At 56.7% G+C, this 112,804-nt stretch carries 109 protein-coding genes, 2 tRNA genes and 1 other RNA gene (1 of these 112 cut by a window edge); 68 read left to right on the top strand and 44 right to left on the bottom strand.

Annotation, left to right across the window (positions count from 1 at the left end; translation table 11 throughout):
- Positions 1-27 precede the first annotated feature (27 nt).
- Positions 28-327 (bottom strand): YciI family protein, encoded by a 300-nt coding sequence (locus tag ABIE60_RS01355; RefSeq protein WP_354467135.1) that lies wholly within the window; start codon positions 325-327, stop codon positions 28-30.
- Positions 327-881: a septation protein A gene (locus ABIE60_RS01350; protein WP_354467133.1), complete on the bottom strand. Its 555-nt coding sequence runs from the start codon at positions 879-881 to the stop codon at positions 327-329. Before ABIE60_RS01350 ends, ABIE60_RS01355 begins: the two co-directional genes overlap by 1 nt.
- Before the next feature lie 104 nt (positions 882-985).
- Between ABIE60_RS01350 and ABIE60_RS01345 the strand changes: the two genes are divergently transcribed.
- The 4 genes from ABIE60_RS01345 (at position 986) to rluB (ending at position 3,985) form a co-directional block, all read left to right on the top strand.
- Positions 986-1,801 (top strand): PHP domain-containing protein, encoded by an 816-nt coding sequence (locus tag ABIE60_RS01345; protein WP_354467131.1) that lies wholly within the window; start codon positions 986-988, stop codon positions 1,799-1,801.
- 36 nt (positions 1,802-1,837) lie between these two features.
- Positions 1,838-2,458, top strand: coding sequence for an L-threonylcarbamoyladenylate synthase (locus tag ABIE60_RS01340; protein WP_354467130.1), 621 nt, complete (start codon positions 1,838-1,840; stop codon positions 2,456-2,458).
- A gap of 87 nt (positions 2,459-2,545) precedes the next feature.
- Positions 2,546-2,944, top strand: coding sequence for an H-NS histone family protein (locus tag ABIE60_RS01335; protein ID WP_354467129.1), 399 nt, complete (start codon positions 2,546-2,548; stop codon positions 2,942-2,944).
- 117 nt (positions 2,945-3,061) lie between these two features.
- Positions 3,062-3,985: a 23S rRNA pseudouridine(2605) synthase RluB gene (gene rluB, locus ABIE60_RS01330; protein WP_354467128.1), complete on the top strand. Its 924-nt coding sequence runs from the start codon at positions 3,062-3,064 to the stop codon at positions 3,983-3,985.
- A 9-nt stretch (positions 3,986-3,994) separates the two neighbouring features.
- On the opposite strand, the gene ABIE60_RS01325 is transcribed toward rluB, so the two are convergent.
- From ABIE60_RS01325 to ubiG, 3 genes are read right to left on the bottom strand one after another with little or no spacing between them, the layout of a single operon-like run.
- Positions 3,995-4,750, bottom strand: coding sequence for a YciK family oxidoreductase (locus tag ABIE60_RS01325; protein ID WP_354467126.1), 756 nt, complete (start codon positions 4,748-4,750; stop codon positions 3,995-3,997).
- A gap of 2 nt (positions 4,751-4,752) precedes the next feature.
- A complete protein-coding gene (gene gph, locus ABIE60_RS01320; RefSeq protein WP_354467124.1) occupies positions 4,753-5,466 on the bottom strand; it encodes a phosphoglycolate phosphatase in 714 nt (237 codons plus the stop codon).
- Positions 5,466-6,185 (bottom strand): bifunctional 2-polyprenyl-6-hydroxyphenol methylase/3-demethylubiquinol 3-O-methyltransferase UbiG, encoded by a 720-nt coding sequence (gene ubiG, locus ABIE60_RS01315; protein WP_354467122.1) that lies wholly within the window; start codon positions 6,183-6,185, stop codon positions 5,466-5,468. Before ubiG ends, gph begins: the two co-directional genes overlap by 1 nt.
- A 112-nt stretch (positions 6,186-6,297) precedes the next feature.
- Between ubiG and ABIE60_RS01310 the strand changes: the two genes are divergently transcribed.
- The 13 genes from ABIE60_RS01310 (at position 6,298) to ABIE60_RS01250 (ending at position 21,215) form a co-directional block, all read left to right on the top strand.
- Complete coding sequence (locus ABIE60_RS01310) at positions 6,298-7,665, top strand: HDOD domain-containing protein (RefSeq protein ID WP_354467120.1); 1,368 nt, start codon at positions 6,298-6,300, stop codon at positions 7,663-7,665.
- A gap of 117 nt (positions 7,666-7,782) precedes the next feature.
- Complete coding sequence (gyrA, locus tag ABIE60_RS01305) at positions 7,783-10,425, top strand: DNA gyrase subunit A (RefSeq protein WP_354467119.1); 2,643 nt, start codon at positions 7,783-7,785, stop codon at positions 10,423-10,425.
- Positions 10,426-10,457: 32 nt separating this feature from the next.
- The gene (serC, locus tag ABIE60_RS01300) at positions 10,458-11,540 is read left to right on the top strand and encodes a 3-phosphoserine/phosphohydroxythreonine transaminase (RefSeq protein ID WP_354467118.1); all 1,083 of its coding nucleotides are present in this window, start codon (positions 10,458-10,460) and stop codon (positions 11,538-11,540) included.
- A gap of 2 nt (positions 11,541-11,542) precedes the next feature.
- Positions 11,543-12,433: a chorismate mutase gene (pheA, locus tag ABIE60_RS01295; RefSeq protein WP_354467116.1), complete on the top strand. Its 891-nt coding sequence runs from the start codon at positions 11,543-11,545 to the stop codon at positions 12,431-12,433.
- A 27-nt stretch (positions 12,434-12,460) separates the two neighbouring features.
- Positions 12,461-13,564 (top strand): histidinol-phosphate transaminase, encoded by a 1,104-nt coding sequence (hisC, locus tag ABIE60_RS01290; protein WP_354467115.1) that lies wholly within the window; start codon positions 12,461-12,463, stop codon positions 13,562-13,564.
- On the top strand, positions 13,558-15,795 hold the full coding sequence (locus tag ABIE60_RS01285; RefSeq protein WP_354467114.1) for a bifunctional prephenate dehydrogenase/3-phosphoshikimate 1-carboxyvinyltransferase: 2,238 nt from the start codon (positions 13,558-13,560) through the stop codon (positions 15,793-15,795). Before hisC ends, ABIE60_RS01285 begins: the two co-directional genes overlap by 7 nt.
- Positions 15,795-16,487, top strand: coding sequence for a (d)CMP kinase (cmk, locus tag ABIE60_RS01280; protein WP_354467112.1), 693 nt, complete (start codon positions 15,795-15,797; stop codon positions 16,485-16,487). The genes ABIE60_RS01285 and cmk overlap by 1 nt, the downstream gene beginning before the upstream one ends.
- 28 nt (positions 16,488-16,515) lie before the next feature.
- Positions 16,516-18,198 carry a 30S ribosomal protein S1 gene (gene rpsA, locus ABIE60_RS01275; protein ID WP_354467110.1) on the top strand — a complete coding sequence of 561 codons (1,683 nt, stop codon included), beginning with the start codon at positions 16,516-16,518 and terminating at the stop codon, positions 18,196-18,198.
- Positions 18,199-18,265: 67 nt separating this feature from the next.
- Complete coding sequence (locus ABIE60_RS01270) at positions 18,266-18,562, top strand: integration host factor subunit beta (RefSeq protein WP_091825610.1); 297 nt, start codon at positions 18,266-18,268, stop codon at positions 18,560-18,562.
- A gap of 39 nt (positions 18,563-18,601) precedes the next feature.
- A complete protein-coding gene (locus ABIE60_RS01265; RefSeq protein WP_354467108.1) occupies positions 18,602-18,907 on the top strand; it encodes a lipopolysaccharide assembly protein LapA domain-containing protein in 306 nt (101 codons plus the stop codon).
- Between the two features lies 1 nt (position 18,908).
- Positions 18,909-20,093 (top strand): lipopolysaccharide assembly protein LapB, encoded by a 1,185-nt coding sequence (gene lapB, locus ABIE60_RS01260; protein ID WP_354467106.1) that lies wholly within the window; start codon positions 18,909-18,911, stop codon positions 20,091-20,093.
- A gap of 11 nt (positions 20,094-20,104) precedes the next feature.
- Positions 20,105-20,818 (top strand): orotidine-5'-phosphate decarboxylase, encoded by a 714-nt coding sequence (gene pyrF, locus ABIE60_RS01255; RefSeq protein WP_354467104.1) that lies wholly within the window; start codon positions 20,105-20,107, stop codon positions 20,816-20,818.
- Between the two features lie 121 nt (positions 20,819-20,939).
- Positions 20,940-21,215 (top strand): ComEA family DNA-binding protein, encoded by a 276-nt coding sequence (locus ABIE60_RS01250; RefSeq protein WP_354467102.1) that lies wholly within the window; start codon positions 20,940-20,942, stop codon positions 21,213-21,215.
- 64 nt (positions 21,216-21,279) lie between these two features.
- Here ABIE60_RS01250 and ABIE60_RS01245 read toward each other — a convergent pair whose 3' ends face one another.
- On the bottom strand, positions 21,280-22,173 hold the full coding sequence (locus tag ABIE60_RS01245; protein ID WP_354467101.1) for an AEC family transporter: 894 nt from the start codon (positions 22,171-22,173) through the stop codon (positions 21,280-21,282).
- Positions 22,174-22,271: 98 nt separating this feature from the next.
- A complete protein-coding gene (locus ABIE60_RS01240; RefSeq protein ID WP_354467100.1) occupies positions 22,272-25,100 on the bottom strand; it encodes an FAD-binding and (Fe-S)-binding domain-containing protein in 2,829 nt (942 codons plus the stop codon).
- Between the two features lie 179 nt (positions 25,101-25,279).
- Between ABIE60_RS01240 and pdhR the strand changes: the two genes are divergently transcribed.
- The 3 genes from pdhR to aceF all read left to right on the top strand — a co-directional run bounded on the left by pdhR (position 25,280) and on the right by aceF (position 30,950).
- Entirely contained in the window at positions 25,280-26,053 is a 774-nt protein-coding gene (pdhR, locus tag ABIE60_RS01235) for a pyruvate dehydrogenase complex transcriptional repressor PdhR (RefSeq protein WP_354467099.1), read from the top strand.
- Between the two features lie 219 nt (positions 26,054-26,272).
- A complete protein-coding gene (gene aceE, locus ABIE60_RS01230; protein ID WP_354467098.1) occupies positions 26,273-28,921 on the top strand; it encodes a pyruvate dehydrogenase (acetyl-transferring), homodimeric type in 2,649 nt (882 codons plus the stop codon).
- 46 nt (positions 28,922-28,967) lie between these two features.
- Entirely contained in the window at positions 28,968-30,950 is a 1,983-nt protein-coding gene (aceF, locus tag ABIE60_RS01225) for a dihydrolipoyllysine-residue acetyltransferase (RefSeq protein WP_354467096.1), read from the top strand.
- Positions 30,951-31,068: 118 nt separating this feature from the next.
- Here the strand turns inward: aceF and ABIE60_RS01220 are convergent, their stop codons facing one another.
- The 3 genes from ABIE60_RS01220 to ABIE60_RS01210 form a co-directional block, all read right to left on the bottom strand.
- On the bottom strand, positions 31,069-32,361 hold the full coding sequence (locus ABIE60_RS01220) for an NCS2 family permease (RefSeq protein ID WP_354467094.1): 1,293 nt from the start codon (positions 32,359-32,361) through the stop codon (positions 31,069-31,071).
- 95 nt (positions 32,362-32,456) lie between these two features.
- Positions 32,457-32,533, bottom strand: a tRNA-Pro gene (locus ABIE60_RS01215).
- A gap of 23 nt (positions 32,534-32,556) precedes the next feature.
- A tRNA-Pro gene (locus ABIE60_RS01210) sits at positions 32,557-32,633 on the bottom strand.
- A 173-nt stretch (positions 32,634-32,806) separates the two neighbouring features.
- On the opposite strand from ABIE60_RS01210, the gene ABIE60_RS01205 reads away from it, so the two are divergent.
- From ABIE60_RS01205 to ABIE60_RS01160, 10 genes are all read left to right on the top strand, one after another.
- Positions 32,807-33,172 (top strand): CidA/LrgA family protein, encoded by a 366-nt coding sequence (locus ABIE60_RS01205; RefSeq protein ID WP_354467093.1) that lies wholly within the window; start codon positions 32,807-32,809, stop codon positions 33,170-33,172.
- Positions 33,169-33,882, top strand: a complete 714-nt coding sequence (locus ABIE60_RS01200; RefSeq protein ID WP_354467091.1) for an LrgB family protein — start codon at positions 33,169-33,171, stop codon at positions 33,880-33,882. The genes ABIE60_RS01205 and ABIE60_RS01200 overlap by 4 nt, the downstream gene beginning before the upstream one ends.
- 117 nt (positions 33,883-33,999) lie before the next feature.
- A complete protein-coding gene (gene zapE, locus ABIE60_RS01195; RefSeq protein WP_354467089.1) occupies positions 34,000-35,106 on the top strand; it encodes a cell division protein ZapE in 1,107 nt (368 codons plus the stop codon).
- A 157-nt stretch (positions 35,107-35,263) separates the two neighbouring features.
- On the top strand, positions 35,264-35,692 hold the full coding sequence (gene rplM, locus ABIE60_RS01190) for a 50S ribosomal protein L13 (RefSeq protein ID WP_091825651.1): 429 nt from the start codon (positions 35,264-35,266) through the stop codon (positions 35,690-35,692).
- A gap of 13 nt (positions 35,693-35,705) precedes the next feature.
- On the top strand, positions 35,706-36,098 hold the full coding sequence (gene rpsI / locus ABIE60_RS01185; RefSeq protein ID WP_091825654.1) for a 30S ribosomal protein S9: 393 nt from the start codon (positions 35,706-35,708) through the stop codon (positions 36,096-36,098).
- 264 nt (positions 36,099-36,362) lie between these two features.
- Positions 36,363-36,959, top strand: coding sequence for a ubiquinol-cytochrome c reductase iron-sulfur subunit (petA, locus tag ABIE60_RS01180; protein WP_354467087.1), 597 nt, complete (start codon positions 36,363-36,365; stop codon positions 36,957-36,959).
- Positions 36,959-38,215: a cytochrome b gene (locus ABIE60_RS01175; protein ID WP_354467085.1), complete on the top strand. Its 1,257-nt coding sequence runs from the start codon at positions 36,959-36,961 to the stop codon at positions 38,213-38,215. Before petA ends, ABIE60_RS01175 begins: the two co-directional genes overlap by 1 nt.
- Positions 38,215-38,985 (top strand): cytochrome c1, encoded by a 771-nt coding sequence (locus ABIE60_RS01170; protein ID WP_354467084.1) that lies wholly within the window; start codon positions 38,215-38,217, stop codon positions 38,983-38,985. The genes ABIE60_RS01175 and ABIE60_RS01170 overlap by 1 nt, the downstream gene beginning before the upstream one ends.
- Before the next feature lie 92 nt (positions 38,986-39,077).
- A complete protein-coding gene (locus tag ABIE60_RS01165; protein WP_354467083.1) occupies positions 39,078-39,710 on the top strand; it encodes a glutathione S-transferase N-terminal domain-containing protein in 633 nt (210 codons plus the stop codon).
- 124 nt (positions 39,711-39,834) lie between these two features.
- Positions 39,835-40,257, top strand: coding sequence for a ClpXP protease specificity-enhancing factor (locus tag ABIE60_RS01160; protein ID WP_354467627.1), 423 nt, complete (start codon positions 39,835-39,837; stop codon positions 40,255-40,257).
- 51 nt (positions 40,258-40,308) lie between these two features.
- Here the strand turns inward: ABIE60_RS01160 and ABIE60_RS01155 are convergent, their stop codons facing one another.
- Genes ABIE60_RS01155 through ABIE60_RS01140 form a run of 4 tightly spaced genes read right to left on the bottom strand, consistent with a single transcriptional unit; the run spans position 40,309 to position 43,686 of the window.
- Entirely contained in the window at positions 40,309-40,884 is a 576-nt protein-coding gene (locus tag ABIE60_RS01155) for a BON domain-containing protein (protein WP_354467082.1), read from the bottom strand.
- A gap of 3 nt (positions 40,885-40,887) precedes the next feature.
- The gene (locus ABIE60_RS01150) at positions 40,888-41,472 is read right to left on the bottom strand and encodes an SIS domain-containing protein (RefSeq protein ID WP_354467080.1); all 585 of its coding nucleotides are present in this window, start codon (positions 41,470-41,472) and stop codon (positions 40,888-40,890) included.
- Between the two features lie 18 nt (positions 41,473-41,490).
- Entirely contained in the window at positions 41,491-41,850 is a 360-nt protein-coding gene (locus ABIE60_RS01145) for a YraN family protein (protein WP_354467078.1), read from the bottom strand.
- An 18-nt stretch (positions 41,851-41,868) separates the two neighbouring features.
- Positions 41,869-43,686, bottom strand: a complete 1,818-nt coding sequence (locus ABIE60_RS01140) for a penicillin-binding protein activator (protein WP_354467076.1) — start codon at positions 43,684-43,686, stop codon at positions 41,869-41,871.
- Between the two features lie 38 nt (positions 43,687-43,724).
- Between ABIE60_RS01140 and rsmI the strand changes: the two genes are divergently transcribed.
- The 4 genes from rsmI to ABIE60_RS01120 all read left to right on the top strand — a co-directional run bounded on the left by rsmI (position 43,725) and on the right by ABIE60_RS01120 (position 45,964).
- Positions 43,725-44,558 (top strand): 16S rRNA (cytidine(1402)-2'-O)-methyltransferase, encoded by an 834-nt coding sequence (gene rsmI / locus ABIE60_RS01135; RefSeq protein ID WP_354467075.1) that lies wholly within the window; start codon positions 43,725-43,727, stop codon positions 44,556-44,558.
- Positions 44,559-44,598: 40 nt separating this feature from the next.
- Positions 44,599-44,952: RNase P RNA component class A (gene rnpB, locus ABIE60_RS01130), an RNA gene on the top strand.
- 274 nt (positions 44,953-45,226) lie between these two features.
- Positions 45,227-45,514 (top strand): sll1863 family stress response protein, encoded by a 288-nt coding sequence (locus ABIE60_RS01125; protein ID WP_354467073.1) that lies wholly within the window; start codon positions 45,227-45,229, stop codon positions 45,512-45,514.
- A gap of 93 nt (positions 45,515-45,607) precedes the next feature.
- Positions 45,608-45,964, top strand: a complete 357-nt coding sequence (locus ABIE60_RS01120; protein WP_354467072.1) for a thiol-disulfide oxidoreductase DCC family protein — start codon at positions 45,608-45,610, stop codon at positions 45,962-45,964.
- Here the strand turns inward: ABIE60_RS01120 and ABIE60_RS01115 are convergent.
- The gene (locus ABIE60_RS01115) at positions 45,959-46,795 is read right to left on the bottom strand and encodes an endonuclease/exonuclease/phosphatase family protein (protein ID WP_354467071.1); all 837 of its coding nucleotides are present in this window, start codon (positions 46,793-46,795) and stop codon (positions 45,959-45,961) included. The two genes, ABIE60_RS01120 and ABIE60_RS01115, sit on opposite strands and share 6 nt — an antisense overlap.
- 175 nt (positions 46,796-46,970) lie before the next feature.
- Here ABIE60_RS01115 and ABIE60_RS01110 point away from each other — a divergent pair, with 175 nt between their 5' ends.
- Genes ABIE60_RS01110 through ABIE60_RS01100 form a run of 3 tightly spaced genes read left to right on the top strand, consistent with a single transcriptional unit; the run spans position 46,971 to position 49,503 of the window.
- Positions 46,971-48,257 carry a ferredoxin reductase family protein gene (locus tag ABIE60_RS01110; protein WP_354467069.1) on the top strand — a complete coding sequence of 429 codons (1,287 nt, stop codon included), beginning with the start codon at positions 46,971-46,973 and terminating at the stop codon, positions 48,255-48,257.
- 15 nt (positions 48,258-48,272) lie between these two features.
- Complete coding sequence (locus ABIE60_RS01105; RefSeq protein WP_354467067.1) at positions 48,273-48,770, top strand: DUF2271 domain-containing protein; 498 nt, start codon at positions 48,273-48,275, stop codon at positions 48,768-48,770.
- Positions 48,771-48,813: 43 nt separating this feature from the next.
- A complete protein-coding gene (locus ABIE60_RS01100) occupies positions 48,814-49,503 on the top strand; it encodes a VIT1/CCC1 transporter family protein (RefSeq protein WP_354467066.1) in 690 nt (229 codons plus the stop codon).
- Positions 49,504-49,560: 57 nt separating this feature from the next.
- Here the strand turns inward: ABIE60_RS01100 and ABIE60_RS01095 are convergent, their stop codons facing one another.
- From ABIE60_RS01095 to ABIE60_RS01085, 3 genes are all read right to left on the bottom strand, one after another.
- Positions 49,561-50,250 carry a pseudouridine synthase gene (locus ABIE60_RS01095; protein ID WP_354467065.1) on the bottom strand — a complete coding sequence of 230 codons (690 nt, stop codon included), beginning with the start codon at positions 50,248-50,250 and terminating at the stop codon, positions 49,561-49,563.
- On the bottom strand, positions 50,250-51,569 hold the full coding sequence (gene paeA, locus ABIE60_RS01090; RefSeq protein WP_354467064.1) for a polyamine export protein PaeA: 1,320 nt from the start codon (positions 51,567-51,569) through the stop codon (positions 50,250-50,252). The genes ABIE60_RS01095 and paeA overlap by 1 nt, the downstream gene beginning before the upstream one ends.
- A 78-nt stretch (positions 51,570-51,647) precedes the next feature.
- The gene (locus ABIE60_RS01085; protein WP_354467063.1) at positions 51,648-52,628 is read right to left on the bottom strand and encodes a nucleoid-associated protein; all 981 of its coding nucleotides are present in this window, start codon (positions 52,626-52,628) and stop codon (positions 51,648-51,650) included.
- 124 nt (positions 52,629-52,752) lie between these two features.
- On the opposite strand from ABIE60_RS01085, the gene hypA reads away from it, so the two are divergent.
- Genes hypA through hypE form a run of 6 tightly spaced genes read left to right on the top strand, consistent with a single transcriptional unit; the run spans position 52,753 to position 58,585 of the window.
- The gene (hypA, locus tag ABIE60_RS01080) at positions 52,753-53,085 is read left to right on the top strand and encodes a hydrogenase maturation nickel metallochaperone HypA (protein WP_354467625.1); all 333 of its coding nucleotides are present in this window, start codon (positions 52,753-52,755) and stop codon (positions 53,083-53,085) included.
- Entirely contained in the window at positions 53,085-53,906 is an 822-nt protein-coding gene (gene hypB / locus ABIE60_RS01075; protein ID WP_354467061.1) for a hydrogenase nickel incorporation protein HypB, read from the top strand. The genes hypA and hypB overlap by 1 nt, the downstream gene beginning before the upstream one ends.
- On the top strand, positions 53,906-56,212 hold the full coding sequence (gene hypF, locus ABIE60_RS01070; protein ID WP_354467059.1) for a carbamoyltransferase HypF: 2,307 nt from the start codon (positions 53,906-53,908) through the stop codon (positions 56,210-56,212). Before hypB ends, hypF begins: the two co-directional genes overlap by 1 nt.
- Positions 56,212-56,436, top strand: a complete 225-nt coding sequence (locus tag ABIE60_RS01065; protein WP_354467057.1) for a HypC/HybG/HupF family hydrogenase formation chaperone — start codon at positions 56,212-56,214, stop codon at positions 56,434-56,436. Before hypF ends, ABIE60_RS01065 begins: the two co-directional genes overlap by 1 nt.
- The gene (hypD, locus tag ABIE60_RS01060) at positions 56,433-57,563 is read left to right on the top strand and encodes a hydrogenase formation protein HypD (protein WP_354467055.1); all 1,131 of its coding nucleotides are present in this window, start codon (positions 56,433-56,435) and stop codon (positions 57,561-57,563) included. Before ABIE60_RS01065 ends, hypD begins: the two co-directional genes overlap by 4 nt.
- Positions 57,560-58,585: a hydrogenase expression/formation protein HypE gene (gene hypE / locus ABIE60_RS01055; protein WP_354467053.1), complete on the top strand. Its 1,026-nt coding sequence runs from the start codon at positions 57,560-57,562 to the stop codon at positions 58,583-58,585. The genes hypD and hypE overlap by 4 nt, the downstream gene beginning before the upstream one ends.
- 42 nt (positions 58,586-58,627) lie before the next feature.
- Here hypE and ABIE60_RS01050 read toward each other — a convergent pair whose 3' ends face one another.
- The 3 genes from ABIE60_RS01050 to ABIE60_RS01040 all read right to left on the bottom strand — a co-directional run bounded on the left by ABIE60_RS01050 (position 58,628) and on the right by ABIE60_RS01040 (position 63,369).
- On the bottom strand, positions 58,628-60,484 hold the full coding sequence (locus ABIE60_RS01050) for a methyl-accepting chemotaxis protein (RefSeq protein WP_354467052.1): 1,857 nt from the start codon (positions 60,482-60,484) through the stop codon (positions 58,628-58,630).
- A gap of 202 nt (positions 60,485-60,686) precedes the next feature.
- A complete protein-coding gene (locus ABIE60_RS01045; RefSeq protein WP_354467050.1) occupies positions 60,687-62,534 on the bottom strand; it encodes a diguanylate cyclase domain-containing protein in 1,848 nt (615 codons plus the stop codon).
- A gap of 118 nt (positions 62,535-62,652) precedes the next feature.
- Positions 62,653-63,369: a dienelactone hydrolase family protein gene (locus ABIE60_RS01040; RefSeq protein WP_354467048.1), complete on the bottom strand. Its 717-nt coding sequence runs from the start codon at positions 63,367-63,369 to the stop codon at positions 62,653-62,655.
- A 263-nt stretch (positions 63,370-63,632) separates the two neighbouring features.
- On the opposite strand from ABIE60_RS01040, the gene ABIE60_RS01035 reads away from it, so the two are divergent.
- From ABIE60_RS01035 to ABIE60_RS00960, 16 genes are all read left to right on the top strand, one after another.
- A complete protein-coding gene (locus tag ABIE60_RS01035; protein WP_354467047.1) occupies positions 63,633-64,460 on the top strand; it encodes an alpha/beta fold hydrolase in 828 nt (275 codons plus the stop codon).
- Positions 64,457-64,741, top strand: coding sequence for a hypothetical protein (locus tag ABIE60_RS01030; RefSeq protein ID WP_354467046.1), 285 nt, complete (start codon positions 64,457-64,459; stop codon positions 64,739-64,741). The genes ABIE60_RS01035 and ABIE60_RS01030 overlap by 4 nt, the downstream gene beginning before the upstream one ends.
- Before the next feature lie 5 nt (positions 64,742-64,746).
- A complete protein-coding gene (locus ABIE60_RS01025; RefSeq protein WP_354467044.1) occupies positions 64,747-65,589 on the top strand; it encodes a DODA-type extradiol aromatic ring-opening family dioxygenase in 843 nt (280 codons plus the stop codon).
- A 6-nt stretch (positions 65,590-65,595) separates the two neighbouring features.
- Positions 65,596-65,943, top strand: a complete 348-nt coding sequence (locus ABIE60_RS01020; protein WP_354467043.1) for a non-heme iron oxygenase ferredoxin subunit — start codon at positions 65,596-65,598, stop codon at positions 65,941-65,943.
- Between the two features lie 19 nt (positions 65,944-65,962).
- A complete protein-coding gene (locus tag ABIE60_RS01015) occupies positions 65,963-67,309 on the top strand; it encodes an aromatic ring-hydroxylating oxygenase subunit alpha (protein WP_354467041.1) in 1,347 nt (448 codons plus the stop codon).
- Entirely contained in the window at positions 67,309-67,848 is a 540-nt protein-coding gene (locus ABIE60_RS01010; RefSeq protein ID WP_354411732.1) for a 3-phenylpropionate/cinnamic acid dioxygenase subunit beta, read from the top strand. Before ABIE60_RS01015 ends, ABIE60_RS01010 begins: the two co-directional genes overlap by 1 nt.
- A gap of 8 nt (positions 67,849-67,856) precedes the next feature.
- The gene (gene hcaB / locus ABIE60_RS01005) at positions 67,857-68,639 is read left to right on the top strand and encodes a 3-(cis-5,6-dihydroxycyclohexa-1,3-dien-1-yl)propanoate dehydrogenase (protein WP_354467040.1); all 783 of its coding nucleotides are present in this window, start codon (positions 67,857-67,859) and stop codon (positions 68,637-68,639) included.
- A 9-nt stretch (positions 68,640-68,648) separates the two neighbouring features.
- The gene (locus tag ABIE60_RS01000; RefSeq protein WP_354467039.1) at positions 68,649-69,587 is read left to right on the top strand and encodes an NAD(P)H-dependent flavin oxidoreductase; all 939 of its coding nucleotides are present in this window, start codon (positions 68,649-68,651) and stop codon (positions 69,585-69,587) included.
- Positions 69,588-70,370, top strand: coding sequence for a 2-keto-4-pentenoate hydratase (locus ABIE60_RS00995; protein ID WP_354467037.1), 783 nt, complete (start codon positions 69,588-69,590; stop codon positions 70,368-70,370). It begins immediately after the preceding gene.
- 35 nt (positions 70,371-70,405) lie between these two features.
- Positions 70,406-72,241 carry a feruloyl-CoA synthase gene (locus ABIE60_RS00990; protein ID WP_354467035.1) on the top strand — a complete coding sequence of 612 codons (1,836 nt, stop codon included), beginning with the start codon at positions 70,406-70,408 and terminating at the stop codon, positions 72,239-72,241.
- Positions 72,242-72,255: 14 nt separating this feature from the next.
- Positions 72,256-73,167, top strand: coding sequence for an acetaldehyde dehydrogenase (acetylating) (locus tag ABIE60_RS00985; RefSeq protein WP_354467034.1), 912 nt, complete (start codon positions 72,256-72,258; stop codon positions 73,165-73,167).
- Positions 73,168-73,182: 15 nt separating this feature from the next.
- Positions 73,183-74,211, top strand: a complete 1,029-nt coding sequence (gene dmpG, locus ABIE60_RS00980; protein ID WP_354467032.1) for a 4-hydroxy-2-oxovalerate aldolase — start codon at positions 73,183-73,185, stop codon at positions 74,209-74,211.
- Positions 74,211-75,200 (top strand): 2Fe-2S iron-sulfur cluster-binding protein, encoded by a 990-nt coding sequence (locus tag ABIE60_RS00975; RefSeq protein ID WP_354467030.1) that lies wholly within the window; start codon positions 74,211-74,213, stop codon positions 75,198-75,200. The genes dmpG and ABIE60_RS00975 overlap by 1 nt, the downstream gene beginning before the upstream one ends.
- A 144-nt stretch (positions 75,201-75,344) precedes the next feature.
- Complete coding sequence (locus ABIE60_RS00970; protein ID WP_354467029.1) at positions 75,345-76,385, top strand: TRAP transporter substrate-binding protein; 1,041 nt, start codon at positions 75,345-75,347, stop codon at positions 76,383-76,385.
- Between the two features lie 11 nt (positions 76,386-76,396).
- Positions 76,397-76,900, top strand: coding sequence for a TRAP transporter small permease (locus ABIE60_RS00965; RefSeq protein WP_354467027.1), 504 nt, complete (start codon positions 76,397-76,399; stop codon positions 76,898-76,900).
- A gap of 11 nt (positions 76,901-76,911) precedes the next feature.
- Complete coding sequence (locus tag ABIE60_RS00960) at positions 76,912-78,198, top strand: TRAP transporter large permease (protein ID WP_354467026.1); 1,287 nt, start codon at positions 76,912-76,914, stop codon at positions 78,196-78,198.
- 65 nt (positions 78,199-78,263) lie between these two features.
- Here ABIE60_RS00960 and ABIE60_RS00955 read toward each other — a convergent pair whose 3' ends face one another.
- The 10 genes from ABIE60_RS00955 to ABIE60_RS00910 all read right to left on the bottom strand — a co-directional run bounded on the left by ABIE60_RS00955 (position 78,264) and on the right by ABIE60_RS00910 (position 91,086).
- On the bottom strand, positions 78,264-78,857 hold the full coding sequence (locus tag ABIE60_RS00955) for a TetR/AcrR family transcriptional regulator (RefSeq protein WP_354467024.1): 594 nt from the start codon (positions 78,855-78,857) through the stop codon (positions 78,264-78,266).
- Positions 78,858-79,009: 152 nt separating this feature from the next.
- Positions 79,010-80,737, bottom strand: coding sequence for a SulP family inorganic anion transporter (locus ABIE60_RS00950; protein ID WP_354467022.1), 1,728 nt, complete (start codon positions 80,735-80,737; stop codon positions 79,010-79,012).
- A 36-nt stretch (positions 80,738-80,773) separates the two neighbouring features.
- Complete coding sequence (locus tag ABIE60_RS00945; protein ID WP_354467021.1) at positions 80,774-82,513, bottom strand: bifunctional protein tyrosine phosphatase family protein/NAD(P)/FAD-dependent oxidoreductase; 1,740 nt, start codon at positions 82,511-82,513, stop codon at positions 80,774-80,776.
- 53 nt (positions 82,514-82,566) lie between these two features.
- A complete protein-coding gene (locus ABIE60_RS00940) occupies positions 82,567-83,433 on the bottom strand; it encodes an MBL fold metallo-hydrolase (RefSeq protein ID WP_354467623.1) in 867 nt (288 codons plus the stop codon).
- Between the two features lie 192 nt (positions 83,434-83,625).
- Positions 83,626-84,996, bottom strand: a complete 1,371-nt coding sequence (locus ABIE60_RS00935; RefSeq protein ID WP_354467019.1) for an NAD-dependent succinate-semialdehyde dehydrogenase — start codon at positions 84,994-84,996, stop codon at positions 83,626-83,628.
- Positions 84,997-85,006: 10 nt separating this feature from the next.
- Entirely contained in the window at positions 85,007-86,311 is a 1,305-nt protein-coding gene (gene doeA, locus ABIE60_RS00930; RefSeq protein ID WP_354467018.1) for an ectoine hydrolase, read from the bottom strand.
- The gene (locus ABIE60_RS00925) at positions 86,311-87,567 is read right to left on the bottom strand and encodes an aspartate aminotransferase family protein (protein WP_354467017.1); all 1,257 of its coding nucleotides are present in this window, start codon (positions 87,565-87,567) and stop codon (positions 86,311-86,313) included. The genes doeA and ABIE60_RS00925 overlap by 1 nt, the downstream gene beginning before the upstream one ends.
- Positions 87,568-87,845: 278 nt before the next feature.
- Positions 87,846-89,015, bottom strand: coding sequence for a N(2)-acetyl-L-2,4-diaminobutanoate deacetylase DoeB2 (gene doeB2, locus ABIE60_RS00920; RefSeq protein WP_354467015.1), 1,170 nt, complete (start codon positions 89,013-89,015; stop codon positions 87,846-87,848).
- A gap of 80 nt (positions 89,016-89,095) precedes the next feature.
- The gene (locus ABIE60_RS00915) at positions 89,096-89,632 is read right to left on the bottom strand and encodes a DUF3750 domain-containing protein (RefSeq protein WP_354467013.1); all 537 of its coding nucleotides are present in this window, start codon (positions 89,630-89,632) and stop codon (positions 89,096-89,098) included.
- 62 nt (positions 89,633-89,694) lie between these two features.
- A complete protein-coding gene (locus ABIE60_RS00910; protein ID WP_354467012.1) occupies positions 89,695-91,086 on the bottom strand; it encodes a mannose-1-phosphate guanylyltransferase/mannose-6-phosphate isomerase in 1,392 nt (463 codons plus the stop codon).
- A 130-nt stretch (positions 91,087-91,216) separates the two neighbouring features.
- On the opposite strand from ABIE60_RS00910, the gene ABIE60_RS00905 reads away from it, so the two are divergent.
- Positions 91,217-92,668: a DNA recombination protein RmuC gene (locus ABIE60_RS00905; RefSeq protein WP_354467011.1), complete on the top strand. Its 1,452-nt coding sequence runs from the start codon at positions 91,217-91,219 to the stop codon at positions 92,666-92,668.
- A 138-nt stretch (positions 92,669-92,806) separates the two neighbouring features.
- A complete protein-coding gene (locus ABIE60_RS00900) occupies positions 92,807-94,738 on the top strand; it encodes an FAD-dependent monooxygenase (RefSeq protein ID WP_354467009.1) in 1,932 nt (643 codons plus the stop codon).
- A gap of 97 nt (positions 94,739-94,835) precedes the next feature.
- Here the strand turns inward: ABIE60_RS00900 and ABIE60_RS00895 are convergent, their stop codons facing one another.
- Positions 94,836-95,771 (bottom strand): DMT family transporter, encoded by a 936-nt coding sequence (locus ABIE60_RS00895; RefSeq protein WP_354467008.1) that lies wholly within the window; start codon positions 95,769-95,771, stop codon positions 94,836-94,838.
- Positions 95,772-95,954: 183 nt separating this feature from the next.
- Between ABIE60_RS00895 and ABIE60_RS00890 the strand changes: the two genes are divergently transcribed.
- The gene (locus ABIE60_RS00890) at positions 95,955-96,773 is read left to right on the top strand and encodes an ATP-grasp domain-containing protein (protein WP_354467007.1); all 819 of its coding nucleotides are present in this window, start codon (positions 95,955-95,957) and stop codon (positions 96,771-96,773) included.
- Here the strand turns inward: ABIE60_RS00890 and ABIE60_RS00885 are convergent.
- The 9 genes from ABIE60_RS00885 to ABIE60_RS00845 all read right to left on the bottom strand — a co-directional run bounded on the left by ABIE60_RS00885 (position 96,701) and on the right by ABIE60_RS00845 (position 105,759).
- The gene (locus ABIE60_RS00885) at positions 96,701-97,240 is read right to left on the bottom strand and encodes a hydrogenase maturation protease (protein ID WP_354467005.1); all 540 of its coding nucleotides are present in this window, start codon (positions 97,238-97,240) and stop codon (positions 96,701-96,703) included. The two genes, ABIE60_RS00890 and ABIE60_RS00885, sit on opposite strands and share 73 nt — an antisense overlap.
- Positions 97,237-98,532, bottom strand: coding sequence for a Ni/Fe hydrogenase subunit alpha (locus tag ABIE60_RS00880; protein WP_354467003.1), 1,296 nt, complete (start codon positions 98,530-98,532; stop codon positions 97,237-97,239). The genes ABIE60_RS00885 and ABIE60_RS00880 overlap by 4 nt, the downstream gene beginning before the upstream one ends.
- Positions 98,525-99,322, bottom strand: a complete 798-nt coding sequence (locus tag ABIE60_RS00875) for an NADH-quinone oxidoreductase subunit B family protein (RefSeq protein WP_354467001.1) — start codon at positions 99,320-99,322, stop codon at positions 98,525-98,527. The genes ABIE60_RS00880 and ABIE60_RS00875 overlap by 8 nt, the downstream gene beginning before the upstream one ends.
- A 2-nt stretch (positions 99,323-99,324) precedes the next feature.
- Positions 99,325-100,170 (bottom strand): FAD/NAD(P)-binding protein, encoded by an 846-nt coding sequence (locus ABIE60_RS00870; protein WP_354466999.1) that lies wholly within the window; start codon positions 100,168-100,170, stop codon positions 99,325-99,327.
- The gene (locus ABIE60_RS00865) at positions 100,167-101,261 is read right to left on the bottom strand and encodes a 4Fe-4S dicluster domain-containing protein (RefSeq protein ID WP_354466997.1); all 1,095 of its coding nucleotides are present in this window, start codon (positions 101,259-101,261) and stop codon (positions 100,167-100,169) included. The genes ABIE60_RS00870 and ABIE60_RS00865 overlap by 4 nt, the downstream gene beginning before the upstream one ends.
- Before the next feature lie 100 nt (positions 101,262-101,361).
- Positions 101,362-102,405, bottom strand: coding sequence for a 2Fe-2S iron-sulfur cluster-binding protein (locus ABIE60_RS00860; protein WP_354466996.1), 1,044 nt, complete (start codon positions 102,403-102,405; stop codon positions 101,362-101,364).
- A 118-nt stretch (positions 102,406-102,523) separates the two neighbouring features.
- Complete coding sequence (locus ABIE60_RS00855; RefSeq protein ID WP_354466994.1) at positions 102,524-103,549, bottom strand: hypothetical protein; 1,026 nt, start codon at positions 103,547-103,549, stop codon at positions 102,524-102,526.
- Positions 103,550-103,895: 346 nt separating this feature from the next.
- Complete coding sequence (locus tag ABIE60_RS00850) at positions 103,896-104,510, bottom strand: META domain-containing protein (protein WP_354466993.1); 615 nt, start codon at positions 104,508-104,510, stop codon at positions 103,896-103,898.
- A 76-nt stretch (positions 104,511-104,586) separates the two neighbouring features.
- Positions 104,587-105,759, bottom strand: coding sequence for an HD-GYP domain-containing protein (locus tag ABIE60_RS00845; RefSeq protein WP_354466992.1), 1,173 nt, complete (start codon positions 105,757-105,759; stop codon positions 104,587-104,589).
- A 137-nt stretch (positions 105,760-105,896) separates the two neighbouring features.
- Between ABIE60_RS00845 and ABIE60_RS00840 the strand changes: the two genes are divergently transcribed.
- Positions 105,897-106,694 (top strand): CLCA_X family protein, encoded by a 798-nt coding sequence (locus ABIE60_RS00840; protein ID WP_354466990.1) that lies wholly within the window; start codon positions 105,897-105,899, stop codon positions 106,692-106,694.
- On the opposite strand, the gene ABIE60_RS00835 is transcribed toward ABIE60_RS00840, so the two are convergent.
- Entirely contained in the window at positions 106,685-106,999 is a 315-nt protein-coding gene (locus ABIE60_RS00835; RefSeq protein WP_354466988.1) for a cupin domain-containing protein, read from the bottom strand. The two genes, ABIE60_RS00840 and ABIE60_RS00835, sit on opposite strands and share 10 nt — an antisense overlap.
- 137 nt (positions 107,000-107,136) lie before the next feature.
- Here ABIE60_RS00835 and ABIE60_RS00830 point away from each other — a divergent pair, with 137 nt between their 5' ends.
- Positions 107,137-107,535, top strand: a complete 399-nt coding sequence (locus tag ABIE60_RS00830; RefSeq protein ID WP_354466987.1) for a DUF3429 domain-containing protein — start codon at positions 107,137-107,139, stop codon at positions 107,533-107,535.
- 55 nt (positions 107,536-107,590) lie between these two features.
- Here ABIE60_RS00830 and ABIE60_RS00825 read toward each other — a convergent pair whose 3' ends face one another.
- Together ABIE60_RS00825 and ABIE60_RS00820 are read right to left on the bottom strand one after the other, a co-directional pair.
- Positions 107,591-108,562, bottom strand: a complete 972-nt coding sequence (locus ABIE60_RS00825; RefSeq protein WP_354466986.1) for an L-threonylcarbamoyladenylate synthase — start codon at positions 108,560-108,562, stop codon at positions 107,591-107,593.
- Positions 108,563-108,676: 114 nt separating this feature from the next.
- A complete protein-coding gene (locus ABIE60_RS00820; protein ID WP_354466985.1) occupies positions 108,677-109,288 on the bottom strand; it encodes a biliverdin-producing heme oxygenase in 612 nt (203 codons plus the stop codon).
- A gap of 250 nt (positions 109,289-109,538) precedes the next feature.
- Here ABIE60_RS00820 and ABIE60_RS00815 point away from each other — a divergent pair, with 250 nt between their 5' ends.
- From ABIE60_RS00815 to rsmH, 4 genes are all read left to right on the top strand, one after another.
- Positions 109,539-110,222 (top strand): type 1 glutamine amidotransferase domain-containing protein, encoded by a 684-nt coding sequence (locus ABIE60_RS00815; protein WP_354466984.1) that lies wholly within the window; start codon positions 109,539-109,541, stop codon positions 110,220-110,222.
- Positions 110,223-110,261: 39 nt separating this feature from the next.
- Positions 110,262-111,794 (top strand): sensor domain-containing diguanylate cyclase, encoded by a 1,533-nt coding sequence (locus tag ABIE60_RS00810; protein ID WP_354466982.1) that lies wholly within the window; start codon positions 110,262-110,264, stop codon positions 111,792-111,794.
- Positions 111,795-112,104: 310 nt separating this feature from the next.
- Positions 112,105-112,557, top strand: coding sequence for a division/cell wall cluster transcriptional repressor MraZ (gene mraZ, locus ABIE60_RS00805; protein WP_354467621.1), 453 nt, complete (start codon positions 112,105-112,107; stop codon positions 112,555-112,557).
- A gap of 24 nt (positions 112,558-112,581) precedes the next feature.
- A protein-coding gene (rsmH, locus tag ABIE60_RS00800; protein WP_354466980.1) for a 16S rRNA (cytosine(1402)-N(4))-methyltransferase RsmH crosses the window boundary here: on the top strand, positions 112,582-112,804 show its 5' portion. It continues 716 nt past the right edge of the window; only the first 223 of its 939 coding nucleotides appear in the window; it begins with the start codon at positions 112,582-112,584; its stop codon lies beyond the right edge, outside the window.

Below are 112,804 nucleotides of genomic sequence, written 5' to 3'. Positions count from 1 at the left end.
CGGTATGCAGCTAACATCTATATTAGCTTAGGGTAGAACTTTTTTATATGGTTTTACAGTCACCTTTTGATAGACACCGGCCTTGCAGTAGGGGTCATCATCAGCCCACTGGCGAGCAGCTTCGAGTGATGCAAACTCGGCAATCACCAGACTACCACTGAACCCGGCTGGGCCTGGGTCTTCACTGTCAATGGCGGGATGAGGGCCTGCAACCAGCAGATGCCCCTCACGCTTGAGCTGCTCCAGCCGTGCCAGGTGATCAGGTCTTGCCGCCATGCGCGGCGCCAGCGAATTTTCAATATCTTCTGCGATTATGGCGTAATACATCAATTCTCTCCGCTGCTCTCTTTCTGTTCGGGCATATGTTTGGAGATGTAAATGCCCTGGCCAATGATGAAAACGAGGGTGCAGCCGAGCATGCCGAACAGCTTGAAATTGACCCAGGCTTCTTCACTCAGGGTGTAAACTACGGCCAGGTTGGCGATTCCCATAATAATGAAGAAACCGACCCAGCCGATATTAAGGTTGCTCCAGACTTTTGACGGCAGCTCGATGCTGCTCTCCATCAGGCGCTGTACGATGGTTTTTTTGCCAATAAACTGGCTCAGCAGGAAGGCCACGGCAAAAAGCCAGTTGACAACGGTGGGCTTCCATTGAATGAACGCCTTGTTGTCCAGCAGCACAGTGGCGCCACCCAGAACCACAACCAGACCAAGTGTGACCAGCTGCATTTTCTCGATCCGATGGGTCTTGAACCAAGTGTACGCCATCTGGGCCAGCGTTGCGGGAATTAGCACAGCCGTTGCCAAAATGATGTCACCACTGAATTTATAAACTGCAAAGAATATAATGACAGGAAGAAAATCGAGTAATAGTTTCATCGGGCCGCTAATATGGTTGGTGAAAGGTTCATTTCAATAGAGGTAAACAGCTTATCGTGACTGAGTCCACAAAAGTGGTACGCCTGCCAGGGTTCGACCTCCACATGCATAGTACCGCATCTGATGGCGCGCTGTCCCCGTCGGAGCTGGTCGCAATGGCGGTGGATGCGTCGGTTGAGTACATGGCATTGACTGACCACGATACGCTGGCAGGGCTGGCTGAAGCGCAGCAGGCGGCCAGCGAGGCAGGGCTGACACTGATACCCGGTGTGGAGCTTACCTGTCTGTGGAATCGACGCGTGCTGCATTTGCTGGGTCTGGGGATAGATCCTGACTACCCGGGCTGGAAAGACTACGAAGCCCGTCTGGCAGAGCTGCGTATAACTCGAGCTGAAAAAATCGCACACAAGCTGGTCGCTCGGGGTGTTCCAGAGAATATTCTAGCGCTGGCCAGTGCGCAGGCAGGAGATGGTCAGATCGGCAGGCCTCATTTTGCGAGAGCGTTGCTGGCAGCAGGTGTTGTCAGCAGTGAGAATGAGGCGTTTGATCGTTACCTCGGACAGGGCAAAGCCGGGGATGTAAAAGCGGAATGGCCGGATATCGTTGAAGCGATCGATATCATCCGAAAAAGTGGTGGTTTTTCCGTGCTGGCTCATCCTACGAAGTACAGCCTGACCTTTTCAAGGCTGAGGCTGTTGGTTGCTGAGCTTGCCAAGTCTGGAATTGATGGTATTGAGATCGGTTGTCCCAATGTCAGTCGTGACCAGATCGGTCTGTTGTTGAGAATAGCGGACACTCTGAACCTTAAAATCTCGTCCGGCAGTGACTTCCACAACCCGGAAATGACCTGGACGCGGCTGGGACGTTTCCCGGCCGTTGAAAGCGACAGACACCTTATACATGACTTTATCAGGCACTGAAGTGGTTCAGTGCTGATTCGACAGGAGGCTTGAATAATGAGCCAGTTTTTTCAGATACACCCGGAAAATCCGCAGGCGCGCCTGATTCAGCAGGCGGCAGAAATAATTCGTTCAGGTGGTGTTGTGATCTATCCCACAGATTGTGCCTATGCACTGGGCTGTCATTTGGGAGATAAAAAAGCGGTAGATCGTATCAAGCGTATTCGGCAGCTGGATGATAAACACAATTTTACCCTGGTGTGCGATGATCTTTCTTCCATTGGTACCTATGCCAAAGTGGATAATCAAACCTTTCGTCTGCTGAAGGCGCATACTCCCGGTGCCTATACCTTTATTTTACCTGCCACAACAGAGGTGCCGCGCCGATTGTTGCATCCAAAGCGGCGCACCATTGGTATTCGTGTGCCGAACAATCCGATTGTTACAGCTCTTTTGTCGCAGCTTGGTGAGCCCATTATGAGTACCTCACTGATTATGCCGGGTGAGGAGTTGCCGATGACGGATCCATACGAAATGCGTGACCTGCTTCAGCATCACGTTGATCTGATCATCGATGGTGGGTATTGCGGTATGGAAGCGACCAGTGTGATTAATATGGTTGATGAGGTGCCGGTGGTTGTTCGTGAAGGAGCTGCGGACACCGCGCATTTTAAATAGGATTTTGTGTCGTCGGTATTGAAAAAAAAAGTTTTGTAGCGATAATTAAGCGCATCCACTTGTTCAATTAATTAATGGCGGCCAAATATGACAGATTTTAACAAGATCCTGACCCGCAAAAACTCTCTGCGTAAACACTGCCAGGAGATGACCCTGGCCGAAATCGACAAGGTTATTACTGACCTTAACGATATTCGTGCTGAGCTTGAAGAGGCCAAACTGCGTGAAGAACAGGAACAGCAGGCCAAAAAACAGCAGGTGGAAGAAATTCAGCGCCTGATGCGCGAAGCCGGTATTGGGCTTGAAGAATTGAAGCAGGGCGTTGAGCCGGTTGCGCGCAAGAAAGCGGTCAAGGCCAAGTACGTTATTACGGACAGCGAAGGCAATGAACACGCCTGGTCCGGCCGTGGACGTACCCCAGTGGCATTTCGTGAATATATGGACGCGAATAATCTGACCAAGGAGCAGTTGCCCACCGTTGAGTGATCGGGCATCATGCGTATGGCAATAGCCTCTTCGGGGAAACCCGAAGGGGCTTTTTTGGTTTATCGCCAATTTATATCAACAGGGCAATCGTGAGATGCCCCGAAAAGAGACGTCAAAATGTCCGATGAAAAATTGCAAAAAGTTTTGGCGCGCTCCGGTTTTGGCTCACGTCGTGAGATGGAGCGTTGGATAGAAGAAGGTCGCGTTGTCCTGAATGATCAGCCGGCCAAGCTGGGTGACAGGGTCAGTGTTGCTGACAAAATCGTTCTGGATGGCAAGCCGGTCACGCTGACCTTTGCCTCGATGGCAGAGCGTCGTGTACTTATTTACAACAAGCCGCTGGGTGAAGTGTGTACGCGGCATGATCCTGAAGGGCGGACGACGGTTTTCGATAATCTGCCTCCCCTCAAGCAGGGGCGTTGGGTCGCCATTGGCAGACTCGATATCAACACCACGGGGCTGCTGATTTTTACCACTGACGGCGAGCTGGCCAACCGCATGATGCATCCCTCCATGCAGATCGACCGTGAGTATGCGGTCAGGGTGCTTGGGAATGTGGATGATGACATGCTGGAGCGGTTGAAACAGGGTGTTTTGCTGGATGACGGCATGGCGAAATTCACGGATGTGCGCTACTTCGACGGTGAAGGTGCCAACAAGTGGTATCACTGTGTCGTGATGGAAGGGCGTAACCGTGAAGTGCGTCGTTTGTGGGAGTCGCAGGGGCTGCAGGTTAACCGACTCAAGCGGGTGCGCTTTGGCCCGGTATTCCTGCCCAGTGACATCAAGGTAGGTACCTGGCGCGAACTGCCACCCAAAGAGGTGGAGTTGCTGGCGCGTGAGCTTGAGCTGGACACGGCCCGTACTCATCGCCCCACGCCGAATGAGGCGGAAAAGGAGCAGCGCCTGTACAAGCGCCAGAAAGTGCGTCAGGCAGTGATCAAAGGGCAGCCTGCGGTGGAAGAGAAGCGTCGCAGTGGCAAAACCAAGGCCCGCTCGGTGGGTAAGCGCAACACCGGTAATCGCGGGCGTCGGGTCTGAGTCCCGGGGTCAGGCAGACTCCTGACCCTGTGCGTCCATGGAGCGGCCGTTGACTTGCTTGCTGTCCGGCCCTATCAGGTAAAGGTACAGCGGCATGATTTCAGCCGGGGTGGGGTTGGTTTCGGGTGGTTCAGCCGGGTAGGCGTAGCTGCGCATCTGGGTGCGAGTTGCCCCCGGATTGATGGCATTGACCCGAATGGCCGGGTCGTTGTCCAGTTCGTCTGCCAGTACCTGCATCATCCCTTCGGTCGCAAACTTTGATACCGCATAGGCACCCCAGTAGGCGCGCCCCGTGCGCCCCACACCCGACGATGTAAAGATCACGGATGCATCGCTGGACTTGTGCAGCAATGGCAAAAGTGTTTGAGTCAGCAGGAAGGGGGCGTGTACGTTAACACGCATGACCTTTTCCCAGGTAACCGGGTCATAGTTCTCGATCGGGGTGCGCATGCCGAGAATGCCGGCGTTGTGCAGTACTCCGTCCAGGCGACCGAACTCATCATAAAGCTGGTTGCTCAGCTCGACATAGTCATGCTCGACCGCTGTGTCCAGATTCATGGGTACGATGGCGGGCTGGGGCAGGCCTGCACTCTCGATTTCGTCATACAGTGATTCAAGCTTTTCCAGGGTGCGGCCAAGCAGTACCACGGTTGCGCCGTGTCTGGCGTAGTGCCAGGCGGCAGCACGCCCAATTCCATCGCCGGCGCCGGTAACCAGAATGATCCGATCCTTGAGCAGGTCGGCCGGTGCATCGTAGTGAAACATCCTTAGCTCCTTAAACTGCCCGGCTTTGCCGGGAGTATGTTTTCAGCCTGTGACAGTAATGAGTTTAGCAGTGGCTGCAGCTCTGATGGCTGATGTGAAATATAGTGACTGTTCCAGTCTTCGGCCTGTTCATTGGCGTTCAGGTAGCCCCAGGCCGCCGCGATGGTGATCATGCCTGCGGCGTGACCCGCCTCGATGTCTCGCCTGTGATCACCCACATAAATACACCGAGCCGGATCGGCCCCCAATTGTTCACAGGCAAGCCAGAGGCCTTCGGGGTCCGGCTTGCTGGCGCGTACATCTTCCGGGCAGACAAGGCTGGCACAGCGCTCGGTCAGGCCAAGTTTGTCGAGCAGGGTGAGGGTGAAGCGCTGTGGCTTGTTGGTCACGATGCCCCAGCGAATCCCCTTCTGTTCCAGCCAGGTCAGCAGTGGCTCAATATCGTCAAACAGCTGACTATGCTGGCAGGTATCGGCTCCATAGTAGTCCAGCAGTTGCCGGTGCAATGCGGGGAAAGCATCCACGTCCTGTTCCAGCTTGAACGCATGCATCACCATGGCACGGGCTCCGTTGGAAACCTGGGTACGCAGGTCGTTGAATTCCATGGGTTCGCGTCCGGCTTCTGCCAGCATTCGGTTGACAATGCGGTGAAAGTCACGGGCGCTGTCGAGCAAGGTGCCATCCAGGTCAAACAGAACGGCATCGATGGTTGCCATTATTCCGGGCTCCGGCTGCAGGCCAGCATGTAGTTGACGCCAACATCGTTGGGGTCGAGGCGGTACACCTTGGTCAAGGGGTTGTAGACCAGGCCGGTCATCTCCCCCATGTTCAGGCCAGCCCCTCGTACCCAGGCACCCAGTTCCGCCGGGCGGATGAACTTGTTGAAGTCGTGGGTGCCGTCAGGCACCAGTTTAAGCATGCGCTCGGCACCCAGAATGGCAAACAGGTAGCTTTTGGGGTTGCGGTTCAGGGTGGAGAAGAACACCTGTCCGCCGGGCTTTACCAGACGGGCACAGGCGCGTACCACGGACTCGGGATCGGGGACGTGTTCCAGCATCTCCATGCAGGTCACCAGATCAAAGCCGGCAGGCATCTCATCGGCCAGATCTTCCACTGTGATGCGACGGTAGCTGACCCGGGCGCCGCTCTCCAGCCCGTGCAGTTTGGCAACCTTGAGCGGAGCCTCGCCCATGTCGATACCGGTGACCTCGGCGCCACGGTGTGCCATTGCCTCGGACAGTATGCCGCCGCCACAACCTACATCCAGAACGGTCTTGCCAGCCAGGGAGCCGATTCGATCGATAAAGTCCACCCGCAGAGGGTTGATGTCGTGCAGAGGCTTGAACTCGCTGTTGCGATCCCACCAACGGCTGGCCAGCTCCTCGAATTTGGCAATCTCGGCCGGATCAATATTCGGCGTACGCTCGTCACTCATCAGTTTTGCCCTTGCGTCCAGAATCAGATATGCCGCATTCTAGCACTATGGTTTGAGGGTCGGAAATTCACCTCTTTCAATACATCAGGGAATACACGCCGGGAGTAAAAGGATGATCGGTTTCTGGAAACGCAATGATACGGGTGCGGAAGACAAGCCTCGGGCGTCAGGGGTGCGGAAACAACCGCCGCTGCTGACGGGGCGGGCGCAACTCTCCGAGACTGCCATGGTAGAGCTGCTCAATCGGGCGAGTGTTGTTCGTTTTGCTGCCGGTGATGACCTGCTGGCAGTGCAGTCGGAGCTGGCCAGTAGTTATATTTTGCTTCAGTCGGGTACTGTTCGCGTGGCGCCTGCCGCAACCGAAGAGGCGATCAGTCTGGAAGTGACTACGGCACTGAACCTTATAGGTGCTGAAGGATCAGGCCTGCCTCGCTTCAGCGTGCAGGCCCAGAGTGATGGGCAGTTGTTGCTGTTGAGTGATGCTGCGTTCAGTCAGCTGCAGGAATCCACTCAGTTGGTGCTGTTGCAAATGGCACAGCACTCGGCCGCAGAGCGATTTCTGCAGTTGCTGGATCATTATCGTCGGGCGCAGCAGCGTTATGAACGGCTGTCTTCGGTGCTGTTTACTTCTGCCGCCGATGCGGCTGAAGCCTTTGCAGGTTCAGAGCCGGTACAACAAATCATTGCCCGTATACCGAGATTGCCGGTTTCCAGTGTGGAGCTGCTTAATCGGCTGCTCGATGAAAAAACAACACACTCCCAGATTGCAGAGCTGGTGCGTCAGGATCCCTCCCTCACGGCGACCCTGCTGAAAGCGATCAATTCATCACGCTATAATTTTGACCAGAAAATTACCGATCTGAGCCATGCGGTGAGTCTGCTGGGCTTTGAGGGTGTATATCAGATCATCATGGCCGAAAGCATGCGCAAAAGCCTGCCGGATACGGATCGTTTTCGTGTCAGCTATCATCGTGCGCTTTTGCTCTCCTATCTTGTGTTTGCCCTTGCGCAGGCCAGTGGTCGAGCGCGGCCCGCCGAAATGGCCACCATCGCGCTGCTGCATGACGTGGGCCGTATCGTAATCGAGCTGTTGCAGCGCCAAAACCCGGCTTTCAAAGCGATGATTGGTCAGATACATCCCGGTGTGGTGGGGGCTGAGCTGCTTAAGGCCTGGCAGCTGCCTGAGCCGGTCTGGAGCAGTATCGCCTTGCAGCACTACCCTGATTTTGTTCAGCCGCGCCGACTGCCAGCCGAGATGCAGGATCGGGTTGCGTTGTTACACCTTTCAGCCTGGTTGCTGGACTGGCGAGAGCAGGGGGGGAGTGTCGATGAGCCCCTGTTTTTGCAGGAGTATCTGGCGCACGTGGGCTGGGAGGGGGCTACGGCAGAGCAGGTCTGGGAGCGTAAGGTCAAGCCTTTGCTTCGTCAGCGCCGAAGTGCCCTGCCCAAGGCGCTGCAGCAGATGCTCGATGATGCTTGATCCCTGTCAGGGAGTCGGCCGGTTAGCGTGAAATCCGCTCAGCTGTGGTATACTCCCGCGGTTTGAAAGCGCGCCATCAGGGTGTGCCCAGGTACCGGATCAAGGAAAGCTGAGCGAATGGGTGATTTAGCCAAAGAAGTTCTGCCAGTCAACATCGAAGATGAGCTGAAACAGTCCTATCTCGATTATGCCATGAGCGTCATCGTCGGGCGTGCTCTGCCGGATGTGCGTGACGGCCTTAAACCGGTTCATCGGCGTGTACTCTTCGCCATGAACGAACTGAACAACGACTGGAACAAGCCTTACAAAAAGTCTGCCCGTGTGGTGGGTGATGTAATCGGTAAGTACCACCCTCATGGTGACAGTGCGGTATACGACACTATCGTGCGTATGGCGCAGAACTTCTCCATGCGTTACATGCTGGTAGATGGTCAGGGCAACTTTGGTTCCGTCGACGGTGACTCGGCTGCCGCCATGCGTTATACCGAAATCCGCATGGCCAAGATCTCCCATGAGCTGTTGGCCGATCTGGAAAAGGAAACCGTTGATTTCGTCGACAACTATGACGGTACGGAGCGTATCCCGGCCGTACTGCCGACGCGGGTTCCCAACCTGCTGGTGAACGGCTCGTCCGGTATTGCCGTGGGCATGGCCACCAACATCCCGCCGCATAACCTGGGCGAAATCGTCAAGGGCTGCCTGGAGTTGATCAATAATCCGGATATCAGCATCGATGAGCTGATGGAATTCATTCCGGGGCCTGATTTCCCCACCGGCGGCATTATCAATGGTCGAGCCGGTATCCTGCAGGCCTACCGTACTGGCCGTGGCCGCATCTATGTGCGGGCACGCCATCATATCGAAGACCATCCCAAAAACGGCCGGCCGATGCTGGTGATCACTGAGATCCCGTATCAGCTCAACAAGGCACGTTTGATCGAGAAAATCGCCGATCTGGTTAAAGAGAAGAAAATCGAGGGGATCAGCGAGCTGCGTGACGAGTCCGACAAGGACGGCATGCGCATCGTGATTGAGTTGCGCCGCGGCGAAGTGGCCGAGGTGATCATCAACAACCTGTTTGCCCAAACTCAGCTGCAAAGTGTGTTCGGGATTAACATGGTGGCGCTGGTCGATGGCCAGCCGAAGATTCTGGATCTTAAAACGATTCTTCAATGCTTCGTGCGTCATCGCCGTGAAGTGGTGACCCGTCGTACCATTTTTGAGCTGCGCAAGGCGCGTGAACGTGGCCATGTACTGGAAGGTCTGGCGATTGCGCTGGCCAATATCGATCCGGTCATCGAACTGATCAAGCAGTCTCCCTCGCCTGCCGAGGCGAAAGAGCGCCTGATCGCAACCGCCTGGGTGCCGGGTAACGTGACCGACATGCTGGAGCGTGCCGGTGAAACCGCTTGCCGGCCTGAAGACCTTGAGCCTCAGTATGGCATGCGCGACGGTCGCTACTATCTGTCGCCGGTTCAGGCTCAGGCAATCCTGGATCTGCGCCTGCACCGTCTGACCGGGCTTGAGCACGAGAAGCTGATCGCTGAATATCGCGAGCTGCTGGACAAGATCGCCGAGCTGCTGCATATCCTGGGCTCTTATGAGCGCCTTATGGAAGTGATCCGCGAAGAGCTGGAAACGCTGGTGGCAGAGTATGCCGATGAGCGCCGTACCGAGATTCAGGCCTCCATGCAGGATCTGACCGTGGCGGATCTGATCACCGAAGAGGATATGGTGGTAACCATCTCTCATGCCGGTTACGCCAAGACTCAGCCGCTGACTGACTATCAGGCCCAGCGCCGTGGCGGCAAAGGCAAATCGGCGACGGCAATGAAGGATGAAGACTTCATCGAGCACCTGCTGATTGCCAATACCCACGACACCATTCTCTGCTTCACCAACATGGGCAAGGTGTACTGGCTCAAGGTGTACGAGATTCCGCCCGCGAGTCGTGCCTCCCGTGGTCGTCCTGTGGTCAATATCCTGCCACTGGCCGAAAACGAATGGATCAGCACCATTCTGCCGGTGCAGGCGTTTGACCCCGACCGCTTCATTTTCATGGCCACTGCCAACGGTACCGTGAAAAAGACTCCGCTGGATGCCTTCTCACGTCCGCGCAGTACCGGTTTGATTGCGCTGGATATTGTTGAAGGTGACCGCCTGATTGGTGCATCTCTGACCAGTGGTCAGGATGATGTGATGCTGGTGACCAGCGCAGGCAAGGCGATCCGTTTCAACGAGAATGATGTGCGTGCCATGGGCCGTACGGCACGCGGTGTACGCGGTGTACGCATGGATGATGATGTGCAGGTCATCGCCCTGATGGTGCCACAGGCTGGAGGTGAGGTGTTGACCGCCTCTGAACACGGCTACGGCAAGAAAACCCGCGTGGACGAATTCCCGCTGCGAGGCCGTGGTGGTCAGGGTGTGATCGCCATGCAGTGTACCGAACGTAATGGCCAGCTGGCCGGTGCGGTACAGGTGTTTGAGGGGGACGATGTGATGCTGATCAGCAACCGCGGAACCCTGGTACGGACACGTAGCAGTGAGATCTCCAGTCTGGGCCGCAATACTCAGGGTGTGATGCTGATTCGATTGGCTGATGAAGAGGCTCTGGTGGGTATCGCCCGTATCGAAGAGCCGGATGAAGAGGCTCTTGAGGCTGCAGAGGAGAGTGCCGAAGCACGCACTGAAGTGCCGGAATCTGCCGCGGATGATGCGCAGGACGCTCCGGCTGACGACACCGGCAGTGATGCCTGAATCCCTTTATATAACTGGAATTCGAAGCTGAAATGACACGTAAATACAATTTCAGTGCAGGGCCTTCAGCCCTGCCGGAAGAGGTGCTGCAACAGGCACAGGCTGAACTGCTGGACTGGCACGGCCAGGGACTTTCCATTATGGAAATGAGCCATCGCAGTGACGAGTATGTTGGCGTTGCGGCTCAGGCCGAGCAGGATCTGCGCGACCTGATGGGCATCCCGGCCAACTACAAGGTGCTGTTCCTGCAGGGTGGTGCAACGGCCCAGTTTGCCATGGTGCCGATGAACCTGCTGCGTGGTGCGAGCTGCGCGGACTATATCGATACCGGTATCTGGTCCGGCAAGGCAATCAAGGAAGCCCGGCGCTATGCGCAGGTGAATGTGGCTGCCAGCACCGCAGGCAATAACTACACCTCAGCGCCGGCGCAGTCAGAACTCCAGCTGACGCCTGGGGCGGCCTATCTGCATTACACCACCAACGAAACCATTGGTGGTGTCGAGTTTGACTATATTCCCGACAGCGGCGATGTGGCACTGGTGGCCGATATGTCCTCCGATATTCTGTCTGTCCCGGTGGATGTCAGCCGCTTTGGTCTGATCTACGCCGGCGCACAGAAGAATATTGGTCCTGCCGGCCTGACGGTGGTGATCGTGCGTGAAGACCTGATCGGCCAGACTCTGGCCGGTACGCCAAGCATGTACGATTACAAGATCCACGCTGACGCCGACTCCATGAACAACACGCCGCCGACCTTTGGCTGGTATCTGGCCGGGCTGGTATTCCAGTGGCTCAAGCGCCAGGGCGGTGTGGAGGCGATGGCCGAGTTGAACCGCCGCAAGGCCGCCAAGCTTTATGCGGCCATTGATGCCAGCGATTTCTACGGCAATCCGGTGGCGATCAATAACCGCTCCATTATGAATGTACCGTTCACGCTGGCCGATGCCGCGCTGGAAAAACGTTTCCTGGAGCTGGCAGAGGCGGAAGGAATGCTCAACCTTCAGGGGCATCGTTCCGTTGGTGGCATGCGGGCGAGCATCTATAACGCGGTACCAGAAGCGGCGGTGGATGCGTTGATCGACTTCATGCAGCGGTTCGAAAAAGAGCAGGCCTGAGTATGAAGGCGACTGACAAGGGGGCGGCAGATGCGCAGGAAGCAGAGCTGCGGGTGTTGCGTGATCGCATCGATACGGTAGATCGTCAGATCCACCAGCTGCTGAATGATCGCGCCCGGCTCGCACAGGGCGTGGCTGAAGTGAAGGAGCGCTACCGCGAAGGGAGCGAGACACCGGTATTTTACCGACCTGAACGTGAGGCGCAGGTGTTGCGAGCCGTAATGGCACGCAACGAGGGGCCATTGCCCGATCAGGCCGTTGCACGCCTGTTTCGCGAGATCATGTCGGTATGCCTCGCGCTTGAGCAGCCGATACGTGCAGTGTTTCTCGGCCCAGAGGGAACCTTTACGCAGCAGGCAGCGCAGAAGCATTTTGGTCAGGCTGTTCATTGTCAGGCGTTGCCGAGCCTTGAGCAGGTGTTCAGTGAAGTTGAGCAGGGCAGCGCTCATTATGCGGTTGTCCCCATCGAGAGTGAAAATGCCGGTTTGATACGGCATACACTGGATCTGTTTCGCCGCTTTGGTCTCTACATCTGTGGTGAGGTGGAGCTGGCCCCGGAAGCGGCTGCGCAGGCAACCGATCGTTGCCCCCGATTTCTTGTCGTGGGTCGCGAAGCGATTGGTCCCAGCGGTGATGACAAAACTTCACTGCTGCTTATCTGCCGTGATGAGCCGGGCGTGCTGCACGATCTGCTGTCGCCTTTCCATCGACGCAGTATCAGCCTGACGCGTCTTGAAACGCGCAGCAGCGGTGAGCACGACTGGAAAATGCTGTTCTATATTGATTTCGAAGGTCACCGTGAAGACCCCGCAATTATCGAATTGTTGGCGGAACTGGATGGCCTCGATATCGAGGTGAAATTTCTCGGATCCTACCCGAAAGCGGTGCTCTGAGTTCATACAGTATAAGGATGCCAAGGGATGTCATGTGATTTTATGGCGCTGGCGACACCTGGAGTACAGGGGTTGCACCCCTACGAAGCAGGCAAGCCGGTTGAGGAGCTGGAGCGTGAGCTGGGGATACACGATATCATCAAGCTTGCCAGCAACGAGAACCCGCTGGGACCCAGTGTGCATGCGCTTGAAGCGGTGCAGAAAGCGCTGGCTGAAACCACCCGCTACCCAGACAGTAACGGCTTTCGTCTCAAGGCGGCTTTGCATCGACATTATGGGCTGATGCCGGAACAGCTGACGCTGGGTAACGGCTCCAATGATGTGCTGGAGCTGATTGCACGCGCCTTTCTTCAACCCGGAGATGTGGTGATCTTCTCTGAATACGCCTTTGCGGTGTACCCCATCGTGACTCAGGCCTGCAGTGCCAGAGCGGTTATCACGCCCGCTCGTGATTATGGCCACAACCTTCAGGCGATGGCCGAAGCCATTACAGAGCGCACCCGCCTGATCTTCATTGCCAACCCGAATAACCCGACCGGTACCGCCTTGATGCGTGACGAGCTGACAGCATTTCTGGCAGCCGTGCCGGAGAATGTCATCGTTGTACTGGATGAAGCCTATACGGAATATGTTGAGGCCGGAGACTTTCCGGATGGCCTGAAATTGCTGCCGCGTTTCCCGAATCTGGTGGTAACTCGCACGTTTTCAAAGGCCTGGGGGCTTGCCGGCCTGCGTGTCGGTTTTGCAGCTGCCAGTGCGGTGATAACCGATCTGCTTAACAGGGTACGACAACCGTTCAATGTATCCCATCTGGCGCTGGCCGCCGCTGAAGCGGTTCTGAATGACAGCGATTATCTGGCCCGCAGTGTCGAGCTCAATCGCAGAGGAATGGCTCAGCTTGAGCAGGGGCTGAAACAGTTGGGGGTTGGTTATATCCCCTCATTCGGAAATTTCATCACCGCTGATATGGCACGCCCGGCCCAGCCTCTGTTCCAGGCATTGCTGCATGAAGGGGTGATCGTGCGGCCGCTGGGCGGATACCGGATGCCTCAGCATCTGCGTATCAGTATCGGTCTGACAGACGAAAACGACCGGTTCCTGCGGGCGCTCAAACAGGTGCTGGCGTGCTGAACTACTCGGGCAAGTCGCAATACCAGCTCGACAGAGTGCTGATCATCGGTTTGGGGCTGATAGGTGGCTCTTTTGCCAAGGCACTGAAGATTCGCTCCTGTGTTCGTGAAATCGCGGGTGCCGATCGCAGTGAGGAAGAGTGCCGACTGGGGCTCGAGCTGGGGGTCATTGATCGTGTTGCCACTGACCTTGAAGCGGAAGTGTCAGCGGCTGATCTGATCGTGCTGGCCGTTCCAGTCAAGGCGATGGAAAGTGTGCTGGAACAGATCCGCCCCTGGCTGCGCGTGCGCACACTGGTGACGGATGTGGGCAGTACAAAAGGGAGTCTGGTAGCGGCCGCCCGTCGCCTGTTCGGGCAACTGCCACCGACCTTTATTCCCGGACACCCCATTGCCGGTGCCGAGAAAAGCGGTGTGCGTGCCGCTGATGCTGACCTGTTCGAGCGGCATAAGGTGATTCTGACACCGCTGCCCGAGACTGACCCCAATGCCACGCTTGAGTTGGCACGGCTGTGGCAGGCGGTGGGTGCCGAAGTGCTGCAGATGGAGGTTGAGCGGCATGATGAAGTGCTGGCTGCAACCAGTCACCTGCCTCACCTGCTGGCCTTTTCGCTGGTCGATACGCTGGCACGCGAAGAAGAGAATCTGGACATTTTCCGCTATGCCGCAGGCGGGTTTCGTGACTTTACGCGCATCGCTGCCAGCGACCCAACCATGTGGCATGACATCTGTATTGCCAATCGAAGTGCAGTGCTGGCGCAGATCGACCGCTATACCACCGGGCTGGCTCGCCTGCGCAGTGCCATCGACACCGGCGACAGTCAGGCAATGTTGGGGATCTTCACGCGGGCCAAGGCGGCGCGTGATCACTTCACCCGGTTGCTGACGGGATCGGCCTATTCATCGAATGATCATGCGGCTGGTGTAACCTTGCGTGTCAGCAGTGATGGTGCGCTGGTGGGCGAGCTGGTCCTGCCGGGCGATAAATCGGTCTCGCACCGGGCGATTATTCTTGCCGCCATCTCCGATGGCGTAACGGATATCTGCGGCTTTCTTGAAAGTGAAGACAGTCTGGCGACTCTGCAGGCAATGCGTGACATGGGGGTGGTGATTGAAGGTCCGCACCAGGGCAAGGTAAGAATCTACGGTGTTGGCCTGCAGGGTCTCAAGCCACCACCCGGGCCGCTCTACCTGGGGCATTCGGCAACCTCGATGCGCCTTTTGGCTGGTGTGCTGGTCGCTCAGCCGTTTGATACCGAACTGTTCGGTGATGAGTCCCTGAGCCGTCGCAATATGTCGCGCGTGGCAGAGCCGCTGCGCCTGATGGGGGCGGATATTGAAACCGGTGATGCAGGCTGCCCGCCACTGAGAATAAAAGGTGGACGCAGGCTGCGGGGTATTCGCTATACCCTGCCGATGCCCAGTGCACAGGTTAAATCGGCCCTGCTGCTGGCAGGGTTGTGGGCGGAAGGTGAAACCCGAGTGGTTGAGCCGGTGGCAACCCGTGATCACACCGAACGCATGCTGTCGGCGCTGGGGGTGGACGTGAGCAGTGATGCAGGAGAGGTCTGTCTCAAACCTGCTGAGTCGCTGCGTGCGGCGCCTATTGAGGTGCCGCGAGACCTGTCCTGGGCGACATTGTTCATGCTGGTGGCCAGCCTCAGGCCGGGGGCTGACCTGTTGCTCAAGGGAGTAGGCGTCAACCCCAGTCGATCAGGTGCACTGCGTGTGCTTGAACGCATGGGGGCTGCCATTACGCTGTCTGAGCAGCGCCTGCAGGCAGGAGAGCCGGTGGCGGATATTCATGTCAGGGCGGGGCAGCCGCTGTCTGCGGTGACAGTGGATCTGTCAGATCTTGCCACCGCCAGCGACGAGGTGCCTCTGCTGTTGGTCGCTGCAGCCTGTGCAGTGGGGCGTAGCCGGTTTACCGGACTGGACGGATTGCGCCACAAGGAGGAAGACCCGGTGGCACAAACCGCTCAGCTGTTGCAGCAGCTGGGTGTGCAGCTTGAACTGGATAACGATCGAATCGAGGTCATCGGTGGTTGTATCGAGGGTGGCGAGATCATGTTGCAGGGGCAGATTCGGGTCGCCATGGCGGCACTGGCGGCCGGGCTCTGTGGCGAGAATACACTCAAAATTGGCGGAGGAGGCTGCCTGCTGGCAGCATGCCCCGATCTGATCGAGTTGATGCAAAGACTGGGTCTGAATGTGCATAAGGAGGAGGACTGATGTCCAGCCAGGATAAACAGGTTGCCGTCATTACGGTTGATGGCCCCAGCGGGTCAGGCAAGGGAACAATCTGCCAGCTGCTGGCACGAGAGCTGGGCTGGCACCTGCTGGACAGTGGTGCGCTGTATCGCGTGACCGCTCTGGCTGCCCGTCACCACGGGGTTGAGCTGGATGATGTGGAGGCGCTGGAAGTACTGGCAGCGCACCTTGATGTGCGTTTCAAGGCGACTGATGGGGGCGAGACTCAGATTATTCTTGAAGGTGAAGAGGTGACTCACGCCATCCGTAACGAGCGGGTAGGTGAGGACGCTTCGGTAGTGGCCGCTCTGGGGCCTGTGCGCGAGGCTTTGTTGAGCCGGCAGCGTGACTTTGCGCTCGCGCCGGGGCTGGTGGCTGATGGCCGCGACATGGGCACGGTGGTCTTCCCGCAGGCCGGTTTGAAAATATACCTTGACGCCAGTGCTGAAGAGCGTGCACAACGACGTTATAAGCAGTTGATTAGCAAGGAACCCGGTGCTAGCCTTGATGATATATTGAACGATATAAAGGCGCGTGACGCACGCGACATGAATCGTGCAGTTGCGCCCCTTAAGCCGGCGCCGGATGCGGTGATACTGGATTCCACCTTGATGAGCATTAATGAGGTGTTACAAGCCGTATTGGATGAGGCAAGACACAGAGGCCTACGTTGATGTAGCCGAAACCTGGGAAGGATCAGTAATGAGCGAAAGTTTTGCGGAGCTGTTCGAAGAGAGTCTGAAAGAGCTGGATATGGCGCCGGGTTCCATTGTAACCGGCACTGTTGTGGCGATTGAGAATGACTTTGTGATCGTCAATGCCGGGCTTAAGTCCGAGGGGGTTATCCCTCTGGAACAGTTCCGTAATGACAAGGGAGAAGTCGATCTGAAGGTGGGTGACGAGGTACGTGTTGCCCTTGAAGCACTGGAAGATGGCTTTGGCTCGACTGTCCTGTCGCGTGAGCGTGCCAAGCGTGCCGAATCCTGGGGAGTGCTGGAGCAGGCCTACGAGGCAGGCGAAAGTGTGCATGGTCATATTGTTGGTCGTGTGCGTGGCGGCCTCACGGTTGAGGTCAATGGCCTCAACGCCTTCCTGCCGGGTTCCCTGGTGGACATTCGCCCGCTGCGTGATACCTCACACCTTGAAGGTCAGGAGCTGGAGTTCCGCATCGTCAAGCTGGATCAGCGCAGCAACAATCTGGTGGTATCGCGCCGTGCCGTGCTGGAGGAGGTTTACAGCAAGGAGCGTGAAAAGCTGCTGGAGAAAATGGAAGAGGGCCTGGTGGTCAAGGGGATCGTCAAGAACCTCACCGATTACGGTGCCTTTATCGATCTGGGTGGTATCGATGGCCTGCTGCATATCACCGATATCGCCTGGAAGCGAGTCAAACATCCGAGCGAAGTGCTCAACGTCGGCGATGAAATCGATGTGAAGGTGCTTAAATACGACCCCGAGCGCAAGCGCGTATCGCTGGGTCTGAAACAGTTGCAGGAGGACCCCTGGAACCAGTTGACCAAGGAGTACACCATTGGCAGCAAGGTCAAGGCTCGGGTCACCAACTTGACCGATTACGGCTGCTTTGCGGAGATCAGTACCGGTGTCGAAGGCCTGGTGCATGTGTCTGAAATGGACTGGACCAACAAGAATATCCATCCCTCCAAGGCGGTTCAGGTAGGGGAGGAGATCGAGGTGATGATCCTCGATATCGATCAGCAGCGTCGACGCATATCGCTGGGCATGAAGCAGTGCCAGCCGAATCCCTGGGAGGCATTCTCCAGTCAGTTTGCCAAGGGTGACCGGCTCAAGGGACGAGTGCGTTCCATCACTGATTTTGGCGTTTTCATCGGGCTGGATGGCGGTATTGACGGTCTGGTGCATCTCTCCGATCTGTCCTGGGATCTGCCGGGCGAAGAAGCGATGAAGGCATACAACAAGGGTGATGAAGTGGAAGCCGTTGTGCTGTCCATTGATCCGGAGCGTGAGCGTATCGCGCTGGGGATCAAGCAGCTCGACTCCGATCCTTTCACCGAGTATGCCGATCAGCACCCGAAAGGCAGCCGTGTCAGCGGCACCATTCGTGAGGTAACGCCGCGTCAGGCCGTGGTTGAGCTGGCCGAAGGCGTTGAAGGTGTGCTTAAGGTCGCTGAGCTGTCACATGATCATATCGCTGACCTGACCACCGAGCTCAAGCCCGGCGATCAGCTCGAAGCGGCGGTTCAGAGTGTCGATCGCCGTAACCGCACACTGAACCTGTCGGTACGTCAGCTGGAACAGGAACAGACCCGTCAGGCGATGAAGTCCGTTCAGGAGCAACCGGTTGAGGACGCAGGTCCGAAGACCATCGGCGACCTGATCAAGGAACAGATGAAAAAACAGGACTCCTGAGCCAGCGGCTCAAGTTCGACTCCGCACCCGGGGCCGGGTGCGGAACCTGGTCTCAACCGGAGGTGTTATGACCAAGTCTGAGTTGATCGAGCGATTGATAGACGCGCATCCTGAGTTGTCCGTGAAAGATGTGGAACTGGCAGTGAAAACCATGCTGGATCACATGACCGATGCACTTTCGACCGGGGAGCGCATCGAGATTCGCGGTTTTGGCAGCTTCTCGTTACACTACCGGGCGCCGCGAATGGGGCGAAACCCGAAAACCGGTGAAGCGGTACCCTTGCCTGCCAAACATGTTCCCCATTTCAAGCCTGGCAAGGAGCTGAGAGATCAGGTTAATGAAGGACTCAAGACCGGCTATTGATCTCTTGTACCGGGGCGGTACAACGCAGAGGAATTACGAGTGAACTGGCTTAAAAACCTGATTACCATTGTGCTGGGGCTGATCGTTATCGGTGTCGGCATTCTGTTCACCATTCACAACACCGATCAGGTGACAATCGATCTGGTGTTCTTCCAGTTGCCACAGGCAAGTTTGTCGCTCTGGCTGATTGCGACCTTTGTGCTGGGGGCGCTGTGCGGTATTCTGCTGAGCATTCTTACTATCCTGTCCCTTAAAACGCGGCTTCACTCTTCCCAACGCAAGGTGGTTGCCTTCCGTAAGGAACTCGATCAGTTGCGTACGGCTGGTCTGAAAGACAGTACCTGAAATGAGTGCGGATTATCTGCTTATTGTTCCCCTGTTTCTGGCAGTGGGGGCTGGCTGGTGGCTGGGACGGTCCCAAAGCCGTTCAGCGAAGCTTGAGCAGGAACGCAAGGTTAATCTGAGTCGTGAGTACTTCATCGGCCTGGATTATCTAATCAATGAAAAAACCGATGAGGCGATCGAGAGCTTCATTCGTGCGCTTGAAATCAACTCCGATACCATTCCGGCACACCTGACCCTGGCGAAACTGTTTCGGCGCAAGGGCGATGTTGAACGTGCTATAGGCATTCATCAAAAGCTCCTGGCGCGGCCCGACCTGAGTCAGCAGGACTTTTTACGTATCCAGATGGCGCTGGCGCGCGACTACGACGCAATAGGTCTGCTTGATCGGGCTGAAAACCTGCTGTCGGATATTATCCGCCAGGCTGGCGGTCAAGAGATGCGGCGCAAGGCGCAAACGCTTTTGATCAAGCTGTACGAAAAAGAAGGTGAATGGCAACAGGCACTGGATACCGCCAGCCAGCTTCAGACTCAGGAGTTGCGTGAAATTCGGCATGAGCTGGCGCATTACTGCTGTGAGCTGGCTCAGCGTGTGTCACCGCAGGGTGACGCCGACGCGGAACGCTTCCTGCGTCAGGCCCTGCTGTATGACCCGAACTGTGCCAGAGCCAGTCTGATCCGCGCGAAGCTTCAAATTGCGGCAGGACGCTGGCGACATGCGATCAAGAGTCTCAAGCAGGTGCTTGAGCAGGATGTGTTGCTGGTCTCGGAGACAATACCGTTGTTGCAGCGCTGCTATAGCGAGCTGGGTTCGCTGGCAGAGTTTGAAGGCTATCTGCGTGCCTGTCTCAGCAAGGCACCTTCTGCGAGTGTCATCATTGCATTGGCCGATCGCATTCGCAGCCAGAAAGACGTGTTTGCGGCTGGCGTCTTTCTGACAGAAGAGCTGAAAAAGCGTCCATCGATAAAGGGCTTCAACCGCCTGATCGATATGCATATTGAGTACGGTTCCAGCAGTGCACGACAGAGTTTGACAGTATTGCGCGGCCTGACCGGTCAGCTGGAACAGAGTAAACCCGTTTATCAATGTAATCACTGCGGTTTTGCCGGTCGTACACTGCATTGGCAGTGTCCTTCCTGCAAGCAGTGGAGTAGCACGCGGCCGATCCAGGGACTGGAAGGCGAATAAGAGAGAAGAGCATGACCCTCGATACCAATAGAATCATCGTGGCCCTTGATTATCCCGACCGGGCGGCTGCGCTGCAGATGGCGCAACAGCTTGATCCGGCACTATGCCGCGTCAAGGTGGGTAAGGAGTTGTTCACACGTTGCGGTCCATCCATCGTGGAAGCGCTGCAGCAGCTTGGCTTTGATGTGTTTCTTGATCTGAAGTTTCACGATATCCCCAATACAACGGCGCGTGCCGTACAGGCGGCAGCCGAACTGGGTGTGTGGATGGTTAATGTACATGCTTCGGGTGGCCGACGCATGATGGAGGCCTCGCGTGAGGCGCTGGACAAGGTTAATGGGGCCAATACTCTGCTGATCGCGGTCACCGTTCTGACCAGTATGGAGCAGGGGGATCTGGCCGAGATCGGGCTGGATATTGATCCGCTGGAACAGGTGGTGCGCTTGGCCAAACTGACGCACAGCAGCGGTCTGGACGGAGTTGTTTGTTCGGCGCAGGAGGTTGCTGCCATTCGGGCTGCTGTGGCAGGTGATTTTGCGCTGGTGACCCCGGGGATTCGCCCCGCTTCAGCCGAGCAGGGAGATCAGCGTCGGGTCATGACACCGGCTCAGGCGATCGGTGCAGGCAGTGATTACCTTGTGATTGGCCGACCGATTACCCAGGCGCAAGAGCCCTCGTCCGTTGCTGCCGCGATTCGGGAAGAGGTTTTGACGGCATTACGCTGATATTTCAATCCTGACCCGGATCAATGGATGGTCTGTAAGGGTTGGAAATTACAGTGTGATGGACTTAGAGTGTCAGGGCCGGTCAGGGAGTGACTGGCTTCCATATGACAAGGAGAAAGTCATGATCAAACGCCTGCTGTCTGCCGCCGCTCTTGTCGGTGCGCTCCTGTTCTCACCCCTGTCCATGGCCGCTGAAGCGGTCGATATCAATGTGGCTACGGCCGCTGAAATAGCAACCTCTCTCAACGGTGTCGGGCCTGCCAAGGCTCAAGCGATTGTTGACTACCGTGAAGCCAATGGCCCGTTCGTCAGCGTTGATCAGCTGGCCGACGTAAAGGGCATTGGCGCGGCTACGATCGAGAAAAATCGCACCCAGATTATCATCGAACCTCGCTGAAACCTTGCTATCACTCCCTGACCAGCAAGTCTGGGCAGGCGTAACAGCCTGCCGCTCCACCCTGTTAAAGCACGAATGCCAGAACCACCGGAATAGTAACAAGGCTGCCGATATTGCCAATCAGTACAATGGATGCAACCAGGTGTGGTTCCTGGTTGTAACGCTCCGCGATCATGTAGTTCAGTACCGCAGGTGGCAAGGCGCCGAAGATCAGCAGATAGGCAAAGTATTCGGCTGGCAGATTCAGTATCGGATATAGCATCAGTGCCACGACAATGCCGCTCAGTGGTGCGAGTACGGCCCCCCATACCCCAACTTTCCAGTGGGTAAAGTCCACGCTGGTCATGCGTACTCCAAGTGCAAACAGCATCAGTGGAATCGCGATCTGGCCCAGCATGTCTATGGGTACCTGTGCCGTAGTGGGCAGAGTGATATCGAAACTGCTGACCATCAGCCCCGCAATGGTGGCGATGATCATCGGCATGCGCAGCACGTTCAGCGGGTTAGTGCGATGATCCAGCATGTAGGTGCCTACCGTGAAGTGCAGCAGGTTTTCCACCAGAAAGAGTACGACAGCGGCTGGCAGGGCCTGCTCGCCGAAAGCCAGTACCAGCAGCGGTATACCAAGATTGCCGCTGTTGTTGAACATCATGGGGGGCAGAAAGGTCTTGCCCTTGACGCCCAGCAGGCGGCACACAGGCAGGAGCAGAAGCCCTGAGCCCAGCACAACCACGGCGGCGCCTATGGCCAGCATGGAGTAGGTCGGAAGGTCGAAGGATTTTGCCGACATGACCGAAAAGATCAGCGCAGGGCAAAAAACATCGATATTGACGCGGTTGGCGATCGACATGTCGGTATTGCGCCAGCGAGCATAGAAATAGCCCACGCTGACAATGGCAACCAGCGGGAATACGGTCTGAAAGATCCGTTCCAGCAGTGTGTAAACCGTACTCTCCATATCCTTTCCTTAATCCTGCAGACACCAGAGACCGATCAGGCGGCCCGATCGAGCCGCACAGTGTACAGGATTTGCCATCATCGATGCAGCGCGCGTACTCAGGTATGCCTTGGTCTTGAACACTGGTCCAGTAGATATACCGGCGAGCGATACTCGATACCGCTGTGGTGGCTGAGGCCAATTTCACAGGTGCGACTGGTAGAGTAACCTTCGCTGCAGTGAGCGACCGAATCTTTCAGGGTGCGCAGTGCCGAGGCATTCAATTCAGGTGTTGTGAAACCTTTGTCACCGGCAAAGCCACAGCAGGTTATCTGGTCGGGAATCACCAGGTTGCGGCAACAGGCAGACAGAATGCGTTTCAGGGGTTCTGCCAGTCCCATCCGTGTGGTGCTGCAGGTAACATGCAGTGCAATGGGACCGTCTATCGGTTCAATCTCCAGCTTTGGCAGCACAAAACGGTCCAGAAACTCGATGCTGTCAAATAGCTGCAGAGCCGGGTCGAGCCCTTCCTGCAGTCGCAACGAGCAGGGGCTGGTGTCTGAATACACCGGAATGGTACCCTGGCGAGTCAGGCTCATCAGAATGCGGTTGAGTTCGCTGCGCTTCTGTTCGGCCGCCGCAAACATGCCCTTGGATTGAAAGGGCATGCCGCAGCAGAGTCCGTCAGCCTGAGTTGGAAGGATGACCTCAAAACCGGCTTTTTCCAGCAGGGCGATGGTCTTGTCGGCGAGTGAGGTTGGGTCACCGGCGTCACGCATGGGCCCCATGGTACGGCTGGCGCAGCTGGGCAGATAGACGACCCGCCCTGTGGCACCGGTACTGTGGTTGCCGCGGGTAGCGGAGAGAGCGGGGGCCGCGGTCGGCATGGCGGGGGTCCACTGCTGTACCCGGTTACCACTGATCTTGCGCAGGCCGCGCGTCAGACCGCTCATGGCTGAAGTGCCGATCAATCGGTGGGTGGTATCGGCGATGCGGAACGCGGCCTTGCTAAGACGCATGGCGCCGCCATAGTGGCTGGCAATCCAGGCGGCGGTATTTTCATGGGATTCATTGTGGAAATGACGGATTTCACGGGTCAGGTCACCGGTATTGATACCGACCGGACAGCTGGTTGAGCACAGACCACAGGCGGCACAGGTTGTGTCGCCCTGATAGTCGTAGTCCTTTTTCAGCTGACGCAGGCGCTCTGCATCATCACCGCTGCGCTCAAGCCGCTGAATTTCGCGCCAGACCGCGATACGCTGGCGCGGTGTCAGAGTCAGGTCTCGCGAGGGACAAACCGGTTCACAAAAACCGCACTCAATGCACTTGTCTACCAGCGGGTTGGCGGCGGGCAGGGGTTTTAGGTTTTTCAGGTGAACCTGTCGATCGCGGTTGAGAATGACACCGGGATTGAGAATACCGGTGGGATCAAGCAGCTGTTTAAGCTCCCACATCAGCTCGTAGGCATCCTTGCCCCACTCCATCTCGACATAGGGTGCCATGTTGCGCCCGGTTCCGTGTTCTGCCTTGAGTGAGCCGCCATAACCTTCGACTACCAGCCTTGCTACATCATCCATCAGTCCTTCATACCGTGTCAGAGCTTCCTTAGTGTCGAAGGATTGAGTGAACACAAAGTGCAGATTGCCTTCCAATGCATGGCCAAAAATCAAGGCTTCGGGATACTCCCAGCGCTGGAACAGCCGGTGCAGGTCGGCAACGGCATCGGCGAGGCGCTCAACCGGGAAAGCGACATCCTCAATGATGACGGTCGTGCCGGTTTCACGCACCGCGCCAACGGCAGGGAACAGCCCCTTGCGGATCGCCCAGTAACGCGCACATTCCTCCGGGTCTGTACTGAATTCAACCGGTCTCAGAGTTTCAAGATGGATCAGGCTGGCGCAGATAACATCAATTTGCTGTTGCAGCACTGCAGCGGTTTCAGCGCGGGTTTCAATCAGCAGTGCCGCGGCATCATCGGGCAGTTCGCGCATGAAGTCAGGCATGCCGGGTTTGTTCTCGACCGAGCGCAGACCGGCTCGGTCCATCAGCTCGACAGCGGCGACCGGTGTTGCCTTGAGCAGTGCAACGGCCTCGCATGTGGTACGCACATCATTGAAGAACACCAGCGCAGAAGCCTTGAAAGGGTGTTCGGGTACGGTTTTGTAGGTGATCTCGGAAATGAATCCCAGCGTTCCCTCGGATCCGATCATCAAGTGCTGCAGGATATCGACCGGATCGCCAAAGTCGATCAGTGCATTGAGCGAGTAGCCGGTCGTGTTCTTGAGTCGATACTTGTGTTCGATCTTCTGGCGCAGCGATGTGTTGGAGCGAGTCAGTTCCGCCAGTGATCCAAGCGCGTTGAGCATGCAGCGGTGTTGCTGGCGAAACTGATCGACGGACTCGGGGTTTCCGGTATCGAGGATGCTGCCATCGGACAGAATCATGCGCATACTGGCCAGCGTTCGGTAACTGTTCTGCGCTGTACCGCAACACATGCCGCTGGCGTTATTGGCCGCAATTCCGCCAATTTTGGCAGCGTTGATGGAAGCGGGGTCTGGTCCGATCTTGCGCTGGAAGGGTGCCAGATAGCGGTTGGCATGGGCGCCGATGACACCGGGTTGCAGACGTATTTCGCTGGCGTCGGCGTTGATCCTGTGTCCACTCCAACCATCACCCAGCTGAACCAGAATGGAATCGGTCACGGCCTGTCCTGACAGGCTGGTGCCGGCAGCTCTGAAGGTTAGCGGCAGGGCGTGGGCATTGGCCAGACTGATCAGTTTGACGACTTCCTGTTCATTTTCCACGCGCACAACCAGCTGTGGAATCAGGCGATAGAAACTGGCATCAGTGCCATAGGCCAGGGTCCGTAGTGGGTCGCTGATCAGCCGCTGCTCCGGAATAAAGGTTTTGAGCTGGTCAAGAAGAGCCTGATAGCGAGCCTGCATGTTCAAGTGCCTCAATTGGTAAGACCAATTATCCATAGTGATTTTTCAGACTTTATTGTGATCCTGGTTGGCTGTCAATTGCTCATTAAATAGGCAGAGTGAAAAACAGGTGGCTTGAATAATTGGTCAAGCCAATTTATGTTGGGCCATAAACTTATCTATTGGGTTAACCACGCGTCATGTCGTATCAGCGAGTCAAACAGCCGAAAATTTCAGATGTCATCATGCAGCAGCTCGAAACGATGATTCTGGAGGGTACGCTCAAGCCGGGGCAGCGCCTGCCACCGGAACGAGAGCTGGCCAAACAGTTCGATGTGTCTCGCCCTTCGCTGCGCGAAGCGATGCAAAAACTGGCTGCGCGTGGGCTGCTGAACAGTCGTCAGGGTGGCGGCACTTATGTTTCGGAAGAGATTGGCGGCAGCCTGTCCGATCCTCTGCTGGAGCTGTTCCGAACCCATCCCGAGTCACAGTATGACCTGCTGGAGTTTCGTCATGCGCTGGAGGGCGTCAGTGCCTACTATGCAGCGCTTCGCTCAACGGCTGCGGACAAGCTGGAAATTCAGGCCCGCTTTGACGAGTTGCAACAGTTCCACGAACAGAAGTCTTTTGACCGAGAAGTGGCCGCGGATGTCGAGTTTCATCTGGCGATTGCCGCCGCGACGCATAACGTGGTGCTGCTGCACATGATGCGAGCCCTGTTTACCCTGTTGCGTCAGCATATCTGGGACAACCTTGAGCAGATCTATCCCAAACATGACATGCGCGGGCGGATCCATGATCAGCATTACCTGCTGCTGCAGGCGATACTGGAAGGGGATCCTGAAGCGGCTCGTCAGGCAGCGCATGATCATCTGGCTTATGTTGAAGAAGTGCTGCTGGAGCGGGGCAGGGAACAGACTCGACTGGAAAGAGCGCTCAGACGCGCTAATCTGAGTCATGAGGATGCAACTTGACATTGTCAAAATACTACATCAAACCCACTCGAAATACGGGTTAATGCCTAGGAAAATGCGCTATCTGGACAGTGCCTGGGAGTAATTGTAGTATTACTACACACAAAATCATAATAACCGGGACAGCCCGGGGTACTCCGGCGTGTAATCCACGCCAGTATCAGGCTGGTCTTGGCACATCCACGCTTACAAGTGATCGGAGAAGGCAAAGTGCGAGACATGATTGAAGATATCGATCCAATCGAAACCCAGGAATGGATGGATGCTCTCGAATCCGTCGCCAAAAACGACGGTGACGAACGTGCGCGTTACCTGATGCGCGAACTCGGTTCCAGAGCTGCGGCGCTCGGCGTCCAGGATGCCACCACGCTTAACACCCCATACGTCAACACCATTTCACCCCGCGATGAAGTACGCATGCCGGGTGATCTGTTTATGGAGCGACGCATCCGCTCCTTCATTCGCTGGAATGCAATGGCGATGGTCATGCGCGCCAACGACAATGAAGACGCGCTCGGCGGTCATATCTCCAGCTTCTCCTCCTCTGCAACACTCTACGACATCGGTTTCAACTACTTTTTCCATGGCCCTGAAGGCGATCGCGAATCCGATATGGTGTTCTTCCAGGGACACATCTCACCGGGTATCTATGCGCGAGCCTACCTTGAAGGCCGTCTGACCGAAGAGCAGCTGGACAACTTCCGCCGTGAAGTGGATGGCAACGGTCTGTCCTCCTATCCGCACCCATGGCTGATGCCGGACTTCTGGCAGTTCCCGACCGTTTCCATGGGTCTCGGCCCGATTCAGGCGATCTATCAGGCGCATGTGATGCGTTACCTTTCTGCGCGTGATCTGGTCAAGCGGGGCAACCGCAAGGTTTGGGCCTTCCTGGGTGATGGTGAGTGTGATGAGCCGGAAACCCTGGGCGCCATTTCACTGGCAGGGCGCGAGGAGCTGGAAAACCTGGTATTCGTGATCAACTGTAACCTGCAGCGTCTGGACGGTCCGGTACGCGGTAACGGCAAGATCGTGCAGGAGCTTGAAGGCGTATTCAAGGGCGCGGGCTGGAACGTGATCAAGGTCCTGTGGGGACGCCACTGGGATCCGCTGTTTGAGCGGGATACCACCGGTCTGCTGACCAAGCGCATGAATGAAGTCTGCGACGGTGAGCTGCAGAACTACAAGGCCAACGGCGGTGCCTACACTCGCGAGCATTTCTTCGGCAAGTACCCGGAGCTGCTTGAGCTGGTGAAGGACATGTCCGATGACGAGATCATGAAGCTGAACCGTGGTGGCCATGACCCCTACAAGGTGTATGCAGCCTATCATGAAGCGATGAACAACAAGGGTCAGCCTACCGTTATTCTGGCTCAGACCGTCAAGGGTTACGGCACAGGCCAGTCCGGCCAGGCCAAGAATGATACCCACTCACTGAAAAAAGTGGCGTTGGAAGATCTCAAGGCGTTCCGCGATAACTTCAATATTCCGCTGTCGGATGATCAGCTGAAGGAAGTGCCGTACTACCGTCCGTCGCCTGACTCGCCTGAAATGAAGTACATGCTGGAGCGCCGCAAGCAGCTTGGCGGTTTCTATCCGGCGCGTCGTACCGAGTTTGAGCAGCTGGAAATTCCCGGGCTTGATGTCTTCTCCGGGCAGCTCAAATCCAGCGGAGAGCGAACCCTGTCGACCCAGATGGCACTGAACCGTGTACTCAGTACGCTGGTCAAGGACAAGAACATGGGTCAGCGTGTGGTACCGATCGTTCCGGACGAGGCTCGCACCTTTGGTATGGAAGGCATGTTCCGTCAGCTCGGGATCTATTCTTCTGAAGGTCAGCGCTACGTTCCGCACGACTCCGACCAGATCATGTACTACAAGGAGTCCAAGAGCGGTCAGATCCTGCAGGAAGGGATCAACGAGGCAGGTGCCATGTCGGCCTGGATTGCGGCAGCCACCTCCTATGCCAACAACAACTGCACCATGGTGCCGTTCTACATTTTCTACTCCATGTTCGGCTTCCAGCGCATCATGGATCTGGCCTGGGCAGCGGGTGATTCTCAGGCGCGTGGTTTCCTGATTGGCGCCACCTCCGGTCGTACCACGCTGAACGGTGAAGGTCTGCAGCATCAGGATGGTCACAGCCACCTGATGGCACAGATGATCCCGAACTGTGTCTCCTATGATCCGACCTACGGCTATGAGATGGCGGTGATCGTTCAGGACGGCCTGCGTCGCATGTATCAGGAGCAGGAAAACCGGTTCTATTACATCACCACGCTGAACGAGAACTATCAGCATCCAGAGATGCCGCAGGGTGCCGAAGAGGGCATCATCAAGGGTATGTACCTGCTTGAAGAAGGCAAGGACTCCGATCTCAAGGTACAGCTGATGGGATGTGGCTCGATTCTGCGCGAAGTGCGCGAGGCGGCCGTGATTCTGCGCGAAGAGTTTGGTGTCGAGGCGGACGTATGGAGCACAACCTCCATCAATGAACTGCGCCGCGATGCTCAGGCGGCCAGTCGCTGGAACCTGCTGCACCCTGAAGAGGAAGCGCGCAAGTCCTATGTGGAGGCGTGCCTGGAAGGGCGTGACGGTCCGGTCGTTGCTTCTACCGACTACATCCGTCTGTACGCCGACCAGCTGCGTGAGTACATCCCACGTCGTTATAAGGTGTTGGGTACCGATGGTTTCGGTCGCTCTGACACCCGTGGCAAACTGCGCGAGTTCTTTGAGGTTAACCGCTACTACGTCACTGTTGCGGCGCTGAAAGCACTGCAGGAAGAGGGCAAGCTGGAGGCCTCGGTTGTCGCCAAGGCCATTCAGAAGTTCAACATCAACCCGGAAAAGCCGGCCCCCTGGACACTGTAAGTGGCAGGCGAGTGAACATCTGACTGGTTAAGCGAGAGGAATTATTGTGACTACCACTACCATCAAAGTGCCTGATATCGGCGGTAGCGAAAACGTTGATATCATCGAAGTATGTGTCAAAGAGGGCGATACCATCGCCGAGGGTGATTCTCTGATCGTACTGGAGACCGACAAGGCCTCCATGGAAGTGCCCTCCACCCACGCGGGTGTAGTGAAGAAAATTGTTGTTTCAGAGGGCGGTACCTGTAATGAGGGTGACGCTATTCTGGAGCTGGAAACGGACGCGGAAGGTGCCTCTGAGGCGGCGGCCTCTGATGAGTCTGCAGCGGCGAAGGCTGAAGAGTCGGCGCCGGTGGCTGAGTCCAAAGCGGATGCGCCGGCGGCGGCTGCTGACTCAAGCAGTCGTGTTGAGCAGGTACTGGTGCCTGATCTGTCCGGTGCATCGGACGTGGATGTGATCGAAGTGCTGGTCAAGGCCGGTGATGAGATCGCTGAAGGTGATAGTCTGATTACGCTTGAAACCGACAAGGCCTCAATGGAAGTGCCGGCGCCAATGGGCGGCAAGGTCGTTTCCATGAAGATCAAGGAGGGTGATCAGGTCAATGAAGGCGATCTGCTGCTTGAGCTTGAAGTGAGTGGTGGTGCTTCTGAATCTGCCCAAGGAAAAGCCTCGGCGGCTGAGACGAAGGCGGAAGCACCCGCCCCTGAGTCTGCCGCCGAGCCTGCGCCTGCAGCAGCACCCGGCGGTGTGGAGAAGGTGACCGTGCCGGATCTGTCCGGTGCGTCAGACGTGGATGTGATCGAAGTGCTGGTTAAGGCCGGTGACGAGATTGCGGAAGGCGACAGCCTGATCACACTGGAAACCGACAAGGCTTCGATGGAAGTGCCGGTTCCCAAGGGTGGCAAGGTCAAGTCCGTCAGTATCAGTGAAGGTGACAAGGTCAATGAAGGTGATGTGATCATCGAGCTGGAGGTGGCCGGCGCGCCTGCTGCGGCTCCTGCCAAGGCTGCAGAGGCGCCCAAGGCGGCTGCATCGGCTGCTCCGGCGGCGAAGGCAGCTGCTCCTGCAGCGGATAAGAATGTCGATCTGGGCGCTCTTGAACAGAAAAACCGCAAGGTCCACGCAGGACCGGCGGTACGTGCGCTGGCGCGTGAATTCGGTGTCGAACTGGCCAATGTATCCGGTACCGGTCGCAAGGGACGTATCCTGAAAGAAGATGTTCAGGCCTATGTCAAATCGGCGATGAAGCAGTTGTCCGAGAAGGGTCCTGCAGCGGTTGCGGGCAGTGGCAGCGGTATTCCGGCCATTCCGGCAGTCGATTTCAGCAAATTCGGCGAGACCGAGCTGGTCAAGCTGAGCAAGGTTGCGAAGCTTACGCGCGATAACATGTCGCGTTGCTGGCTGAATATTCCTCATGTAACGCAGTTCGATGATGCCGACATCACCGAGCTGGAAAACTTCCGCAAGGAGATGAAGGATGCGGCTGCGAAGGAAGGCGTCAAGCTGACCCCGCTGCCGTTCATGATCAAGGCCTGTGCCATTGCGCTCAAGCGTCATCAGAAATTCAACGCATCGCTGCATCATGATGGTGAGCACATCGTCTACAAGAAGTATGTCAACATCGGTATTGCGGTGGATACGCCGAACGGTCTGATGGTGCCGGTGATCAAGGATGCGGACAAGAAGAGCGTCTACGATCTGGCGCGTGAAGCGACCGAACTGGCCGGCAAGGCCAAGGATCGCAAGCTGAAGCCGAACGAGATGCAGGGTGCCTGTTTCACCATCTCCAGTCTTGGCGGTATCGGTGGCAATGGCTTCACGCCGATCGTCAATGCGCCTGAGGTGGCAATTCTGGGTATCTCCAAGGCGGATATCAAGCCGCGCTGGAATGGCAAGGAGTTCGAGCCGCGCCTGATGCTGCCGCTGTGTCTGTCCTACGACCATCGCGCCATCAACGGTGGTGATGCCGGTCGCTTCCTGACCGACCTGAACGGACTGCTGAGCGATATCCGTCGTCTGGTGCTCTGATCGGGACGTTGATTACAGGCTCTGACTGAGCCGATATAAAAAGGGGTGAAGATCGAAGGATCTTCACCCCTTTTTTGTTGCTGGATTGAGCGTGCAGGGGCTGGCTTAGATTGAGCGACTAGCCGTAAAACGCCATTTTGACGATGAACAGGGCGGAGAGTATCCAAAGTGCGGGGTTGAGCTGCTCAAAGCGCCCACTCAACGCCTTGATCGCGGTGTAGGAGATCAGACCAAAGGCGATGCCGGTAGTGATGGAGAACGTCAGAGGCATGCTTACGGCGGCAATGACAACGGGCGCGGCCTCGGTGATGTCGTCCCAGTCAATCTGGATCAGGCTGTGGGTCATCAGTACGGCGACAAACAGCAGGGCAGGGGCGGTGGCGTAGGCTGGAATGGTGCCTGCCAGCGGTGAAAGAAACAGGCAGGCCAGGAACAGAGCGCCCACCACAACCGCAGTGAGGCCGGTGCGCCCGCCGGCCGCGATGCCTGCACCGGATTCAACATAGCTGGTGGTGGTCGAAGTGCCCATTACCGAGCCGGCCATGGTCGCGGTGGAGTCAGCCATCAGGGCGCGACCGAGGCGTGGCAGCTTTCCATCCGGTGTCAGCAGCTTGCCTTTTTGAGCCACGGCGATCAGTGTGCCCGAGGTATCAAACAGGTCCACAAACAGGAACGAAAATATCACACTGATCAGGCCAATGCTGAGTGCGCCGGCTATGTCCAGCTGGCCAAAGGTGGGGGCGAGGGAGGGTGGTGCGGCAAATACGCCATTGAATTCCGCCTGTCCCGCTACCAGGCTGACCAGGGTAATGGCCAGAATGCCGATCATCACCGACCCGGTTACCTGGCGATAATAGAGGGCGGCAATCAGAACAAAGCCGATACAGGCCATGATGGCGCCCCATTGCCCCATGTCTCCGATGGTGACCAGTGTGGCCGGGTTGTCCACCACAATCCCTGCATTCTTGAGGCCGATGAAGCCCAGAAACAGGCCAATGCCCGCGCCGATGCCGGCTTTCAGTGCCAGTGGGATGCTGTTGATAATCCACTCTCGAATACGAAAAACCGACAGCAGAAAGAAGCAGACGCCGGAAATGAATACGGCTCCCAGCGCCGTTTCCCAGCTATAGCCCATCTGTCCGACAACGGTAAAGCTGAAAAAGGCGTTCAGACCCATGCCGGGTGCCAGTGCAATCGGATAGTTGGCCCAAAAGCCCATAACAAAACAGCCGATGGCGGCTGCAAGACAGGTGGCAACAAATACCGCGCCTGCGTCCATCCCGGTGCTGGCCAGCATCGAAGGATTAACAAAAATGATGTAGGCCATTGTCAGAAAGGTCGTGATTCCGGCAATGACTTCAGTCTTGATGGAGGTGTTATGCTCTTTGAGCTTAAATATCCTGTCCAGCATGAGTGAGATGTCCACAGATTACGGGAAAGGCAGGATTCTACCTTAGTCTCACGCAGCGATCAGTAATGAACGATATTAAAAGCGGGAAAGAAGTTTGGTCGGGGTGACAGGATTTGAACCTACGACCCCTGCCTCCCGAAGACAGTGCTCTACCAAGCTGAGCTACACCCCGACGCAGTACCTAGATTCAGCAAGTGGTCGGGGTGACAGGATTCGAACCTACGACCCCTGCCTCCCGAAGACAGTGCTCTACCAGGCTGAGCTACACCCCGACAAAGCTGAAGCTAAGTAATTGTTCTGACTGGCAGGTTGGCGTGGGAACGCCTCAATCAGGAACGGGGCGCATTATAGAGAGCCCGTGCCTGATTGCCAATAGGCGAGAGGTATTTTGTTAAGAAAATAAGTACACTCCTCCACGCTGAGAACAGTAAAAAGAGGGGGCGATATGCTGATTGGACTGATGCTGCTGCTGCTGTGCCAGCTGCTGGGTGAGTGGGTGGTGTTGGCGCTGGGTCTTCCGGTGCCCGGGCCGGTACTGGGCATGGTGCTGCTGCTGGTGGGGCTGGTAATCAAGCGACGTGTGCCTGACCTGATCCGGCTGCCGTCAGAAGGGCTTCTGCGTCATCTGGCCTTACTGTTTGTGCCGGCAGGGGTTGGCCTGATGGTCCATGCTGAGCTGATTGCGGCTGAATGGCTGATTATCATGATTGCTCTGGTTGTCAGTACAGTGGTCACGATTCTGGTGACGGCGCTGGTGCTGAAACGATTGACGCGCAAGCTGGATCTGGGTGCAACGGAGGAGCGGCGATGAGCAGTTTCTGGGTCTATTTTGCCGCCAGGCCTCTGTTCTGGATTATTGTGACCATTGCCACCTTTCTGTTCAGTAGCTGGCTCAATCGTCGGGTGGGAGGGACGCCCCTGCTGCACCCTGTGCTGGTAGCACTGTCGCTGATCATTGTCTTTCTTCAGTTGACCGGTACTGACTATGACACCTACTTCAGTGGAGCCCAGTTCATTCACTTTCTGCTGGGGCCTGCAACCGTCGCGCTCGCGGTGCCGCTGTATGACCATTTTGAACGGGTCAAGAAAATGCTGCTGCCGTTGCTGATCGCCTGCTTTTGTGGCGCGGTAACCGCCAGCGCTTCGGTCATCCTGGTCGCTTGGGCGCTGGGTGCATCCGAAGGGACACTTCTATCCCTGGCGCCCAAATCCGTGACCTCGCCGATTGCAATCGGGATTGCTGAAAAGATAGGTGGCTATCCTTCACTGGCAGCGGGTCTGGTACTGATTACCGGGGCCATTGGGTGTCTGACGGCGCCGCCACTCTTTCGACTGCTCAAGATAGAGGATGATGCCGTGAAGGGGTTTACCCTCGGGCTTTCATCACATGGATTTGGCACGGCGTACGCATTTGAGTTCAGTACGCTTGCCGGTGCCTTTGCCGGGCTTGCGATGGGAATGACCGGGTTGCTGACCGCTTTTCTGGTACCGCTGCTGGTGCGAATGTTCGGGCTGGGGTGACCCTGAATGTGGCGGATTGCGTAACAGCCGCGTTGCGGATTTGCGAAAACCGGTCTGCAGCAGTAAAGTTCGCCCCCGTTGTGGCGTTCATAAACTGACCAGAGGTGCAGACTGAAGATGACCCCGCTTGAACGATACCGTAAAGACCTGGAGCGTGAAGACTTCTCCTATGATTCGACTCAGGAGATGGCGGTCGGCCATCTGCAGCGCCTCTACGATGAGCTGGTAGCGGCCGAGCGAGCCCCCAAGCCAGGGCTGATGCAGCGACTGGGGGGTAAAATCAAGCGCACGTCGCAGGAGCCGGTTAAGGGGTTGTATTTCTGGGGCGGTGTTGGACGGGGTAAAACCTATCTGATGGATACCTTTTATGACAGCCTGCCGTTTGAGCGCAAGATGCGCACCCACTTTCATCGCTTCATGCAGCGGGTGCACCGTGAGCTGAAAGAGCTGGACGGTACCAAAAACCCTTTGACTGAAATCGGACGCAAGTATGCACAGGAAGCGCGCATTATTTGTTTCGATGAGTTTTTCGTATCCGACATTACCGATGCAATGATTTTGGGTGGCTTGATGCAGGAGCTGTTCAATAACGGCGTTTCTCTGGTTGCGACCTCCAATATCGTTCCGGACGGGCTCTACAAGGACGGCCTGCAGCGCCAGCGCTTTCTGCCTGCCATCGATATGCTGAAACGCTTCACCGAAGTGGTCAATGTGGACGGAGGCATCGACTATCGTCTGCGCGCGCTGGAACAGGCCGAGCTCTACCATTGGCCGCTGGATGCAGCTGCGGACGAGAGTCTGAATCGCAGTTTTGAAAGCCTCGCGCCGGATCTGGAAGAAGAGCAGTATGATGCTCATATTGAGATCAATGGTCGCAAACTGCAGGCGCGGCGTCTGTGTGAAGATGTAGCCTGGTTTGACTTCAAGGCTCTGTGCGAAGGTGCGCGCTCGCAGAACGATTACATCGAGCTTGGCAAGATCTATCATGCTGTGCTGCTCAGTAATGTTCCTCAGTTGGGCCGCAAGAACGATGATGCGGCGCGCCGTTTTATCAACCTGGTCGATGAGTTCTATGACTCAGGCGTCAAGCTGATCATTTCCGCAGAAGTGCCTATCCATGAAATCTATACTGAAGGTCGACTCTCATTCGAGATTGAACGTACCCAGAGCCGTCTGCTTGAGATGCAGTCGCACGAATATCTGGCGCGCGAACATCGAGCCTGAAAGCACTTTGCAAGCGGGATTGAAGCAAGTATAATGCGCGCTCCCTGAAAGCAGGGTGCCGAAAAAGTGTACGTTAGTTGTCTCGGCAGCTAACCAATAACTATAAGGTAAGTCGGAATCTCGGATTCGAGACTTAAATTGTAAGGTGAAACCATCCATGAAAACTTTTACCGCCAAACCGGCCGAAGTAAAACGCGACTGGTATGTTGTGGACGCAGAAGGTAAAACTCTGGGTCGCCTGGCAACTGAAATTGCCCGTCGTCTGCGTGGCAAGCACAAGCCGGAATACACTCCGCACGTTGATACCGGTGACTACATTGTTGTAGTGAACGCTGAAAAGGTTCACGTAACCGGCAACAAGCGCAATGACAAGATGTACTATCGTCACTCCGGTTTCCCGGGTGGCCTGAAGGAAGCCAACTTCAACAAGATGGTACAGACCTTCCCTGAGCGCACGATTGAGCTGGCTGTAAAGGGCATGCTGCCGAAAGGTCCTTTGGGCCGTGCCATGTACACCAAGCTGAAAGTCTACGCTGGTGGCGAGCATCCGCACCAGGCTCAGCAACCGAAAGAACTGAACATCTAAGGGGAAGGCGAAAATGTCTACTACTCAGTATTACGGTACCGGCCGTCGCAAAACCTCTACTGCTCGTGTCTTCCTGCGCCCGGGTACAGGCAAGATCATGATCAACAACCGTACTCTGGAAGAGTACTTCGGTCGCGTAACCGCACGCATGATCGTTAAGCAGCCTCTGGAGCTGACTGACAACGTCGAGAAATTCGACGCGCACATCACTGTCAAAGGTGGCGGCGGCTTCGGTCAGGCAGGTGCTATCCGTCACGGCATCACTCGTGCCCTGATGGAATACGACGAGACTCTGCGTGGTGCACTGCGTGAAGCAGGCTACGTAACCCGCGATGCGCGTATGGTTGAGCGTAAGAAAGTGGGTCTGCGTAAAGCACGTAAGCGTCCGCAGTTCTCCAAGCGTTAATTTGCCTGCGGCATTGCCGCCTTGTGGCAACGAAAAAAAGCCTGCAGCCCTCGTGGTTGTGGGCTTTTTTTGTCTTTGGGGTCAGGTCAATAAAAGCCGTGTTCGCCTAATGGAGAGTTCTTTTTACCTTGTAAAAAAAGGGTATTTTCTTTAACATTCGGCGCATTTGAACGAACCGGTTTTGTGTTTTTTCATGACTGAGCGGCCCGCAGGGCTTTTGTGTCCGTACAAAAGCGGCAGGTCGATTGAGGGGAGATGAAGTTAATGAGCAATGACGGCGTGAATAAGGGTCGACGTCGTCTCCTGATCGGTGCCACATCTGCAGTAGGTGCAGTAGGCGCTGTCGGAGCGGCCGTCCCGTTCGTGGCTTCCTGGAATCCGAGTGCCAAGGCGAAAGCCGCAGGCGCTCCTGCCAAGGCGGATATCAGCAAGCTGGAGCCAGGTCAGCAGATGATCGTGGAATGGCGTGGCAAGCCGGTATGGGTTGTACGCCGTGGAGAGGAAGCACTGGCGAATCTGGAAAAGCTGAATGATCGTTTGGCTGACCCGGCTTCCGAGAAGCCGCAACAGCCGGATTACATTCCGAAGAATGCTGTCCGAGCGATTCGTCCTGAAATCGCCGTTATGGTGGGTATCTGTACTCATCTGGGTTGTTCTCCGACCTACCGTCCTGAAGTGGCCCCGGATGATCTGGGCCCTGAGTGGCTGGGCGGCTTCTTCTGTCCCTGTCATGGTTCGCGTTTTGACCTTTCGGGCCGCGTGTACAAATCCGTACCGGCGCCGACCAACCTGGTCATTCCGCCCCACTCTTATGAAGACGACAACACACTGATCGTCGGTGTTGATCCGGAGACTGCATAATGGCTGGCACACGAAATAAAGGGAATCCGGGCCTGATGGGCTGGATCGACGACCGCTTCCCGGCAACTGCCATGTGGGAAGATCATCTGTCCAAATACTACGCACCGAAGAACTTCAACTTCTGGTACTTCTTTGGCTCTCTGGCGCTGCTGGTACTGGTTAACCAGATCATTACCGGTATCTGGCTGACCATGAGCTATAACCCCAGCGCTGAAGGCGCCTTTGCTTCCATCGAGTACATCATGCGTGATGTCGAGTATGGCTGGCTGCTGCGTTACCTGCACTCCACGGGGGCCTCTGCCTTCTTCGTTGTAGTCTACCTGCACATGCTGCGCGGCATCATGTACGGTTCCTACCGCAAGCCGCGTGAGCTGGTGTGGATCTTCGGTATGACCATCTACCTGGCGCTGATGGCTGAAGCCTTCATGGGTTACCTGCTGCCCTGGGGTCAGATGTCCTACTGGGGTGCCCAGGTAATCATCTCCCTGTTTGGTGCCATTCCGGTTATCGGTCCGGACCTGCAGCAGTGGATTCGTGGTGACTTCCTGATCTCCGGCATTACGCTGAACCGTTTCTTTGCGCTGCACGTGATCGCGCTGCCGATCGTGATTCTGGCACTGGTTGTCCTGCACATCATCGCCCTGCACGAAGTGGGTTCCAACAACCCGGACGGCGTTGAAATCAAGGACAAGAAAGACGAAAACGGCGTGCCGCTTGACGGTATCCCGTTCCACCCGTACTACACCGTGAAAGACATTGTGGGCGTGGTGGTGTTCCTGTTCGTATTCTGTACTGTTGTGTTCTTCTTCCCGGAAGGGGGTGGTTACTTCCTCGAGAAGCCGAACTTTGAACCGGCCAACGCACTGAAGACTCCTAACCACATCGCACCGGTCTGGTACTTCACTCCCTTCTACGCCATGCTGCGCGCGGTGACTTTCCCGATGTTCGGTCTGGATGCCAAGTTCTGGGGTGTAGTGGTCATGGGTGCGGCAATTGCCATCCTGTTTGTACTGCCCTGGCTGGATCGCAGCCCGGTCAAGTCCATCCGCTACAAGGGCTGGCTGAGCAAACTGTGGCTGGCAATCCTGATCGTCAGCTTCGTGATCCTGGGTGTACTGGGTGTGCTGCCTGCAACTGAGGGCCGTACCATCATGTCCCAGATCTGCACAGTGCTGTACTTTGCGTACTTTATCCTGATGCCGTTCTATACACGCATGGAACGCACTAAACCGGTTCCGGAAAGGGTTACAGGCTAATGAAAAAGTTCCTTATTACTCTGCTGATGGCGCTGGCCCCGATGACGGCAAGCGCGGCTGGCGGCGCCGGAGTGCCGCTGGACAAGATTGATATCGACCTGAGCAATCAGGCGTCTCTGCAGCGCGGCATGCAGACTTTCGTCAACCGTTGCATGGGCTGCCATGAAGCGGGCTACCAGCGCTTCGAGCGTTCGGCACAGGACCTTGGCATGCCAAATGAACTGGTCGAGCAGTATCTGATTTTTGATCCCGAGACCAAAATCGGTGATCACATGAAGATCGCCATGGCCAAGACCGATGCTGCTGGCTGGTTTGGTGCACCGCCGCCGGATCTGACGCTGGAAACACGCCTGCGTGGCTCTGATTGGGTGTACACTTACCTGCGCAGCTTCTATGCTGACAAAAACCGTCCCTGGGGCGTGAACAACGCTGTGTTCCCGGATGTCGGTATGCCGAACGTGCTGGAAGATCTGCAGGGCAAGGTGGTCAACCACTGTACACCTGAAGAGCTGGCACACGGCGGCAACGATGAGATCGATCCGCTGACCGGCAAGAAAATGGGTGGCTGTCTGACCGTTTCAGAAGCCGGCTCCCAGTCTGCTGAAGAATTTGATCGTACCATCTATGACTTGGTCAACTTCATGACCTACATGGGTGAGCCGTCACGTATGGAGTCTGAGCGTATCGGCTTCAAGGTTCTGATCTTCCTGGCGATCCTGTTCGTCTTCGCCTTTGCTCTGAAGAAAGAGTACTGGAAAGACGTACACTGATCCCCACGGGGTTGGCACGTCCAATACTACGCGGTCGAAAGGCCGCGTAGATTTTTTGTTTCTGCACGCAATATTTTTATGGGGATAGTTCGATGGGAGTAGTGGCAAAGCGTTCTTCCATGACCTTTTACTCTGATGGTACCGACCATTACAGTCACCGTGTACGTATTGTACTCTGTGAAAAAGGTGTGGCAGTCGATATCGTCGAGTGCAAAGAGAATGAGCTGCCGGAGGATGTGGCAGCGCAGAACCCGTACAACGCACTTCCGACTCTGCTGGATCGGGAACTGGTGTTGTATGAACCGAATGTGATGATGGAGTATCTTGACGAGCGCTTCCCGCATCCGCCGTTGCTGCCGGTCTATCCGGTTGCACGGGCCGAGAGCCGTCTCTACATGCACCGCATTCAGAAAGACTGGTGTGCGCTTGTGGACCAGATTCTTCGCGCTGAAGGCACTGATGCCGAACTGGATGCCGCTCGCAAGGAGTTGAGCGACAGTCTGGTAGCCGTATCACCGATCTTCGCCGAGAAGCCGTTCTTCATGAGTGAAGAGTTTACTCTGGTGGACTGCTGTATCGCCCCGATTCTCTGGCGTTTGCCTCAGCTGGGCATTGAGCTGCCGGAAGCGCAGACACGTCCGCTGCAGAAGTACATGCAGCGCCTGTTTGAGCGTGAGTCCTTCCAGGACAGCCTGTCCGAACTCGAGCGCGAAATGCGCGATTGAGTGGTACCGGTAGCGGACAACAGGGGGATGAAGGCAACTTCGTCCCTTTTTTATATCAGGACGTAAGGTATGCCACGATCGCCTCTGGCGCTGTGGCACTATCAGGAGTCAAATCATGAGCAGTATCAAGCCGAGCCGTCCCTATCTGCTGCGCGCCCTCCATGAGTGGGTGCTGGACAATGGCCTGACACCCCACCTCGCCGTTGATGCCACGCTTCAGGGTGTTCAGGTGCCGGAGCAGTTTGTCCAGGACGGCCAAATTACCCTTAATATCGCACCTGGAGCGGTACAGGGATTGATGATTGAGGATCATGGCATCAGTTTCAGTGCGCGCTTTGGCGGTGTGCCGATGAATGTCTATGTGCCGATGGTGGCCGTAATGGCGATCTTTACCCGTGAAAATGGCATGGGGATGGGGTTTGGCGTGGAGCCGGGTGTGGAAGAGTTGCTGAAGCAGGCCGAAGATGGTGTGCAAATGCCGCCGGATGATGAGCCGCCAGAGCCCCCCAAGGGTGGTCGAAAGCCTGCGTTGCGTGTAGTGAAATAAAGAGCGGATACGGCCGGGCGGAGTACCCGGCCGCAGCAAGTTTGAGGTGGCCTAGCCACCGATATATTCAAACACCTTGACGATCTTGCGCACACCTGTAACCGAGCGGGTAATATCGACAGCGCGGTCTGCCTCATCCCGTCGCACCAGCCCCATTAGATAGACAACACCGTTTTCGGTGACAACCTTGATACGGTTGCCTTCAATGCTCTTGTCAGCCAGCATCTGTACCTTGATGCGGCTGGTCAGGTAGACATCGTTGCTGCGAACAATGGTCGAGGTGGGGCCTGCGATCTCCAGCTCGTTATGAATCTTGCGTACATGTCGTACCTGGCTGGCAACCCGTTCGGCTTCCTGCTTGACCTGTTCATCCGGTACCTGACCTGCCAGCAGTATCTGGCCGTTGTAGCTCACCACATTAATATGAGACTGGGCCAGCGGCTGTGAGCCTTTGCTGATATTGACCAGTATTTTGGTCTCGATCGCTTCATCTTCGAGATAGCTGCCCAGTGTGCGGCTGCCCTGACTTTCGCGGATCGGCTCATCACGTGTTGCGCTGATGATGTTGGAGCAACCGGTAACAAGGGTGGATGCCAGCACAATGGCGATCAAAGAGTGTTTCAGCATGGGTCAGCCTCCAAATAGTTGATATTCAATCAGGTCACACAAACAGTGCAGCACCAGCAGGTGAGCGCCATGAATCAGCGCATCTTCGCCACCAGGAATGCAGATTTCGATCTCGTCCGGCAGCAGCAATGCCGCCATGTTGCCGCCATCGCCACCACTGAGTGCAATCACCATCATGTCACGGTCATGGGCGGCCTGTATGGCCTGTACCAGACTGTTGGCGCGGCCATGAGTGGAGATCAGCAGCAGGATGTCGCCGGGCTGGCCCAGAGCACGAATCTGCTTTGAGTAGACCTCGGTAAAACCGGTTTCTTCACCGATGCCGCTCATGGCGGCTGAATCATTCAATGCCAGAGCCGGCAGGCCGGGTCTTTCGTGGCGAAAACGGTTCAGCAGCAGTGATGCAAAATGCTGTGCCAGCGCGGCTGAGCCGCCATTGCCGACACACAGAATCTTCTGTTCACTGACCAGGCACTGCAGCAGGAGTTCACCTGCGTCTGCGATAAGGGGAGTGTGCTGCTCAATGGTGAGCGCATTGATCTCCATGCTGTTGTGAAACTGACTGACAATACGGTCTTCAAGTTCCATTAAAAACATTTCCGGTGTTCATGGACGAAAGGCATCTTTATACCACACTGGAGGGGTAGTCTCCGAATCTCCCTCATAGGCCAGCACGTCGAAGCGGCAGGGAACGTTGTTCCAGTGCGGATTACGGCTGAGCATGAATCGAGCGGCGCGAATCAGCTTCTGCTGCTTGCGCCAGTCTACCGAGGCGGCAGCACCGCCGAAACCTGCTCTGCCACGAGTTCTGACCTCAACAAATACGATCTGGTCATGATCTCGCATGATCAGGTCGATCTCTCCAAGGCGGCACTGTGCGTTGCGCTGTAACAGGGTAAGTCCCTGTGTGGTAAGCCAGATTTCGGCCCGGCGTTCGGCATCCATGCCGATCTGTTTGCGGTCCATCGCAATGTCTCCATCAGGTTAGGGGCGGCTTGACGGCACGGGGGCCGGTACACCATCAACAAAGCGGGTACAGCTCAGTATCCGCTGTACCCTGCGGTTGGCATCAATGCTGAGCATCCCGGTTTCTGCCTGCAGGAATGCACCCGGAGCACTCTGCAGCTGGTCAAGCCATGGGTACAGGTTGATCGCATCGACACCCAGAGCGTAGAGGCGACCAAAGCGTGACAAGGTGTCCTTGCCTTCGGCCTTGAGTGCCTGGTGGGCGTCGCTGGGGGGCTCCAGAATCCAGGGCAGGTCGCAGAAAGTGATACTGTTCAGGTCCAGGTCACGGTTGGCATCTGGGTAGCCCGGATACAGGTGGGAGGTTGCGTATACCGGCAGGTCAGCCGCGTAGTGGTAGTCCAGCATCGATTTGATTAAACGCGCAGCGTCCGGCAGGGCGGTTAACAGAATTGCATCGGCATCCTGGCGTGCACGCTCCTGAAACTCCAGTCGATGCTGCAGCAGCTGGCGCAGCTGCTGTTCACGCTGCTTGCTTTGATCGGTAAGCATCAGACGCGCAATCTGTTCGTCATAGCTGCCGCCGGCCTGATACCGCAGCGTACCGACGACACGGCCTCCGCCAGCTGACAGCTCTTCACGCATCACGGCCTGCACCCGGTCACCCCACTCGGCCGCTGGGGTGATCAGCAGAATATTGCGTCGACCTTCAGCCAGCGCCTGTTTCGCAACCATGCGTGCTTCGTGCTCTGAGGACAGCTCCAGCTGCCAAGGGGTAGAAGGGCCGTTGGGGGCAGGGTTGAGTGCCAAAACAGGCAGCTCCCGCTCTGGCTGGTTGGAGAACTGTGCCACCAGTGCCTGATCCAATGGGCCGATAATCATGTCGGCACCCTGTTGGCGTGCGACCTGTACGATATCGTCGGCACTTGAGTACTGATTTGAATCGATCAGTGACAGCTGAACAGGCACCAGTCCCTGACGGCTCTGCACCGCCTGTGCTGCACGGATACCATCAAGGATGGCATTGGCAGGCTGAGCCAGCTCTCCGGTCAAGGGCAACACAACGGCGATGCGGCGCGCCTGAATCATTTCACCACTCTGTTGCAGCCCCATCAGGCCTGCGGGTGGCAGAATCAGCACAGGGTGTGCCTGCCAGAGCTGGCGCCAACGCTCAAGTGCCGTTTCACGGCTCGGCAGGTCACTGCTGGCACGCATCATTTCGGCCAGTTCGAACCAGCCCTGCTCGTGATAGTTGTTGTCGGACTGCAGTGCCTGACGCAAGCTGGCATCGGATACGGCCTGCAACAGCTGCCAGATCTGGTCGTGATAGCGCTGGCGTTCGGTGTCATCCTCTGCCAGCAGACTGCTCGTGATCAGCTCACGGCTGGCGGCGATACGATCGTCCTGTGCCAGCCAGGCATCGGCGCGCAACTGGCTCAGTTCTGCCTGCTGTGGTGCCGGCAGGGCACTGAACCGCTGTCGATCAAGATAGCGCAAGGCATCGGCGGCACGCTGCTGGTCCATGCTCTCGCCAGCGCGCAGTTTGGCGATTTCAAAAGCAAGCGTTGGAGGCAGAATGCGTGTATCAATCGTGGCAAGAACCTGTTCTGCCCGGTTGCGCTCACCCTGTTGCACCAGCAATTGGGCCGCCTGCAGCTTGAGTTCGGCAGCGCGGATGGGGCGCTCGTTTTGTGCCTGGCTCAGCAGTGCGTCAACGCTGGCCGCCTGAGTGCTGCCGGTTGCATCCACTACCTGTGGTGGCTTTGAGGGCGCTGAGCAGCCTGCCATCAGGGTTGCTGTCACCAGCAGGCTGAAAGACAGCCGTCGTAGATTCATCATATAATCCGGGTCCTTGCCAACAGATGGGTGTCCTAATGTCAGAACCAGTACTTTATATTGTAGCCACGCCGATCGGTAACCTGGCAGACCTCTCGGCACGGGCTCAGGAGGTGCTGGGCAGCGTCGATTACATCGCGGCTGAAGATACCCGCCACAGTGGGCGTCTGCTTGCGCACTTTACCATTAAAGCCTCAATGATTTCAGTGCATGATCACAATGAACGCCAGCGATCCGAGCATATTATCAATCTGCTCGCGGCAGGCCACTCAATTGCGTTGATCAGCGACGCCGGTACCCCACTGATATCGGATCCCGGTTTTCATCTGGTACGCGCCGTACGCGAAGCAGGGTATCGCGTATCACCTGTACCGGGTTGCTGTGCCTTTGTCGCCGCTTTGTCTGCTTCGGGGTTACCGTCAGACCGGTTTCAGTTCATCGGTTTTCTGCCAGCCAAAAGCGGAGCGCGACTGCAGGCGCTGAAACCCTATGCTGCTCACACCGAAACGCTGATCTTCTACGAATCAACACATCGCATCGTTGATAGCCTCACCGCCATGGCGGAAGCGTTCGGCGGCGAGCGTTACGCCGTTGTGGCACGGGAGCTTACCAAAACCTTCGAGACCATTCACGGCGATACCTTGCAGAACCTGCTGGAATGGATTCAGGCAGACAGCAATCAGCAAAGGGGAGAGTTTGTGGTACTGGTTCACGGTGCCCCGGCACTTGAGCAGGGCGAACAGATTGACCCCGAAGCCGAGCGCATTCTGCGCATTCTCGCCAAAGAGATGCCGCCGAAAAAGGCGGCGGGCCTGGCTGCCGAAATTACCGGGGAGAAGAAAAACCGGCTGTATCAGCTGTTGATCCAGTAAGTGCTTGCTTAACTGTGCCTTGGCGGTATACTGCGCGCCGAGAGTCTGCCAGGCAATCGCCGCTGCGTTTACGCAGGGGAGGAAAGTCCGGGCTCCACTGGGCAAGGTGCCAGATAACGTCTGGGCGGCGCGAGCCGACGGAAAGTGCAACAGAAAGTATACCGCCTAAGCATCTTCGGATGCCGGTAAGGTTGAAATGGTGCGGTAAGAGCGCACCGCGTGGGTGGCAACACTCCACGGCGATGGTAAACCCCACCCGGAGCAAGACCAAATAGGGACCCATTAAGGCGTGGCCCGCGCCGGGTCCGGGTAGGTCGCTTGAGACCAGTGGTGACGCTGGTCCTAGATGAATGATTGTCCACGACAAAACCCGGCTTATCGGCAGACTCTCTCCCATTGCCTGCAGCCATTTCAGCCAGCCATGCCTTTTGCATGGTGACTGAAAACGGCGTCAACGCAGGTACAGGGCTGCCGCATCTCAATCTGACTCTGCTCCCCTCTCTTGTGGTACCTCCTTCCCGACCGTGCAATAAAAAACGTGTCCCTTTCCGGCTGACTCCGTTGTCGCCCCTGGACTGTAACACTGTCCGGCCAGCTGACCTTGCAATCCCTCTATTTGAGCTACCCTGTTATAAACACAGGCATTTGATCCCGAAAGGAGGAATGACATGGGCATGAAAGAGGCATATGAAAAGAAGCTGCAGGCACAACTGGATGAATGGAGTGCAGAAATCGACAGGCTGAAAGCGAAGGCCGACAGTCAGGAAGCCGATGCTCAACTTAAATACTACAAGGAAATCGAGGAGCTGCGCTCATTTCAGGCGGCTGCGAACAATAAACTTGTGGAGCTTAAAGACTCCAGCGATGACGCTTGGGAGGATCTCAAGGCAGGCATGGACAGTGCCAGGGATTCTTTGGGGCATGCATTAAGGTCCGCGGCCTCAAGGTTCAAGTGAATAGTCACCAATCTCCCCCTGGCTCTTGGGACCTGAAACCAAACACAATTTTCTTGGTTGCAGTAGTGGGGTCTGATGTGGGGGGCTCGTTCTATGCACCTTAAAGTTTATTATGACGGCGCCTGTCCCCGGTGCAGAAGGGACAGGCGTCGTTATGAACGTCTGGCCGGTTCGCGGGCCGATGAGGTCGAATGGATCGACATCACCGGTAAGGATGAAGCACTGCGTCAGATCGGTATTGATCCAAGTGCAGCCCTGCGTGAGCTGCATGTGCAGGATGCCGAAGGCGCCGTTCATCGGGAGCTGGATGCCTATATTCTGCTGATGTCCAGGGTGCCACTGTTGATGCCACTGGCCTGGGTGTTGGGTTTACCCGTTATCCGACCGCTGCTTTCAAGGCTGTATCGTTGGTCGGTACTGCGTCGGCTGCGTCGGCAGGGGCGTTCATAATCCGTGCAGGCATTCAGGCAGGCCGATCTCCATGGCGATGGGACGGTGGTCTGAGATTGTGCAGTCCAGTACTTCGGCGTGGCGCATCTCAAGGCTGGGGGTAATCAAAATATGGTCCAGTGCCCATGTTGGTTTCCAGCTGGGGTAGGTGGGCATCACCTGCTCAGCCGATACCAGCCCAAGTCCCTGCAGTGCAGGGCGGTTCAGCAGATGCTCCAGCGGGTTGTTCATGTCACCCATCAGCACTACGTGAGGGTGGTGTTCAATCAGCTCGCGGATGTAGCGCAGTTGGCGGTCCTGAGTGCGAACACCCAGCGCCAGATGCAGCACGATCACCAGCAGTGAATTCTCACCACTGCCAAGACGCACCACAATGGCACCACGACCGGGAATCAGTCCCGGTAACGGGTGATCTTCCACAAGGCTGGGCTCAATGCGGCTAAGTACACCATTGCTGTGCTGTGCCAGCTTGCCAAGGTTGCGGTTGCGCTGCTGGTACCAGTGCGGAAACTGCCCTGAATGCGCAAGATATTCCACCTGATTTACGAACCCGCTGCGCAGGCTGCCGCCATCCACTTCCTGCAGTGCCACAAGGTCGTACTGGCGCAGCACATGGGCAATCTCGTCCAGCGTGCGGTTGCGCTGCCGGTGGGGCAGCAGGTGCTGCCAGCTGCGCGTGACATAATGGTGGTATGCCTGCGTATTGATCCCCACCTGGATATTGAAACTGAGTAGTTTCAGGCTGTCGCGGGAGTCACGGGACGGTTTACGATGGTCAGAAGCAGGACCATGGCTGACGGGATGCTGCGGGACCGGGGATGGCTCTTGCATAACGATGGCACGGCCTTTTTGAGTGATTAGTCAGTTCCTAGGCTAGGCAAGTACTGTTGACAGGTAAAGGCTATTGGCATAATCCGGTTGTCTGTTTTTCAACCCCAAAGCGCAATTTAAGGTTGGTATCAGGTAAGGCGTTACAGAATGGCTCCATATCTGGAGGATTATCTGTATGCCCAATCGAAATCTGATCCTGAGTCTCCTTGCACTGCTGGCGGTACAGCTGGGTGCCTGGCAGTGGAGTCTCAGTTATGAACACTTTCTGACCCTCAGTGGCTTTCTGGCCATCAATTTCATGTCCATCACGATGCTTCTGGCCATGCGACCGAAATGGCTGGAAGTACCCTTGGGTGGTCTGGACAAGCAGTATCACCTGCACAAGTGGACCGGCATTCTGGGCGCCGTTTTTGCCCTGACACACTGGCTGGTCGAGATGGGCGATGATGCCTTCAAGGCGCTGTTCGGCAAGGATCGCAGCCTGCGCGAAGCCGACTTTTCCGGCCTGCTAGACAATTTGCAGGGAATGTTTGAGGACTGGGGAGAGCCCGGCCTGTATCTGCTTCTGGGCCTTGTGGTTATCACCCTGATCCGTTGGTTCCCTTACCGTTTCTGGCGCTACCTGCACCGCGTCATGCCGCTGATCTATCTAAGCCTGGCGGCCCACTCTCTGCTGCTGGCGCCGCTGAGCTGGTGGCAACAGCCGACCGGCTGGCTGATGGCGCTGTCGATCGGCGCAGGCAGCATCGCAAGCCTGCAGTCGCTGGCGGGGCTGATCGGCAAAAGCCATCGCTGGAAAGGCGTGGTGAAGTCTGTACGACAGCTGTCCGACACCACTCTGGAAGTTGTCTGTGACATGGGGCGGAACTGGCCGGGGCATCGTGCCGGGCAGTTTGCACTGGTGACGTTTGACCGGGCCGAAGGGGCGCACCCGTTCACCCTGACAACGGCAGACCGGCAGAATGGTCAGCTCGGTTTCCACATCAAGGCACTGGGTGACTATACCCGTACCCTGCCGCGCCGACTGCATACGGGCCATGCGGTCATGATTGAAGGCCCTTATGGCTGTTTCAATCCAGAGAAAAATCGACCCATGGCCCAACAGATCTGGGTGGCCGGCGGCGTTGGCATTACCCCATTTCTTGCCGCTCTGGAAAACCGTTTGGCCAACACGGACAAGCAGTATCAGCCGGTGACCTTACACTACTGCACGCAAGATGCGATTGATGACCCCAACGTGGAGCACCTGCATGTACTGGTGAGTCAGTTGCCGGACGTCAGCCTGCAGATCCATGACAGTGTACAGGGACAAAGGCTGACTGCAGACGGGTTACACATCCAGTCAGCAAAAGTGGATATCTGGTTCTGCGGGCCCCAGGGATTGGCAGCAGCGCTTCGCAGTGGGTTGAGCGACCCGGCAGTCTCGCTGCGCTTTCATCAGGAACGCTTTGAATTCAGGTAAATGAGGATATTAAAGATGCACGACCTGAAACGTCGGAACGCCCTTAAAACATGGCTGCCAGCGATGCTGTTGGCCGGTCTGGTAACCTTGCCTGCAGTGGCTCAAGCCAGAGAGGTCACCATCGACACGCAACTGAGTCGATACCGGGGTGATGGTGCCTATCTGGCCATTTATCTTACGGACTCAAGGGGTGAGTATCAGCAAACCCTTTGGGTTGCCGGTAAAAAGAGTAAGTATTACAAGCATCTGAGCGGTTGGGCGCGAGGCAGTAAGCGGAGCCGTGCCGAGTATGACGGATTGACCGGCGCCAGCATTACCCGGGGCGAGACCCTGCAGATCAGCGTGAGTCTGGATGATGCGTTGATTGACAGTGGCTACCAGATTCGTGTGGATGCAGCTGTAGAAGATATGCGTGATCGGCCGGCGGACATCATCGTACCCATCACCACGCAAGGCGCTGGAACGCCGGTCAACGGACAAGGCTATGTACAGTCCTTGACCTACACTTTTTGAACAGGTTGAACCTGTGTTCAGTCTGCTTCTTTGGAGTACATCTATGAGCCACGTGGAAATTCACCGATCCCATCGTGTTGGCTGGTTGCGTGCAGCGGTACTTGGGGCAAACGACGGCATTGTCTCGACCGCCAGCCTCATCATCGGCGTAGCCGCTGCAAACACGTCCCATGAGAGTATCATTCTGGCCGGTGTAGCCGGTCTGGTTGCGGGCGCCATGTCGATGGCGGCAGGGGAGTATATTTCGGTCAGCTCACAGTCGGATACCGAGCAGGCCGATTTGGCGCTTGAGCAAAAATCACTGGATACCGATCTTGAATTCGAGACACAGGAGCTGGCCGAGATCTACCAAAATCGAGGAGTTGAGCCAGCACTGGCGCGTCAGGTTGTCGAGCAGTTGATGGCGCACGATGCTCTTGATGCGCATGCCCGAGATGAAATCGGTATTTCGGCCAACGGCGGTGCTCAGCCCGTTCAGGCCGCCCTGTCGTCAGCGGCCACCTTTACTGTCGGTGCTGCACTGCCGTTATTGGTAGCCTGGATGGTGCCCATCGGTTATCTGATTACGCTGGTCGCACTGTGCTCACTGGTGTTTCTCGCCATGCTGGGTACTATTGCCGCAAAGGCCGGTGGCGCATCAATGATGACCGGGGCCATCCGAGTCGTCTTCTGGGGAGGCCTTGCCATGGCGCTGACAGCAGGTGTCGGCAAGGTGTTTGGCGTGGTCGCATGATGGTGCAGCAAAACACGAATACAACACAAAATACTGAATCTTCCCTCCAGCTGCACTTCAGCCTTGCTTCAGCTCCGTTGCCGTCAAGGGGCGATATTGACCCGCTGCCAGCGCCGGATCGAGCCGGATTGAGCCCATCGCCTCACGGTGCAGCAGTACCACCTGGTTATTCACGGCAGCAAACATGCGCTTCACCTGATGGTGACGGCCTTCATAAATGGTCAGGTGCGCCTCACAGGCACTGATTCGTTCCAGCCGGGCAGGGCTGGTGGTGACCCCTTCCCGTGCCAGCCATACACCTGCGGCAAAGCAGGCTTCGGCCTCGGGGTGAATGGGCTCGGCGGTGGTGACGTGGTACAGCTTGGGGATTTTCTGTTCGGGTGCGGTGATACGGCGCGACCAGACACCATCATTGGTCAGCAGCAACAGGCCGGTGGTGGCGCGGTCGAGCCGGCCGGCCAGATGCAGGTCGGTGCGCAATTCCGGTGGCAGCAGTTCCAGTACCGTAGAGTGTTGCGGATCCGAGGTGGCGCTGAGATAGCCCGCGGGCTTGTTGAGCATCAGGTAGTGCGCCTGCTGTTGCTGCAGGCGTTGGCCGTTCAGCTCAACGCACATGAAGCGGTCGATTTGGGCGCGCAGGTCGGTGACAGTCTCGCCGTTCACCGCTACTCGACCGCTCGCCACCAGCCGTTTCGCCTGCTGGTGACCGTATGCGCTGTGCTTGCAGATGAAACGGTCCAGTCGCATCAGACCGGATGGCCCGTTGCCGGGTTGTCGTCTTCACCGATGCGGGTGACCATCAACTGATCCACGCGCAGGTTGTCGATATCCATTGCCTCGAACTTGAAGCCGGCAAACAGGATGAAGTCGGTACGCTTGGGGATCCGCTTGAGGTGATAGATCAGAAACCCCGCCACGGTCTCGTATTGACTGTGGCTGGGGAAATCTTCGATATCCAGCCCCAGTACCCGTGCCAGATCCACTACCGGGGTGCTGCCATCCACCAGCCAGGAGTGCTCGTCACGCTGAACGATCTGCTCATCGCCGGCGCTGGAGATCAGGTCACCCATAAAGCTGTTCATCAGATCCTTGACCGTCAGGATGCCCACGACCAGTGCGTATTCGTTCAGGATTACTGCAAACGGCTGTGCCGAAGTCTTGAAGGCGTTAAGCCCTTCCGACAGGGTCAGGGTATCGGGCAGATACAGCAGGTCTTGCTCAATCATCTCGGTGACAATGCTGGAGGGTTCGCCCTTGAGGACCTTGCGCAGAATTTCCTTGGATTCGACCGCTCCGACCACTTTGTCCAGTGAGCCGTCGCAGACCAGAAACCAGTTGTGCGGATGCTCGATAATCTTGGCGCTGATCGCTTCGCTGCTTTCGTGCAGGTCAAAGTAGACGATGTGCTCACGGGTGGTCATGGCGCTGGGCAGGGTGCGGCCCTCCAGCTCGAATACGTTGCCGATCAGGTGGTACTCCTGCTGCTGAATGCTGCCATGCTCGGCACCGGCGTCCATCATGGCGACGATATCGTCGGTGGTGACAATATCCTCGCGCTGGGCGGGCAGGCGCAGCAAGCGCAACAGCAGATTGGTGATGCCATTGAACAGCATCACCAGTGGCGTCAGCAGCAGGGTGACCCAGCGCATGGGGCGCACCAGGCGCATCGCCATGGTTTCCGGCAGGATCATGCCAAGGCGTTTGGGCAGCAGGTCGGCAAACAGGATAAACAGCGAAGTGATGGTGATGAACGAGAGCATGAAGCTGGCCTTGTCCAGCATGGGCCCTGTATAGAACAGCTGCAGCAATTGTTTCATGTAGGGGGTGAGACTCTGTTCGCCGACAATACCACCCAGAATGGCGATGGCGTTCAAAGCGATCTGGATCATGGCGAAGAACGCGCCAGGCTGCTGTTGCAGGCTGAGTACGGCTGCCGCCTTTTCATTACCCTCTTCGGCCAGGACGCGCAGCTTGATCTTGCGGGCGGCGGCAATCGAAATTTCCGATATCGCGAACACACCGCTGAACAGTATCAGCAGGAAAAGAATGATCAGTTCACCAGGCATGATGGGGCTCCGGTCAGGCTGCGCAGGCTGGGGTTGTCAGGCTATTCTGGCACTTTAACGCGCGATGGGCACGCAGGATTACTCGCCCTTGAGCTGTTTGATCAGACTGGCCGGCAGCTCTCTCAGAGTCAGTGTTTCTGTGGAAGGGTCAAAGGCGATGCTTTTGCCCAGTGACTCGTTGCTGAAGCTGATCGATACCTCGCGGGTGCGGCCAGTGTAGCGGATGTATTTTTTCAGGCTGCTCCGGTCGGGGATGAACTCCTCCTTCAGCTCCGGGGCGCGCTCGGCAATGAAATCATCAAAGCCGACTTCCGCTACGGAGTCCACCGACTCGGCCAGGGCGCGATAGTTGACCGCTTCGCCCTCTTTGGACTGCTCCATGCAGAACTCGGCCACCTCTTTCTGATAGCGTTTGGCGTTCTCTTCCGGCATGGCTTCGCTGTAATCCTGCACCAGGCTCATGAAGCGTTCGGTGTCGGCCTGGGTGTCCACGGTATCGGTGAAGCTGACAAACTCCATCAGCGCCCCCTGCAGCGGGCGGTCACCAAAGCCGAAACTCAGGGTCAGGTAGCGCTTTTTGTCAGGGTGCTGGATATCCTGCAGGTCCAGACAGGCACAGAAGCCGGTTTTGGCAAAATCGATAAAGACCGTTTCCTGCAGGTCATTGTCAGTGTTGAGCAGCAGCCCGTCCTTCTGCTTGAGGTTGGCAATCCACAGGCGTCGTGCGGCCTCCAGCTCTTCCACGATGAACAGCCAGTGGCCATCGGTTTCAAGATCCTGCTGTTCCATCAGCATCGCCAACTGTTCGATTACCTTGCGACTGAACTGAGTGAAGCTCAGGCTCTGGTCCAGCCAGCTCAGCACCAGCCCCTTGAAAGCGCCGGACTCATCCGCAAAGCAGCCATAGCGCTTGCTGGCACGCCGGGTAAACAGTGGCTTGATCTCGCTGAGCAATCGGTTGTTCAGTGACTCGGAATCAAACGGCTGCTCGCGCAAACTGTAGGACTGCTCGCCGGTGCGGCGGGTCAGGCGGTGGGCAATCGCGTCGGTGGCAGGCATGGGGGTGGACTCCGCAAGATGATCAACAGGGGCACGATTATATAGAATGAGGGTGCCGGCCGTCTTGTCGGGCTGCTATTCTCAAGTCAACAAAGCCTGCAGGGAGCATGGTCGAGTGCATGAAATGTCGATTGCCGAGAGCATCATCCGACTGTTGCGGCAGCAAGCGCAGGAGCAGCACTTCAGGCGGGTAAAACATGTCTGGCTGCAGATCGGGCCGCTGGCGATGGTTGAAATCGAGTCACTGCGTTTCTGTTTCACGGCCGCCTGTCGCGGTACGCTGGCAGAGGGGGCGGCGCTGGATATTATCAGCCCTGAAGCGCGTGCCCGCTGTCAGCAGTGTGGCGAGGAGCAGCCGGTCACAAGCCGGTTTGATGCCTGTATTCACTGCGGCAGTTATCGGTTGCAGTTGCTGCAGGGAGATGAAATGCGGGTACACGAACTGGAGGTGGAATGATGTGTGGCGTCTGTGGTTGCGGTGAGGGAGAGGTGCAGGTGGGCAGTATGACCGGGCACCGGCATGATGAACATCAGCATCAACATGAGTCTCACCAGGCAGGCGGCGCGAGCCGTCGCTTGCAGGTCGAGCAGGACATTCTGAGTGACAACGCGGGTTATGCCGCCGCCAACCGCGAGCTGTTTGAGCAGCAGGCCCTGTTGGCGCTGAATCTGGTCTCCAGTCCCGGTTCCGGCAAGACCAGCCTGCTGACAGCCACGATCACGCGTCTGTCCGGTCAGGTGCCGCTGGCAGTGATTGAGGGCGATCAGCAGACCAGTCGTGACGCTGAACGTATCCGCGCGGCGGGTGCGACGGCACTGCAGATCAATACCGGCAAGGGCTGCCATCTGGATGCGCACATGATTGGCCACGCCATGCAGCAACTGCCCAACCTGCAGGGTGGGCTGCTGTTTATCGAAAACGTCGGCAACCTTGTGTGCCCGGCCGGCTTTGATCTGGGTGAGGCACATCGTGTCGTGATTCTGTCGGTGACCGAAGGCGATGACAAGCCGCTCAAATACCCCGACATCTTTCACCACTCGGACCTGCTGTTGATCAACAAGATCGACCTGTTGCCTTACGTGGAGTTTGATCTGAATGCCTGCATCGATTACGCCCGCCGCATCAATCCCGATATTGAGGTGATCCAGCTCTCGGCCCGCAGCGGTGAAGGCATGCAGAGCTGGGTCGACTGGATCAACCAGCGACGACAGCAACGGCTGCAACAGAGGATCAGTGCATTGCAGGCTGAAGCGATCCGGCTGGAGTCTCTGCTCTAGTGCAGCACCTGCGTGTTCAGGGGCTGGTTCAGGGTGTTGGCTTTCGCCCACTGGTCTACCGGTTGGCATGCGAGCTGGGTCTGCAGGGGCGGGTGTACAACACGCCGGCGGGCGTCTGTATCGAACTGCAGGGTGATACGGTGGCCCTGCAGCAGTTTGAGCCGCGCCTGTGCAGCCGGTTACCGGTGGTTGCCCGGATTGATCGCATCGAGCGTGTCACAATGCCGGATGAGCCGGACCTCAGCGGGTTCTGTATCCAGCCCTCTCAAGGCGAAATGCACGGCAGCGGTGAGATACTGCCGGATCTTGCTCCCTGTGCTGACTGCCAGGCTGAACTGTTCGACCCTCGTAACCGGCGCTGGCGCTATCCCTTTATCAACTGCACCCGGTGTGGCCCGCGCTACAGCATTCTGCAGCGGTTGCCGTATGACCGTCACAACACCAGCATGGCGATGTTTCCTCCGTGCCAGTCGTGCCTGCAGGAATATGACAGCCCCGCCGATCGACGCTTTCATGCCCAGCCCAATGCCTGCAGCGATTGTGGCCCTTCGGTCTGGGTAGAGACGGCTGATGGGGTTCGGCTTAATAAGACAGATCCCCTTGAGCAGGCACTGGATACCGTTCGGCGCGGTGAGATTCTGGCACTCAAGGGGGTGGGCGGGTTTCATCTGATCTGTGATGCACGAAACCCTGCCGCCATTGCACGGCTGCGCCAGCGCAAACAGCGCCCGCACAAGCCTTTTGCCATCATGGCTGCAAACACGCAGTCGCTGACGCCTTTGGTGCAGCTGAATGAGACCGCTGCGCGCTGGCTCACGCATCCGGGGGCGCCGATCGTGATAGCCCCCTGCGTCAGGCAGGCGATGTTGCCTGATACGGTAGCGCCGGGACTGAATGGACTTGGCGTCATGTTGCCGCAAAGTCCGTTGCACTGGCTGCTGTTCCATGAAGCGGCAGGACGGCCTGCCGGCACCGATTGGCTTGCCCAGCCACAGTCCCTGTTGCTGGTCATGACCAGTGCCAACCTGAGCGGGGAGCCACTGATCCACACCAACGCCCATGCCCGAGAGCAACTGCGGGACATTGCGGATCGGCTGCTGCTGCATGACCGCGACATCGTTCAGCCGCAGGACGACCCGGTGATCAGTGCGCTGGCGGCCCCCGCGGCCTGGGTGCGCAGGGGTCGTGGCTTTTCGCCACAGGGCATAACGCTGGCGGTTGGCGGCCCATCCATGCTGGCGCTGGGCGGCTACCTTAAAACCACTCTCTGCCTCAGCCAGGGGCAGCGCGCCTGGCTGTCACCCCCGCTGGGTGATCTTGCCAGCGTCGAGAGCTGTCGCCGTTTGCAGTTACAGGTTGAGCAACTGCCAGCGCTGTATGGCGTAACCCCGGAACAGGTCAGTGTCGACCTGCAGCCGGACAGCTACGGCTATCGACTGACGCAGCAGCATGCCGATGCACTGGGCATCCCGGTCAGTCTGGTGCAGCACCACCATGCCCATGTAGCCGCCGTGATGGCTGAACATCAATTGACCTGCCCGGTAATCGGACTGGCACTGGATGGACTAGGGTTGGGTGAGGCGGGTGAGCTGTGCGGTGGTGAGTTGCTGAAGGTAAACGCGAATGGCCATGAGCGGCTGGGTGCCTTGAAACCGCTGCCGTTACCCGGTGGTGACCGTGCCGCACGGGAGCCCTGGCGATTGGCACTTGCGCTTTTGTTTCAGCTGGGGCGAGAGGACCTGATGGTCGAACGTTTTGGTCACCAGCCTCTTTGGCAGGAGGTGGAGCAGATGCTGCGTGCAGGTATCAACTGTCCGCCCAGCAGCAGTCTTGGGCGACTGTTCGATGCGGTGGCGGGGTTGATGGCTGTTTGTGACGTACAGACCTTTGAAGCCCAGGCCGCCATGTTGCTGGAAGCACAGGTCAGGCGGCTGCCTCAACCTGATACCGCGCTCTGGCGTGTAAGTGATGGCAACTGTCTGGATCTGACCCCCTTGCTGCAGCATCTGCTTCAGGTGGACAATGCCCGTGAAGGGGCGGAATGTTTTCATGCCAACCTGATCGCTGCACTGGCTGAATGGGCGGGTAAAGCCGCGCATGAGCAGGGTATCAGCGATGTTATTCTCAGCGGCGGCTGTCTGCTGAACGGCTGGCTCCGAGCCGGTCTGGTGGACGCGTTGCAGCGGCAGGGGCTGACGCCGCGCCTGCCGATACATCTGCCCCCGGGTGATGCCGCGCTGTCACTGGGGCAGGTATGGGTATCGATCATGCGTGCGAATGTCGAACGGGAAAGGGAGCAAGGCTGATGTGTCTGGCTGTACCGGTGGAAGTGGTGGCACTGACTGGCCCGGGGCGTGCGCTGGCCAATATGGGGGGCGTGCGCCGCGAGATAGACGTGTCATTGCTGGATGGCCTTGAGGTGGGTGATTTCGTGATTCTGCATGTGGGCTTTGCGCTGCAGAAACTGGACCGGGTCGAGGCCGAAAGGACTCTGGCAATGCTGCAGCAGATGGCGGCGCAGCAACAATGAAGTACGTCGACGTATTTCGTGATGCCAAACTGGCCCACCAGTTGGCGCAGCATATCCATCAGCAGGCTGATCCGGGGCGCCATTACCGATTGATGGAGTTCTGTGGCGGGCACACGCATGCGGTATTCCGTTATGGCCTGCCCGCGCTGCTGCCTGACAATGTGGAGCTGATCCACGGCCCTGGCTGCCCGGTCTGTGTATTGCCGGTCGCGCGTCTGGAGCAGGCGCTTGAGCTGTCCCGTCTGCCGGAGGTGATCCTGTGCAGCTACGGTGACATGCTGCGGGTACCCGCCGGCAAGGGGCAGAGTTTGCTCAAGGCGCGTGCCGACGGGGCTGATATACGCATGCTGTATTCACCGCTGGAGGCGCTTGCGCTGGCGCAGCAGCACCCTGAGCGCCAGGTGGTGTTTTTTGCCATCGGCTTCGAGACCACCACACCGCCCACGGCGGTACTGATTCAGCGTGCCGATGAAATGGGCATCAGCAATCTTTCGGTGCTGTGCAACCATGTGCTGACCCCGGCGGCGATGCACGCCATTTTGACCCCGAGTGAGAGTGAGGCCACTGCCATCGATGGTTTTATCGGTCCGGCGCATGTGAGTACCGTGATCGGCAGTGAAGCCTACGCGCCTTTCCCACGGCAGTTTGGCAAACCGGTCGTGATTGCCGGATTTGAGCCACTGGACCTGCTACAGGCCATCAGTATGCTGGTTGGGCAACTGAATCGTCATGAGGCCAGAGTTGAAAACCAGTTCAGCCGGGCCGTTACGCCTGACGGCAACCCAAAGGCCAGGGCACTGGTCGAGAGGGTGTTTGAGCGCCGAAGCAGCTTTGAGTGGCGCGGATTGGGTGAGGTGCCGGCAAGTGCGCTGAAAATACGACCAGAATATGCCCGTTATGATGCCGAACAGCGTTTTGAACTGTCAGCGCCAAGGGCCAGAGAGCATCCAGCCTGCGAATGCCCGGCTGTTCTGCGTGGGCAGAAGCGGCCGGATCAGTGCCGACTGTTCGGTACGCCCTGTACACCGGATAATCCGCTGGGTGCCTGTATGGTGTCATCGGAAGGGGCCTGTGCTGCCTGGTACCGTTACAACCGGGGGCGGATTGCGATGCAGGAGCGAGAATGAGTCGACTGGATTTGACCAACGGCAAGGTCGAGATGGCGCATGGAGGCGGAGGCCGGGCCATGGCACAGCTGATCAGTCATCTGTTTGCCCGGGCGTTTGACAATGAGTGGTTGGCACAAGGCAACGATCAGGCTCAGCTGAGCCTGCCAGCCGGGCGACTGGCCTTCGCCAGTGACAGCCATGTGGTGTCGCCGCTGTTTTTCCCCGGCGGTGATATCGGTTCGCTGGCGGTACACGGCACCATCAATGATCTGGCCATGTGTGGTGCCCGCCCACATGCACTGTCGGTGGGCTTTATTCTGGAAGAGGGTTTTCCACTGGTCGAACTGGCCCGCATCGTGGAGTCGATGGCGCAGGCCAGCCGCGAGGCGAACGTGCCAATCGTGACCGGTGACACCAAGGTGGTCGAACGCGGCAAGGGCGATGGTGTGTTCATCAACACCAGCGGTGTTGGTATTGTGCCTGAAGGGCTTGATCTGTCAGGTGACCGGGCACGTCCCGGCGATTGCATCCTGCTGTCGGGCAGTGTGGGCGATCATGGTGCCTGTATTCTGACCCAGCGCGAGTCGTTGGGCTTTGCGGCGGATATTCGCTCCGACAGTTGCGCGCTGCACCGGCTGACACAGGCCATGGTCGCGCAGGTGCCACAACTGCGCTGCATGCGCGACCCCACTCGCGGCGGGCTGGGTAACACACTGAACGAACTGGCACAGCAGTCCGGTGTCGGCATGCAGCTGGAAGAGGCCGCCATCCCGGTGATTCAGCCGGTACAGGCGGTGTGTGAACTGCTTGGACTGGACCCGCTCTACCTGGCCAACGAGGGCAAGCTGATTGCGATCTGTCCACCTGAGCAGGCACCCATGCTGCTGGATCTGATGCGCGCCCATCCAGAAGGACAGGCCGCGGCCATTATTGGCACTGTCACTGCCGACCCGCAGCAGTTTGTGCAGTTGCGCACCCGCTTTGGCGGCAATCGCCTGCTGGACTGGCTGAACAGTGAGCCGCTGCCACGGATCTGCTGAACGGCAGGGGGCTCAAGCAGGGTTCAGGCTGCCGGCTTTGCCTCAAGCTGCTTGTGCAGTCGCAGCCATGGAGTGCAGATCGTCCGCGCCTTTCAGTTCGCCGGGCAGGCTGCCAAGGCTCAGGCTGTCCTGGATCACCTGGCCCTGCCAAAACCGCTCGATTTTCTCCCGCTCCGCAGTCGTTGTGAAGTGTTGGATGAATCGATTGACCTCGCTGAGAAGTGTTGCATTGCCTGCATCGGCTGATACGGCCATCGAGTAAAAATAGGACTGATCTGCCAGATTCCCCGGCAGTGTTTCAATCTTGCCGAACCAGGGGCTGTCAGGGTTGTTGCAGGCCCAATGGTAGATCGGCAAGTCGACGATAAACGCATCAACCACCCCTTTTGCCAGACAGTCATGGATGCGGCTCTGGTCAGAGTAGGCAAGAAGGTTGGACAGCCTGACTTGGCTGTCGTTATCCGTACCGATGCCAAGGCTTTCCAGTACGGCAAAAGCGGCAGGGTCATTGATAATACCCAGTGCCTTGCCTTCAAGGTCGGCATGGGACCGAATGCTGCTGTCACCCACGCGACGTGCCAGAACGCAGTGCAGATAGGTGTAGGGCTCTGAATAGGCTACGTGTGCATAGCCTTCATCGGGTGGCAGCGCACTGATGACGATATCCGCAGGAGCCCCGCCGGGTTGCTCGCTGCTGAACAGCCGTTCAGTACACAGGTCCCATGGGGTTTCGACAAACTCGCACCGAACCCCAAGGTGTTTCGCCAGTGCCTGGGCATAACTGATATCAAGGCCCTGCAGAGGCTCGCCCGGTTTGCGCCTGAATGACAGCCCGACAAACTGTGGTTCCACGGCTACACGCAAGGTGCCGCGTTGGCGGATCTGAGCAAGACGATCCTGCTGCGATTCCAGCCCCAGCTGAGAGCAAAGCCGTTCCAGTGGTATTTCGGCCGGCTTCAGATCATCAAGGCCGTGTGGAAGCCCCCCAACGGCTCTGCTGACCTGTGTCGAAAGCTCACTGATCCAGCGTTGCTTGTCCTCAATGCGTCCCATGGAATCCTTGAGCAGGTGCAGGGTCTCAAACAGGATATCCGTATTTTGGCGTACCTGGCCGATGTCCTCGTTGATGTGGTCGAACAGATTGCCCAGACGCTCTCGAGAAAACTGGACGGCCTGATCCGATGCTTCAAGCTTGGCCATCGTGTGATGACGCAGCTCGGTCAGATCCTCTTCAATAGCCGCGAAATCAAGCTGTTCACGGGCTTCGTTGACATGCTTGACAGTGACTTCGGCCAGGTTGCGTACTTCGTTGGCAACGACAGCAAAACCGCGACCATGCTCACCGGCTCTGGCGGCCTCTATGGCCGCGTTCAGGGCCAACAGGTTGATCTGCGCACCGATGCGGATGATGCTCTCGAGAACCGAGTGGGCGCCACTGGCCTTGTGCTCCAGTTTGGCTGAGATGCCCTCCATGGCCTTTATCACCGCTTTGCTGGTATCACTGACGGTGTCGCCCAGCGTCTGTTGCAGTTGTCCGACCTCATCCCGAGACTGTCCGACCTTGTCGGCAGCGGCATTCAGCTCACTTTCCAGCAGCGAAGAGCGTTGCTCCATTTGCTCAATAAGGCCTTCCTGCTGAGCCAGTGTACGGCGAGTGTGGCCGGCAAACAGTCCACAGCGTTGCAGCAGGCTGCTGATTGTGTGCAGCATGCTCCGAACCCCGTGGGTGGAACTGAGGTTATGGCGCTCTCTGAGCTGAAGCTGCAGCTGTTTAAGCTGCTGCCTTAAAGCATCGTCCGGCACCTGTTGGCGGGTCAGCTCAGTGCTTTCCAGGTGCGTGAGACATTCAAGCAGTCTGTTCTGTTGTGTTTCGGCTTTACTGCGGCGTCGAAATAGCATGGGTATTGCTCCAGACCTGTTCTACCAGCAGTAAAGCAATTTTCGTTCCAGTAAATTAAAACCGCGCTGTGGAAAGAGGACCGTGCCGTTTGGGGTGTGGCGGCGGGTGTTGGCTCCCATGAAGTGCACCCCTTGAGGGCAGCGGCACTTTTGCGTGCCCGATTCAGGTTTAAGGCATCAAAGAGCTTGAGTGATCGGCCTGTTAATCGAGAAGGGCGGCTTTAACGTAGCGATTGCGGCCCTGCTTCTTGGCGACATACATCGCCTGATCTGCCATGCGGGTCAGGGTTTGTGCGTCACTGCCATCATCCGGGAAGTAGGCGATACCGATGGATGCCCCGATACGGATACGGTGTTCGGCGATATGGAAAGGCTCCAGCAGGTGCTCGATCAATTTGGCCGCGATAACATCGGCTTCCTCCGGCTTTTGCAGATTTCCGGTCAGCACCAGGAACTCATCGCCACCGATACGGCCCACACTATCGCCTTCACGCAATGCATGCTGCAGTCGCTTGGCAACCGATTTCAGCAGCTGATCACCCACGGCGTGACCGAAGCTGTCATTCACCGGCTTGAAGTTGTCCAGATCGATAAACAGCAGGGCACAGCGCTGTTGCTGCTGTGCCGCCTGTTGTAGCTGTTGTTCGATGTGCCGGTTCTGGGCTGCCCGGTTGGGCAGGCCGGTGAGCGAATCCAGGCTGGCCAGACGTTGCATTCGGCGCTCATTTTCCTTGGCATCGGTAATGTCATTGAAAATATGAATCAGATGGCTGATGCGCCCCTGATCATCTCGCACCACACTGATGGTCTGCAGTGTTGGAATGACATGTCCATCGGCGTGGCGATAGCTGATTTCGCCCTGCCAGGCATCATCACGGTTCAGGGTGTGCAGGATCAGTTCGATCTGATCGTCCTGTCGGCTGGACTGGTCGAACAGCTGATCAAGCCCGGTACCAAGCAGTCGCTCGGATGAGTAGCCTGTAACGTCACTGCTGGCGCGGTTGCTGCGCTGAACCTTGAGCCCGGCATCAGTGACGATGATCGCCTCCTGTGCGTGCTCAAACACATTGGCAGACAGGCGCAACTCGGCAGCGGACTCTTCGAGTCGCCGGGTTTGCTGAGTAATGCGTGCCACCAGTGGTGACAGTGTGCTGCGGGTCAAAAGCAGGCCCAGCAGCATCATGGCGAGGATTACGCCAGAAGTGATCAGCAGCTGCTGATTGGCCTTGGCATAGAGGTCGGAGCGGGGCAGTTTTACGGCCAGCGCCCAGCTGTCCAGTGTCAGCGGGCTCAGCAACAGGCGGTTTTTGCCATCTTCTGCCTGAATCAGGGTACGTGGCGTGAGTGAGGCAAGGTGTGACTGGTGTTGCTCAAGGAGGCGGGTAAACTCCCCTGTGCTGTCCAGTGAGGCCAGCACCGTACCATCCGCTGAAAGCTGTACCAGTGTCAGGCGTGCCTGCGCGCTGAAGCCACTGCCAGAGGTGAGCAACGCCTTGAGCCGTTCTGAACTGAACAGCAGGGTATCGATACCAACACGACGACCACTGTCATCCGTGATGGCGCCCACCGCCCGAATGACAAACCCGCTTGAGGCTGGCAATGGCATAAGGCTGACGCCGACCGTGTCGATATGCTCAAGATCAAGGCCCGGGTTGTGCCCCAGGCTGACAACCGGTTCAAGATCGGGACCACAGCGACGCATGAACAGCAGTTCGGGCAGCTTGCTCATGGGATCTTTGAGGCGAGGCCGAGTAAAAGCGACAAGCTCATCGAAGCCCAGATCGCCGGCCTCGTATGCTTCGAGCCGGCGCCGAATCTCGGTACGGCTGGTGAACTGACGAGCGATATCCTGATAACCGGCCAGCAGACTGTTGATTGCCGCGGCGCGGGTTTCCAGGCTATCCAGAGCCGAATTTTCAACATGCTCCCGGGCGGAGAAAAACATCGGCAAGGCGCTGCTAAGGCCAACCAGCGTACCTGTCAGCAGGATTCCAACCAGCGAAATAGACAGAATCAGCTGGCGACAACGATCAATCTGGCACTCCCTCAACCGAACTCCCCTCAATACCCACCTCTGAACGATGTCGAGAATTATACACGTCGAGGGTTATATCTGTCCCTGTTTATATACAAATGGTCTAAGCATATAAAAGCAATGGATTGTCGCTTTACAGATCACCTGTTTTTTCTGCCTCAGAAAGGAAGTTTTCACACAGGGTCCATGCGTGTTTGGCGCTTTGGGCATTGTACAGCACGCCTGTTTTTGGGTTGTCAGCGTCAGGCAGCATGAAAGAGTGATAAGTGCCACCAAACGAAACCAGCGTCATGTCCAGTGCCCGATTATCAAAAAACTGAATGGCGGAAGTCACCTCATCAGCTGAAACCATTGGGTCCCGACTCCCGTTCAGAATCAGGAAACGAGCATGTCGGGCTGCATGGCCGGTTATAGAGGGCAGTTTCAATAACCCGTGAAAACTGACGGCGGTATCAACGTCATGTTCCTGCAGACCAGCGTGAATTGCGCACAGTCCGCCAAGGCAGAAACCTATCGCAGACATGGGGTGGGTCGCTGCCGGTAGAGCCTGCCTCACTGAAACAACCAATGCACTTATGTGAGCCTGAAGTAGGGCCAGATCCTGAAGGTAGGGCGATATTGCGAGCTGTTTCTTTTCCAGGGTTGATAAGTCGGCATTTTCTCCGAAGAAATCGACAAGTATTGCGCTATGCCCGGCGTTGTTAAGTCTTGCTGCTACGCCGCGTTCGAAGTCTGTAATCCCTGCCCAGGTAGGAAAAACCAGTATCTGCCTGTCAGGTGATTTGTCCGCCACGGGGTACAACTCATGCCTGTGTGACTTTTCACCCAAATTCACCGAAATCATGTTCATGTCCTCACCACTTGAATACATGTGTGTATTTTATTTTATTGATGTGAGGCCGGTTTTGCAAAATGTATATTTTCTTTTGTGGAACATACATGTCTATTAATGGAACAACATTAAATTGTTTATAAACAGTTATTTATTGTGTTTTTAGGATTGTTTTCTGCCTTGTTCTTGAATGTTTTTCAGGCTTGGAGTCGGTCATCCTGTTGACGGTTGTGTACGTAGCCACTAGTATCTGGATACACAACTGTATGTTCGGAGGTGTGATGAAAGAGTCAGATCGCAAGTTTGTTCAGGCAGCCGGCCATGAAACGGCATACTTCGAATGTGGTGCTGGTGCGCCTCTGCTGTTGCTGCACGGTTCGGGGCCCGGCGTCTCAGGCTGGACCAACTGGGGTGGCGTCATGAATCAGCTGGCGGAAAGGTTCCGAGTAATCGTGCCTGATATCGCCGGATTCGGGTTCACCGAGTTCAAGGACGACACCCACTACGACATCAAGTTCTGGGTTAACCATCTGGTTGAGTTCATGGATGCCCTTGGTGTCGAAAAGGCCTCCCTGGTGGGTAACTCCTTCGGTGGCGCTGTCGGTATTGGCCTGGCCTTGTTCAACCCGGAGCGCCTCGACAAGCTGGTACTGCTGGGTACGCCTGCAGGCACTTTCGTACAGACCAAGGGGCTGGCGGGTGCCTGGTTGTACGAACCGTCAGTCGAGAACATGCGTTCACTGATGGAGCTTTTCCCTTACGACACGTCATTGATCACGGATGAATTGGTGCAGTCTCGCTATGAGGCCAGTGCGCGAGCAGGTGCACAGGATGCCTTGCGCAAATTGATTCCACAGCCGAGTACTGATGGCGAAACCCTGGTGAAGGGCTTCCCGGAAAAAGCCGTCAAAAACATCAAGGCGCCGACTCTGGTTTTGCATGGCCGTGAAGACAATGTAGTGCCAGTGCAGTGTGGCCGTGTGTTGTCCGAGAACATCCCCAACAGTGATCTGTATGTGTTTGGTCAGTGCGGCCACTGGGTGCAGACCGAGCAGAAGCAGAAGTTCCTCAATATTCTGAACAGCTTTATCGGCGGGGGGCAGGCATGAGTCGGGACGTGTTGGAGCGCATTTTGTGGAGCCTGTCCGTGGATCGCTTCTCGAAAGAAAAGTTTCGCGAAGACCCACAGAAGTTTCTTGGTCGTTTCTCGATCGATGAAGAAGGTGTTCGCATGATTCTGGAGTTCGATGTCAAGGGAATGCAGGAAGCAGGCGTCAATCCAATGTTGACACTGGGCTACTGGATTGAAATGTCGCCGGATCGCCAAGTTTCTTCCTATAACCGCAAGCTGGGCTCTGATTCCGCCCACTCCGCATCCATTAAGGGGTAAGCATCATGGCAGAGATTACTGGCGGATTTCTGGTACCGCATGACCCGGTCATGTTTGTGGCCCCTGATGCACCCGAGGCGGAAAAAGCCAAAAAAGTGTGGGATGCCTACGAAGCCTGTGCTGAACGTTTGGCCGAGAGTGGCGCGTCCAGCGTCATTATCGTTGGCAATGACCATTACATGCTGTTTGGCACCACTTGCCTGCCCAAGTACTGCATTGCCACCGGACATGTGGAAGGTCCGTTGGACCAGTTGCCGGGGCTGAAGAAAGAGCAGGTGCAGAACCACGAAGCGCTGGCGCAGCACATCGCGGCTCATGGCAGTGAAATCGGATTCGACTGGGCTGTGGCACGCTCGTTTACCACGGATCACGCGTTCTCCATCCCCTACAAGCTGATTGTGCGTCGTGCCGAGGAAATCAGCGGCCGCAGCATCAGTGCGATTCCGGTTTACCTGGCCAGCGCTGTAGACCCCTTTATTACTAAGGCCAGGGCGTGCCAGTTGGGTGAGCAGATCCGAGGTGCCGTCGAAGCGTTCGATAGTGACGAGCAGGTATTTGTAATCGGCAGCGGCGGTATCAGCCATTGGGTTGGCGTCAAGGAAACCGGCAAGGTCAACGAAGCGTTCGATCATCAGGTTATCGATCTCTGCTGCAATGCTGACATCGACGGACTGGCGGCTTACACCGATGAGCAGGTGCTGGAAAACGGTGGCAACGGCGCTATGGAGATTCGCAATTTTATTTGTGCGATGGCTGCCGCGAACGCTTCGCATGGCGAGCTGATTGAGTATCAGCCGGTACCGGAGTGGGTGACCGGTCTGGGCTTTATTGAATTGAAGAAAGGCTGAACAGCAATGGAAGTTATTGAAAAGGTGTTTTTGTGCAAGGTGTCAGAGCTTGCCGAAAATCAGGTCAAGAAAATCGATAACGCCGAGTTCGGTGACATTGCGGTGTACAACCTGGGTGGTCAGTACTACGCGACTGCAGATCTTTGCACGCACGCCACGGCCTCTCTGGCCGAAGGCGATATTGAAGATGACATGATCACCTGCCCCGTGCACTGGGGACAGTTTCATATACCGACCGGCAAGGCGCAGGGGTTTCCCTGCGAAATCGACCTGAGAACCTATCCGGTCGAGATTGAGGGTGACGAGATATTTGCCTTGATTGAGGCAGATCCGGCGTTAATTGCGAAAGGCTAAGGCTAAAAGGTGTCAGACCATGGGAAATATAATTAAAACACTCGATGTAACGGATTCGCTGACGGGCCTCAAGGACGTATGTGACCTTGAGAATGGGCGCATTGCAGGCAAGATCTTCTACGACCAGGCGATCTACGAGCAGGAGCTGGAAAAGGTATTCGCACGCTGCTGGCTGTTTGTCGCGCACGAATCACAGATTCCGAAAACCGGTGACTACATCACCACCACCATGGGTGAGGATGAAGTGATCGTGATTCGCCAGAAGAGCGGCGGTATCAAGGTATTCCTCAATGCCTGTCCTCACCGTGGCAACAAGGTCTGCTTTGCCGAGTCCGGCAGCACGCGTGGTTTTATTTGTAATTACCATGGCTGGTCCTTCAACGTTGAAGGCAACCTGATTGGACAGCATGAGTCCGGCGTTTACGAAGACAGCAATTTCGACAAGTCCAAGTGGGGTCTGAAGGAAGTCGCTCAAGTCGACTCCTACAAGGGTCTGGTCTTTGCCACCTTCGATCCCGAAGCGCCCACCCTGAAGGAATATCTGGGCCCGATCACCTGGTACATGGATGCCCTGTTCGATAATCAGGAAGACGGTACCGAATTTGTGGGTGGCTGCATTCGTTCTACCTATGAGTGTAACTGGAAAATTGCCGCCGAGAATTTCGTCGGTGACATTCTGCACGCAGGTTGGACACATGACTCCGCTGCCCGAGCAATGCTGGGTGGTTCCGTTGCCAAGGTCAGCGACTTCGAAGAGTCCTATTCCGTCAACTGGAATGGTCACGGATACGAATTTGCGCTGGATACCGTGGGCAACGTGGCGGTACTGGGTGAAAGTGCCCTGAATAAGTACCTGCATACCATCAAGCCGTCCGTGGCCGAGCGGCTGGGTGACTTCCGCTCCAACATGATCGGTTCGGTTTCGTCCTGCACCATTTTCCCGAACTTCTCTTTCCTGCCGGGCCAGAACACCGTGCGTGTATGGCAACCGCGTGGGCCGAACAAGATGGAACTGTTTACCTGGGTCGTGGTGAACAAGAGTGCACCTGAAGAGGTGAAGGAAAAATGGCGCAAGGGCGCGATGATGACCTTTTCCCCGACCGGCGTGTTCGAAATGGATGACGGCGAAAACTGGGAATACTGCACCAAGACCGCCAAGGGGCGTGTCACCGCTCAGCAGGACCTGTTTGTAGGTTTGGGCATGGATACTCTGCTGACCGATACTCCGCTGCCGGCTAACGTTTATGAAGGCCAGCTCAATGAGGCTAACTCCCGTGCTTTCTACCAGTACTGGTATGACATGCTGAATTCCCGCAGCTGGAACGAAGTTCCCAATCGCAACGTTGGCAAGCAGGAGGCTGAATAATGACTGCTCTGTATGATGAACTGCGCCCGGTTTCAGTAGAACAGCATTACCGCGTATCTCACTTTCTGAACTACGAATACCGTTTGCTGGATGACGAGCGCTTTGATGACTGGCTGGGATTGATGCACGAAGAGATCCATTACTGGATGCCGGGCATCGAGAACCGTCGTCGTGAGAATCTGCTGGAGCATGGTTTTTACGCCGCAGACCACATGGCATTTTTTGATGACGGTTTGCGTGACCTTGGGCGCCGTGTTGCACGTTTCAAGCAACCTTCTGCCTGGGCGGAAAATCCGGCAACGCGTAATGTGCATCAGTTGACCAATGTGGAAGTCTATTACGGCGAAAATGATGGTGAGTACGTCGTGCATTCCACCTTTCAGAGCGTGCGCAGCCGCGGTCTGGATGAAGAGTATGTGATCTATGGTCGTCGTCAGGATCTGATCGTGCAGGACGGGGAGAGCTTCAAGATCAAGAAGCGTCTTATCCTGATCCCGAACGCGACGTTGACCTGCAAAAACATCAACACCTTCCTCTGAGGTGCCACATGACAGTACTGGATTCCAAGGTGGCCCTTGTATCAGGGGGTGCCGATGGCATCGGTCGGGCCGTGGTCGAACGTTACCTGGCCGAAGGCGCCCGGGTGGCGGTGTTCGATATCAATGCCGACAAGCTGGATGCGCTCAAGCGTGACTTCCCCAAGGGGCTGATCACGGTACAGGGCGATGTGACCCGGTACGAAGATAACGAACGCGCGGTGGCCGAAACGGTTACCGCCTTTGGCAAGCTCGATATCTTCGTGGGTAATGCGGCGCTGTTCGACTACTTCGTACCGCTGCGCAAAATCGCACCTGAAAAACTCGCCGACAATTTCGATAGCCTGTTTCGCGTCAACGTATTGGGGTATTTGAACGGGGTGCGTGCGGCACAGGAAGAGTTGAGCAAAAGCGGCGGAAATATCATTTTGACCGTGTCCAACTCCGGCTTTTACCCCGGTGGCGGCGGCATTTTGTACGTCACGTCCAAACATGCGGTCGTAGGCATGATTAAACAGCTCGCCTATGAGATGGCACCGAATGTACGCGTTAACGGAGTGTCTCCCGGTGCAACCGATACCGAGATGAAGTCGGTGGACGGCATTTCGGGGCGTGCTCAGCCACTCAATCATATTCAGGGATTCCATGAAAATGCGGCCAATGCCGTGCCGCTCAAGCGGATGGCCTCTCCCTCGGATCATGCCGCGCTTTATGTTGTGCTGGCCTCTAATGAACAGTCCCCGATGACGACCGGCTGTGTCATTCACAGTGACGGCGGTTGGGTTGCACGCTAAGGAGGGTTTATGAACCTGTTTAATGAATTGCGTTTGCCACTGGTGGTAGCGCCAATGTTTTTGGTGTCTTCACCGGATTTGATTATCGCCAGCGCGCGCTCGGGTGTGATTGGAGCCTTGCCGGCGGCCAACGCACGTACAGTGGAAACACTGGATGAGTGGATGGTGCAGATTCACGCGGCCCTGCATGCCAGTCGGCAGCCCTGGCTGCTCAATATGATTGTGCACTCCTCCTACGACCGTTTTGATGCAGAGCTGGATCTGGTGCGTCGTTATCAACCCGCTATCGTATCGACTGCCTTGGGATCACCTGCACGCGTGACCGATGCCGTAAAGGCGTATGGTGGCAAGGTGTTTGCTGATGTGATCACGCCGGCGATGGCGAAAAAGTCGATTGCAGCCGGTGTTGATGGCCTGATTCTGGTGTGCAGTGGAGCGGGTGGCCATACCGGGCAATACAATCCTCTTGCCTTTATAAATGAGGTACGCACTTTCTGGGATGGCCCCTTGGGCGTTGCGGGCTGTATCTCGCGAGGTGCGGATGTGCTGGCAATGCAGGCGGCCGGGGCTGATTTTGTTGTCTCCGGTACACGCTTTATCGCTGCGCAAGAGAGTTTTGCCAATGACGACTATCGCGCGATGCTGGTGGCTTCGGGTCTTGAGGATATTGTTGAGACCAAAGCGGTCAGCGGCGTCAATGCAACCTGGATGAAAGCCAGTCTGGAACAGGCGGGAATTGATCCGGAACAGGCCGGCTCCGGTAAGGCGATCGATTTTTCCGGCAACATTTCGACGGCCAACAAGGCGTGGAAAGATGTCTGGTCGGCAGGGCAAGGGGTCGGAGCGATTCGTGCCGTTGCATCAGCCGGCAAGATTGTGGATGAGTTGCATGAAGAATATGTGATGGCTCTGGAAAACATGAAGCACCTGTCAGAGAGATATCTGTAAATGAGCCAGCAAGAATTTAACGCCGTAGCGCAACGAATTATCAAGGCGCGAGCAGACGCCTGCGCCACAGGGCCGATTTCGTCAGATTATCCTCATTTCGGCATGGATGACGCCTATGCGGTACAGCAATTGGTCAACCGTGACAGGCTGGAGAAAGGAGGGCGAGTAACCGGTTACAAAATCGGTTTGACCTCTGAAGCGGTTCAACGGCAGTTGGGCGTGGACCAACCTGATTATGGTGTTCTCTTCGCCGATATGGAGCGTCGCTCTGGCGAGCGGATTGACTGCTCGCAACTGATCGCGCCCAAGGCGGAAGGCGAAATCGGCTTCATTTTCAAAAATGATCTCGATTGCAGGGATCTGACGTTCACCGAGATGCTGGCAGAAATTGAGTGTTTCATGCCGGTAGTGGAGATTGTCGATTCTGTGGTGCGTGACTGGAAAATCAACATCGTCGATACCGTAGCCGATAACGCATCCTCTGCCCTGTATATGGTCGGTGCCAAGCGATTTGATCCCAATGGCGTGGATTTTACTCGCCTGAGTGTATCCATCGAGTCTGAAGGCCGTGACCCTGTCCGAGGTACTGGAGCTGCGTGCCTGGGGAATCCGTTGAATGCGACCTGGTGGCTGGCGCGCAAGCTGTATGATCTGGGTACTCCGATAAGAAAGGGGCATCTTGTGCTGTCGGGCGCCATGGCACCAATGGTCAACATCACGCCGGGCATGCAGCTAAGGTTCTGCTTTGATCAGCTCGATGAGCTGGTGCTGAAAGCCGGTTAACTGACTGATAAAAATAATATTTCAAAGGTTTTATCATGAGTGCAGATATTTTTTCACAGCTGCCGAATACCCGTGTAGCCGTTGAAGCACGTGAAGGCGGAGCCTTCGTCGTACGTTCTGAAACCGAGCTGAAGCCCTATGATCGCTGTGTGGGTGACTGGCTGGAAAAGTGGGCCGACGAAAGGCCGGGTCAGGTATTCATAGCCGAACGTCATGGCAGTACTTGGGACGAAGTCAGCTATGCCGAATTTCGCAATCGTGTAAGAGCCGTGGCGCAGGGGCTGATCGATCTTGGTTTGCCCAATAGCGACAAGCGACCGTTGGTGATTCTGTCGGGTAACTCGGTTGATCATGCGTTGATCAAAATGGCCGCCATGCATATTGGTATTGCCGTAACTCCCGTGTCGGTCGCGTACTCTTTAATGTCACGTTCGCATGACCGTCTGCAGGCGATTGTCAAAAAGCTTAATCCCTGTGCCATTTTTGTCGATGATGCCGAGCATTTCCAAACTGCTATTGAGGCGTGTTCAGGTGATCACGTGATGATCGCATCGCGCAATATTGAAGATGGCAGCGATATTCACTGCCTGAAAAATATGCTGGAAAACGAGGTGACAGCAGAGGTTGATCGTCGTTTTGCCGCCATTGGTCCCGATACACATGCCAAGTATCTGCTGACATCCGGTTCGACCGGCACGCCGAAAGTAGTGGTCAACACACAGCGCATGATGTGTGCAAACCAGCAGATGATTGCCCAGTACTGGCCGTTTGTTGAACAGAAAGCGCCACGTGTTCTCGACTGGCTGCCCTGGAGTCACATTTTTGGCACCAACCACAATTTCAATCTGGTGCTGCGCAATGGCGGTTCCTTTTACATCGACAGTGGCAAGCCGCTGCCCGGTCTGATCGGTGAAACCATTCGCAATATCCGCCATGTAAAGCCCAATCTGTTCTTTAACGTGCCCAAGGGATACGAAATACTGCTGGAACACATGCGTGATGACGAGGAGCTGTGCAAGACGTTTTTCTCCAGTCTGGACATGCTGTTTTACGCTGCGGCGGCCTTACCGGTACCGGTTTGGGATGAACTTAAAAGCCTCAGTGAAGCCACGGGTAATGATGTGTTTTTTGCTACCGAATGGGGTGGCACGGAAACGGCGCCAGCTATTACCAATGTGCATTGGCGTCTGAGCCAGCCGGGTAACATCGGTGTGCCTTTCCCGGGTGTGGAGATTAAGTTCATGCCCAACGGTTCCAAACTGGAAATGCGTATCAAGGGGCCGATTGTTTTCAATGAATATCTGAATGACCCTGAAAAAACGGCTGAAGCATTCGATGAGGAAGGTTTCTATTGCATCGGTGATGCCGGTCAGCTGCAGGATCCGAATAATGCATCCGCTGGGATCCGATTCGATGGACGGGTATCTGAAGATTTCAAGTTGAGTACAGGTACTTGGGTTTGTGTCGCCAGTATCCGCGCCAATGTACACAAGTTTTTCGGTGATCTTGTAACCGATGTGGTAGTGACAGGACATGACCGTGATTATTTGGGGCTTCTGGTAATTCCAGGACCGCGCATGCGCAAGCTGGCTGAAGATTGCGAAGGCAAGATGATCGGCTCCGAGCTGATGCAGGATCCACATGTGCGTGAAGAGCTGCACACGGCCATGACGCTGATGGCACAGGTTGCCAAAGGCTCGGCACAGAAGGTGTGTCGTTTGGTGGTGTTGGATACGCCGGCCGAGATCGAAAAAGGTGAAATAACCGACAAGGGCAATTTGAACCAGAGAAAGATGCTTGAAACGCGTGCTGCGGATGTCGAGCGCCTGTATGCGGCGAAGCCGGATGAGCTGGTTCTGAGCATTATTTGATTGGGTGAGAATCAATGAGCAAAAAACTCAAAGCGGTCATCATTGGCCCCGGTAACATCGGCACCGATCTGCTGATGAAGATGCAGCGTTCCGAGTGGATCGAACCGGTCTGGATGGTCGGTATCGACCCCGAGTCCGAAGGCCTCAAGCGTGCCGCCGAGATGGGCATCAAAACCTGCGCCACCGGCGTAGACGGTATCCTGCCGCACGTGATTGAAGACGATATCCGTGTCGCCTTCGATGCCACCTCTGCCTATGTCCATGCCGAGAACAGCCGCAAGCTGAACGAGCTGGGCGTGATCATGGTCGACCTGACCCCTGCCGCCATCGGCCCGTTCTGCGTGCCGCCGGTGAACCTGGCGGACCACGCCAAGAACCTGGAGATGAACGTCAACATGGTCACCTGCGGTGGCCAGGCGACCATCCCGATGGTTGCGGCGGTATCCCGCGTGCAGCCGGTTGAATACGGCGAGATCATCGCCACCGTCTCTTCCCGCTCCGTCGGTCCGGGTACCCGCCAGAACATTGACGAGTTCACCCGCACCACCGCCGGTGCCGTTGAGAAGGTCGGCGGTGCCAAAGAGGGCAAGGCGATCATCATCATCAACCCGGCCGAGCCGCCCCTGATGATGCGTGACACCATCCACTGCCTGACCGAGAGCGAGCCGGATCAGGCCGCGATCACCGAATCCGTGCACGCCATGGTGAAAGAGGTGCAGAAATACGTACCGGGTTACACCCTGGTCAACGGCCCGATCTTTGATGGCAACAAGGTGTCCTGCTTCATGCAGGTGGAAGGGCTGGGTGACTTCCTGCCCAAGTACGCCGGCAACCTGGACATCATGACCGCAGCCGGTCTGCGTACCGCCGAGATGTTCGCTGAAGAAGCGGCCAACGGCACCATCACACTGCCGGCACGCGGCTAAGCGGGAGAGATGACAATGAATTTGAACGGTAAAAAAGTCACGCTGCACGATATGAGCCTGCGTGACGGCATGCATGCCAAACGCCACCAGATCAGCCTCGACCAGATGGTCAGCATCGCCTCGGCGATGGATGCCGCAGGCATGCCGCTGATCGAAGTGACCCACGGTGACGGCCTAGGCGGTCGCTCCCTGAACTACGGCTTCCCGGCCCACAGCGACGAGGAATACCTCAGCGCGGTCGTGCCGAAGATGAAAAACGCCAAAATATCCGCGCTGCTGTTGCCGGGGATCGGTACGGTCGACCACCTGAAAATGGCCAAGGACTGCGGCGTCTCCACCATCCGTGTGGCCACCCACTGCACCGAAGCGGACGTATCCGAACAGCACATCGGCATGGCCGCCAAAATGGAAATGGACACCGTTGGCTTCCTGATGATGGCGCACATGGTCAGCCCGGAGAAGATCCTGGAACAGGCCAAACTGATGGTCAGCTACGGCGCCAACTGCATCTACGCCACCGACTCCGCCGGCTACATGCTGCCGGATGACGTCACCGCCCGCATCGGCCTGCTGCGTGCAGAACTGCCGAAAGAGGTCGAAGTCGGCTTCCACGGTCACCACAACATGGGCATGGCGATCGCCAACTCCCTGGCCGCGATCGAAGCCGGTGCCTCACGCATCGACGGCTCCGTAGCGGGTCTGGGTGCCGGTGCTGGTAACACCCCGCTGGAAGTGTTCTGCGCCGTGCTGGATCGCATGGGCGTCGAGACCGGCGTTGACCTGTACAAGATCATGGATGTGGCGGAAGACCTGATCGTACCGATGATGGATCAGCCGATCCGTGTCGATCGCAACGCCCTGACGCTGGGCTATGCCGGTGTGTACTCCTCGTTCCTGCTGTTCGCGGAACGTGCGGAGAAAAAATACGGCATCTCGGCGCGCGACATACTGGTCGAGCTGGGCCGTCGCGGCACCGTAGGCGGACAGGAAGACATGATTGAAGACCTGGCACTGACCATGGCGAAAGAGAAGGGGTTGATCTAATGAGTCATGCCGTTACTGTTGATCCGGTTGGAAAAACCTTCGATGTGCATGCAGGCGACAGTATTCTGGATGCCGGACTGAAGGCTGGTGTTGTGCTCAAGCACAGTTGCCGTGATGGCCAGTGTGGTGAGTGTCGCACGGAGCTGAAGTCAGGACAGGTGGAATACCCGGAAGGGCTGGAACTGAGCGAAACCGACAGGGCTGGTACAACCGTGTTGGCCTGTCAGGCTCGGCCGCTCAGTGATCTGGTGTTGCACTCGCCTGAAGTTACCAGCTTCGAAGGCGTGACGGTGCAGAAAGTGGCTGCTCGTGTGATGGGTAAAGAGCCACTTGCAGACGACGTGGTGAAGCTGACCTGCAAGCTGGCACCGGGAACCGTATTCAATTATGTACCTGGACAGTATGTCGATCTGACGATCAAGAATATCGTCACACGCAGTTATTCAATGGCAACTGCTGAGGCCGTGGATGGTTGTATCGAACTGCATGTGCGGCTGGTGCCGGGAGGTCAGGCGACGCCGATGATCTTTGAAGAGGTTCAGCTCAAGAACGTGGTGACAATCGAGGGGCCGTTCGGCACCTTTTATCTGCGTGACAGTGATGCCCCTGCCATCTTTTTGGCCAGTGGAACCGGTTTTGCACCGATCAAGGCTTTGATGGAACAGTTGATCGCCAGCGGCAGCGGGCGTCGGGTGCATCTGTATTGGGGTGGGCGTGCTGCGCAGGATCTGTACATGGACCACCTCTGCCGTCAATGGCAAGCTGAACTGGACTGGTTTGAGTACACACCTGTACTGTCAGATGATATATCCGGGTGGAGTGGCCGTACGGGATTTGTGCATGCAGCTGTCATTGAGGACTATTCGGATCTGTCTTCACATCAGGTGTATGCCTGCGGCGCACCTGTAGTGATCGACTCAGCTCGACGCGATTTCACAGCTCAATGTGGTCTGCAGGAAAGCAATTTCTTTGCAGATGCCTTCGTATAGCGGTTTTGACTGATCCCATTATCTCGCACCTGAACCAAAGTTGATTATCAAATAGTGAACTTAGTGTTGCATTAATGGTGCGTATGTAGAAAATACAGTACTGTACTGTATGTAAAAAACATAAAAACAAACGGAGCCATAGCGATGTCATTATTGAAAAAATCCACGCTGTTCAAAGCCACCATTGCTGTTACTGGTGCGTTGTTGACCTCCACAGCTTTTGCGGCAGAGGTGACCCTGCGTTACAACCAGTGGTTCCCTTCGCAGCACTGGTCACAGAAAGACGGCCTCTATAAGTACTTTGAAGAGATCGAAAAAGTGACAGAAGGGCGTGTCAAGGTACAGCCATCCGCCAAGCCGTTGGCCCCTCCGACTCGTAACTACCAGGCCGTTGTATCTGGCATTGCTGACCTGGCCTGGGGGCCTCATGGCTATGCGCCGGGTGCTTTCCCGTTGACTGAGATGGTTGAATTTCCGTTCACCAATATTGATGCAGGCGTCAGCTCGGCAGCATATTGGCGTACATATGAAAAGTATTTCAAGGCAGCAGGGATGCATGACAATGTGCATACGCTGGCTGTACATGTGACATCCGGCGGCAATCTACATATGAAGTCGAGCCCGGTTGTTAATCCTGCAGACCTTAGCGGTAAAAAAATTCGTGTCCAGACCAGTGTTGTAGGCGATGCCTTGAGCACGCTTGGTGCGGTGCCCATTTCAGGCTCTTTGTCCGAGCTTCGGGAGTTTCTGTCCAGAGGAATTATTGACGGAACCACACTTTCGGATGAGCTGCTGACTGGGTTCAAAGTAGACAACTACGTTGAGCACATTACACAAATACCGGGTGGCATATTCACAAACAGTACCTTGGTAATTGTGAACAAAGACAAGTGGGACCAGATAAGCCCTGCAGACCAGAAAGCAATTATGGATATTTCCGGAGAGAAACTGGCCGTGCGCATGGGATCTCTTTGGCATGAAAACGATGTTCTGGCACGTGCACAGCTTAAGGAGCGGCTGGGTGAAAATTATAAAGAAGCAGGCGAAGAGCTGAATGCAGCAATCGACAAGGCTTTTGAACCGGTGCGCGCTGACTGGTTCGATAAGGCGGAAGCCAATGGTGTTGATGGTAAGGCAGCTTTTGATTTCTACATGAACGAGATTAAACGTCTGAACTCTAAATGAGGATAAGGGCCATGCTGGTGCATGGCCCTTATACAGGGTTTTTTATGAGTATGTCCTTGTTGAAAGTGTTGGATTACATCTGTTCGAAGATATCAATGTTATCTCTTGTTGTTATGGCCGGGATAACCTTTGCAGATGTATTCGGACGTGTTTTCTTCAATAGTCCCATTGGTTTTGCTTATGAAGTGGTAGGTATATGCCTTGCGGTTTGTTTTTACTCGGGCTTGTATCATGTCCATAAAAAAAGAAAGCATGTCAAGATTGATTTGCTTGAGAAGATATTCAAAGGCAAGACTGGAATATTTCTCGCGTGGTTCAGTTATATCATAGAGGTCGTTTTCTTTTCGGCCCTTGTTTATATGGTTTATATACAGGCTAAAGAGTCCAGGTTGTTTGGGGATGTGTTCATGTTCCTTGGATTGGAAAAGTGGATAATATTGGCGGTTATGGCTGGTTTTGCAATGGTTGCATTGATCAGTCTTTTGGTTGTTTACCCCGATAATAATCAGGAATAACAGGCGAAATTATGGTAATGCTTATAGCTTTTCTTTCACTTCTTTTCCTGTTGCTTATTCGTGTACCCATAGCAATATCGACGGGTGTAGTCGGTGTGCTTGGTCTGGCATATTATCAGGGCTGGTCGCCAGCAATGAGCCAGCTGGGCATGATTGCAACGGAAACGGTACTTTCCTATGAGTTTTCGGTTATTCCGTTATTTATTCTTATGGGTAACATCATCAGTCGCTCAGGCCTGGCTGATGAGTTATACAATGCCACTCATGCGTTGGTAGGTCATCTTAAAGGGGGCCTTGCAATCACGACGATAGGTGCATCAGGTGGTTTCAGTACTTTCTGTGGTTCCAGTTTTGCCACAGCTGCAACCATGACGCGTATTGCATACCCTCAGATGAAAAGATTCGGTTACAGCGATGGCCTTGCAACCGGATCCATTGCTGCGGGCGGGACTCTTGGTATTCTTATACCACCCTCCATTGCGCTGGTGTTCTACGGTATTATTACCGAAACTGATATTGGCAAGCTTTTCGTGGCAGGTGTTATACCTGGTATTCTAGGTGTCATCTTTTACGTTGCAGCCGTACTTTTTGTCGTTCATGTTCTGAAAGATAAATGTTCGGATGCGAGTGAAGCGACACTTAAAGAGAAGCTGTTGGCCATTCGGCAGTTGTGGGCCTTCACTCTATTGATTTTTATCGTATTGGGTGGGATCTACTTTGGGCTTTTCTCTCCGACAGAAGCGGCTGGTGTGGGATCTGTCGGTGCCATACTGATTACGTTGATCAGAGGACGAATGAGTTGGCAGAAAATGCGAGATGCGCTTGAGGATACAGCCGCAACTACAGTTGCGCTTGTGGCTATTCTGATCGGGTCGCTGATATTTGCAAACCTGGTTAATGTGTCCAATCTTCCATTTACTATCGTTCAATGGATGGAAAGTCTGAACCTGGGTCTGATGGGCGTCCTGCTTTTAATCCTGATGATCTATTTTGTTCTTGGAGCTGTTCTTGAATCCATTTCAATGCTGCTGTTAACAGTACCGGTTTTTTATCCCATCGTTGAAGGAATGGGGATGGACCTTATCTGGTTCGGTATCATTGTGGTAATTGCAACAGAAATTAGCTTGATTACTCCCCCGGTAGGGCTGAACGTATTTGTACTCAAGTCAGTAGTGCCTGACGTTGATCTTAAAGTGATATTTAAAGGGGTGTTCCCGTTCCTTATCGCTGATATTTTAAGATTGGCACTTATTATTCTGTTCCCTGCGCTTTCTTTGGTTCTGGTTGAAATGATGTAGCTCCTGCGACGCCAATGGTTTTGGAACCGAGCCACCTCTCAATGAGGTGGCTTTTTTGTAGCAGGTTAGAGGTTTCTGAATTTGCAGTCAGACAGCGGGCAGTTGTCTGCCAGAAAGTGGGCTATGCGCTGAGTCCGTTCCTTGCGGACTTCCTCAGAAGAGAAGGGATCGACCAGAGATGTGGCAATCAGGAAAGAATATACCAGGTGTGCGAGATCATTCGCCTGACTGCTGGTGTGGCCAAGGTCGATAAATAATCCTTCGATGAAGCCGATTCTGTAGCTGTCCACTTCATTCACGGCAGCGCGTGCAATTTCATCGCGCCGGCCCCAAGCCCGAAGAGAGATTTCAATTGATGCGGCTTCCTGGGCTTTATCGCCTTTCAAGGGAAGTGACATCAGCTCCATCAACTGCTCTTTACTGTCCTGGGATTTCTGTTTCAGGCTATCGATGACGGCTTCAGTCGCTTTCAGCCTCCAGGTGTCCAGTATCGCTTGAAGCAGTTCTTTTCTGCTGTCAAAGTGGTAGTAGAAGCTGCCGCGCGTAATTTTCAGCTTCTTGGCAAGATTGTCCACGCGCACCATGTCTATGCCACTAGTGGCAAGCACTTTAGTGGCTGCATTTATCCAGTCGTTGCGTGATAAGCGCTTGGTAGCCATAGTACTGATTGATCCCTAGTCACTGTCCCAAATGATGTGAGTATACAGCTTATAGGCAATATAGTGACTAGGCTGAATCTATTTCAGATAGAATTCATATTAAACAACGGGATATATCAGTCCACGTAAAGTCCATATGTGTATGTTTTGGATCAATTGTTGTCGCAGGGCTGGCTATGAGCCCGCAACTTCTCCCACGCTGCATACTGGCTCAGGAAAATCTCACCACTCAAATCGTGCAGAAAGTGAGTGTCCTTGAGCTTGTCCATAACCGGCCCCTTGACTTCCGACAGGTGGAATTTCACACCGCTATCCATCAAGCGCTGATTAATCGCCTCAAGACTTTCAAGTGCCGAGGCGTCGATCAGGTTGACGGCCGGGCACATCAGTACAAGGTGTCGCAGCTCCGGGTTGCGTGCCACCTGATCATAGATGAGATCTTCCAGATAGCGGGCATTGGCAAAGTAGAGGCTTTCATCCACACGCAGGGTGAGGATGTGCTGCTCGGTTTCGACCTGGTGTCGGTCGATATTACGGAAATGCTCTGTACCGGGTACTCGACCCACAATGGCACTGTGTGGTTTGCTGGTGCGATACAGGTAAAGCAGCACAGACAGGCCGACACCGGCGATGATGCCCAGCTCAACGCCATGTACCAGGGTCAGCACAATGGTGGCGAGCATGGCAGCGAAATCACTGCGTGAGTAGGCCCAGGTTCGTTTGAGTGCCCCCAGGTCAACCAATGACAGGACTGCTACGATGATGGTGGCCGCCAGCGTTGCCTTGGGCAGGAAAAAAATCAGGGGTGTCAGGACCAGTGTAGCCATTGCGATGCCGACTGCCGTGAAGGCACCCGCGGCGGGTGTTTCGGCACCGGCATCAAAGTTGACTACTGAACGTGAGAAGCCGCCGGTTACAGGGAAGCCACCGGACGCTGCAGCGGCAATGTTGGATGCGCCAAGCCCCACCAGCTCCTGATCCGGGTCGATTCGCTGGCGTCGTTTGGCTGCCAGCGTTTGTGCGACTGAAACAGATTCGACAAAGCCGACAATGCTGATTAAAAGGGCGGATACAAACAGCTGCTGCCAGAGTTCCAGATCAAAGGAGGGCAGGGTCAGCCCCGGCAGCCCTGAAGGCACCTGTCCGACAACCTTCACGCCCTGTGCCTGCAGGTCCAGTCCCCAGACAGCCAGTGTAGTGACAACAACAGCCAGCACAGGCCCCGCCTTGGCGATAATGTCGGCAAGGCGGGGTCCCAGCCCCACTTTCACCAGCAGAGGTTTGAGTTGCTTGCGTACCCAGAACAGAAAGGCGGTGGCGCTCACCCCGATGACCAGTGTTGGCAGGTTGATATGCGCCAGCTGACCCGCCAGCGCCATCAGGATATCAAGCAGATTGTGACCGCCGGCATCGACACCCAGTATGTGTTTGAGCTGGCTGGCTGCGATGATCAGGCCGGAGGCGGTGATAAAGCCCGAGATGACCGGGTGGCTGAGAAAATTGGCCAGAATGCCGAGACGAAACAGCCCCATCAGGATCAGGATGACACCGGACAGAAACGCCAGTGCGATGGCCGCCGTCAGATATTCAGCAGTACCGGCCAGTGCCAAATTGCCCACCGCAGCGGCGGTCATAAGTGAAACCACCGCCACAGGCCCCACCGCCAGGGTGCGGCTGGTACCAAAAATGGCATACGCCACCAGCGGAAGGATGCTGGCATACAGGCCCACTTCAGGCGGCAGCCCGGCCAGCAGGGCGTAGGCCAGCGACTGAGGGATCAGCATGATCGTGACGATCACGGCAGCCACCAGGTCGCTGGTCAGGGTTTCACGGTTGTAGACCTTGAGCCACTGTAAAATGGGCAAGTAGCGTTGCAACATCAATCAGGCTTCCTGAGTCAGGGGGCTGTGCATGGGTTATTTTCGATCACCGAAATCACAGGCCTGAGTGGCCTCGTGATCGGCGGGTCGGTGATTGAGAATTTCGGGTCCAGCCATCCACTCATGCCCTTTGAGCATGGCATTCCAGTAGACCCAGGGAAGCATTTTTTCCTTCAGCAGCCAGGCAAAGCGGCTGGGTTCCTTGCCGTCGACCAGCCAGAGCGGAAAGCTCGGCTGCAGCTTGCCACCATAGCCGAATTCGGCCAGTACGATCTTGCCGCGCTCCACTGTCAGAGGGCAGGAGCCGTAACCGTCGTAGATGGCTCGTGGCGCCTCCCCCTTCAGTGCCAGCAGAATGTTCTCGGCCACGACCGGTGCCTGCTTGCGCACGGCAGCGGCGGTTTTGGCGTTGGGGGTGTTTCCGGCATCACCTAGTCCAAAGATATCGCCGAAGCGGCTGTGCTGGAGCGTTTCCGGATTGAGTTCAATCCAGCCGGCAGCATCCGCCAGTGGGCTCTCGCTGATCAGTTTCGGTGAGCGTTGAGGCGGGCACACATGCAGCATGTCGAACGGTTTTTCAACTTCACGGCCGTTGCCTTCAGCATCAGTGACCTTGAACAGGGCCGTTCTGGCCTGTCCGTCCACTTGAATCAGGTTGTTCTGATAATTCAGGTTGATGCCGTACTTTTCCACATATTTCATCAGGGCGGGTACGTAATCGGCCACCCCGAACAGGGCAGCGCCAGCCGTGCAGAACTCTACCTCAATATCCTTCAGCACACCTTGGCGCATCCAATGGTCACAGGACAGATACATCGCCTTCTGCGGTGCGCCTGCACACTTGATCGGCATCGGCGGCTGGGTAAAAAGGGCGCGCCCCTTGCGTGTGCTTTGTACCAGCTCCCAGGTGTAGGGGGCGAGGTCAAACAGGTAATTGGAGGTGACACCGTTGCGGCCCAGACTTTCACGCAATCCTGGAATTGCATCCCAGTCCAGTGTCAGGCCGGGGGCGACCACCAAAATGCGATAACCGATCTGTTCGCCGTCTTCCAGCAGAACCTGCTGCTGTTCGGGGCGAAAACCGGACGCGGCGGCATGGTACCACTTGACGCTGTCGGGCATGACCTTGCCCATCTGGCGTACGGTTTCGCGGCGTTCAAACACACCGCCGCCAACCAGTGTCCAGCCCGGCTGATAGTAGTGTTCGGAACGCGGCTCGATGATGGCAATATCCAGATCCGGCTGGCGCTGCAGTAGGCTGCCGGCGACCGATTGGCCGGCAGCACCGCCGCCAACAATCAGTACATCGTGACGCTTGCGGCTGGCCGTATCCATGGCCTCAGCATGGCTGTGGCTACCAGCCAGCGCCTTGATGCGATCACGCTGTGCAGTCAGGTCATATCCGGCTGCTGCCGTGGTCTTGAGAATGGCGTCCACATCCAGACGCGGGGCTTCTGCCAGTGCCCACAGGGTTGTGCAGCGGGTACCGGTACGACAGAAGGCCAGTACGGGTCCACGCAGGCTGTTCATCAACTCATGAAACGCAGCTACATCCGTGTCGGTTATCTGGCCTGAAACCACAGGCTGATAGCGCCATTCCAGCCCATGCCGCTCGGCAGCGGCGCGAATGTCGTCGGTATCTGGCTGATCATGACTTTCCTGATCAGGCCGGTTACAGATGATCGCCTTGAATCCCATGGAGGCGGCAAGCCCCACATCGGCGGCCGTCAATTGGGGGCTGACACTTAGAAAAGGCGTAAGCTGATGAACTTCCATAAAACTCTCCCGCGGTACTGTTGTTATTATCGGTTTAGTTGGGACGTTTAAATTCAGAACAGGTCGATCGGTACCTTGAGGTAAACCTGACCGTTGCTTTCTGCCGGCGGCATCTTGCCGGCACGCATGTTCACCTGGACGGATGGCAGAATCAGGCGTGGCATATCCAGGGTAGCGTCGCGCTCGGTACGCATGCGTACAAAGTCAGCCTCGTTGATGCCTTCGTGCACATGGATGTTATGCGCGCGCTCTTCGGCCACAGTCGTTTCGTAGGCGTATTCATCGCGGCCCGGAGCCTTGTAGTCGTGACACATGAACAGACGCGTTTCGTCCGGCAGGGTAAATACCTTTTGAATCGACTGGAACAGGATATGGGCATCGCCACCCGGGAAGTCACAGCGGGCGGTGCCGTAGTCCGGCATGAACAGGGTGTCACCAACAAAGGCGGCATCGCCAAAGACGTAGGTCATGCAGGCCGGCGTGTGGCCGGGGGTATGCATCGCCTTGCCTTCGAGTGTACCGATGCGGATGCTGTCGCCATCGTTGAACAGCGCATCAAACTGGCTGCCGTCACGGGCAAATTCGGTTCCGGCATTGAACGCCTTGCCAAAGGTGTCCTGCACGGTGGTGATGTGTGCACCGATCCCCAGTTTTGCACCGGTTTTTTCCTGCAGAAACGGTGCTGCTGACAGGTGGTCGGCATGAACATGAGTTTCAAGAATCCACTCCACCGTCAGGCCCTGTTCGGCAATGAAGGTCAGAATGGCTTCGGCTGAACGGGTATCGGTTTTGCCGGCGGCATAGTCGAAGTCCAGTACGGAGTCGACGATGGCGCAGCTGGAAGAATCCGGGTCCTGAATCACATAGCTGTAGGTGAAGGTCGGTTCATCAAAAAAGGCTGTAACGATCGGTTGCATAATAAACCCCGCGTATATTCTTAATAGTTATATTCTTATAATCTATTAATAGATACTAATCCTCATTGCACACTCTGCCAACCCCCTTGGGACTATGGGGGTGATTGAGTTGCCAAATCGGATCAATGCAAGGCCATGAAGCGGCCGGATGTGGAATGATACCGGCCGGGTGAGTCCGGCCGGTGATGGGAGGGATTATTCCTGTTTTGGGCCGACCCAGACCTGCTGAATATTCACGAATTCAAGGATACCGTGGGGCCCCAGCTCTCGTCCGAGTCCTGAACGCTTGATTCCGCCACTGGGCAGGCGAGGGTCGGTCTTCACCAATCCGTTGACTACGACCTGGCCTGCCTCAATCTCACGGGCCATCGCTTCACCTCGGCTCTGTTCGGTCCAGATTGAGCTGGCCAGGCCGTATTCACTGTCATTTGCCAGTGCCAGCGCATGCTCTGCATTATCAGCCTTGAGTACCACTGCGACTGGGCCAAAGGTTTCTTCCCGGCAGGCGGTCATGTCATTTGTTACATCCACCAGCAGGGTCACAGGGTAGAAAAAGCCCGGGCCTTCGGGTACCTGGCCGCCCAGCAGGCAGCGAGCCCCGGCGGCAATGGTATCGTCTACCTGACGCGCCAGTTCGTCGCGCAGATTCTCTCGTGCAATGGGGCCTATGTCGGTCTCGGGATCGGCCGGATCGCCCTGATTGAGTTTCTCCAGCCGGGCCTTGAGCAGCTCCACAAACCGGTCATGAACCGAGGCTTCGACAATAATCCGCTTGGCCGCTATGCAGGACTGGCCTGCGTTGATGATGCGGGAAAAACCGATCAGGTCGGCAGCCTGCTCCAGGTCAGCATCCGCCAGCACGATTGCCGGGTCAGAGCCACCCAGCTCCAACACGGCAGGCTTGATTTCGGAAGCCGCCATGGCGGCCACTTTGCTGCCCCCGGCACTGGAGCCGGTGAAGGAAACCGCACGGACTGCAGGGTGACGAATGGCGGCTTCGACATCAGGGGTTTCCAGTGGCAGATTTTGCATGATTCCCTTCGGGGCCCCCGCCCGGACGAATAGATCAGTAATCGCTTCGGCGCAGGCGGGAACGTGCGGATCGTGCTTGAGCAGGCAGGTGTTACCCGCCATCAGTGCCGGGGCACAAAATCGAAACGCCAACCAGAAAGGGGCGTTCCAGGGCAGAATACCCAACACTGGTCCGAGCGGCAGGTGCTGCACGTAACTGTGACTGGCGTCCGAAGCCAGGCTCACAGGTTTGAGGTAGGTTTCTGCATGTCCTGCGTAATGTTCGGCACACCAAGCTGCCTTGAGCACTTCACCGCGGGCCTCCTTCATTGGTTTGCCCATTTCGTCTGTCATGTGGCGGGCCAGTTCAACTTCTTCGGCACGCAACAGTGCAGCAACACGGTGCAATATGTCGGCTCGCTCGGTAAAACTGCGTTGGCGCCAGTCGGCAAAGGCACGGTTGGCGCCATCTATACGTACATTCATGCTGTCGCGATCCAGTGCGGGATATTCATGCAGCAGCTGACCGCTGGTCGGATTGATCACTCTGAGCATGTGGCTCTCCTTAGTGTTTCTTGCCGGATTTGTGTTTCGGGTGATGCTTTCTATCTTTGCCGCTGGAGGGCTTTTCCGGTGGGGCAGGAGTATTGCCGGCTGCTGTTATGACGGGCTCCCCGGTCTTGGAGGCCAGTGTGATTCCCTGGTCGGGTTTGAGGACAAAATCCTGTGGCATATCTTCGAAAAATGACCCGCAGCCGTCATCCGTGATATAGAAAGTATCCGAGATGCCGCATGTCTTGTCGCCATCCACGCCCCACATCCAGGGGATTACGTGAAAGGTCATGCCAGGCTCCAGTACCGAACTGTCGCCACCCTTTAGACTCATGATGTAGCCTTCGTCCCAGCTGGGTGGAAAGGCGATGCCAATGGAATAACCGGAGCGGGTGATCAGGCGGGCTCCCACGTCGTTCTCGGTGATGATCGAACGCACAATGTGGTCGGCATCGGATACCGTCAGCCCGGGTCGCAGCTCGGCCCTGATATGCTTGAGCGCGCACTTCATGGTTTCCTGTGCCTTGTACATGGAGTCACTCAGCTCGCCGCAGACTACCGTGCGCATCAAGGCGGTGTGGTAGCGGCGGTAGCAGCCGCCCACTTCAAGAAATACATGCTCGCCCGGTTGTACCTCGCGCCCTTCCCAAGTGGCATGGCCGATCATGGTGCGTGGACCGGAGGTGACGTAAGGCATCACGGCGGGAAAGTCGCCGCCGGCGCGGAACATGCCGGCGCTGATGGCGGCGCCAATCTCGTTTTCGGTTACACCGGCCTGGCAGGCTTCAATCCCGGCCTCCATGCCGGCACGGGCGGCGCGGGCCGATATGCGCATCACATCCAGCTCATGGGCGGACTTGCATTTGCGGCCCTCTTCCACGATGCCGAAACAGTCCATCAGCCGGCCATCCTTGAAGGCGGTACGAAAGTAGTCCTGATGATAGGCCGGAAAAAAGTAGCTGTTGCGTTCATAGCCCAGCACTTTTTTTGACAGGCCAAACTCGCGCAGTGACTCAATCAGCATCTGGATCGCATCCCCGGTGTCGGAGTAGGGCCGTGTCTTTTCCACCCAGGTGCGGGCATGGACGTTGGACTCTTCCATCATCCGGGTGATCATGAACGGCTCGTCCTCAAGCGGTACCACCAGCGCCTGAAAGTAGGAGTAGCCAGTGGTCTGGTAGTCCGTCAGATACATCAGATTTTCCGGGTCCGAGATGATCACCGCATCGAGCAGGCGCTTTGCCATCCGTTGGCGCAGTTGATCGATGCGGCGTTCGTACTCCTCGAACGGAAATGTCATATCGTCACGTTTGCGCATCAGGCAGCCTCCATGATCTTGATCACTGCTGCTTCCAGCCGGTCAAGACCGGTTTCCAGATCCTCATCGGGGATGGTCAGTGGCGGGATCAGCTTGATGACCCGGCCGCCGATGCCGCAGGGGCCGACCAACAGGCCAGTGTCGAAACACTCACGGGCGATGGTTTTGGCCAATGCGCCATCGACCACATCCAGTGCCTGAATCATGCCGCGCCCGCGCACGGCAAAACCGGCGTCGGGAAAGCGTGATGCCAATGACTGCAGGCGTTCGTGAATCATCTTGCCGCGCTCGCGCGTCAGCTGCATCAGTCGGTCATCCTCGAAGTAGCGCAGGGCTTCGCGCCCGGCGACAAAGGAAAATCCCTGGCCACGGAAGGTGCCGGTATGTTCGCCAGGTTGCCAGTGGGCATCGTGTTCAGGCTTGACGAGGTTCATCGCCAGTGGCGTGCCGAAACCACCGATCCCCTTGGCCAGACAGATGATGTCCGGCTCCAGCCCGGTGTTGTCAAAGCTGAAATAGCTGCCGGTACGACCGCAGCCCACCTGAATGTCGTCCACGATCAGCAGGGCGCCGGTGTCCCGTGCCAGCTGTTGCAGCTCCAGCAGCCACTCGGTAGAGGCAATATTGACCCCGCCTTCTGCCTGAATGGTTTCAATGATAAACGCGGCGGGCTGCTCAAAGCCGCTGGAGCTGTTCTCCAGTGCCTCACGCAGCGTATTCAGACACCCCATGCCGCAACCGGACGTGGTCTCGAACGGTGCATGGGTGACGTGGTTCAGGGGTATCCCCGCAGCCTTGCGAAACACCTGATTGGCAGTACAGGCCAGCGAGCCCAGTGTCATGCCGTGAAAACCCTGGGTGAAGGCGATCACTTCGGTGCGGCCGGTGACGCGGCGTGCCAGTTTGAGTGCGGCCTCCACCGCGTTGGTGCCGGTGGGGCCCATGAACTGCAGCTTGTAGTTCATCTGGCGTGGCTCAAGAATGGTGTCCACAAAGGCGCTGATGAATTCGCGCTTGACCGTGGTGCTCATGTCGAGACTGTGTGCGATACCGTCTGAGCGGATGAACTCAATCAACGCTTCTTTCATGTGCGGGTTGTTATGGCCGAAGTTCAGTACACCGGCACCGGCAAAAAAGTCGATATAACTCCGCCCCTGCTCATCCACCTGACGGGCATTGGATGCGCTTGCAAACACGGTTGGGTAGGCACGGCAGTAGCCACGGATTTCGGATTCCCATTTTTCAAACAGATCCATGTTGATCTCCTTGTGTAGCCAATTGTGAAATGGAGCCAGGCAAGGCAGGAGCCTCGCCAGAATTGGGACTGTTGTGTGTTTGCCGGTGAATCACCGGGTGGATGTACAGCTGAGATATTCGATATCGGGTTTGCGGAAAACGCACAGGCTTGCGCAGCCCTGTACCTTCACCCTAGGAGAGAAAGTGCAGCGCAGCAAGTAAAGCAGCGTTTTTTATGTACAGGACGTACGGTATGCCGCGGGCGCATGGACGCGCAGGAGCGGCATCAGTAAATAAATCAGTCAGTTTTTTCCGGCAAAGGCGCTCCTGTCAGACGGGCAAAAACCTCCACCACTTTAGGCAGCAGGTCGTCATTGAATTGGTAGTGCGGGCTATGGCACGGGGCCTGATAGCTGTCATCCCGTGCCATGCCGATCAGGGCGAAGGCGCCGGGAATCTCGTTCAGGTAATAGCTGAAATCCTCCGAGGCCATGATCGGCAGCGGCAGGCTCTGCATCTGCCACTCTTCACCCAAGGCGGCTGCAAGTGCTTGACGATACTCGGCGGCGGGCTCGGCGTGATTGATGGTGGCCTCATAGCGCTTCACGGTTTCAACCTGAGCCGTGACGCCGTAACTGCGCGCCGTGTCCTGCGTGATTTGCTCGATCAGCTCGTTCACCAGTGGGCGCAGTTCGGGCTGGGCCAGACGGATGCTGCCCTGAATACGGGCGGTCTCGGGTGTAACGGTGGGTGCGCTGGGGGCTTCAATGGAGGCAACACTGACCACCGTGGCCGACTGGGGTGGCAGGCGTCGGCTCACGATCTGCTGCAGGTTAAGGGTCACGGCCGCCGCCGCCAGCACAGGGTCACGGCAGATTTCGGGCTGGCTGGCATGGCCGCCCTTGCCGGTCAGGGTGATGTGAAAAGTGCCGTTGCCGGACATCACCGGCCCATCGGGACAGACCGCCTGACCCCAAGGGATGGCGGGCCAGTTATGCCAGCCGTAAATACGGTCAATGCCGTCCAGCGCCTCTTCCTCAATCATTTTGCGGGCGCCATGCCCCCCTTCTTCGGCGGGCTGAAACAGCAGAGTAACGGGGCCCGGCAGGCGGTCTTCATGCGCTTTAAGCCAAGCGGCGGTGGCCCAGAGGGCTGCGGTATGACCATCGTGGCCGCAAGCGTGCATGCAACCGGGGGATTCCGAACGATAGGGCAGATCAGTCAGCTCTTCTATGGGCAGGGCATCGATGTCACCGCGCAGGCCGATATGGTCTCCCTTGGCATCGGCGGCCAGGGTGGCCAAGGTGCCGTACTCGGCACAGCTGCGCCAGGCAATGCCCAGCAGGTCCAGCTGCTCACGAATCAATCGGCTGGTGTTTTCCTCCTGCCAGGTCAGCTCGGGCTGGCGATGCAACTGATGTCGCAACCGCACCGCCTGTTGCATGATCTCCTGCCATGAATGGGGCATGTCACCTCCGGGTCAGACGTTTGACGGTAATTCGATAACGTCAGTCTGGCAGACAGATGCCCACACCCCCAAATCGATGTCTAATCTGCCCAGCCTGAACCGATGGCTCGGAAAGGCAGTTTCAACTCCAGTTTGGGTACCTTTTGCGCAATCCAGGCCGGAAAGGTATTGCTGTTGGGACCGGGGAAGACCCGGTATTCATGTTTCCAGGGGTAGTCTTGTGCGGTGCTCTCGATCTGTGCGATCAATTCATCCACGCCTTCACCGCGACGATCCAGAATCAACTCAGGCTCGGCGCCGAACCAGTGGCGGTCAGGTGTATCCTGTTCGATGCGCAGCACCGGCAGGCCGCGCCGCTCTCGCCAGCCGACCACTTCATACACGGTGTATTGGTCTGCATTACGTGGCTTGAGTGCAATCCAGGTATGGACCGCAAAAATGCCCCGCCAGCCCCAGGCATCGGCGGCATAGACCTGAATCACCGGCTCGGGTGTTGTCTGCGGGTCTGGTGCAATTCCTGCGCTGGCACGGCTGGCACTGCGCCAGTCGTTGTTGTTGGCACAGGCGGCAAGCAGTGGCAGCAATAGGATGATCAACAGATGTTTCAGCTGCATCATGTGTTTGTCCTCCATAGTGTGATTACGCGCCTGCCGTGTAATTGGATTTTGGATAGCCGAGCTCAGTGGCGGCCATAACGATCATCCAGCCGTTCGATATCGGCTTCATCCAGTACGCTGCCTGACTGGACCTCGAGAATCAGAAGGGGTTCCGTTTCCGTATTGGCCAGCCGGTGCAGCTGTCCTTGCGCAATGGCGATGGACTGGTTGGCACGCAATGCAATCTGCTCATCATCCCGCGTGATGCTGGCACGGCCACTGAGCACAACCCAATGCTCCGACCTGTGGCGATGACGCTGTAATGACAGCGCAGAACCGGGGCTGACACTGATCAATTTGACCCTGAAGCCGGGGCCGTCAATCAGGTGTTCATAAAATCCCCAGGGGCGATGCACCCGCGGGTGGTTGATCAGCTCGGGGTGCTGATGTTGTTCCAGAGCCGTGATCAACTGTTTCATCTCCTCGGCGTAGGCCTTGTCGGCCAACAGCAGGGCGTCCGGTGTGTCGACTACCAGCAGGTTGTTCAGCCCCAATGCCGCAATCAGGCGATCCCCTCCCATGAACAGGGTATTACGGCAATGCAACCGGGTGATGTTGCCTTGCGCACGGCAACCATCGGTGGCGGGCGGCAGCTGTTGCTCAATGGCCGCCCAGCTGCCCAGATCCTGCCAGCGTGCCTTCAGTGCCGTGAGGTGACAGATGGCGGCATGCTCCAGCAGAGCGTGATCGATGGAGATGGCGGGGCAGTCGCGAAAAGGTTGGTCGCCCACACGGATAAAGTCCAGATCGGTACTGCGTTGTTGCCATGCGTTGCGACAGGCCAATACCAGTTCAGGCTGCAGGGGCTCCAGCGCATTCACCAGCGTATCCGCACGGGCCAGCAGCAGGCCCGAGTTCCACAGGGCGCCCTGCTTGATCAGAGCAGCCGCCCGATCGGCGCTCGGCTTTTCAACAAAACGGCGTACCGGCCCCGGCTGTGTTCGGTCTGGCAAAATATAGCCGTAACCTGTGGCAGGGTGGTCCGGCGGTATCCCGAACAGGCAGATCTGGCCGGACTCGGCAGCGGATTGAGCGGTGTTGATCGCCTGTTTGAGCGCCGCAACGGGGTCGATCAATTGATCAGCCGGCAGGGCCAGCAGCAATTGCTCAGGTTGACCGCGATCGATCGCATCCAGAGCCGCCAGCACCAAGCTGGCCGCTGTGTTACGGCCCTCGGGCTCCAGCACGATGCGGCCACTCAGCCCGGTTTCCTGCAACTGTTGCGCCAGCAGGAAACGGTGCTCTTCACGGCCGATCAGCAGCGCCGGCATTGGGCTGATATGGGCGGCACGCTGCAGGCACTGCTGCAACAGGCTCTCTTCAGCGCCAAGGTTGAGAAACTGTTTGGGATGGTGCTGGCGCGACAGGGGCCAAAGACGGCTGCCACTGCCACCGGCCAGAATTACAGGCTGCATTGTGGTTCTCGGGCTGGCTAAAAGCGCTAGTGTATCGCAAACCTCTGCTGCATGGCGTGGTGCATGGAGTGCGAGAGAAACCGGCCCGGCTTTGCTAACATGTTGAAAACCCATACGGACGAGACCTGCCATGCCTGTTGAAACTCTGCTTCCGGCGATCCTTTCCTCATTGGCTGCTGCGCTGCTGATCTGGGCGCTGGTGAGTTGGCGTAGCTCGCTTCAGCTGCAGCGTGAGCGCCAGCTCGTAGCTCAGCTGCAACTCCAGCTGGAACAGCTGCAGGACGAAAGCGACATGCTGCGTGATCAGACCCAGTTGCAGCAGCAGGAGCAGCTAAAGTTGCAGGTGGAACTGAGCCGGCTGCAGGCACAGCACGATGAGCGTCAGCAGGCCGAGCAACAGTACGCCCAGTGGTGGCAGGAGGAGAAAAGCCGTTATCAGGCCCTGCAGCAGCAGTTGCAGCAACTGCAGTCCGAACACAGTGCATTGACCACCCGGCGTGAAGAGCAGGAGCGCCATTTCCGCCAGCAGTTGCAGCAGCTGGAATCAAGCCGTGAACAACTGAAAAAGGAATTTGAACAGCTGGCCAGTGAGATTCTGGAGCGCAAGGGTAAGGCGTTTACCGAGATGAGCCAGCAGAGCCTTAACCACCTGCTGAGCCCGATTCAAAGCGAGATGAAAGGCTTTCGTGAAAAGGTGGAGCATATTCACCTGCACGAGACCGAACAGCGCATCCAGTTAAGAACTGAATTGCAGAACCTGCAGCAACTCAACCGTGCCATTACCGAACAGGCCGAAAAGCTCACCACCGCCCTGCAGGGGCAGAAAAAGGTACAGGGCAACTGGGGTGAGTTGATGCTGGAAAACGTGCTGGATAATGCGGGCCTCAGGGCGGGCATCGACTACCGGCGCGAGGTGAGCTTCAACGGTGAAGACGGACGCCAGCGCCCGGATGCGATCGTCTATCTGCCCGGTGACAAGCACCTGATCATCGACGCCAAAACCTCGCTGGCGGCCTATACCCGTTATGTGAATGCCGATGCTGAGCTGGAGCGCAAGCAGGCGCTGCGCGAGCACGCCCGCGCCGTGGCTGATCGTATCAAGGAGCTGGCCGAGCGCCGCTATGACCGCCTGCCGGGGCTGAATTCACCCGAGATCGTCATCATGTTCATCCCGGTGGAGTCGGCCTATGTAGAGGCACTCAAGGCCGATGAAACCCTCTACCAGCGGGCGCTGGAGCAGAATGTGCTGGTGGCGACGCCGACCACGCTGCTGACCAGCCTCAATATTGTGCGTCAGTTGTGGCGCTTTGAGGATCAGAGCAAGCACACTGCCGAGCTGGCTGATCGGGCGGAACGGTTCTACAACAAGCTGAACAGCTTTCTCACCAGCATGCAGGATGTGGGCAAAAAACTGGATGGTGCCCGTATCAGTTATGAACGCGCCTTTGCTCAGCTCTACTCGGGACGAGGCAACCTGATCAAGCAGGCGGCGGAGTTCAAGGAGTTGGGCGTATCGGTACAGAAAGAGTTGCCAACCGATCTGGTGGACAAGGCGCGGCTGGAGCTGGACACCGGCAGCTGATAGCCCAAATGTTTGCCTGTCCCCATTTTTGGGTGACAGGCTCATAAAGCCAATCCTCTAGTCTTCACACAGTCAACAAACGCAAAAGACAGGCTAAAGTCATAGTAGCCCTGCTAATAAGCATAAGAGGATTGTGTGATGCAATACCATCTCAACGGTTTCAAACCCGGCAACTATCAGATTCCTGATGCAGCGCGTGAGCCGGTTGCTCCGCCTCCCATTGTGGACCTGCCGAAGGAAGTGGATGTCCTGATTGTTGGCTGTGGCCCTGCAGGGTTGGCGCTGGCGCGTCAGCTATCCGAATTCCCTGATATCAAGACCTGCATCGTTGAACAGAAATCCGGTCCCATGCTGTTTGGACAGGCCGATGGCATTTCCTGTCGCACCATGGAGATCATGGAAGCCTTCAACAGCAGTGAAATGCTGGTGAAGGAGTGTTACCAGCTGCGCCAGAACGCTTTTTGGGAACCTGATGTCGATCATCCTGAAAACATCAAGCGTACGCACAAGGTGCCGGATGCTCGCCTCGGGTTGTCCGAGTTTGTCCATGGTGTTGTCAACCAGGCCCGTTTGCACGAGCTGCTGCTGGAGGGCATGGAACAATCGGTTACCCATCTGGTGCCGCACTACAGCCGTCGCCTGCTTGAACTGCAGGTGGATGAAAGTCTCACCCAGGATCTGACTGCTTACCCGATTACGGCGACGTTTGAGCGTGTCGATGCCGAGCAGTCGTCCAGGGTTGAAACCATCAAGGCACGCTATGTGGTCGGTACTGATGGTGCCCGCAGTGCCGTGCGCCAAAACCTGGGTATCGAGCTGCAGGGTGACTCTGCCAACAAGGCCTGGGGCGTGATGGACGTGCTGCCGGTCACCGATTTTCCTGATATTCGCGTCAAAACCTTTATCCAGTCCAGGGAAAACGGTGCGGTGATGATCGTTCCTCGCGAAGGGGGATATCTGGTTCGACTCTACGTAGAGCTGGGACTTCTGGAGAAGAATCAAAGGGCATCGCAGCTTGAATTGACGGCTGAGGACCTCGTCGCCAAGGCGCAACTGATCCTGCATCCGTACAAGCTGGATGTTAAGGAAGTGGGCTGGTGGTCAATCTACGAAGTGGGACAGCGTGTTGCCGAGCGATTCGATAACACCCCGGTAGGCAATCCGGCTGGTCTGATTCCCCGCGCCTTTGTCGCCGGTGATGCCTGTCATACGCATAGTCCCAAGGGCGGGTGGGGGCTGAATACGTCACTGCCGGATACCTTCAATCTGGGCTGGAAGCTGGCGGCGGTACTGCAGGGCAAATCCGATCCGAAACTGCTGCAGACCTATGTCACAGAACGCCGCAAAGTGGCGCAGATGCTGATCAATGCCGACCGGGAAATGTCAGCCCTGGTGGCCACGCGTCCGAGTGCAGACAAGGCAGAGGGGCAGGCCAGGAAGACCAGCACGGCCGATATTGAGAAGTTCATCGCCAGACAGAACGGCTTTATCGCCGGGACATCGATTGGCTACGATGAGTCATATCTGTGTACCGGTCACGAACATCAGGGACTGGCGACCGGCTTTCCTATCGGCCAGCGTTTCCATTCAGCCGAAGCGGTTCGCGTGGCCGATGGCTGCCCGGTTCATCTTGGGCATCTGAACAAAGCGGACGGTCGTTGGCGCGTATTCGTGTTCGGCAACAGGCAGGATCCGCGAGATACCGCTTCAGAGACCGGCAAGTTGGTACGGTTTCTCGAAAACGCAGAGTCATCGCCGGTCAAGAAATATACGCCTGCCGGAGCGGACATTGATTCGGTGATTGATGTCTATGCCGTGTTCCAGCAGCAGGATCTGGCTATAGAGGCGCTGCCGCACTACCTTTGGCCTGCCAAGGGCAAATATGGGCTGAGGGACTATGAGAAGGTGTTCCAGACCGACGCCAGCCACGATATTTTCGAGCAGCGCGGTATCGATCGCGACAGCGGCTGCATGGTTGTGGTTCGACCGGATCAGCATATCGCCACTATCCTGCCACTTAACGCTCATGCGGAATTGAGTGCATTCTTTGATGAATTCATGATCGCATAAGGCTTGGCTGCGGCCCCGTAAGCGCACAAGGGATGAGGAATCATCCTGGCGTTTACGGGGTTTTTTGCCGTGTCAGGCGTGTAACATCACCACGCCGCTATGAATCCAGCGCTTCCTGCACCCGCTTTGCCCGGCGCCGGTTGAGCAGGTCCTTGGCGCTGACCAGGAAGATACCGGTCAGCACCAGCAGGCCGCCGATGATGAACTGCACACTCAGGGTTTCGCCCAGAATCAGCACGCCGAACAGCACGCCGATCAGCGGTGTAATGAAGGTGAAAGTGGCCATGCGTGAGGCCAGGTAGCGGCGCAGCAGCCAGAACCAGGTCAGGTAGCTGGCAAAGGCGATCACCACGGCCTGAAAAGCCATGTTGATGCTGGTTTCGGTGGTCCAGTTCATCTCGCCGCGGCCCAGCGCAAACGCCATGCCGATCAGCAGAATCGAAGCGGCAGCCATCTGGTAGAACAATGTCTTGACCGCAGGCGCTTCAGACAGTTTGGAGCGGCGAATGGCGACGGTGGTAAAGCCCCAGACCGCACCCGCAAGCAGGGCATAGAAATCGCCCAGCAGCGTGGTTTGCTGGCCGGTGCTGGCTGGCCCCAGAAATGCAATGCAGACCCCCAGAAAGGCAAGGCCGATACCGCTCCACTGGATGCGGCTCAGGCGCTCGTCGGCGTGAACAAAGTGCATTCCCAGCGCGGTAAAGATGGGGGAGGTGTAGAGAAACACCACCATGTGTGACGCGCTGGTATATTCAAGGCCCAGCCCCACAAACAGGAACTCGACGGCAAACATGGTACCTACGAGGATACCCGCCTTGACGGTACCATCGGCGAAGACGTTACGGCCTTCGCTGCGCAACATCAGCAGGAACAGAACACTGGCTGCAAATGCGGAGCGCAGGCCGATCTGCAGGGTCGGTACGATATCGTCCGCCGCCAGCTTGAGCGCGACCTGCTGAAAGCCCCAGATGGTACACAGCATCAACATGATGCTGATGGCAAAAAAGTCGAGGTGATTGCGCTGGGCCGACATGTGAACGCTCCTGATATCAAACGGAATGTAACACAGCTTACACTCTCTGCCGGGTGAATTCACCCTGCTGACATGCCCGAAAAGCGGCACCGATTTTCGGTTCAAAAATCCAGCAAAAAATGCTTTGCGCCGCTGCAGAAGCGGATTATTATCCGCGACTTTCAACTCACCGGTTCACCATAAATGAAATGCGTATCCTTTGATGCGTTCCGAACCCTTCACCTGCCTGATGTCCACTACATCAAACCCGAGCACCTGTTCCGCGAGCGCGAACGGGTTGAAGCGGCAGACTGGGTGCTGTTTCCCGAATACTGGCAGGTCAATGCGCTGGTGTTTGGTCTCAACAAGAAGATCTTCCCCAGCCTCTCTACCTATTTGATCGGCCATGACAAGGTTGAGATGACCCGTGCCTTCCAGATGGTGGCCGCCGGCAATATTCCCTGGACGTTGATTGAGCCCAATGACCCGCAGACTGCCGAGCGGGTGTGGGATCAGATGCCGTTGCCCTTTGTTGCCAAGATTCCGAAAAGCAGCATGGGACAGGGGGTGTTTCTGATCGAGAACCGGGCCGACTGGAATGCCTATCTGGCGAAGACACCGGTGATCTACGTGCAGGAGCAACTGCCGATTGATCGTGACCTGCGCATCATTGTGGTGGGCGGCAAGCTGGTGGCCGGTTTCTGGCGCTGCCAGGGTCATGATGGCTTTCACAACAACCTGTCACAGGGCGGTACCGTTGATATCGAAACGCCACTGCCACAGGCAGCGGTGGATCTGGTGTTGCGCGTGGCACAGCAACTGGAGATCGACCATGCCGGGTTTGATGTGGCGATGGTGGATGGCTACCCCTACCTGCTGGAGTTCAACCGCCTGTTCGGCAATACCGGACTGCAGGGGCTGAGCCAACGGGTATCGGCGGCAATTGAGCATTACCTGCGTGAACGGTCCGAGCGGGATGATGACCCGATCGACCCGACTCCGCCACTGCCGGTTGCGGTTTGAGACTGTGCTGATGTGGCTTCAAGTTGCTGAGCCAGCCAAGCGGTCAGCCGTGTGATCCCAGCCGCAGCGGCTACCGACAGGTCTGACTGGGCGGGGGTGCTGGCGCCCGGTGGGATGCAGAAGCCGATCAGACGGTACTGTTGCGGCAGTTGGCCCAGTGCGCGGGCCAGTGCCAGAGTCTGCGCCAGGCCAAAGCCGTGACTCGACAGATCGTTTGAGTGGTCCAGTTGCCCAAGGCTCAGCTCCATCCAGTGGCCGCAGGGGTGATTTGAGGTCTGCACCGCATCGATCAGCACCGTATTCGTATCCCTGTTGAGCCAGTCCAGCAGGGCGGGACCCGGTCGGTCGAGTTTCAGCAGAGAGACATCGGCTGGCAGTGTCCACTGCTCAAGCTGTTCAATCACTGCCCAGCCGGCGCGGTCATCCCCGAAAGGGGAGCCGATGCCGATCACCTGCCATCCACTCACGATCGGATTACGTCCAGCTTGAGAAAATGCGTGGCGCAGGAGATGCAGGGATCATAATTACGAATCACCTGTTCGGCCCTCAGCCTCAGTGCTTCTTCGTCCCGGTTCAGCCCGAATGCGATCAGTGAGCGGTGCAGGTCTGCTTCAATGCGGGCCTGATTCTGGCTGGTGGGCGGCACGATGCGGGCCGCCTTTATCAGTTGGTCGTGGCCGACTTCATAACGGTGCCAGAGCAGGCCGCGCGGTGCTTCGCTCATGCCGAAGCAAACACCGGCACTCAGTTTCGGCTGCGGGCCGGTGTCGGTCGGGTATTGGTAAGCCTGCAAAATGTCGATCGCCTCGTGAATCACCAGCTCGATCTCCAGTGCACGGGCGATCAGGCTGTGGAACATGTTGTTGCTGGGCAGCTGAAGGCCGGTTGCAGCCAGACTTTGTTGTACTCGTGGCGGCAGCTGTTGGTGATTGAGATTCAACCGAGCCAATGGACCGGTGAGATAGGGCTCGCCGTTCAGATCAGACCAGAGAGCGGTGGAGTCCGGCTTGTGGTGTTCGTGGAAGTGCTGCTCAAACTCCTCAACCCCAAGACCGAGCCCGGTACTGGTGATCAACCGACCGCACTCAATGGCATAACGGTCCGGGTGGGTCAGGGCGATGCTGATAAAGTCCTGCGGGTCATCCGGCAATTCCAGCCCTGCGCAGAACGCGGTCAGGTCGCGGGCCAGAGGCTGAGCCTGTCGCAGCTTGTCCAGCAGTGGCTCGATCTGCTCCGGCTCCGGAGCGCGGTGGAAGCCACCGATTCGGGCGCCAACGGGGTGCACCGAACGGCCCCCCAGCAACCGGATCAGCTCATTGCCCAGCGCCTGCAGTTGCATGCCGCGCCGAACGGTCTCCGGGTGTTGCTCGGCCATGGCGATGGCGGAGTCGAAGCCCAGAAAGTCGGGCAGGGCCAACAGGTGAATATGCAGGGCGTGATTTTGCAGCCATTCGCCACAGTAGAAAAGCCGGCGCAGTTTTTGCACCCAGTGGGGCAGGGGCTCTGTGGCAAGTGACTCAAGCGCATTCAGGGCACTGACCTGATAGGCGATGGGGCAGATGCCGCAGATGCGGGCCACAATATCCACGACTTCATGGGCATCGCGCCCTTCCAGAAACTTCTCGAAATAGCGTGGCGGCTCAAAGATCGACAGGCCCAGTTCAACCAGTTGGCCATCAACGACTTCAAGCCGCAGCGAGCCTTCACCTTCGACCCGCGTCAGGGCGGGTACATCGATGCGGATACGGCGTTCAGTCATCATCAGCCTCCTGCCCCGAGTGCCAGAAAACCCGGCCCGTTTGCAAAAATGCGGGGGCCTGGGAGTTGATCAGCAGAAAACGGCGGGCAATGGCGTCCGGCATCAGTCCGAGACCTGCAAACCGGCGCGCCAGTGTGTCGGTCTGTGCCGTTTCGGAAGGGCCGTAGCAGCCGTAACAGTCGCGGCCAAAGCGCGGGCAGAGCGCCCCGCAGCCGGTGCGCGTCACCGGGCCCATACAGGGTTTGCCCTCGGTAACCATCACGCACACGGCCTGTTGGCGTTTGCACTCCAGACAGACCCGGTCACGATCATCCACCGGTGCGACGCCAAACAGCAGCGAGCGCACGGCTGCCACTATCTGCGTACTGCTGACCGGGCAACCCCACAACTCCAGGTCCACGTCTACCACGGAGGCGATCGGCTTCACATCCTGCAGGGTCTGTATGAACTCGGGTCGGGCGTAGATCGCATCACGCCATTCATCATGTCGACCGTCCAAATTGCGCAGGGCCTGCAGACCACCGCTGGTGGCGCAGGCACCGATGCTGACCAGATATCGACTGTTGGTGCGCACCTGTTTGATGCGCTCCAGCTCATCCGGCGTGGACAGGCTGCCCTCAACGAAGGCGATATCCACCTGAGCATCGGCCTCACTCATACCGGCTTCCAGAAAGTGCAGAATATCCACCTGCTCACTCAACTGAAGCAGCGACTCGCCCAGATTCAGAAACGCGAGCTGGCAGCCATCGCAGGAGCTGAACTTGTGCACGGCAACTCTGGGTCTACTCACATCTATATCCCCTTCAGGCCAAGCCGGTCACGGATGTGCGGATAATTGAACACCGGGCCATCGCGGCAGATGAAGTCGGCGCCGAACTGGCAGTGGCCGCAGTGGCCGGTGGCGCACTGCATATTGCGCTCAAGGCTGAGCCAGATCGCATCCTCGGCCACGCCCTGAGTGATCAGCTGTTCGGCACTGGCGCGCATCATCGGCTCAGGGCCACAGCAGTAGACGCGGGTCTGTGCGGGTTGCAGTGACAGGCGCTGGATCAGTTCGGTGACTCTGCCGCTGAACCAGGGCCAGTCGGGTGCGGCGCTGTCCGCGGCCAGCTGTACCTCGGTATCGGGCTGGCGCGCCCAGGCCTCGTACTGGGTTCGCCAGATGAGATCGTCAGAGTGGCGTACCCCCTGAATGATATGAACCCGGCCGAAAGCGGCACGGTTGGAAAACAGATGCTCGATCACCGAAACCGCCGGGGCGCAGCCCAGTCCGCCGGTGATCACACACACATCCTTTGCCTGTGCCTCGGTCAGCGGCCAGCCATGCCCAAAGGGGCCGCGAACGCCGATTCGGTCGCCGGGCTTGAGTGCCGACAGTGCCCGTGTGACACGGCCCACCGCGCGAATGGTGTGTTCAAGCAGGGGGGTACCGGAGGTATCCGTTGTCAGTGCCTTGAATGAGATTGGGACTTCACCGACACCGAACACACCCAGCATGTTGAACTGGCCGGGCTGAATGGTCAGCAGCGACGGATCCGACTGATCGTCGGGGCGCAGTTGCAGGGTGAAAATATCGGCGGTTTCCTGCACTCGATTGACGATTTTGGCACTGGCGGGGAGCTGCTGATGGCGCATCATTTCACCTCTTCGCCCAGCTCGCTGAGTACCTGCAGCGGGTCGATCCCCACCGGGCACCAGCTGATGCAGCGACCACAGCCGGTACAGCCGCTGCGGCCATACTGCTCCACCCAGCTGCCGAACTTGTGCGTCAACCACTGTTTATAGCGGCTGCGGGTATCCGGTCGGACATGCAGGCCGTGAATGTAGCTGTGGCCTTCGCTGAAACAGGAGTCCCACTGGCGCTGGTGCTCCGATTGCTGGCCATCCAGCGTCGGGGCTTCCGCCTCGCTGTGACAGAAACAACTGGGGCAAACGGAGGTACAGTTGCCACAGCTGAGGCAGGCATCGGCGACCTTGTCCCAGGCTGGATGTTCACCCTGCTGGATTAATGCGGCAGGATCAAAGTCAGGCAGGGCGCGTTGCTGCTGTCGCGCCCGCTGCGCCTGATCGGTGGCCTCCTGTCGCAGAGCGGCATCGGACGCAACCAGTGGCAGCGCCCGCATGATGCCTTCTCCGCGCGCGCTGTTGGCCCTCACCTGATAGCCTTCGGCCAGCTCGGTCAGGGCCAGATCAAATCCGGCCTGCGCTTCGGGTCCATCACCGGTGCTGGCACAAAAGCAGGTGTCGGCCGGGTGCGAGCAGTCCACCGCAATCAGCAGCAGGCTGTCGCGGCGCTGACGGTAGAAGGGGTCTTCAATCCGTTCCAGAAAATGGCGGTCCTGCAGCGCCAGTGCGGCCAGATCACAGCCACGTACGCCGATCACCGCCGTGGCACGGGTCACGACCGGGGTTTCATGAAAGCGCAGGCTGCCATCGGGCTGCAGTTCTGAGCGCCAGAGTGTCTCCCGCGGGGTAAAGGTCAGCGGCTTGAGTGCCTGCGGGCCGTTGGCCCAGCTGAAACAGCGCGGCGAGTTGCCCTGCTGCAATCGATACTGGCCCGGTGTCTGTTGTTGGGTAATACCATGCGGCAGCTGATCAACATGCTGTGTTGGGCGATACAGAATGGCGCCGTCGCGCACCTGTGGCGCAAGGATTTCAAAGCCCTGCTGCAACAGGTGATCAAACAGGGATTGAAGTCGATGACGGGGGAGAAAATCTGCCGGTTCCATGCTGTCGCCGCTGTCAGATACACCCGTTCAACGTTAGGCACAAAGGGCGATGATTACAAGCGGCAGAGGCTGCCGGATTGATTTCCGGCAGCGCTTTGTGTCAGACCAGCTGGGCTTTCGATGGTGCCACAGGCGGCGCCTGGTCGAAGAAGCCTTCGGTGTGGATCATCTCGGCCTGAGCGCCCTGAGCCTTGACTGCATCGATGCAGGCATCGACAAACTCCGGGCTGCCGGCGATGTAGATCGCATGTTTCGACAGGTCTGAATAAAGATCCTTGATGATGTCAGGAATGCGACCATGCTGCATCCCTTCTTTCTGTTCCCGGGTCAGGGTCGGGATGAACTTGAAACGGCGATGACGTGCGTTCCACAGCTCCATCAGACCACGACAATAGATCTCGTCTTCAGTGCGGGCCGAGAACATCAGATGCACCGGCTGCTTGAAGCCACGGCGCAGGGCTGCATCTGCCAGGCTCAGGATCGGCGCAAGGCCAGTACCGGCGGCCAGGCAGAGCACGGGGCCATCAGTGCTGGGGTCGCCAATAAAGGTGCCATAGGGGCCAGAGACGTTGACCATGCTGCCGGGTTTGACCTCATCGTGAACCCAGTTGCTGGTCTTGCCATCCGGCACGCGTGTGATCTGCAGCACGATCTCGCCATCGGGACGCGGCGCGTTGGCGATGGAATAGGAACGTGGTGTGACCGTCTTCTGGGTATCGGTCAGGCTGACATACTGGCCCGGCCAGAAACGGATCGGCTCGCCAATCGGACGCAGGCGGACTTCGGCAATGCGCGGGGTGCGCTCGATGCGGTCCACCACCACACAGCGGACGTTTTCACGCGGCGGGAACAGTTTTGGCTTGGCATCATCCGTACCCCAGTCGATCTCAAGGGTATCGCTGAGCGGCTTGCACATGCACATCAGGCCATAGCCCTCGGCGCGCTCTTCCTGAGACAGAGCCATATCCAGCACCATGCCCTGGTCGAACTCACCGTTGAGTACTTTCACCTTGCACTCGCCACAGGCACCGGCACGGCAGTTGTTGGGCAGGGCATAACCGGCATTTTCCAGGGTTTCCAGCACGGTCTCGCCGGTTTTGGCTTCAACCTCTTTGCCGGACGGGGACAAACGGATCGTAGTCATACTCACCTCCGGGCCCTGAGTGGTTCAGACAGCCCTGTAACAGCAGAAATTGGTAACGGAAAACAGCCGACCCGAGCGGGTCGGGGCGGCTGTAAAAGCAAGCATCGGGCAGGCAGGATCAGAAGATCGGAATGATATCCGCTGAATCCAGGTCAGCCTGAGTGACTTCCTCACCAGTGATGTCCACTTCAGGGATCGCCGGGAACGGGGTGTCATACTTGTCCAGAACCGCTTTCAGGTTGAGCATGGCGTTGCGCCAGTTCTCGCGCTTGTCTTCATAGGTCGGGATGCCGAAGCCAGCTTCACGTGCAATGGCTTCCGCCTCACGCTGAGTGTCGATGAAGTCTTCCGGCAGATCCCAGAACTCGGCCGGCGGCTCGAACAGCACGGCAGACAGGAACAGGTAGCCGGCGCGGATCTGCTTGGTGATGATCGACTTCTCTTCCTGCGAGAGCTTCGGATAGTCGCGCTCCATCAGTGACAGACAGATCGCCATGTGGCGGCCTTCGTCACGGCCGATGTTCTTGAACGCTTCAGTGAACACCAGCTCTTCACAGCTCTGTGACATCTGCTTAAAGATGGTGGCGGCCGCGATTTCGCCCATCAGGAAGGAGCTGAACAGTACCGCCAGATTGTATTTGGGTACGGCTTTCTTGTAACCGTTCCAGTAACGGCCACCGTTGTAGTACAACCAGCGCGCGTTTTTCTGCAGACGGCGACCCAGTTCAGTCTTGGGCTCGTACTCCAGCGGGCTCGGGGATTCGAGCATTTTGGTGATCACCATGCCACACATCTGCTCATGGTTCTGCTCGTCACGGGTAACGGAGAAGAAGCAGCGACGGATGGCATCTTCTTCGTGGTCTTCGTAGGTCTTGATGAAGGCTTCTGCAAACACGGGCGGAGCAGAGGCATCAAATACAGAGAGCAGGGTCCACCAGTAGGCGATCGCTTCACGTTCTTCCCAGGTGTAGCTGGAGGCGTCAAAGGTGTCCCAGGGCAGGTCTTTCGGGTTCCAGGCTTCGCGCAGAGAGGCATCCCAGATCTCTTCTACTTTGGAAGACTTGGTTTCCCAGCGCAGCGGATAGATATTCGGCTGCGGTGTTTCCGGCGGAAATTCCATGGTGTTAGCGAGTTTATCATGCATGGATCTTACCTCTGTATCGGGTTTCTTGTTGTTTGAATACCCACGCAATTTAGCACTCGTGATACATAAATCAAATATTAAAAAATACGTTATGTATCATATTAGAAAGCATCTATTTCAATTTTTATTAATATATAACTATTTGAAAATTATGTATTTTTTATAATTAATAATAACCATTACCAGTTGCGTGGATGGTTTTTTGGGTCATAACTGGATACTTAATGATCTAAAACATGTTTTTGTTTTGACTCATATCAATGTTTGCGGTTGCCGGCAGAGTGGAAGAGCGAGGGAAAAGGAAAGCCATGCCCTGATGAAGCAGGGCATGGAAGGCTGTATGGGGTCAACGGGCCAGAATTCGGTGCCCATTACCTGACAGAATCAGCGCACCGCTGGCGTCGATTTCAAGCTGTTCAGAGGCTTCCAGTGCATTCAGAAAACGACGCTCCTGCTGCATCAGTGCTTCTGGGCAGGCCATCATGGTGGTGGCGGCCTGGTTGATCTCAAGCTGGCGGCCATTCAGGCGGTAGCCTGCAAAAAAGCGGTTGCAGCTGGCTGAGCCACTGACCCTTCCATCAGCATCGAAACTGAGGCTGGCGCGTGAACTGTCGATAATGCCCTGGCCATCAATGTCCTCAACGATCCACTCCTTGCTGGTCAGCAATGGCTCGCACTGGGGCAGCTGGGCACCTTGATAGCTCACGCTGATATCGCCGGCTTTTTCGTGCACCCAGGTTGATTCGTCGGCCTTGTAGAGTGCACCCGAGCCGGACGGTGCCTGTTGCAGCTGAACGCTGCGCCCGGATTCGTCTGTCATGGCGGCGGCGCTTGCCGGACCAATGCTTACCTGCCACGGGCCGCAACTGTAATGTTCTATCTGCTGAATAGGGTCCTGAGGCTGTGTTGCGCAACCGCTGACAATAGCGGCCACAGCCAGAGCGGCAAGCGTCCTGTTCATGGTGTTGTCCTTCATTTGTGTGGGGGAGTTGTTGTGTCAATGTAGCAGAGCAATGACCGCAGAGCAGCGCAAGGGTTCAGGCAGATGGCACTTGCGTCATGGTAGGCCATAGTCTGCCAAGTCCCGCGATCAGGTGAGCGTGATCCTGAATACGCACAATGGCGGTGATTTCCTTGCTGTCCTGCAGTGTCACTGTCTGGGGCTGGTCCAGTGGTTCCTGCAGTGAGTTGGTGATGACCGCCAGCATCGGCTGGTTCAGGCTTGGGCCGCGTCCGGTGACCAGTGCAATTTCGCCACTTTTCAGCTGCACGAGAGTGCCGGGGGCAAATAATCCCATCACTTCGATGAACAGGCGTGCCAGCGACTCGTCGATGGTCTTGCCGCGCTGTTGGAATATCTCGCGCAGGGCATCGCGAGGCAGTACCTGTTCGCGGTAGGCACGGGGTTGAATCATGGCTGAGTAGCAATCGGTAATGGCCAGCAACCGAGCGTCATCATTGATCTGATCAGCCGTCAGCCCGGTGGGGTAGCCACTGCCATCGAGCCGCTCGTGGTGATGCAGCACCGGCAGCAGCCAGCGTTCTTCGGTCACGCCACGCTCCTGCAGCAGCTCATATGAACGCTGCGGGTGCTGATCAATGATCTGGCGTTGCTGTTCGGTCAAAGGTGTATTCTGCTCGAACAGCTGTTGCTGCACTTCGTACATGCCAAGATCATGGGTCAGCGCGGCAGCGACCAGCGGAAAGCGCTCCAGTGGTCCCTTGCCCATGCGGCAGCTGGCGACCTCACACATCAGTGCCATATGCAGTGGATGCACAAGCCCGTGTGGTGCGTCCACGATGAGCTGAACGGTGCCCAGCATGGCGTCAGCGGCTTCTTCGCAGGTACCCTGAATATCGAAAACCAGCTGCATGATCTTGCGAATGAACGCACTGCCGGCACCCTGTTCGCGGCGCAGATTGAATGCGGCTTCCAGCCGCTCCAGCAACGCATGAATAATGACAAAGCTGCTGACCCTGTCCGGGCTGGCAGGCTTTTGCTTCACTGTATTGGCATAGATGGCGGGGTTGGGGGAAACGAAGTAGTGTGCCTTGACGCCGAGCAGCCGCTCAATCTGTTTTTCGCTGCGGATCAGAGAGCCTTCGGTCAGCAACAGGGTTCCTTGCGGACTGTAAACAGACCAGGGCAGGCGCGTGCCAACTCGCAGCTCCAGTCCGGTAAGATTGCGTTTGAATTTCTCGCGCTCCATGCTGATCCTTGGCTCTCTTTCAATAAAGTGTCTTTAACTTAAGACGATGGTATTGAGTCTGGGTGTCGAGTGTCTACCGATCCCGTTCCAAAGGGTATGATACAGGTTAATGAAAAAGGTCTCTTGCAAGTAATGTGATGGCAGCACCTCGTAATTCCAGTCGTACTTTCTATCGGCGTGGCCCGGAGCACCGCTTTGGTGAAATCATCAATTTTGCCGACATCCGCAAGCGCTATGATTTTCGTTCCATCGAGATCGGTCGCTGGGTGACGCGAGACGAGAACGAGCAGGCAGCGACCCATTTCTATGATGCCTTGGGTGATCTGATGGAGATCCTGAACGGGCCGGAGCAGCTGATCTCCCTGCGCGGTACGCTGGCTTTTCAATACGGCATCGGTGGTCGCCCCGGCGTGGCGGCGCACTATACTCCGGCAACCCGCTGCTTTTCACTGGCCAAGAATGCAGGGCCCGGCAGCATTGGCCATGAGTGGTATCACGCACTGGATCATTATCTCGCCGACAAGTGTTTCAGCGATGCGCCAAAAGGCGTGTTTGCTTCCAAGGCCTGGCTGCATGATGCTACGCCGGTGCCGCATCCGTTGAATGACCGCCTGTTTGCCTGCTTCAAGGCGATCATGCTGGACCCGAGTGGTGAAGGCCCCAGCGAGCTGTGCCGTGCATCCATGGCGATGGACAAGCAGTTGAACAGTCTGTACTACAGCCTGCCGGAAGAGATGTGCGCCCGCGCCTTCGAAACGTTTGTGCAGGATCAGCCGATCTGCAACCACTTTCTGGTCAAGGGGACCCGTTCTTCAAAAGAAGCTCGCCTGGGGCTGTTTCCGCAAGGTGAGCAGCGGCAAAGAGTTCATCAAGCCTTTCGGGACTATTTCGATCTGCTGGGGGCGGGGCTCAAGCGCCTTTGTCATCATGTGTAAAACACGGCCAGCCAAACGGTGACCTGTATGGGGTCAGTCCAGCTTACTCTGTGGCGGGTGTGAGCAGGGATATTCAGATAGTCGCCCGGTTTCAGGCTGACGACGTCACCGTTGGCAAAGGTTAGTTCTCCAGCCCCCTGCAGAACGATCACCCACTCATGCTCATGTTGATCATACCAGCCGGTTTCAGGTGAGGTCTGTCCCTTGGACAGAATGCGCTCAATGCGAATGGTTCCCGTGCTCAGCAGATTGGAAAAGACCTCCTCAGGCAGCTGGCTGGGGATGTTGTTGTATATGTTCGGCACGCTACAGTCCTGGCTTAGAAACATAAGATGGGTGGCAAGAAGCCCACAACGTGACAATACGGCTTCCACATGACCGAGTGAACCAAATCCGGCAGCTGTCGTATCGGTATAAACACCAACACACTGACAACATACCCATGAACAAAACAGCCTACCTGCTTGGCTTGTCCGGTTTGATTCCCTTTGTCGGGTTAACAGCACTGATGTATGAGCCTTGGGCAGTTACGTACTTCCTGCCATACAGCTCGGTAATCCTGTCGTTTCTGGGCGGGATTCACTGGGGAGTGGCACTGCAAGACGAAAAGTGGAGCAACAGCTGGCGGCTCTGTCTGTGCATGCTGCCCAGTTTGCTGGGGTGGGTAGCTCTGCTGTTGCCAGTTGCGTTCGCGTTTGCGCTGCTTTTTGTAGCCTACGCGCTCTGGTGGGCGTACGACTACAGTCAGGTGAAAAACGGCGATTATCGGCGGCTAAGGCGCTGTCTCAGTGTTGTGGTTCTGGTGTGCCATGGCAGCTGGATGTTTTTCGTGATTTTTTGACCACTGATCCCGCTATCCCGCTCAAGCAGCAGTTCGCACCAGTCAATGACTGGACTCAGTTGGCAGCGGCACGGCTCAGGCGGTCCCATATATCCGCCCAGGCGGGATCATGGGGGGGGGCTTCAACCCACAGCTGGCTTACACCGTCACAATCGGCTTCGTACAGAGCGGCATACAGTGCCTGCCGATAGCCTTGGTGATCGGCCGGCATCACTTTCAGATGATGGCAAGGCAGGGATCTCAGGGCGGGTGAGTACACCAGTGCGCCTGAGTGGGCATCTGCAGATGCAGCCAGAGCCGTTATTTCATCGGCTGTGCAAAGGGTGATGCGGGCATTGGGCTGATAGTGAATTTTCTTGTTACCGGAGACGGCGTGCTCATGGCTACGCGGCGTGTGGACCGGGACCTGCAGATAGCGCTGGAGCATGTCAGCCGAGATGGGGCCGCTGCGCAGAATGTCTGCGCTGTGTTCACCCACGCGCAGAATGGTTGATTCCGTACCGATGCCACAGGGGCCGCCATCGAGTACGGCGGCAATCATGCCATCCATGCTGGCCAGTACCTGTTCGGCACTGGTAGGGCTGAGCTTCTGATACGGGTTGGCCGACGGAGCAGCGACCGCAATATCGAAGCGTTGCAGCAATGACAGCAGCACTGGGTGATCGGGCATACGCACTCCGATCGTCGGCAGGCCGCCGGTAATGACGTCCGAGACATCCGGGTGGCGATCAAAAATCAGGGTCAATGGGCCAGGCCAGAACGCTGCTGTCAGAGGAGCGACCCAGTCCGGGATGGTTTTAACCCAGCGCGGTAACTGATCCGGTGAGGCAATGTGCGTAATCAGCGGATGGTTGGTCGGGCGCCGTTTGGCGGCAAAAATCTTTGCCACCGCCTCAGGGTTTGAGGCATCGGCAGCAAGCCCGTATACCGTCTCTGTCGGCACGGCGACCAGCTCGCCAGCCAGCAGCAGTTCGCCGGCGCGTTGCAGGTGGACGGGGTTTTGAGCGCTGAGTCTTTCTGTCTTCATGGATCACACCAGTAACTAACTGGCAATTATTGTAACACTGGACAGGCAACGATCACTCATTTCATCCCGCTTCATGGTGTGTCAAAAGATAATCGCCCAAAGTTGTTGCTGCAATCAGGAGACATGGGCATCGAGAAATGCCTCAAGTGTTTCAAAAAGATAAATGGCGTAATCGCAGGCTTGTGTACGCTCCTGTCTGGATTGTGGTGAACGCTCTGCGAATTGGATGAACAGCGTCCACAGCTGTTCGATATTGTGACCGTAGCCGCTGAAAAAGCGCCCGCCATTGGCGTCGTTGATACCCAGGTTATGCATCAGATGCCGGCTGATGACGCGACCGCCCAGGGTTGATCCCTCCAGCGGGTACATCATTCCCACCAGCTCGGATCTGTTCCTTGGCATGGCAAGGTCAACCGTGAAAGGGCAGCAGCCATCCACGCCGGGTGTGAGTCCGAAGTGAGCAAGATCCTGTGTCAGCCATTCAGCCTTGTAGCGGTCGCTGTAGTTGAAGTCGGCCATGCCACTGGCAAGGCAGTTGCGGATATGGGTTTCCGCTGTCTGATAAAAGCTCCAGTAGGCCTGCAGAATGAGGGTATAGGTCTCAATATCGAGCGTGGGCCGGGTCATCTGACTCAAAAGAGAGTGGTGATTCAGACGCACATGAGCCGCGTGTGTTGCCTGTCGCAGCTGCTGGTGAAAGGTTAGGGACTGTGTTGCCTGTAACATTGTGAAACCCTGCCCTTTGCATTCTCTTGAATATTGGTAAAGGATACCGCTGTCGCAATTTGATGTCATGAAGGTTGTGCGGTCAAATAGAGTATTCCGATTGCCGGTTGTGACGTGAGCCAATACCCGATATCAACGTCCGGTCATAGTAGTGCTACCTTTTTTCAAAACGGGCGTTTGTCACACAGGGTCGGATCCAGCATAGTGCGTTGTAGCGTATGGGTCCGACATACCAAAACAGGAGGTCGAAATGAACATACTGATGGTGCTTACTTCACACGACAAGATGGGTGACACAGGGCACAAGACAGGGTTCTGGCTGGAAGAGTTCGCCGCGCCCTACTACGTGTTTCGCGATGCCGGAGCAGATATCACACTGGCATCCCCCAAGGGTGGTCAGCCCCCGGTCGACCCGAACAGCACAGTGCCCGATGCGCAGACGGCTGCAACCGAGCGCTTTAATCAGGACAGCAAAGCGAAACAGGCGCTGGCCAATACCATCCCCCTGTCACAGGTGAGTGCCGGAGACTTTGACGCCATCTTTTACCCGGGTGGTCACGGCCCGTTGTGGGATCTGGCTGAAGATTCGGACTCCATCAACCTGATCATGGCGTTCGCTGAGCAGAAGAAACCGATCGGCGCGGTATGTCATGCACCGGCCGTATTGCGACACGTGACCGGAACTGATGGTGCGCCCTTGGTAAAGGGCAAAACGGTGACCGGTTTCAGCAATTCAGAAGAAGCGGCGGTTCAGTTGACGGATATCGTGCCGTTTCTGGTTGAGGATATGCTCAAGGGCAATGGCGGTCGTTATGAGCGTGCTAACGACTGGGAGTGCCATGTAGTGGTGGACGGTCTGCTGGTGACGGGGCAAAATCCGGCGTCTTCGGATGCATCGGCTGCTGCACTTTTGAAACTGCTTGCGAGCGCCTGATTTGAACTGTTCCGCCTCAGATAATATGGAGATTTACCGATGACAGACAAGGTCGACTGGCGAGGCAAATACAGAGCGCTGGCGCTTGAGGTGGAACAACACGAGCAGCAACACGCTCAGGCGGCTGAATGTCTTCGCAATCTGGCCATTCAGCTAGACCTTGCGGTGCATGGCCAATCGGCCACGCTTGACCAGCTGCTGGCGTCGCTGGTGGCCGAATTGCAGGCAGGCAAGCTGGATGCAGTGCCAGACCTGCTGCGCAAAACTGAAAAGCATGTGCGCCTGCTGGATGAAACCCGGGCGCAACAGGCCCGGCAACTGATTAAACGCATCGATGAATGGGTGCTGCTGTTGCAGGGCACGGCTGAAAGCCAGGCAGGGACGCTGGTTGAGGTGAGGCAAAAGCTCGCCGGCACGGCCGACAACATGCAGCAGTTACCGGGGTTGATTGATACGCTCCTGACTTTTCAGCGGCAGAATGCTTACTCTGATTCCGATACAGTCAGTGCTGATGATCTGGCACAGCCGGGCGACGTGATCAGCAGTCGTATGGCGCAACGGTTGCTGGAACTGATACAGCTGTTCAATGTGCCCGCCCAGCATCGAGCGCGTACCCATGAGCTGATCAGCCGTCTGGAGGCAGGGCCCGGTTCGGAAGAGCTGGAGCAGTGCCTTGAAGAGGTTTCAGTATTGGCTCGTGCCTGTGGCGGCAACGTCGGAGCGGATATTCAGGCGTACCTTGTGGGTCTGAGTGAACAGCTGGCCTATCTGCGCAGCTTTCTGGACAAGGCGGAGACGGCTGACACTGTACAGCTTCAACGCAACAACCTGCTGGACCAGACGGTACGGCATGATGTTCAGAAAATCAGTCAGACGGTGAAGCTGAGCAGTGATATTGATGAGCTGAAAACGGCTGTCAGCACTCAGCTGGCAAGCCTGATAAAAGCGGTGAACACTCACCGAAGGGCGGAAGATCAGCATATTGCCGAACTGAAGCGGGAGCGACAGGGGTTGATGAGCCGCCTGGACGAAATGGAGCAGAAGGCGGCCGGGTTCCGCAGAAGTGCTGAAGAGGCACATATGAAGTCACGCACCGATCCGCTCACGGGGTTGGCGAACAGGTTTGCCTATGACCAGCAACTTGTGAATGAACTGGCACGCTATCAGCGCTACGGTACACCCTTTGCGCTCTGTGTTGCCGATATCGACTTTTTCAAGGGTATTAACGACCAGTATGGTCATTTGGCGGGCGATAAGGTTTTGCGGCTGATGGCGAAAGTGCTGCGCAGCAGCCTGCGCGGAGTCGATTTTGTTGCTCGCTTCGGCGGCGAAGAGTTTGTCATCCTGATGCCGTCGACCGGTGGGAAATCCGCCCACCAGGCGGCCGAGAAAGTACGCAAGGCTGTTGAGCAGAGCCCGTTCAATTTTCAGAGTCGCCCGGTACACATCACGGTCTCTATCGGTGTGGCTGAGGTCATGTCTGACGATACAGGCGAATCCCTGTTTGGTCGTGCCGACAGTAATCTGTACGCTGCAAAAAGCAACGGCCGGAACAGGGTTGTGATGCACTGAATCCGGCTGTTCAATCGCGAATCCCTCCGTGTATGTGGTGAATTGTTGCTGCCTCTCCCACTGACGTTTTGACGTTCATTTCATCCGCAGACCCGCAACCCCATGTTTCCTATCGGCTTCCCGTGCAGGTCGCATGCTGCATGGGCTGTGGCCACTTTTAATCAGGTCGGGTACGGCTCAGGGTTCAGCTGAAAGCCACACCCTTTTCACCTCTTTTCCACCTTGCATCTGCTGTGCTTACTACCTATAGTGTCGCGTAGTGGGAAAAAGTGGTTAAAAGTGGGCTATTTGGGGAAAGACAGTGGGCGTCATGTTCCGCGGAGTCAATCCGATCAATCTCGATGCCAAGGGCCGAATGGCGCTTCCGGCACGCTATCGCGAGTCGGTACACACCCATTGTGAAGGCCGTATGGTGGTTACGATTGATACCGAAGACAAATGCCTGCTGCTTTATCCTCAGCCCGAGTGGGACGAAATTCAGGCCCGCATTGACGCGCTGCCGAGTTTTAACAAGGCGGTGCGTCGCATTCAGCGTCTGTTGACCGGTCACGCGACCGATCTGGAGCTGGATGCCAACGGGCGCATGTTGCTGCCGGCACCGCTGCGTGAGTATGCGCAGCTGGACAAGAAAATCGTTCTGCTGGGGCAGGGCAACAAGTTTGAAATCTGGAGTGAAGAACTCTGGAACAGTACGCGTGACGAATATCTGCAGGCTGATGAGGATGAAGAAATACCTCAAGAGCTGCAGTCACTGTCACTTTAACGCACTCCCAGGTAACGGGGCAGCATGAGTCAGACATTCAGCCATACCACAGTACTGCTGGAAGAGGCGGTCCAGGAGCTGGTGACAGACCGGGAAGGCTTCTATATCGACGGCACCTTCGGTCGTGGCGGTCACAGCGCGCGCATCCTTGTAGAACTCTCTGAGGGTGGTCGTCTGATGGCCATCGACAAGGATCCCGAGGCAATCAGCTTTGCCGCCGAGCGTTTTGCTGACGAGCCCCGATTCA

Source organism: Marinobacterium sp. MBR-109 (genome assembly GCF_040547565.1).
GTDB lineage: Bacteria > Pseudomonadota > Gammaproteobacteria > Pseudomonadales > Balneatricaceae > Marinobacterium.
This window is presented reverse-complemented; position numbering and strand designations above follow the sequence as displayed.

Excerpts from the sequence above, each read along its gene's own strand:
- ABIE60_RS01355 (WP_354467135.1), bottom strand. The coding sequence starts at position 327 with ATGTATTACGCCATAATCGCAGAAGATATTGAAAATTCGCTGGCGCCG.
- ABIE60_RS01350 (WP_354467133.1), bottom strand. The coding sequence starts at position 881 with ATGAAACTATTACTCGATTTTCTTCCTGTCATTATATTCTTTGCAGTT.
- ABIE60_RS01345 (WP_354467131.1), top strand. The coding sequence starts at position 986 with ATGCATAGTACCGCATCTGATGGCGCGCTGTCCCCGTCGGAGCTGGTC.
- ABIE60_RS01340 (WP_354467130.1), top strand. The coding sequence starts at position 1,838 with ATGAGCCAGTTTTTTCAGATACACCCGGAAAATCCGCAGGCGCGCCTG.
- ABIE60_RS01335 (WP_354467129.1), top strand. The coding sequence starts at position 2,546 with ATGACAGATTTTAACAAGATCCTGACCCGCAAAAACTCTCTGCGTAAA.
- rluB (WP_354467128.1), top strand. The coding sequence starts at position 3,062 with ATGTCCGATGAAAAATTGCAAAAAGTTTTGGCGCGCTCCGGTTTTGGC.
- ABIE60_RS01325 (WP_354467126.1), bottom strand. The coding sequence starts at position 4,750 with ATGTTTCACTACGATGCACCGGCCGACCTGCTCAAGGATCGGATCATT.
- gph (WP_354467124.1), bottom strand. The coding sequence starts at position 5,466 with ATGGCAACCATCGATGCCGTTCTGTTTGACCTGGATGGCACCTTGCTC.
- ubiG (WP_354467122.1), bottom strand. The coding sequence starts at position 6,185 with ATGAGTGACGAGCGTACGCCGAATATTGATCCGGCCGAGATTGCCAAA.
- ABIE60_RS01310 (WP_354467120.1), top strand. The coding sequence starts at position 6,298 with ATGATCGGTTTCTGGAAACGCAATGATACGGGTGCGGAAGACAAGCCT.
- gyrA (WP_354467119.1), top strand. The coding sequence starts at position 7,783 with ATGGGTGATTTAGCCAAAGAAGTTCTGCCAGTCAACATCGAAGATGAG.
- serC (WP_354467118.1), top strand. The coding sequence starts at position 10,458 with ATGACACGTAAATACAATTTCAGTGCAGGGCCTTCAGCCCTGCCGGAA.
- pheA (WP_354467116.1), top strand. The coding sequence starts at position 11,543 with ATGAAGGCGACTGACAAGGGGGCGGCAGATGCGCAGGAAGCAGAGCTG.
- hisC (WP_354467115.1), top strand. The coding sequence starts at position 12,461 with ATGTCATGTGATTTTATGGCGCTGGCGACACCTGGAGTACAGGGGTTG.
- cmk (WP_354467112.1), top strand. The coding sequence starts at position 15,795 with ATGTCCAGCCAGGATAAACAGGTTGCCGTCATTACGGTTGATGGCCCC.
- rpsA (WP_354467110.1), top strand. The coding sequence starts at position 16,516 with ATGAGCGAAAGTTTTGCGGAGCTGTTCGAAGAGAGTCTGAAAGAGCTG.
- ABIE60_RS01270 (WP_091825610.1), top strand. The coding sequence starts at position 18,266 with ATGACCAAGTCTGAGTTGATCGAGCGATTGATAGACGCGCATCCTGAG.
- lapB (WP_354467106.1), top strand. The coding sequence starts at position 18,909 with ATGAGTGCGGATTATCTGCTTATTGTTCCCCTGTTTCTGGCAGTGGGG.
- pyrF (WP_354467104.1), top strand. The coding sequence starts at position 20,105 with ATGACCCTCGATACCAATAGAATCATCGTGGCCCTTGATTATCCCGAC.
- ABIE60_RS01250 (WP_354467102.1), top strand. The coding sequence starts at position 20,940 with ATGATCAAACGCCTGCTGTCTGCCGCCGCTCTTGTCGGTGCGCTCCTG.
- ABIE60_RS01245 (WP_354467101.1), bottom strand. The coding sequence starts at position 22,173 with ATGGAGAGTACGGTTTACACACTGCTGGAACGGATCTTTCAGACCGTA.
- ABIE60_RS01240 (WP_354467100.1), bottom strand. The coding sequence starts at position 25,100 with ATGCAGGCTCGCTATCAGGCTCTTCTTGACCAGCTCAAAACCTTTATT.
- pdhR (WP_354467099.1), top strand. The coding sequence starts at position 25,280 with ATGTCGTATCAGCGAGTCAAACAGCCGAAAATTTCAGATGTCATCATG.
- aceE (WP_354467098.1), top strand. The coding sequence starts at position 26,273 with ATGATTGAAGATATCGATCCAATCGAAACCCAGGAATGGATGGATGCT.
- ABIE60_RS01220 (WP_354467094.1), bottom strand. The coding sequence starts at position 32,361 with ATGCTGGACAGGATATTTAAGCTCAAAGAGCATAACACCTCCATCAAG.
- ABIE60_RS01205 (WP_354467093.1), top strand. The coding sequence starts at position 32,807 with ATGCTGATTGGACTGATGCTGCTGCTGCTGTGCCAGCTGCTGGGTGAG.
- ABIE60_RS01200 (WP_354467091.1), top strand. The coding sequence starts at position 33,169 with ATGAGCAGTTTCTGGGTCTATTTTGCCGCCAGGCCTCTGTTCTGGATT.
- zapE (WP_354467089.1), top strand. The coding sequence starts at position 34,000 with ATGACCCCGCTTGAACGATACCGTAAAGACCTGGAGCGTGAAGACTTC.
- rplM (WP_091825651.1), top strand. The coding sequence starts at position 35,264 with ATGAAAACTTTTACCGCCAAACCGGCCGAAGTAAAACGCGACTGGTAT.
- rpsI (WP_091825654.1), top strand. The coding sequence starts at position 35,706 with ATGTCTACTACTCAGTATTACGGTACCGGCCGTCGCAAAACCTCTACT.
- petA (WP_354467087.1), top strand. The coding sequence starts at position 36,363 with ATGAGCAATGACGGCGTGAATAAGGGTCGACGTCGTCTCCTGATCGGT.
- ABIE60_RS01175 (WP_354467085.1), top strand. The coding sequence starts at position 36,959 with ATGGCTGGCACACGAAATAAAGGGAATCCGGGCCTGATGGGCTGGATC.
- ABIE60_RS01170 (WP_354467084.1), top strand. The coding sequence starts at position 38,215 with ATGAAAAAGTTCCTTATTACTCTGCTGATGGCGCTGGCCCCGATGACG.
- ABIE60_RS01165 (WP_354467083.1), top strand. The coding sequence starts at position 39,078 with ATGGGAGTAGTGGCAAAGCGTTCTTCCATGACCTTTTACTCTGATGGT.
- ABIE60_RS01155 (WP_354467082.1), bottom strand. The coding sequence starts at position 40,884 with ATGCTGAAACACTCTTTGATCGCCATTGTGCTGGCATCCACCCTTGTT.
- ABIE60_RS01150 (WP_354467080.1), bottom strand. The coding sequence starts at position 41,472 with ATGGAACTTGAAGACCGTATTGTCAGTCAGTTTCACAACAGCATGGAG.
- ABIE60_RS01145 (WP_354467078.1), bottom strand. The coding sequence starts at position 41,850 with ATGGACCGCAAACAGATCGGCATGGATGCCGAACGCCGGGCCGAAATC.
- ABIE60_RS01140 (WP_354467076.1), bottom strand. The coding sequence starts at position 43,686 with ATGAATCTACGACGGCTGTCTTTCAGCCTGCTGGTGACAGCAACCCTG.
- rsmI (WP_354467075.1), top strand. The coding sequence starts at position 43,725 with ATGTCAGAACCAGTACTTTATATTGTAGCCACGCCGATCGGTAACCTG.
- ABIE60_RS01125 (WP_354467073.1), top strand. The coding sequence starts at position 45,227 with ATGGGCATGAAAGAGGCATATGAAAAGAAGCTGCAGGCACAACTGGAT.
- ABIE60_RS01120 (WP_354467072.1), top strand. The coding sequence starts at position 45,608 with ATGCACCTTAAAGTTTATTATGACGGCGCCTGTCCCCGGTGCAGAAGG.
- ABIE60_RS01115 (WP_354467071.1), bottom strand. The coding sequence starts at position 46,795 with ATGCAAGAGCCATCCCCGGTCCCGCAGCATCCCGTCAGCCATGGTCCT.
- ABIE60_RS01110 (WP_354467069.1), top strand. The coding sequence starts at position 46,971 with ATGCCCAATCGAAATCTGATCCTGAGTCTCCTTGCACTGCTGGCGGTA.
- ABIE60_RS01105 (WP_354467067.1), top strand. The coding sequence starts at position 48,273 with ATGCACGACCTGAAACGTCGGAACGCCCTTAAAACATGGCTGCCAGCG.
- ABIE60_RS01100 (WP_354467066.1), top strand. The coding sequence starts at position 48,814 with ATGAGCCACGTGGAAATTCACCGATCCCATCGTGTTGGCTGGTTGCGT.
- ABIE60_RS01095 (WP_354467065.1), bottom strand. The coding sequence starts at position 50,250 with ATGCGACTGGACCGTTTCATCTGCAAGCACAGCGCATACGGTCACCAG.
- paeA (WP_354467064.1), bottom strand. The coding sequence starts at position 51,569 with ATGCCTGGTGAACTGATCATTCTTTTCCTGCTGATACTGTTCAGCGGT.
- ABIE60_RS01085 (WP_354467063.1), bottom strand. The coding sequence starts at position 52,628 with ATGCCTGCCACCGACGCGATTGCCCACCGCCTGACCCGCCGCACCGGC.
- hypA (WP_354467625.1), top strand. The coding sequence starts at position 52,753 with ATGTCGATTGCCGAGAGCATCATCCGACTGTTGCGGCAGCAAGCGCAG.
- hypB (WP_354467061.1), top strand. The coding sequence starts at position 53,085 with ATGTGTGGCGTCTGTGGTTGCGGTGAGGGAGAGGTGCAGGTGGGCAGT.
- ABIE60_RS01065 (WP_354467057.1), top strand. The coding sequence starts at position 56,212 with ATGTGTCTGGCTGTACCGGTGGAAGTGGTGGCACTGACTGGCCCGGGG.
- hypD (WP_354467055.1), top strand. The coding sequence starts at position 56,433 with ATGAAGTACGTCGACGTATTTCGTGATGCCAAACTGGCCCACCAGTTG.
- hypE (WP_354467053.1), top strand. The coding sequence starts at position 57,560 with ATGAGTCGACTGGATTTGACCAACGGCAAGGTCGAGATGGCGCATGGA.
- ABIE60_RS01050 (WP_354467052.1), bottom strand. The coding sequence starts at position 60,484 with ATGCTATTTCGACGCCGCAGTAAAGCCGAAACACAACAGAACAGACTG.
- ABIE60_RS01040 (WP_354467048.1), bottom strand. The coding sequence starts at position 63,369 with ATGAACATGATTTCGGTGAATTTGGGTGAAAAGTCACACAGGCATGAG.
- ABIE60_RS01035 (WP_354467047.1), top strand. The coding sequence starts at position 63,633 with ATGAAAGAGTCAGATCGCAAGTTTGTTCAGGCAGCCGGCCATGAAACG.
- ABIE60_RS01030 (WP_354467046.1), top strand. The coding sequence starts at position 64,457 with ATGAGTCGGGACGTGTTGGAGCGCATTTTGTGGAGCCTGTCCGTGGAT.
- ABIE60_RS01025 (WP_354467044.1), top strand. The coding sequence starts at position 64,747 with ATGGCAGAGATTACTGGCGGATTTCTGGTACCGCATGACCCGGTCATG.
- ABIE60_RS01020 (WP_354467043.1), top strand. The coding sequence starts at position 65,596 with ATGGAAGTTATTGAAAAGGTGTTTTTGTGCAAGGTGTCAGAGCTTGCC.
- ABIE60_RS01015 (WP_354467041.1), top strand. The coding sequence starts at position 65,963 with ATGGGAAATATAATTAAAACACTCGATGTAACGGATTCGCTGACGGGC.
- ABIE60_RS01010 (WP_354411732.1), top strand. The coding sequence starts at position 67,309 with ATGACTGCTCTGTATGATGAACTGCGCCCGGTTTCAGTAGAACAGCAT.
- hcaB (WP_354467040.1), top strand. The coding sequence starts at position 67,857 with ATGACAGTACTGGATTCCAAGGTGGCCCTTGTATCAGGGGGTGCCGAT.
- ABIE60_RS01000 (WP_354467039.1), top strand. The coding sequence starts at position 68,649 with ATGAACCTGTTTAATGAATTGCGTTTGCCACTGGTGGTAGCGCCAATG.
- ABIE60_RS00995 (WP_354467037.1), top strand. The coding sequence starts at position 69,588 with ATGAGCCAGCAAGAATTTAACGCCGTAGCGCAACGAATTATCAAGGCG.
- ABIE60_RS00990 (WP_354467035.1), top strand. The coding sequence starts at position 70,406 with ATGAGTGCAGATATTTTTTCACAGCTGCCGAATACCCGTGTAGCCGTT.
- ABIE60_RS00985 (WP_354467034.1), top strand. The coding sequence starts at position 72,256 with ATGAGCAAAAAACTCAAAGCGGTCATCATTGGCCCCGGTAACATCGGC.
- dmpG (WP_354467032.1), top strand. The coding sequence starts at position 73,183 with ATGAATTTGAACGGTAAAAAAGTCACGCTGCACGATATGAGCCTGCGT.
- ABIE60_RS00975 (WP_354467030.1), top strand. The coding sequence starts at position 74,211 with ATGAGTCATGCCGTTACTGTTGATCCGGTTGGAAAAACCTTCGATGTG.
- ABIE60_RS00970 (WP_354467029.1), top strand. The coding sequence starts at position 75,345 with ATGTCATTATTGAAAAAATCCACGCTGTTCAAAGCCACCATTGCTGTT.
- ABIE60_RS00965 (WP_354467027.1), top strand. The coding sequence starts at position 76,397 with ATGCTGGTGCATGGCCCTTATACAGGGTTTTTTATGAGTATGTCCTTG.
- ABIE60_RS00960 (WP_354467026.1), top strand. The coding sequence starts at position 76,912 with ATGGTAATGCTTATAGCTTTTCTTTCACTTCTTTTCCTGTTGCTTATT.
- ABIE60_RS00955 (WP_354467024.1), bottom strand. The coding sequence starts at position 78,857 with ATGGCTACCAAGCGCTTATCACGCAACGACTGGATAAATGCAGCCACT.
- ABIE60_RS00950 (WP_354467022.1), bottom strand. The coding sequence starts at position 80,737 with ATGTTGCAACGCTACTTGCCCATTTTACAGTGGCTCAAGGTCTACAAC.
- ABIE60_RS00945 (WP_354467021.1), bottom strand. The coding sequence starts at position 82,513 with ATGGAAGTTCATCAGCTTACGCCTTTTCTAAGTGTCAGCCCCCAATTG.
- ABIE60_RS00935 (WP_354467019.1), bottom strand. The coding sequence starts at position 84,996 with ATGCTCAGAGTGATCAATCCGACCAGCGGTCAGCTGCTGCATGAATAT.
- doeA (WP_354467018.1), bottom strand. The coding sequence starts at position 86,311 with ATGCGCAAACGTGACGATATGACATTTCCGTTCGAGGAGTACGAACGC.
- ABIE60_RS00925 (WP_354467017.1), bottom strand. The coding sequence starts at position 87,567 with ATGGATCTGTTTGAAAAATGGGAATCCGAAATCCGTGGCTACTGCCGT.
- doeB2 (WP_354467015.1), bottom strand. The coding sequence starts at position 89,015 with ATGCCCCATTCATGGCAGGAGATCATGCAACAGGCGGTGCGGTTGCGA.
- ABIE60_RS00915 (WP_354467013.1), bottom strand. The coding sequence starts at position 89,632 with ATGATGCAGCTGAAACATCTGTTGATCATCCTATTGCTGCCACTGCTT.
- ABIE60_RS00910 (WP_354467012.1), bottom strand. The coding sequence starts at position 91,086 with ATGCAGCCTGTAATTCTGGCCGGTGGCAGTGGCAGCCGTCTTTGGCCC.
- ABIE60_RS00905 (WP_354467011.1), top strand. The coding sequence starts at position 91,217 with ATGCCTGTTGAAACTCTGCTTCCGGCGATCCTTTCCTCATTGGCTGCT.
- ABIE60_RS00900 (WP_354467009.1), top strand. The coding sequence starts at position 92,807 with ATGCAATACCATCTCAACGGTTTCAAACCCGGCAACTATCAGATTCCT.
- ABIE60_RS00895 (WP_354467008.1), bottom strand. The coding sequence starts at position 95,771 with ATGTCGGCCCAGCGCAATCACCTCGACTTTTTTGCCATCAGCATCATG.
- ABIE60_RS00890 (WP_354467007.1), top strand. The coding sequence starts at position 95,955 with ATGAAATGCGTATCCTTTGATGCGTTCCGAACCCTTCACCTGCCTGAT.
- ABIE60_RS00880 (WP_354467003.1), bottom strand. The coding sequence starts at position 98,532 with ATGACTGAACGCCGTATCCGCATCGATGTACCCGCCCTGACGCGGGTC.
- ABIE60_RS00870 (WP_354466999.1), bottom strand. The coding sequence starts at position 100,170 with ATGATGCGCCATCAGCAGCTCCCCGCCAGTGCCAAAATCGTCAATCGA.
- ABIE60_RS00865 (WP_354466997.1), bottom strand. The coding sequence starts at position 101,261 with ATGGAACCGGCAGATTTTCTCCCCCGTCATCGACTTCAATCCCTGTTT.
- ABIE60_RS00860 (WP_354466996.1), bottom strand. The coding sequence starts at position 102,405 with ATGACTACGATCCGTTTGTCCCCGTCCGGCAAAGAGGTTGAAGCCAAA.
- ABIE60_RS00855 (WP_354466994.1), bottom strand. The coding sequence starts at position 103,549 with ATGCATGATAAACTCGCTAACACCATGGAATTTCCGCCGGAAACACCG.
- ABIE60_RS00850 (WP_354466993.1), bottom strand. The coding sequence starts at position 104,510 with ATGAACAGGACGCTTGCCGCTCTGGCTGTGGCCGCTATTGTCAGCGGT.
- ABIE60_RS00845 (WP_354466992.1), bottom strand. The coding sequence starts at position 105,759 with ATGGAGCGCGAGAAATTCAAACGCAATCTTACCGGACTGGAGCTGCGA.
- ABIE60_RS00840 (WP_354466990.1), top strand. The coding sequence starts at position 105,897 with ATGGCAGCACCTCGTAATTCCAGTCGTACTTTCTATCGGCGTGGCCCG.
- ABIE60_RS00830 (WP_354466987.1), top strand. The coding sequence starts at position 107,137 with ATGAACAAAACAGCCTACCTGCTTGGCTTGTCCGGTTTGATTCCCTTT.
- ABIE60_RS00825 (WP_354466986.1), bottom strand. The coding sequence starts at position 108,562 with ATGAAGACAGAAAGACTCAGCGCTCAAAACCCCGTCCACCTGCAACGC.
- ABIE60_RS00820 (WP_354466985.1), bottom strand. The coding sequence starts at position 109,288 with ATGTTACAGGCAACACAGTCCCTAACCTTTCACCAGCAGCTGCGACAG.
- ABIE60_RS00815 (WP_354466984.1), top strand. The coding sequence starts at position 109,539 with ATGAACATACTGATGGTGCTTACTTCACACGACAAGATGGGTGACACA.
- ABIE60_RS00810 (WP_354466982.1), top strand. The coding sequence starts at position 110,262 with ATGACAGACAAGGTCGACTGGCGAGGCAAATACAGAGCGCTGGCGCTT.
- mraZ (WP_354467621.1), top strand. The coding sequence starts at position 112,105 with ATGTTCCGCGGAGTCAATCCGATCAATCTCGATGCCAAGGGCCGAATG.